At 40.5% G+C, this 113,953-nt stretch carries 128 protein-coding genes, 2 pseudogenes and 1 riboswitch (1 of these 131 cut by a window edge); of the genes and pseudogenes, 115 read left to right on the forward strand and 15 right to left on the reverse strand.

Annotation, left to right across the window (positions count from 1 at the left end; all coding sequences use genetic code 11):
• From HMPREF1125_RS11320 to mutS, 29 genes are all read left to right on the forward strand, one after another.
• Positions 1–399, forward strand: a 399-nt coding sequence (locus HMPREF1125_RS11320) for an LPXTG cell wall anchor domain-containing protein (RefSeq protein WP_000112760.1), incomplete at its 5' end; no start/stop codon positions are given.
• Between the two features lie 94 nt (positions 400–493).
• A complete protein-coding gene (locus HMPREF1125_RS11325) occupies positions 494–802 on the forward strand; it encodes a hypothetical protein (RefSeq protein WP_001062686.1) in 309 nt (102 codons plus the stop codon).
• Positions 803–825: 23 nt separating this feature from the next.
• Complete coding sequence (locus tag HMPREF1125_RS11330; RefSeq protein ID WP_000885239.1) at positions 826–1,254, forward strand: hypothetical protein; 429 nt, start codon at positions 826–828, stop codon at positions 1,252–1,254.
• Positions 1,255–1,273: 19 nt separating this feature from the next.
• Positions 1,274–3,025, forward strand: coding sequence for an FtsK/SpoIIIE domain-containing protein (locus tag HMPREF1125_RS11335; RefSeq protein ID WP_000051837.1), 1,752 nt, complete (start codon positions 1,274–1,276; stop codon positions 3,023–3,025).
• A 261-nt stretch (positions 3,026–3,286) separates the two neighbouring features.
• On the forward strand, positions 3,287–4,504 hold the full coding sequence (locus HMPREF1125_RS11340) for a replication initiation factor domain-containing protein (protein ID WP_000393995.1): 1,218 nt from the start codon (positions 3,287–3,289) through the stop codon (positions 4,502–4,504).
• Entirely contained in the window at positions 4,473–4,727 is a 255-nt protein-coding gene (locus tag HMPREF1125_RS11345; protein ID WP_001233548.1) for a hypothetical protein, read from the forward strand. Before HMPREF1125_RS11340 ends, HMPREF1125_RS11345 begins: the two co-directional genes overlap by 32 nt.
• 11 nt (positions 4,728–4,738) lie before the next feature.
• Positions 4,739–4,912 carry a hypothetical protein gene (locus HMPREF1125_RS12840; protein ID WP_002883399.1) on the forward strand — a complete coding sequence of 58 codons (174 nt, stop codon included), beginning with the start codon at positions 4,739–4,741 and terminating at the stop codon, positions 4,910–4,912.
• A gap of 30 nt (positions 4,913–4,942) precedes the next feature.
• Complete coding sequence (locus HMPREF1125_RS11350; protein ID WP_000038252.1) at positions 4,943–5,275, forward strand: hypothetical protein; 333 nt, start codon at positions 4,943–4,945, stop codon at positions 5,273–5,275.
• A 238-nt stretch (positions 5,276–5,513) separates the two neighbouring features.
• Positions 5,514–5,786, forward strand: a complete 273-nt coding sequence (locus tag HMPREF1125_RS11355; protein WP_001207844.1) for a hypothetical protein — start codon at positions 5,514–5,516, stop codon at positions 5,784–5,786.
• A gap of 56 nt (positions 5,787–5,842) precedes the next feature.
• Complete coding sequence (locus tag HMPREF1125_RS11360) at positions 5,843–6,211, forward strand: hypothetical protein (protein ID WP_000025029.1); 369 nt, start codon at positions 5,843–5,845, stop codon at positions 6,209–6,211.
• Between the two features lie 17 nt (positions 6,212–6,228).
• Positions 6,229–6,441, forward strand: a complete 213-nt coding sequence (locus tag HMPREF1125_RS11365; RefSeq protein WP_000157343.1) for a hypothetical protein — start codon at positions 6,229–6,231, stop codon at positions 6,439–6,441.
• Positions 6,442–6,457: 16 nt separating this feature from the next.
• Complete coding sequence (locus HMPREF1125_RS11370) at positions 6,458–6,925, forward strand: antirestriction protein ArdA (RefSeq protein WP_000423967.1); 468 nt, start codon at positions 6,458–6,460, stop codon at positions 6,923–6,925.
• Positions 6,922–7,395, forward strand: a complete 474-nt coding sequence (locus HMPREF1125_RS11375) for a hypothetical protein (protein ID WP_000561369.1) — start codon at positions 6,922–6,924, stop codon at positions 7,393–7,395. The genes HMPREF1125_RS11370 and HMPREF1125_RS11375 overlap by 4 nt, the downstream gene beginning before the upstream one ends.
• A 43-nt stretch (positions 7,396–7,438) precedes the next feature.
• On the forward strand, positions 7,439–8,395 hold the full coding sequence (locus HMPREF1125_RS11380) for a conjugal transfer protein (RefSeq protein ID WP_000617915.1): 957 nt from the start codon (positions 7,439–7,441) through the stop codon (positions 8,393–8,395).
• 14 nt (positions 8,396–8,409) lie between these two features.
• Complete coding sequence (locus HMPREF1125_RS11385) at positions 8,410–8,628, forward strand: TcpD family membrane protein (protein WP_000007733.1); 219 nt, start codon at positions 8,410–8,412, stop codon at positions 8,626–8,628.
• A 4-nt stretch (positions 8,629–8,632) separates the two neighbouring features.
• Positions 8,633–9,025 carry a TcpE family conjugal transfer membrane protein gene (locus tag HMPREF1125_RS11390; RefSeq protein ID WP_000409921.1) on the forward strand — a complete coding sequence of 131 codons (393 nt, stop codon included), beginning with the start codon at positions 8,633–8,635 and terminating at the stop codon, positions 9,023–9,025.
• Positions 9,009–11,516 (forward strand): ATP-binding protein, encoded by a 2,508-nt coding sequence (locus HMPREF1125_RS11395; RefSeq protein ID WP_000406899.1) that lies wholly within the window; start codon positions 9,009–9,011, stop codon positions 11,514–11,516. Before HMPREF1125_RS11390 ends, HMPREF1125_RS11395 begins: the two co-directional genes overlap by 17 nt.
• A 13-nt stretch (positions 11,517–11,529) precedes the next feature.
• On the forward strand, positions 11,530–13,674 hold the full coding sequence (locus tag HMPREF1125_RS11400) for a hypothetical protein (protein ID WP_000727608.1): 2,145 nt from the start codon (positions 11,530–11,532) through the stop codon (positions 13,672–13,674).
• Positions 13,675–14,772: a phage tail tip lysozyme gene (locus HMPREF1125_RS11405; RefSeq protein WP_000753655.1), complete on the forward strand. Its 1,098-nt coding sequence runs from the start codon at positions 13,675–13,677 to the stop codon at positions 14,770–14,772.
• Positions 14,773–14,788: 16 nt separating this feature from the next.
• Complete coding sequence (locus HMPREF1125_RS11410; RefSeq protein ID WP_001035741.1) at positions 14,789–15,616, forward strand: LPXTG cell wall anchor domain-containing protein; 828 nt, start codon at positions 14,789–14,791, stop codon at positions 15,614–15,616.
• 10 nt (positions 15,617–15,626) lie between these two features.
• Positions 15,627–16,454, forward strand: a complete 828-nt coding sequence (locus HMPREF1125_RS11415; RefSeq protein ID WP_000657487.1) for a hypothetical protein — start codon at positions 15,627–15,629, stop codon at positions 16,452–16,454.
• Positions 16,455–16,499: 45 nt separating this feature from the next.
• A complete protein-coding gene (locus HMPREF1125_RS11420) occupies positions 16,500–16,817 on the forward strand; it encodes a hypothetical protein (RefSeq protein ID WP_000373069.1) in 318 nt (105 codons plus the stop codon).
• A 58-nt stretch (positions 16,818–16,875) separates the two neighbouring features.
• On the forward strand, positions 16,876–17,403 hold the full coding sequence (locus tag HMPREF1125_RS11425) for a hypothetical protein (protein ID WP_002883387.1): 528 nt from the start codon (positions 16,876–16,878) through the stop codon (positions 17,401–17,403).
• Positions 17,404–17,462: 59 nt separating this feature from the next.
• On the forward strand, positions 17,463–17,714 hold the full coding sequence (locus HMPREF1125_RS11430; RefSeq protein ID WP_000588740.1) for a hypothetical protein: 252 nt from the start codon (positions 17,463–17,465) through the stop codon (positions 17,712–17,714).
• On the forward strand, positions 17,707–17,952 hold the full coding sequence (locus HMPREF1125_RS11435; protein WP_001127470.1) for a DUF4160 domain-containing protein: 246 nt from the start codon (positions 17,707–17,709) through the stop codon (positions 17,950–17,952). Before HMPREF1125_RS11430 ends, HMPREF1125_RS11435 begins: the two co-directional genes overlap by 8 nt.
• Before the next feature lie 149 nt (positions 17,953–18,101).
• Complete coding sequence (locus HMPREF1125_RS0102540; RefSeq protein ID WP_000413840.1) at positions 18,102–18,329, forward strand: hypothetical protein; 228 nt, start codon at positions 18,102–18,104, stop codon at positions 18,327–18,329.
• 64 nt (positions 18,330–18,393) lie between these two features.
• A complete protein-coding gene (locus HMPREF1125_RS11440; RefSeq protein WP_000466067.1) occupies positions 18,394–19,533 on the forward strand; it encodes a tyrosine-type recombinase/integrase in 1,140 nt (379 codons plus the stop codon).
• Positions 19,534–19,723: 190 nt separating this feature from the next.
• Positions 19,724–20,170, forward strand: coding sequence for an arginine repressor (argR, locus tag HMPREF1125_RS11445; protein WP_001231483.1), 447 nt, complete (start codon positions 19,724–19,726; stop codon positions 20,168–20,170).
• Between the two features lie 50 nt (positions 20,171–20,220).
• On the forward strand, positions 20,221–22,755 hold the full coding sequence (gene mutS, locus HMPREF1125_RS11450; RefSeq protein ID WP_000179919.1) for a DNA mismatch repair protein MutS: 2,535 nt from the start codon (positions 20,221–20,223) through the stop codon (positions 22,753–22,755).
• 40 nt (positions 22,756–22,795) lie between these two features.
• Here the strand turns inward: mutS and HMPREF1125_RS11455 are convergent, their stop codons facing one another.
• Both HMPREF1125_RS11455 and HMPREF1125_RS11460 read right to left on the reverse strand, forming a co-directional pair.
• On the reverse strand, positions 22,796–23,254 hold the full coding sequence (locus HMPREF1125_RS11455) for a DUF3021 domain-containing protein (protein ID WP_000743966.1): 459 nt from the start codon (positions 23,252–23,254) through the stop codon (positions 22,796–22,798).
• Positions 23,251–23,691: a LytTR family DNA-binding domain-containing protein gene (locus HMPREF1125_RS11460; RefSeq protein WP_000861953.1), complete on the reverse strand. Its 441-nt coding sequence runs from the start codon at positions 23,689–23,691 to the stop codon at positions 23,251–23,253. The genes HMPREF1125_RS11455 and HMPREF1125_RS11460 overlap by 4 nt, the downstream gene beginning before the upstream one ends.
• A 208-nt stretch (positions 23,692–23,899) precedes the next feature.
• Between HMPREF1125_RS11460 and mutL the strand changes: the two genes are divergently transcribed.
• Entirely contained in the window at positions 23,900–25,849 is a 1,950-nt protein-coding gene (gene mutL / locus HMPREF1125_RS11465) for a DNA mismatch repair endonuclease MutL (RefSeq protein ID WP_000018199.1), read from the forward strand.
• 140 nt (positions 25,850–25,989) lie between these two features.
• Here mutL and HMPREF1125_RS11470 read toward each other — a convergent pair whose 3' ends face one another.
• A complete protein-coding gene (locus tag HMPREF1125_RS11470) occupies positions 25,990–26,487 on the reverse strand; it encodes a helix-turn-helix domain-containing protein (protein ID WP_000761361.1) in 498 nt (165 codons plus the stop codon).
• A 158-nt stretch (positions 26,488–26,645) separates the two neighbouring features.
• Here HMPREF1125_RS11470 and ruvA point away from each other — a divergent pair, with 158 nt between their 5' ends.
• Positions 26,646–27,239 (forward strand): Holliday junction branch migration protein RuvA, encoded by a 594-nt coding sequence (gene ruvA / locus HMPREF1125_RS11475; protein ID WP_000273413.1) that lies wholly within the window; start codon positions 26,646–26,648, stop codon positions 27,237–27,239.
• Positions 27,240–27,248: 9 nt separating this feature from the next.
• Positions 27,249–27,812, forward strand: a complete 564-nt coding sequence (locus HMPREF1125_RS11480; RefSeq protein ID WP_000166573.1) for a DNA-3-methyladenine glycosylase I — start codon at positions 27,249–27,251, stop codon at positions 27,810–27,812.
• Between the two features lie 82 nt (positions 27,813–27,894).
• Here the strand turns inward: HMPREF1125_RS11480 and HMPREF1125_RS11485 are convergent, their stop codons facing one another.
• The 5 genes from HMPREF1125_RS11485 to HMPREF1125_RS11505 form a co-directional block, all read right to left on the reverse strand.
• Positions 27,895–28,158, reverse strand: a complete 264-nt coding sequence (locus HMPREF1125_RS11485) for a SemiSWEET family transporter (protein ID WP_000166113.1) — start codon at positions 28,156–28,158, stop codon at positions 27,895–27,897.
• A 105-nt stretch (positions 28,159–28,263) separates the two neighbouring features.
• Positions 28,264–29,298, reverse strand: a complete 1,035-nt coding sequence (locus HMPREF1125_RS11490) for a S66 family peptidase (protein WP_000255132.1) — start codon at positions 29,296–29,298, stop codon at positions 28,264–28,266.
• A gap of 275 nt (positions 29,299–29,573) precedes the next feature.
• Entirely contained in the window at positions 29,574–29,921 is a 348-nt protein-coding gene (locus HMPREF1125_RS11495; RefSeq protein WP_000331819.1) for a TfoX/Sxy family protein, read from the reverse strand.
• Between the two features lie 15 nt (positions 29,922–29,936).
• A complete protein-coding gene (locus HMPREF1125_RS11500; protein ID WP_000077997.1) occupies positions 29,937–30,614 on the reverse strand; it encodes a DUF1129 domain-containing protein in 678 nt (225 codons plus the stop codon).
• A gap of 11 nt (positions 30,615–30,625) precedes the next feature.
• Entirely contained in the window at positions 30,626–31,570 is a 945-nt protein-coding gene (locus HMPREF1125_RS11505) for a magnesium transporter CorA family protein (RefSeq protein ID WP_000815622.1), read from the reverse strand.
• A 136-nt stretch (positions 31,571–31,706) separates the two neighbouring features.
• Between HMPREF1125_RS11505 and uvrA the strand changes: the two genes are divergently transcribed.
• From uvrA to HMPREF1125_RS11830, 66 genes and pseudogenes are all read left to right on the forward strand, one after another.
• Positions 31,707–34,538, forward strand: coding sequence for an excinuclease ABC subunit UvrA (uvrA, locus tag HMPREF1125_RS11510; RefSeq protein ID WP_001152852.1), 2,832 nt, complete (start codon positions 31,707–31,709; stop codon positions 34,536–34,538).
• Complete coding sequence (locus HMPREF1125_RS11515; protein ID WP_001042878.1) at positions 34,531–35,592, forward strand: M24 family metallopeptidase; 1,062 nt, start codon at positions 34,531–34,533, stop codon at positions 35,590–35,592. Before uvrA ends, HMPREF1125_RS11515 begins: the two co-directional genes overlap by 8 nt.
• Positions 35,593–35,645: 53 nt before the next feature.
• Positions 35,646–35,797, forward strand: a riboswitch (M-box (ykoK) riboswitch).
• A 195-nt stretch (positions 35,798–35,992) separates the two neighbouring features.
• Positions 35,993–38,653, forward strand: a complete 2,661-nt coding sequence (gene mgtA, locus HMPREF1125_RS11520) for a magnesium-translocating P-type ATPase (protein WP_000858847.1) — start codon at positions 35,993–35,995, stop codon at positions 38,651–38,653.
• 134 nt (positions 38,654–38,787) lie between these two features.
• Positions 38,788–39,186 carry a transcriptional regulator Spx gene (gene spx / locus HMPREF1125_RS11525; RefSeq protein WP_000591165.1) on the forward strand — a complete coding sequence of 133 codons (399 nt, stop codon included), beginning with the start codon at positions 38,788–38,790 and terminating at the stop codon, positions 39,184–39,186.
• A gap of 66 nt (positions 39,187–39,252) precedes the next feature.
• Positions 39,253–39,822 carry an SP0191 family lipoprotein gene (locus tag HMPREF1125_RS11530; protein ID WP_000734682.1) on the forward strand — a complete coding sequence of 190 codons (570 nt, stop codon included), beginning with the start codon at positions 39,253–39,255 and terminating at the stop codon, positions 39,820–39,822.
• Positions 39,823–39,908: 86 nt separating this feature from the next.
• Positions 39,909–40,175, forward strand: a complete 267-nt coding sequence (locus HMPREF1125_RS11535; RefSeq protein WP_000507060.1) for an IreB family regulatory phosphoprotein — start codon at positions 39,909–39,911, stop codon at positions 40,173–40,175.
• 3 nt (positions 40,176–40,178) lie between these two features.
• A complete protein-coding gene (gene ruvX / locus HMPREF1125_RS11540) occupies positions 40,179–40,598 on the forward strand; it encodes a Holliday junction resolvase RuvX (protein WP_002876031.1) in 420 nt (139 codons plus the stop codon).
• Positions 40,599–40,613: 15 nt separating this feature from the next.
• The gene (locus tag HMPREF1125_RS11545; protein ID WP_000017624.1) at positions 40,614–40,919 is read left to right on the forward strand and encodes a DUF1292 domain-containing protein; all 306 of its coding nucleotides are present in this window, start codon (positions 40,614–40,616) and stop codon (positions 40,917–40,919) included.
• 256 nt (positions 40,920–41,175) lie between these two features.
• Positions 41,176–42,426 (forward strand): bifunctional folylpolyglutamate synthase/dihydrofolate synthase, encoded by a 1,251-nt coding sequence (locus HMPREF1125_RS11550; protein ID WP_000464348.1) that lies wholly within the window; start codon positions 41,176–41,178, stop codon positions 42,424–42,426.
• 88 nt (positions 42,427–42,514) lie between these two features.
• Positions 42,515–42,970 (forward strand): annotated as a pseudogene (locus HMPREF1125_RS11555) (SP_0198 family lipoprotein).
• A 185-nt stretch (positions 42,971–43,155) separates the two neighbouring features.
• A complete protein-coding gene (locus HMPREF1125_RS11560; protein ID WP_000190389.1) occupies positions 43,156–44,307 on the forward strand; it encodes an iron-containing alcohol dehydrogenase in 1,152 nt (383 codons plus the stop codon).
• A gap of 104 nt (positions 44,308–44,411) precedes the next feature.
• Positions 44,412–45,680 carry a glycosyltransferase gene (locus HMPREF1125_RS11565; RefSeq protein ID WP_025172370.1) on the forward strand — a complete coding sequence of 423 codons (1,269 nt, stop codon included), beginning with the start codon at positions 44,412–44,414 and terminating at the stop codon, positions 45,678–45,680.
• 3 nt (positions 45,681–45,683) lie between these two features.
• Entirely contained in the window at positions 45,684–46,664 is a 981-nt protein-coding gene (locus tag HMPREF1125_RS11570) for an NAD-dependent epimerase/dehydratase family protein (protein ID WP_000757301.1), read from the forward strand.
• Entirely contained in the window at positions 46,639–47,454 is an 816-nt protein-coding gene (locus tag HMPREF1125_RS11575) for an MBL fold metallo-hydrolase (RefSeq protein WP_000034636.1), read from the forward strand. The genes HMPREF1125_RS11570 and HMPREF1125_RS11575 overlap by 26 nt, the downstream gene beginning before the upstream one ends.
• On the forward strand, positions 47,432–48,694 hold the full coding sequence (locus HMPREF1125_RS11580) for a F390 synthetase-related protein (RefSeq protein WP_000724363.1): 1,263 nt from the start codon (positions 47,432–47,434) through the stop codon (positions 48,692–48,694). Before HMPREF1125_RS11575 ends, HMPREF1125_RS11580 begins: the two co-directional genes overlap by 23 nt.
• A gap of 14 nt (positions 48,695–48,708) precedes the next feature.
• Positions 48,709–49,653, forward strand: coding sequence for a 3-oxoacyl-[acyl-carrier-protein] synthase III C-terminal domain-containing protein (locus tag HMPREF1125_RS11585; RefSeq protein ID WP_000141198.1), 945 nt, complete (start codon positions 48,709–48,711; stop codon positions 49,651–49,653).
• Positions 49,654–49,776: 123 nt separating this feature from the next.
• The gene (gene cls / locus HMPREF1125_RS11590; protein ID WP_000126966.1) at positions 49,777–51,309 is read left to right on the forward strand and encodes a cardiolipin synthase; all 1,533 of its coding nucleotides are present in this window, start codon (positions 49,777–49,779) and stop codon (positions 51,307–51,309) included.
• A gap of 73 nt (positions 51,310–51,382) precedes the next feature.
• A complete protein-coding gene (locus tag HMPREF1125_RS12845) occupies positions 51,383–51,526 on the forward strand; it encodes a hypothetical protein (protein WP_000933181.1) in 144 nt (47 codons plus the stop codon).
• A 35-nt stretch (positions 51,527–51,561) separates the two neighbouring features.
• The gene (locus HMPREF1125_RS11595) at positions 51,562–53,079 is read left to right on the forward strand and encodes a hypothetical protein (RefSeq protein ID WP_001103718.1); all 1,518 of its coding nucleotides are present in this window, start codon (positions 51,562–51,564) and stop codon (positions 53,077–53,079) included.
• 128 nt (positions 53,080–53,207) lie between these two features.
• Entirely contained in the window at positions 53,208–55,415 is a 2,208-nt protein-coding gene (gene nrdD / locus HMPREF1125_RS11600; RefSeq protein WP_002883379.1) for an anaerobic ribonucleoside-triphosphate reductase, read from the forward strand.
• 11 nt (positions 55,416–55,426) lie between these two features.
• Positions 55,427–55,567: a hypothetical protein gene (locus HMPREF1125_RS11605; protein WP_000521635.1), complete on the forward strand. Its 141-nt coding sequence runs from the start codon at positions 55,427–55,429 to the stop codon at positions 55,565–55,567.
• Positions 55,568–55,611: 44 nt separating this feature from the next.
• Positions 55,612–56,112 (forward strand): GNAT family N-acetyltransferase, encoded by a 501-nt coding sequence (locus tag HMPREF1125_RS11610; protein WP_000423401.1) that lies wholly within the window; start codon positions 55,612–55,614, stop codon positions 56,110–56,112.
• A 4-nt stretch (positions 56,113–56,116) separates the two neighbouring features.
• Complete coding sequence (nrdG, locus tag HMPREF1125_RS11615; RefSeq protein ID WP_000220159.1) at positions 56,117–56,713, forward strand: anaerobic ribonucleoside-triphosphate reductase activating protein; 597 nt, start codon at positions 56,117–56,119, stop codon at positions 56,711–56,713.
• Positions 56,710–57,336, forward strand: coding sequence for a uridine kinase family protein (locus tag HMPREF1125_RS11620; RefSeq protein ID WP_000725967.1), 627 nt, complete (start codon positions 56,710–56,712; stop codon positions 57,334–57,336). The genes nrdG and HMPREF1125_RS11620 overlap by 4 nt, the downstream gene beginning before the upstream one ends.
• A gap of 265 nt (positions 57,337–57,601) precedes the next feature.
• The gene (gene rpsJ / locus HMPREF1125_RS11625) at positions 57,602–57,910 is read left to right on the forward strand and encodes a 30S ribosomal protein S10 (protein ID WP_001284513.1); all 309 of its coding nucleotides are present in this window, start codon (positions 57,602–57,604) and stop codon (positions 57,908–57,910) included.
• Between the two features lie 83 nt (positions 57,911–57,993).
• Positions 57,994–58,620, forward strand: a complete 627-nt coding sequence (rplC, locus tag HMPREF1125_RS11630; RefSeq protein ID WP_000160197.1) for a 50S ribosomal protein L3 — start codon at positions 57,994–57,996, stop codon at positions 58,618–58,620.
• 24 nt (positions 58,621–58,644) lie between these two features.
• Complete coding sequence (rplD, locus tag HMPREF1125_RS11635; RefSeq protein WP_000024551.1) at positions 58,645–59,268, forward strand: 50S ribosomal protein L4; 624 nt, start codon at positions 58,645–58,647, stop codon at positions 59,266–59,268.
• On the forward strand, positions 59,268–59,564 hold the full coding sequence (locus HMPREF1125_RS11640) for a 50S ribosomal protein L23 (RefSeq protein ID WP_001055347.1): 297 nt from the start codon (positions 59,268–59,270) through the stop codon (positions 59,562–59,564). The genes rplD and HMPREF1125_RS11640 overlap by 1 nt, the downstream gene beginning before the upstream one ends.
• Before the next feature lie 17 nt (positions 59,565–59,581).
• The gene (rplB, locus tag HMPREF1125_RS11645; RefSeq protein WP_000512901.1) at positions 59,582–60,415 is read left to right on the forward strand and encodes a 50S ribosomal protein L2; all 834 of its coding nucleotides are present in this window, start codon (positions 59,582–59,584) and stop codon (positions 60,413–60,415) included.
• A 102-nt stretch (positions 60,416–60,517) separates the two neighbouring features.
• Positions 60,518–60,799, forward strand: coding sequence for a 30S ribosomal protein S19 (rpsS, locus tag HMPREF1125_RS11650; protein WP_000533766.1), 282 nt, complete (start codon positions 60,518–60,520; stop codon positions 60,797–60,799).
• Positions 60,800–60,810: 11 nt separating this feature from the next.
• Complete coding sequence (rplV, locus tag HMPREF1125_RS11655; RefSeq protein ID WP_000818137.1) at positions 60,811–61,155, forward strand: 50S ribosomal protein L22; 345 nt, start codon at positions 60,811–60,813, stop codon at positions 61,153–61,155.
• Positions 61,156–61,167: 12 nt separating this feature from the next.
• Positions 61,168–61,821, forward strand: a complete 654-nt coding sequence (gene rpsC / locus HMPREF1125_RS11660) for a 30S ribosomal protein S3 (protein ID WP_000529937.1) — start codon at positions 61,168–61,170, stop codon at positions 61,819–61,821.
• 3 nt (positions 61,822–61,824) lie between these two features.
• Positions 61,825–62,238, forward strand: coding sequence for a 50S ribosomal protein L16 (gene rplP, locus HMPREF1125_RS11665; RefSeq protein WP_000960947.1), 414 nt, complete (start codon positions 61,825–61,827; stop codon positions 62,236–62,238).
• A 9-nt stretch (positions 62,239–62,247) separates the two neighbouring features.
• Positions 62,248–62,454 carry a 50S ribosomal protein L29 gene (gene rpmC / locus HMPREF1125_RS11670; protein WP_000772918.1) on the forward strand — a complete coding sequence of 69 codons (207 nt, stop codon included), beginning with the start codon at positions 62,248–62,250 and terminating at the stop codon, positions 62,452–62,454.
• Between the two features lie 24 nt (positions 62,455–62,478).
• Complete coding sequence (gene rpsQ, locus HMPREF1125_RS11675; protein WP_000440801.1) at positions 62,479–62,739, forward strand: 30S ribosomal protein S17; 261 nt, start codon at positions 62,479–62,481, stop codon at positions 62,737–62,739.
• A gap of 25 nt (positions 62,740–62,764) precedes the next feature.
• Positions 62,765–63,133, forward strand: a complete 369-nt coding sequence (rplN, locus tag HMPREF1125_RS11680) for a 50S ribosomal protein L14 (RefSeq protein WP_000616547.1) — start codon at positions 62,765–62,767, stop codon at positions 63,131–63,133.
• 77 nt (positions 63,134–63,210) lie between these two features.
• Positions 63,211–63,516: a 50S ribosomal protein L24 gene (gene rplX, locus HMPREF1125_RS11685; protein ID WP_000497691.1), complete on the forward strand. Its 306-nt coding sequence runs from the start codon at positions 63,211–63,213 to the stop codon at positions 63,514–63,516.
• 23 nt (positions 63,517–63,539) lie between these two features.
• Positions 63,540–64,082, forward strand: coding sequence for a 50S ribosomal protein L5 (gene rplE, locus HMPREF1125_RS11690; protein WP_000013542.1), 543 nt, complete (start codon positions 63,540–63,542; stop codon positions 64,080–64,082).
• Positions 64,083–64,099: 17 nt separating this feature from the next.
• The gene (locus tag HMPREF1125_RS11695) at positions 64,100–64,285 is read left to right on the forward strand and encodes a type Z 30S ribosomal protein S14 (protein WP_001085697.1); all 186 of its coding nucleotides are present in this window, start codon (positions 64,100–64,102) and stop codon (positions 64,283–64,285) included.
• Between the two features lie 284 nt (positions 64,286–64,569).
• Complete coding sequence (rpsH, locus tag HMPREF1125_RS11700) at positions 64,570–64,968, forward strand: 30S ribosomal protein S8 (RefSeq protein WP_000245504.1); 399 nt, start codon at positions 64,570–64,572, stop codon at positions 64,966–64,968.
• A gap of 300 nt (positions 64,969–65,268) precedes the next feature.
• Positions 65,269–65,805, forward strand: coding sequence for a 50S ribosomal protein L6 (rplF, locus tag HMPREF1125_RS11705; protein WP_000086642.1), 537 nt, complete (start codon positions 65,269–65,271; stop codon positions 65,803–65,805).
• An 83-nt stretch (positions 65,806–65,888) separates the two neighbouring features.
• Positions 65,889–66,245 (forward strand): 50S ribosomal protein L18, encoded by a 357-nt coding sequence (gene rplR / locus HMPREF1125_RS11710; protein ID WP_000624044.1) that lies wholly within the window; start codon positions 65,889–65,891, stop codon positions 66,243–66,245.
• A gap of 17 nt (positions 66,246–66,262) precedes the next feature.
• Entirely contained in the window at positions 66,263–66,757 is a 495-nt protein-coding gene (gene rpsE, locus HMPREF1125_RS11715; RefSeq protein WP_000874204.1) for a 30S ribosomal protein S5, read from the forward strand.
• A gap of 13 nt (positions 66,758–66,770) precedes the next feature.
• Positions 66,771–66,953, forward strand: coding sequence for a 50S ribosomal protein L30 (gene rpmD, locus HMPREF1125_RS11720; protein ID WP_000057241.1), 183 nt, complete (start codon positions 66,771–66,773; stop codon positions 66,951–66,953).
• 144 nt (positions 66,954–67,097) lie between these two features.
• Positions 67,098–67,538 carry a 50S ribosomal protein L15 gene (gene rplO, locus HMPREF1125_RS11725; RefSeq protein WP_000766091.1) on the forward strand — a complete coding sequence of 147 codons (441 nt, stop codon included), beginning with the start codon at positions 67,098–67,100 and terminating at the stop codon, positions 67,536–67,538.
• Between the two features lie 12 nt (positions 67,539–67,550).
• Positions 67,551–68,861: a preprotein translocase subunit SecY gene (gene secY / locus HMPREF1125_RS11730; RefSeq protein WP_000465390.1), complete on the forward strand. Its 1,311-nt coding sequence runs from the start codon at positions 67,551–67,553 to the stop codon at positions 68,859–68,861.
• Between the two features lie 156 nt (positions 68,862–69,017).
• The gene (locus HMPREF1125_RS11735) at positions 69,018–69,656 is read left to right on the forward strand and encodes an adenylate kinase (RefSeq protein ID WP_001050426.1); all 639 of its coding nucleotides are present in this window, start codon (positions 69,018–69,020) and stop codon (positions 69,654–69,656) included.
• A gap of 116 nt (positions 69,657–69,772) precedes the next feature.
• Positions 69,773–69,991, forward strand: a complete 219-nt coding sequence (gene infA, locus HMPREF1125_RS11740) for a translation initiation factor IF-1 (protein ID WP_001029883.1) — start codon at positions 69,773–69,775, stop codon at positions 69,989–69,991.
• A gap of 24 nt (positions 69,992–70,015) precedes the next feature.
• Positions 70,016–70,132, forward strand: coding sequence for a 50S ribosomal protein L36 (rpmJ, locus tag HMPREF1125_RS11745; RefSeq protein ID WP_001808836.1), 117 nt, complete (start codon positions 70,016–70,018; stop codon positions 70,130–70,132).
• 17 nt (positions 70,133–70,149) lie between these two features.
• A complete protein-coding gene (rpsM, locus tag HMPREF1125_RS11750; protein WP_000090786.1) occupies positions 70,150–70,515 on the forward strand; it encodes a 30S ribosomal protein S13 in 366 nt (121 codons plus the stop codon).
• A 17-nt stretch (positions 70,516–70,532) separates the two neighbouring features.
• Positions 70,533–70,916, forward strand: a complete 384-nt coding sequence (gene rpsK, locus HMPREF1125_RS11755) for a 30S ribosomal protein S11 (RefSeq protein ID WP_001118385.1) — start codon at positions 70,533–70,535, stop codon at positions 70,914–70,916.
• Positions 70,917–70,958: 42 nt separating this feature from the next.
• Positions 70,959–71,894 carry a DNA-directed RNA polymerase subunit alpha gene (locus HMPREF1125_RS11760; protein WP_000568992.1) on the forward strand — a complete coding sequence of 312 codons (936 nt, stop codon included), beginning with the start codon at positions 70,959–70,961 and terminating at the stop codon, positions 71,892–71,894.
• Between the two features lie 11 nt (positions 71,895–71,905).
• Positions 71,906–72,292 (forward strand): 50S ribosomal protein L17, encoded by a 387-nt coding sequence (gene rplQ / locus HMPREF1125_RS11765; protein WP_000331493.1) that lies wholly within the window; start codon positions 71,906–71,908, stop codon positions 72,290–72,292.
• 263 nt (positions 72,293–72,555) lie between these two features.
• Positions 72,556–72,822: an ACT domain-containing protein gene (locus HMPREF1125_RS11770; protein ID WP_000644109.1), complete on the forward strand. Its 267-nt coding sequence runs from the start codon at positions 72,556–72,558 to the stop codon at positions 72,820–72,822.
• A 9-nt stretch (positions 72,823–72,831) separates the two neighbouring features.
• Positions 72,832–74,169: a PFL family protein gene (locus HMPREF1125_RS11775; RefSeq protein WP_000354869.1), complete on the forward strand. Its 1,338-nt coding sequence runs from the start codon at positions 72,832–72,834 to the stop codon at positions 74,167–74,169.
• 235 nt (positions 74,170–74,404) lie between these two features.
• Positions 74,405–75,100: a histidine phosphatase family protein gene (locus HMPREF1125_RS11780; RefSeq protein ID WP_000049296.1), complete on the forward strand. Its 696-nt coding sequence runs from the start codon at positions 74,405–74,407 to the stop codon at positions 75,098–75,100.
• A gap of 155 nt (positions 75,101–75,255) precedes the next feature.
• A complete protein-coding gene (gene leuS / locus HMPREF1125_RS11785; protein ID WP_000011737.1) occupies positions 75,256–77,757 on the forward strand; it encodes a leucine--tRNA ligase in 2,502 nt (833 codons plus the stop codon).
• 260 nt (positions 77,758–78,017) lie between these two features.
• Complete coding sequence (locus HMPREF1125_RS11790) at positions 78,018–78,473, forward strand: MarR family winged helix-turn-helix transcriptional regulator (protein WP_000358212.1); 456 nt, start codon at positions 78,018–78,020, stop codon at positions 78,471–78,473.
• Positions 78,474–78,528: 55 nt separating this feature from the next.
• The gene (locus tag HMPREF1125_RS11795) at positions 78,529–79,761 is read left to right on the forward strand and encodes an acyl-CoA thioesterase/BAAT N-terminal domain-containing protein (RefSeq protein ID WP_000115704.1); all 1,233 of its coding nucleotides are present in this window, start codon (positions 78,529–78,531) and stop codon (positions 79,759–79,761) included.
• Positions 79,762–79,900: 139 nt separating this feature from the next.
• A complete protein-coding gene (locus HMPREF1125_RS11800; protein WP_000407103.1) occupies positions 79,901–80,314 on the forward strand; it encodes a YjdF family protein in 414 nt (137 codons plus the stop codon).
• 493 nt (positions 80,315–80,807) lie between these two features.
• Positions 80,808–81,674 carry an ABC transporter ATP-binding protein gene (locus tag HMPREF1125_RS11805; protein ID WP_000602878.1) on the forward strand — a complete coding sequence of 289 codons (867 nt, stop codon included), beginning with the start codon at positions 80,808–80,810 and terminating at the stop codon, positions 81,672–81,674.
• Positions 81,674–82,516 carry an ABC transporter permease gene (locus tag HMPREF1125_RS11810; RefSeq protein WP_000561015.1) on the forward strand — a complete coding sequence of 281 codons (843 nt, stop codon included), beginning with the start codon at positions 81,674–81,676 and terminating at the stop codon, positions 82,514–82,516. Before HMPREF1125_RS11805 ends, HMPREF1125_RS11810 begins: the two co-directional genes overlap by 1 nt.
• A gap of 18 nt (positions 82,517–82,534) precedes the next feature.
• Entirely contained in the window at positions 82,535–82,990 is a 456-nt protein-coding gene (locus HMPREF1125_RS11815) for a LytTR family DNA-binding domain-containing protein (RefSeq protein ID WP_000701932.1), read from the forward strand.
• Positions 82,991–82,999: 9 nt separating this feature from the next.
• Positions 83,000–83,419, forward strand: a complete 420-nt coding sequence (locus HMPREF1125_RS11820) for a DUF3021 domain-containing protein (protein ID WP_000825486.1) — start codon at positions 83,000–83,002, stop codon at positions 83,417–83,419.
• Between the two features lie 93 nt (positions 83,420–83,512).
• A complete protein-coding gene (locus HMPREF1125_RS11825) occupies positions 83,513–84,208 on the forward strand; it encodes a GNAT family N-acetyltransferase (protein WP_001144926.1) in 696 nt (231 codons plus the stop codon).
• An 11-nt stretch (positions 84,209–84,219) separates the two neighbouring features.
• Positions 84,220–84,636: a GNAT family N-acetyltransferase gene (locus HMPREF1125_RS11830; RefSeq protein WP_000628702.1), complete on the forward strand. Its 417-nt coding sequence runs from the start codon at positions 84,220–84,222 to the stop codon at positions 84,634–84,636.
• 187 nt (positions 84,637–84,823) lie between these two features.
• On the opposite strand, the gene HMPREF1125_RS11835 is transcribed toward HMPREF1125_RS11830, so the two are convergent.
• Together HMPREF1125_RS11835 and HMPREF1125_RS11840 are read right to left on the reverse strand one after the other, a co-directional pair.
• A complete protein-coding gene (locus tag HMPREF1125_RS11835) occupies positions 84,824–85,702 on the reverse strand; it encodes an AraC family transcriptional regulator (RefSeq protein ID WP_000785199.1) in 879 nt (292 codons plus the stop codon).
• Between the two features lie 75 nt (positions 85,703–85,777).
• Entirely contained in the window at positions 85,778–86,977 is a 1,200-nt protein-coding gene (locus HMPREF1125_RS11840; RefSeq protein ID WP_000665260.1) for an OFA family MFS transporter, read from the reverse strand.
• Between the two features lie 218 nt (positions 86,978–87,195).
• Between HMPREF1125_RS11840 and HMPREF1125_RS11845 the strand changes: the two genes are divergently transcribed.
• From HMPREF1125_RS11845 to HMPREF1125_RS11885, 9 genes are all read left to right on the forward strand, one after another.
• Entirely contained in the window at positions 87,196–87,804 is a 609-nt protein-coding gene (locus HMPREF1125_RS11845) for an NADPH-dependent FMN reductase (protein WP_000779600.1), read from the forward strand.
• Between the two features lie 25 nt (positions 87,805–87,829).
• The gene (locus HMPREF1125_RS11850) at positions 87,830–90,241 is read left to right on the forward strand and encodes a flavocytochrome c (protein ID WP_000779596.1); all 2,412 of its coding nucleotides are present in this window, start codon (positions 87,830–87,832) and stop codon (positions 90,239–90,241) included.
• Between the two features lie 288 nt (positions 90,242–90,529).
• Positions 90,530–91,528, forward strand: coding sequence for a Holliday junction branch migration DNA helicase RuvB (gene ruvB, locus HMPREF1125_RS11855; RefSeq protein ID WP_025172371.1), 999 nt, complete (start codon positions 90,530–90,532; stop codon positions 91,526–91,528).
• Positions 91,509–92,093, forward strand: a complete 585-nt coding sequence (locus HMPREF1125_RS11860) for a nucleotidyltransferase family protein (protein WP_001098873.1) — start codon at positions 91,509–91,511, stop codon at positions 92,091–92,093. Before ruvB ends, HMPREF1125_RS11860 begins: the two co-directional genes overlap by 20 nt.
• Positions 92,094–92,301: 208 nt before the next feature.
• Entirely contained in the window at positions 92,302–93,060 is a 759-nt protein-coding gene (locus HMPREF1125_RS11865) for an isoprenyl transferase (protein ID WP_000466698.1), read from the forward strand.
• A gap of 8 nt (positions 93,061–93,068) precedes the next feature.
• The gene (locus tag HMPREF1125_RS11870; protein WP_000159110.1) at positions 93,069–93,872 is read left to right on the forward strand and encodes a phosphatidate cytidylyltransferase; all 804 of its coding nucleotides are present in this window, start codon (positions 93,069–93,071) and stop codon (positions 93,870–93,872) included.
• A 15-nt stretch (positions 93,873–93,887) separates the two neighbouring features.
• Entirely contained in the window at positions 93,888–95,144 is a 1,257-nt protein-coding gene (gene rseP / locus HMPREF1125_RS11875; protein ID WP_000579748.1) for an RIP metalloprotease RseP, read from the forward strand.
• A gap of 16 nt (positions 95,145–95,160) precedes the next feature.
• On the forward strand, positions 95,161–97,014 hold the full coding sequence (locus tag HMPREF1125_RS11880) for a proline--tRNA ligase (protein WP_000814030.1): 1,854 nt from the start codon (positions 95,161–95,163) through the stop codon (positions 97,012–97,014).
• 98 nt (positions 97,015–97,112) lie between these two features.
• The gene (locus HMPREF1125_RS11885; protein WP_000911349.1) at positions 97,113–98,492 is read left to right on the forward strand and encodes a glycoside hydrolase family 1 protein; all 1,380 of its coding nucleotides are present in this window, start codon (positions 97,113–97,115) and stop codon (positions 98,490–98,492) included.
• A 38-nt stretch (positions 98,493–98,530) separates the two neighbouring features.
• Here HMPREF1125_RS11885 and HMPREF1125_RS11890 read toward each other — a convergent pair whose 3' ends face one another.
• Positions 98,531–98,944 carry an EamA family transporter gene (locus HMPREF1125_RS11890; RefSeq protein ID WP_000264214.1) on the reverse strand — a complete coding sequence of 138 codons (414 nt, stop codon included), beginning with the start codon at positions 98,942–98,944 and terminating at the stop codon, positions 98,531–98,533.
• Between the two features lie 215 nt (positions 98,945–99,159).
• On the opposite strand from HMPREF1125_RS11890, the gene glmS reads away from it, so the two are divergent.
• Complete coding sequence (gene glmS, locus HMPREF1125_RS11895) at positions 99,160–100,968, forward strand: glutamine--fructose-6-phosphate transaminase (isomerizing) (RefSeq protein ID WP_000334292.1); 1,809 nt, start codon at positions 99,160–99,162, stop codon at positions 100,966–100,968.
• Between the two features lie 359 nt (positions 100,969–101,327).
• Here the strand turns inward: glmS and HMPREF1125_RS11900 are convergent, their stop codons facing one another.
• The 3 genes from HMPREF1125_RS11900 to HMPREF1125_RS11910 form a co-directional block, all read right to left on the reverse strand.
• The gene (locus HMPREF1125_RS11900; protein WP_000251767.1) at positions 101,328–104,066 is read right to left on the reverse strand and encodes a DEAD/DEAH box helicase family protein; all 2,739 of its coding nucleotides are present in this window, start codon (positions 104,064–104,066) and stop codon (positions 101,328–101,330) included.
• Positions 104,066–106,003: a site-specific DNA-methyltransferase gene (locus HMPREF1125_RS11905; protein ID WP_001070519.1), complete on the reverse strand. Its 1,938-nt coding sequence runs from the start codon at positions 106,001–106,003 to the stop codon at positions 104,066–104,068. Before HMPREF1125_RS11905 ends, HMPREF1125_RS11900 begins: the two co-directional genes overlap by 1 nt.
• Before the next feature lie 482 nt (positions 106,004–106,485).
• Entirely contained in the window at positions 106,486–107,343 is an 858-nt protein-coding gene (locus tag HMPREF1125_RS11910) for a 5'-nucleotidase, lipoprotein e(P4) family (RefSeq protein ID WP_000703387.1), read from the reverse strand.
• A gap of 366 nt (positions 107,344–107,709) precedes the next feature.
• Between HMPREF1125_RS11910 and HMPREF1125_RS11915 the strand changes: the two genes are divergently transcribed.
• From HMPREF1125_RS11915 to HMPREF1125_RS11940, 7 genes are read left to right on the forward strand one after another with little or no spacing between them, the layout of a single operon-like run.
• Complete coding sequence (locus HMPREF1125_RS11915; protein ID WP_000157317.1) at positions 107,710–108,714, forward strand: uroporphyrinogen decarboxylase family protein; 1,005 nt, start codon at positions 107,710–107,712, stop codon at positions 108,712–108,714.
• Between the two features lie 11 nt (positions 108,715–108,725).
• Complete coding sequence (locus tag HMPREF1125_RS0102550; RefSeq protein ID WP_000837746.1) at positions 108,726–108,929, forward strand: hypothetical protein; 204 nt, start codon at positions 108,726–108,728, stop codon at positions 108,927–108,929.
• 2 nt (positions 108,930–108,931) lie between these two features.
• Entirely contained in the window at positions 108,932–109,930 is a 999-nt protein-coding gene (locus tag HMPREF1125_RS11920; protein WP_001290977.1) for a uroporphyrinogen decarboxylase family protein, read from the forward strand.
• 11 nt (positions 109,931–109,941) lie between these two features.
• Positions 109,942–110,820 (forward strand): transporter substrate-binding domain-containing protein, encoded by an 879-nt coding sequence (locus HMPREF1125_RS11925; RefSeq protein WP_000037002.1) that lies wholly within the window; start codon positions 109,942–109,944, stop codon positions 110,818–110,820.
• A gap of 32 nt (positions 110,821–110,852) precedes the next feature.
• Positions 110,853–111,545, forward strand: a complete 693-nt coding sequence (locus tag HMPREF1125_RS11930) for an amino acid ABC transporter permease (protein ID WP_000255459.1) — start codon at positions 110,853–110,855, stop codon at positions 111,543–111,545.
• Between the two features lie 3 nt (positions 111,546–111,548).
• Positions 111,549–112,271, forward strand: a complete 723-nt coding sequence (locus HMPREF1125_RS11935; RefSeq protein WP_000350570.1) for an amino acid ABC transporter permease — start codon at positions 111,549–111,551, stop codon at positions 112,269–112,271.
• 9 nt (positions 112,272–112,280) lie between these two features.
• Positions 112,281–113,045, forward strand: coding sequence for an amino acid ABC transporter ATP-binding protein (locus tag HMPREF1125_RS11940; protein WP_000942245.1), 765 nt, complete (start codon positions 112,281–112,283; stop codon positions 113,043–113,045).
• A 203-nt stretch (positions 113,046–113,248) separates the two neighbouring features.
• On the opposite strand, the pseudogene HMPREF1125_RS11950 reads toward HMPREF1125_RS11940, so the two are convergent.
• Positions 113,249–113,953, reverse strand: a pseudogene (locus tag HMPREF1125_RS11950) (pullulanase) (it continues 3,006 nt past the right edge of the window).

The raw sequence follows: 113,953 nt of genomic DNA on the forward strand, positions 1-113,953 counted from the left end.
GACCAAAGTACAAACTCTGACTTTATCAAGAAGATTGTTAAAGTAACATGGAACGAAAAAGACGGTAAGTGGGCTTACACTATTGACAAAGAGTTCTTGAACTCTCTAGGTGTTAAAGGTACGTTTGACGCCGATTTCTTTGTTGAAGTTCAGCGAATCTTTAGTGGAGAAGTTGAGAACACATTTGTAAATGTTGTCAATAGTCAGGGAATGGAAGCTAAGGTAGTGACTCATACGCCTCAGCAACCAGCTCCAGAAGAACCACGTAAACCACAACCGCAACCGCAACCATCGCTTCCAAATACAGGAGAGGCTTCTAGTGTGTTTGGATCTGTTGGTATTGGTATCTTGTCAATGCTTGCTTTATTTGGCTTGAAGCGTAAGAAAGAAGTAGAATAAAATAGTTTAATGTGTTGTAAAAGGTGGTAGAGTAACAGGAACTACCACCTTTTTATTTTTGAAAAAAATGTAAATAGAAAAGGAAATTGAAAAAATGGCAAAAATTAAAAAAATCCCTGTTGGGTTGGAAGCGATTGGTACAAAAGTAGTAGTGAATCCGAAGTATCGTGAAGTTGTAAGTGGAAATGGTGAAAACTTTGTTCCGTTTCGTGAATTTGAAGTTTCAGGTGATCAGCAGAACAGTGTTACTATTCGTGTCTATGGACTTGGAAATTCAGATACTCCAAAAACAAAAGGTTTGACAATGGTCAAGTCTGCTAGTGGACTTAACTTTGTAACTCGATTGGTTGGTCGTAAAGAAGAAGTTCAATTTGAAGCAAGTGAATTGCGATTTGAAAAATAATTAGAAGATAGGAGAAAAAAGTAATGGCTTTTAATATTCGTAAGTTTAACAATGTAAAAATTCCTGTGAATGTGAAGGAAAAATTCGGTACGCTTACTTTTCTTGGTTTTGATGAAAACTGGAAAATGGTAGAAGGTAATCAAGTTGATTATCCTACGCATGCAGAGGTTTTTTCTGATAAAATGCAGGAAACGATTGCTGTCAAATTGGAAGAAGGGATTGTTATTGAAGAAATTCCTTTCATGTCTGAAGTTGAAATTGTTGGTGATGCTACAATTTGGATTTATGACTATGAAGATACGGTTTACCGTGGGAATAACAATGTATCTGAAATCAAGGCGCTTGCTTTCTCATTGCGTGCTGAAAGTGTTAAGCGTGTAGGTTTTGGTCAACCAAAACAAGAACAGAAGCAGGAACAAAAACCTGAGCAAAAACAAGAGCATAAAGGATAATTTTTAAAGGAGAAGAGATATGAGCTTATTTCCTGCTTATCGTGGAATTAAGATTAAACCTTATATGGTGAATCTAAGATACTATATCTTTTCTTTTTTCTTTTTGTTGTTTAGTCCTATACTAGCTTTATTTATTTATTCTCACTTTGAGAAAATAAGGGCTGTAGATATTTTCTCGATTGTTGTTTCAGTAGTTATGCTGATTTTGATAGTTGGTGTGAGTGTCTATTTGACTTGGTTATCACAAGAAAGAGTATTCCTCTTTCAAAAGATAGAAAGACTTGCTAAACTAGCCTTTTTTCTAAAAGAGAATGGATATACCTATACCAAAAAGGTTAAAACCGAATCAGGAACAGTTGATAAGGTTACGTTTCCAGTGGTTTATTTGAAACAGAATCGGTATGATTTGGAAGTTGCCTTTAAAATGGCTGGAAATAAGTTTCAGGATAAGTTCAAGAAGATTGGTAGTGATTTAGAAACTACTTTCTTTATGGACTTTATGGAAGTTCAGGACGATATTAAGTTTAAGACCTATAAGATGGCTTATTCTGCTTTCTTGAATCGAATCAAGGTAACTGATGTGGAGTATTCAGATAAGGGTATTCAACTTATGAAAAATCTATATTGGAATCCTATTGACGATCCTCATTTACTTGTTTGTGGTGGTACTGGTGGTGGTAAGACGGTATTACTAAGAACATTGATTCGTGCTATGGCTAAGGTTGGAGTGGTGGATATTTGCGATCCAAAACAAGCTGACTTTGTTACTATGTCGGAGCAGAAAGCCTTTGAAGGTCGTATTTCATATCAGGTTGAAGATATTGTTTCAATGATTGAAAGGGCTGTTCAAATTATGTTTGCTCGCTATGCTTATATGCGAGAAAAACGTGAAGAAAATGGCGACAAGGATTTGAAGAAGTTCTATGAGTATGGTCTTGAACCTTATTTTTTGGTCTGTGATGAATACAATGCTTTGTGTGCTATGCTTGATTTTCAAACTAGACAGCGTTTGGATAATGCGATGGGTCAATTCTTATTACTTGGAAGGCAAGCTGGTTGCTTTGCGGTTATAGCTATGCAGAAGCCTTCAAGAGAAGATTTAGGCTCAAAATTACAAGCGAATATCAATTTCCGAATTTCTGTTGGTCGATTGGATGAGGTTGGATATGACTTAGCCTTTGGAGAAGTCAATAGAAATAAGGAATTTAAGTATGTGAAATATCTAGCTGGTAAACGAGTTTATGGTCGTGGGTATGCTAGTGTATATGGAGAAGTTGCAAGAGAATTTTATTCTCCTTTGTTAGAAAAGGGATTCTCCTTTACTGATGAATATGAGATGATTGAGCGACGAGGAAATCCTTTCAATCCTTTGGAAAATCCGAAAGCTGAATTGTCAGAAGAAGAAAAAGAAAATCTTCAAGCTGAGATGGAAGTACAAGAGGAATTGGAAAAAGGAGAAGTTAAGAAGGCAAGTCCTGAACTTGTTCAAGATTTAATATCTAGCAGGCGACAAAAAGAAGAAGGAAATCTTGGTGATCTAAAAAAGGCAAGTGATTTTTCTAGGTCAATCAATGTTAGCTTTGCTTCTGTTCAAAATCTTTTGAAGAAGTTAGAAGAAAAGGAAAAATTGGTTGTTCTGAGAGAAGATGGTATTTTGTACTTGGATAAAAAACAGATGTCTTTGGTCAAAGATTTGTTTGAATTAAAAGAAATTTCTAGTCAAAACTGGAATGAAATTATAGATGATTTCCCTTTTGAGGAATATGAGTGATGGAAAGAGGGTTTATGCTCTCTTTTTCCTTTTTTATGTGCTAGTTGGTACAATCCAGCTTGCTAGTAGCTAGTAGCAGGAGCGAGGAAGCGAGTGCGACGAGCGACTGCGGTCACTAGCGGTCACTAGCAGGCTGGATTGTGCGAATTAACCCCCTATGACTAATAGGGGGGTAGAAGATGTGCGTAGAAGCATAAAGCCTTGATAATACTGAATTTTTGGGCTTAAAAAATGCAACACTATTGAAAAGTAAGGAGAAATATGGAATTTGAGAATCTAAACAAGGTACAAAAGATGTACGCTTTTTCAGATCAGGAAATGTCTAATTATTTAGAAATAGATAGAGCAACATTGTATAGATGGAAAGAAGCTGGTGAGATTCCTGAGTCTTATGACTCTAAAGTGAATGCGTTGATAGCTTTTAAGGAAGGTGTGCGAGATAGTGGATTTTCCTTGGAAGGAAAAGTTGACTATGTGAAGGTTACGTTTAAAACACAAGATTATATAGAGGTGATAGCTAAAGTATTGTGCCTTCAAAATAAGCCATTTCTTGAAGAAGAAAAGGGTGGTTCAGGATATGATACAAAATATACTTTTCAAAATATCAATCTTTTCATTTCAAAGAAAAGGGAAGATATGGGCTGTATGATTGAGTTAAAAGGTCAAGCATGCAGACAGTATGAGTGGTATTTTGAGAATGAGCAGAAGTCAAGCTGGAGAGATTTCTTTATTCGTTGTTTCGAGTATGAACGTGCCATTTCACAAGGTGAAGGGAAATTCATGAATATTCCTCGGCTTGATATTGCGCTAGATGAAAAGTATAACGAAAATGGAAATTTTGAACTTGGTAAGCTGGTTGACCTTTGGGATAGTGGTTTGGTTGAAAGTCGATTGACAATGAAGCAGATTGAAGATAATGGTCAATATGGAAAAGCAAAAACGATTTACTTTGGCTCTCGTCAGTCTGCTTATCATTTCTGTTTTTATCAAAAAGATATTGAGCAGGCAAAGAAGCTGGGACTTGATATAGATTTGATACATTCGTCATTGAAATTCAAAAATCGTTATGAAGTAAGAATGTGTGATGATGTCGCTTTGGACTTTGTTAGAAAATCCTTGAATGAAAAAATTGATATGGCTAGACTTGCTGTTTGGGTGATTAACAGTAAGATAAAAGTATTTGAAAGATTGAATGGAGATAAGGTTCTGAATCGTGAGTGGTATTCACTTCTAGGTGAAGTTGATAGAATTGGTTTTTCAACCTCACCTGTAGAAACTGGATTCTTTGACAAACAGTATAGATGGCTGAATGAAAATGTTTCAGGTGTGACTGCTTTGATAAAAAAGTGGGAGAATATCACTGGTGATAATAAGCTAAAGAAAATTCTCTTTGATGGAGAAATAAGTGATAAAAATTGGAAAAAATTGGAGCAAGCGAGGGTAGCTTATGAGAAAAGTATACAAGAAAGTAGGTACTGATTCTGTAGTAGTAAATAACAGTAACTTGGTATGTTCAACTGATCGTGGGTTAAAATCAATTAGTCACTATTTACCTTCTTTTGAAGGAAATGAAAATTTAACAGTTATACCTATAGAATCTGAGCGAATGTTTTTGCCTTACTTTAAAGACTACGTGATTGATTGGCTAAGAATGCCTGATGAAGTGAATGCGATTCTTGATATTAAGAAAAAGGCAGATTGAGAGGTCGTTATATGAGAAATAAAAAGAAAAAGTTTATTCCTAGTTTATTAACTAAAAAAATAATGGAAGATGTAAAAGCTAAAAAGATAGATTTCATTATTGATTTAATTATTGCAGGAATTATATTTTATATTATTCATAGCATTGTTACTGGTTTGTGGGTGTTATTAAAAATTAGGTATTAAGAAGTGATGTTTTAAAGTAGAGGTTTAGTTATGAGTAAGAAAAAAATCACTGATGAAAAATTGAGAAAGTTAGTTTTTTTAATTCCTGCTCGTTATTTCTATGAAGGAGTTGTGACAAGTGATAAAGCTAGAAATTATCAAGATTATATAGACTTTCAATGTCAAACTTATAGAAAAACTAAAAGTCGTAAAGATTGGCAAGAGGTAAAAAGACTTACTAAAGAGTATGAGGATTTTCTAGCAAACGAAGTAGATATTAAGAGAAAGTTGCTGCTTTTTGGGTTGATGAAACGTGATCAGAAAGAAAGACAAAGTGTGTATTTGTTGCTGGTTAAGAAATATCATTTAGAAAGATGGGTTTGAAAATGGGTAAAATTGTTAAGATGATTTTTAAAATCATAAAATATCTGATTTTAAACTCTATTTTAGGATTGGTTGTATCTGTTCTTTTTTATGTACTGCTAGGGAGTGTGAATTTTTCTATTATGATATTTATGGTGTTTTTTATAGGAGGGTTAGTTTTTGAATGAAAGTTAAAAAACGTTCACCAGCTTAGTTGCTGGATAATGAAAAAATATAAAGAAAAATGAGGTATAAAAAAATGGCATTACAAGGAAAAGATAAACAAGTTATTGAATTGTCGAACGAACTTGCAAAAAAATTGAAGTCAAAAGAATTTGATTTAGCGTGGAAGCATGCTGGTGAATTGAGTTCGCTTCTTAAAAATGATGAAGAATTACAACTACCGTATCAAGTTATTGAGTGTATCAAACGTGATTTGAATAGTTACTATGATATGAACAAGCAACTTAACAAGGTAACAACTCGTGCCTTTGCGATTGGTTCTAGTTTTGAGCGTTCAGCTTCAATTTAATTAAAATGGTGAAGGAAGTCAAAAATGACTTCCTTTTTTGTTTGGAAGGAGAAATAATGAGTATTAAAGTTATTTATGATAGCTATTCTGATGTTTGTAAAGATTATGCTTATGGGAAAAAGTTGCTTGATGAACCTCAGAAAATTATTGAACGTTTAGATGAATATTTTGACGGTTTGGAGTTTGGACAATTTGATAAGTGCAATCCTGACAATGTGTATGTCAATTCGTTTACAGAAGTTGATACGCAGGAAGCATTGATTGATTTTGCAGGTATTTTGAATCATGGAGAATATGAGCAGTTAGTCAATGAAGATCGTTTGTCTGCTTATGTAGAAGAACACGAAGAAGAAATTGCTAGTCGTTTAGGAGATTCCTATGTTTTTCTCGGTCATGAGGGCGATAGTTGGTATTTCCTGCAATAAAGATTGGTTGGTACTGAATGGCTTCAAAGGTATTGATTAAGAATCCAAAGAATGTAAGGCAGGCTTGGTTTAGCTTGCCTTTATATTTTGGAAGATTATCTCATATTGGTTTGACTGGCTCTTATGATGAACAGATTGAAATTGTTGATTATGAGGGTTCAGCATTTATTGGTTATGGTCTATTTAGTGTTGCTGATTTGGAACAGTTAAATAGACAGGTGGAAGGTTGATTAAGGAAGGAGAAAAATGGAATTAACAGCTTTGATTATGGATAATCGGACAAAGAAAGTAAAACAATTTTCTTTGCCTGTTGAACTTGAATATGTAGCTTCTGAATTTGGATATGATGTAGAAGATGTTTCTACAACGATTCAATCTATTGAAGAATTGCCTGATTTAGAAGTTGAAAGAAGTCCTTTATTTGTGTTTAATGAACTTGCTGAAAATTTGAAAGATGTAGACAAAGATTTGGTTCTATCCTATATTGAATCACAAAGTTCCAACGTATCAGATTTGTTAAAATTTAACTTTCATGATTGTAGTTTATATTCTGATATTACTACGGATCATGAGTTGGGGGCATATATGGTAGCGAATAATGGCTTTGATTTAGGATTGATATTGAAATATTTAGACTATGAAAAGTATGGTCGAGATGTTCGTTTGGGAGAAGGTGGTAGCTTTGTAGATAAAGGTTACTTTGTTTCAAGATGATAGCAAATATAAGAGTTTTAAGAGAAGGAAATTTTGAATTTCTCTGTGAACTGGATATTATGAAATACAGTCAAGATCAAGTTCTTGAAAGAATGAATGAAAGAGGAATTGATAGAGATAGCTTTTTCATTTGTGGAATTACGGATTGGGAAGTTGATAAAATCATGTCGCTGGACGAAGTTTACTTGCTGAAGAAAGCAGTATTGGAATTGTATGATGGTGATGAATACATTGTGAAATTTCAATTACAGCGTTATGTGCCTGTAACTAAAATTGTGACTACATATTATAGATTTTGTTCTAAAGATGAAGCGCAAACTTTCTTTGAAGTAACAAAAGAGTTAGATTATCAATCTGTTGTAAATTATATCTGTGAGACTGGAAGTTGGATAGTAGCATTTCAGGGATTTGTGGATCAAGGAGAAATTTTAAATACTCCCCAAGGATTTTATAGAAAAATTGTTCTTTAATTTTAAAAAAAGGAAGGAAGAAAATTGAGGTAATCTATTTGAAATGATAAGAGGATTTAAAAAAAGAGAAAAAAATCAAGAAAGGTTAAAGAAACTTTCTGATAAGAAAGTATACACTCCTAAGAAAATCAATCAAAAGGGTGCGAATTTAGTTTTTGGCTCTTTATTGATTGGTTTTGTAGTTTTTGTGGGTGCTACTGGAGTTTTATCAATTAAGAATATATCTAAAGTGAAGGAATTTGAAAAGAATCAGATTGCTAAAGTAGATAATAGTGAAATTGATAGACGGTTGGAGCAATTTTTGGATAGTTATGTAAGCTATTATTTTACTTATAAGGCAGGTGAGAAGGATAGTGAAGAAAACGCAAAGCGTTTGAATGAATTCTATGGAACACCGCCTAGTGTTAAAAATCAAGGGCAATCAAAACAAGATATGACTATTGTAAGTGGTCGTTTGCTGATGGCGAAAGATGGAGTTGCAGTTTATGCAGTGACTTATGATACAAAGGTTGATAACAAGGTTCAACGTGTATCAATCGAGTTTTCAATTCCATACGTTGAAAAAGACGGTCGCTATTATGTTGATGGTTTGCCTTGGTTTGCTCCTGTTACGGATTTTAAGAGTCAGGAGATTGACAAAGAAAAACAACTGATTTTGACGGCAAATGATGGTCTGAGTGAAAATGATAGAAAAGATTTGGTTGCTTTTATTGAATTGTTTTTCAAGAATTATACAAGCAGTCAATCGAATCTTGACTTGATCTCAAAAAATATCAAAACAATTGGTGGAGCAACTGTTAAAAGCATTGATTATACCTATTTTGTAAAAGGTGGTGATAAGACACTAGCTTATGTACAAGTTACCTTTGATATTTTGGGTACAAGTCATAGTGAGAATTTTTCTTTCGAGTTGAGGAAAGATAAAGATAGTTATTTTGTAGATAAAATGGAGCATCAGATTCCATTTGATTATGCGAAGAAGGATAAAAAAGAAAATTAAGGAGAATGAGATAAATGAGTTTTTTTCAGTATTTAGTTGATAAGTTGGGTGTTCCTTTGATTGGATTGTTTGTATTTAGTAAAGCGATTCGAGCTTGGAGGGAAGGAAAGACTTGGGGAATTTTGGTAGCTATTTTGACGGGTGCCCTAATTTTATGGTTCTTGTTAAGTCCAGAAACTGTATTGAAAGCCCCTGCGACTTTATTTAATAAATTGTTAGAAGTTTTCAAGTAAGCCTATGGAAAAAGAAGAGAAACAATTATTTTCGTATAAGCGTGGTTTTGACCAGCCTATATTCGTAAAAGAATTATCGGATAATTTTAGTTTACCTTTTGCGGTTGAGATGTCGACTTTATTGTATTTTGTCTTTTTTACTCCGATTTTCTTTTTTATTTTGATGTCAGTAGGTTTTCTTGAGTGGGGTTGGTGCTTAGTTATTGGTTCTGCTTTAGGCTGGCAATTGGGGAAAATTCTGACTAATAATAAAATCGATGGTAAAACGGTAGTGATTTATCTTCGTGATTACATTTTTTATTTTTGGCATCATGGAAGATACGGTAAAAAGTATTATATAAATAAAGGTAAACGATACGTAAAAATAGAAAGGATTTATCGTGGAAATTACGAGTAATTACTGGGACTTTGCGGATAGTTTGATATTACGTAAAAATGGTGGTGTTTTTGCAGTTTTTGAAGTTCCTAGTGAGGTTTTAGTTACGATAGACAAGAGGGGACGTGAGCGGTTTAAACAAACCGCTTTTTCAGCTTTTAGTAAACTATCGGTTTATGGTGATTTTGAATTGCATACGATTCCTATTCCAATAGATTTGTATGAGCGATTTGAACTCTTGCGCCAAGATATTGACCAAGATAGCGGTACAGCGCCTTTAGCAAATTTGATGATGGATAGTCTGCAAGAAAAGATTGAAGATGAGATTGAGTTTTTGTTTGAGTACAAGCATTATATTTCTATTCCATTGAAATCAAACAATATCAGTCCAGACTTAGTTTCGACTTTAAAAGACAGCATGTCTTTCTACAAAAAAGAAACGTTGAAGTTGTTGGGGCTGGGTGAATTACCTCCTTTAAATTGGTATGAGGATTGGCAATTAAAAAAGAATGCTTTAAAAAGTGCCTTGCATCAATTGAGAGTTCGTGAAGTTGAAAAAACGGAGTTGGAGTTTTTAGCTCGTTTACAATTCTTACGAGGTCAATTTTATGACAAGGAAACAGAAGTAGATGCAATTAAGAATTGTATCGATAATATCGATGATACAAATATTTATTTTGAAGATCACAAAGTGTTGCGATTGGAGAATAAAGATGATGATAATTTGGTCGCTTGTTTTCCAATTGTGGACTATCCTCAAAATGTATCTTCTATTCATCTACAAGAAGAATTGCAGTTGCTAGATTTTCCTGTAGAAAGTATCTATAAAGTTGCGTTCTCGGCAGATAAGGGTGTTTCTTCTTCTAAAAAGAAAGCAAGAAACAAACGTAAAAATTTGGGGAATGTGGTTGCTGAAATTGAGGAAGATGGTGATATTCAACGTTTGGAAGTGTTGGAAGCTCATCAAATGTTAGTTGACTATCAAGAAAAGGTTGAAAGTAAAGAAAAAATGGTTGAATTTCTCCATTTCTTGGTTGTGACTGGTGATGATGAAGATGAGATTGAGGAAAGATATGATATTTTAAGTAAGCTTATAGCTGACTTGGAAGGTTCTCTTGCAAGAGGTTATGCCGATAGGTTGTATCTTTTCTATAAAGGTCGCTTCACAGAATTGTTGGATAAAAAGCGTGAAAGTTATGTGCAATATACTTCTTTGGAAGGTTTCTGTCAGAATATGTTTTTTGTCACAAAAGAAGTAGGAAACAAGGTTGGCTTCCCCATTGGTCGAATAGATAATGAGATTGCGAGCTGGGGAGGTGACTTTGAGGCAGCTTTACAAGCAAGTAATCGTCTAGTCTTTTCAAACTTGCTTCAGGCGAATAAAATGGGGATTAAGGATAAGATTACCAATAATCCTCATGTTGCTATTACTGGAGCGACTGGAAATGGAAAATCGTATCTAACAAAATTGTTGTTTACCTTGAATAGTTTCTTGAAAATCAAGTCTGTTTATATTGACCCTAAAGCGGAAATGCGAAGTCAGTATATGAAGATTTTGAAGGAGTATGAGGAACAGAATATTTATGAAGAAGTTCAGGAGTATATCAAATCAATTCACTTTGTAACCTTGGATATGAAGGAAGATAGAAATATTGGAGTGCTAGATCCATTTGCTTATATTGACGAAAAGACAACGTTGACAGAAATTGCTTCAGTTTTGATCTCAACCGTGTTAGACAAAGAGGATTCTAAGAAATTGAAATCTTACTTGTTGGAAAATATTGACAAGGTTTGGGATAGGAAACAAAATGGAGAAACGGTTGGAATGTTACATCTGTTTAAGACTTTTGAAGAAGAAAAAGACGAAGATGTAGTACGAATTGGTCGTTATTTGTCAAAAATGGGCGAAAACACCTTGTTGAAACTGTGCTTCTCTGATGGCTCTAATAAGTCTTTGCAGTTGGACAATAAGATTACGATTTTTGAAATCGCTGGCTTGGATATGCCTAAGACTTCTAAGTATGAGGATATGACAGATACTCAATTACGGAGTCTTGCGGTTATGTACGGTTTAACGTTTTTCTGTGCTGATTTTGGAGAAAGAGATAGAACACAAGAAACCTTGTTGTATGTGGACGAGGCTTGGCAAATTTTGTTGACACCTGTGGGTCGTCAATTGTTAGCGAGAATCAAGCGTACAGGTCGTTCGTTTAATAATTTCTTGGTTTTGGTAACTCAGTCTGTAAAAGATGTTTCAACTGAAGATGATGGTACAGGCTTTGGTACAGTCTTTGCTTTCTCAGAAGATAGTGAGACGTCTTCGATTTTGGAACATCTTAAAATCAAAGAAGATGACTTGTCTAAGGCATGGGTTGAAAATCAGACAATGGGTCAATGTATCTTCTCGGACGTTTTTGGTCGAAGAGAAAGAATTACAGTGGATGGTACGATATATGATTCGATAACTCCATTGTATGCGACGGTTACAACGAATCTGAAGTCTACAGGTTAGTAAAGGAGAAAAGATGAAGAAGAAACTAGCTCTGTTTGTTTTTTTACTCTCTATTCTCTTTCCTTTGTTGGCTTTCGCAGATATAGGAACAGTTTCGCTTCCGAATGGTACATTATCTGAAACTCCAGCATTTGTAAAGGATAAATCTTCTTCGACAAGCTCATCTAGTTCTAGTGATGGCTTAACGCTTCCCAATAGCGGTAATACAGGTGCAAGTTCTAGTATTGTTAAGCCTAGTTCATCTGAAAATAAAGATCCTTTGGAAAAAATTGCTGATGATACATTGAAAAGAAGTTCGGATGTTGTCGGTGCAAATGCCAATCAAGGTGTTGCTGATAGTGTTAAGGAAACTCAAAGGAAGCAAGAAGAAGAAAAGAAAAAGGAGGAAGAGGAAGAAAAAGCCAATACAAAATTAAGTTATGCCAATTTTAAGACAAAAATGAAACGCTTGACCAGCTATGCCTATTTTGACAAAGGTCTGTTTGGTCTTGGCGAGGTCGGAAATTACTGGATAAACAAAGTCGTTCAAGCTATTTTCTGGTTCTCTAAATTCTTGTTTGGAATCATCGTAAGTCTAGTATCTGCAGTTGAAAAAATGACGGATGTATCGCCTTTCTTGAACAAGGTTGTAGAAATGGCAAGTGCTGTTTTCTCTGTTTTGTTTGGAACAACGACAAAATATATCGCAGGTGTCTTTATGGCTGTCTATATTCTATCTGTTTGGGTTAAAGGCGGACAAGTTTTCAAAACGGCTTTGAAACTTGGCTTGGTCTTTGCGGTTGTTGGTGGTTTTTTCACCAAAATTTCAATCAATGGCAGTCCTGAGCGTTATCTTCCTATTCATCTATATAATGTCACGGATGAGATTACAAAAGAATTTCAGACGGAGATTGTGAAAAAGGTGGGGACTGTAGATACGTCAATGGCTGAAAGCTATTTTAACTCAACGATTATCCCTGCTTATAAAAACATGAACTCAAAAAAAGATAGTGAGGGAAATTATTATCTTTCGGAGGAAGACTTCCAAGATTTGACCAATTATCAGGAAGGGAAAGGAAATTTCAAGTTATCGGATAAAGAAATTAAAGCCCTGACCAAAAAGAATGACAAAAACGAAACAGAAGATGTCAAAGGTCAAAATTTGGTTGATGAATGGTCTGATAAGTTCACTTATGCTTTTACCTCGATTTTTGATGTCGTTGTGGTCGGTGTTGTGTATCTTTCAATGGGTCTAGGTCGAGTAGTGATTTTGCTTTCCTATGCAGTATTGTTATTGATTTTACCATTTGCTTTAATTTTGAGCCTGTTTCCACAATTTAGTCATTATTTTGGTGGCATTTCTAAAAAAGGAATCTCCTTCTTGTTGATTTCGTCTGCTATTAGTCTGGCAAGCGTTATTGTTCCGATTATTTATGGAAATATGTCAAGTTTCATAGAAGATTTTGGCGGAGGACCTGGTCTTGTAGCAACGTTTTTGAAATGTATTGTGATTTGGTGGCTATTTAAGAATAGACACAACCTGCTATCCTTTATGAATGGAAAGGGGAATCCTCTTTCTAGTTTGACAAGAGGTCGATTAGGTCGTCTAGGAAATGGAATGAACTTGCAAAGGGCAAAAACATTTGCGACGAAGGTTGGAGATAGAGTTCCTAACCGAGTAAAATCCTTGGCAAGAATCACTAAAAATAATGCTCAAAGATGGGTCGGTGACAAGGCAAAACCCTTGAAAAACTGGAATGAAAATCGCTTGGAAAAAAGAAGCAATCTAGCCAAAATGGAAATTCCACAAAACGATGACTATATGGCTCGTAAGATAAAACGTGCTAAAAAAGTTGAATGGAGAAAGGCACATAGACGAGAAATGCTTGACCGAGCTAAGATGAAGGTTGAGTATTTCAAAAACTATGGAGAAAAGGATAAAAATAAGCGAAGTGTAAATAAAGAAAATTACGAGACTTTACAAAATAGAGTCCGTGAAAGCATGTATAGAAAGCAGGAAATTAAAGGCTATACACCAAATGCAAGAAAATTTGAAAATGGTGTATGGAAAGAAACGGCTGATTTGCCATCCTTGAAACGCTTGGAACGCAAAGAAAGAATCCGCAAACTACAAAGGAAAAAAGGTAGACTTGGTTTACAAGAAAGGTTAGCTACGTAGATGAAAAAGACTAGACGAACCTTTGCCCTGCTTGGCTTCTTTCTACCTTTGCTTTCTTTTCTGTTTTTGATGCTTCTTCTTGGTGGACTGATTACGAGTTCTGCTGGTGGTTCGTCAGGAAGTACGACTGGAAAGAGAACACGTCTAACAGCGCAAGAAGTGGCTCAAAAAGCTAATATTTCTGTTGAAAGGGCAGAAGATGTCATTAAGATTCTAAACTGGCAACTCTCTAAAGAGAAATTCACTTTAGAGGGTTCTAGTGGTTCTCTTGCCAATGCAGAAAGAGAAAGTGACTTTGATCCAAAACTAACGAATCCGTCAGGAGGTGTAGCTGGTTATTTTCAATGGTCAGGCTGGGATAATACTATCAATGGTGATCGCTGGAGAAATGCAAGTTCTCGAACGTTAGATAGTACAGTTCAACTGGAATTGATGTCCTATGAGTTGAATCATGGCTATAAAAAAGTCAAGGACTATATGCAGAAGGCGACTGATCCTTTTGAAAGTGCTAAGTATTGGTCAGAACATTATGAGGGTGTATTGCTTTCAGATGGTCAGACTAAGCTAGAAAAACTGGAGAAGGATAGCAAGAAGTGGTATGAAGTCTTTAAGGGTACGATCGAATCGGATGGCTCGTCAAGTGGGAATGCAATAGCTGGTAGCTTAGATATTGCTCCTGGAGCTGTTGCGATGGAGATACCGAACGGCTACTCCATTGACAAGGAAATTACCAAGGAAGGTTATATCACTCAATCCTATCCTTATGGAGAATGTACTTGGTATGTTTTCAATCGTGCGAAAGAATTTGGAATACAGTTTGATCCATACATGGGAAATGGTCAAGATTGGGCGCATAAGTCAGGATATGAAGTCACGAATACTCCGACAAAGCACTCAGCAGTAAGTTTTCAAGGAAGGCAGGCAGGTGGTCATGAAACGTATGGTCACGTTGCCTTTGTTGAAGATGTCAAAGATGATGGATCTATTCTGATTTCAGAATGTAATTTTGTTCAAAGTGGGCAAGGTACTGGAATCACAGATTATCGTGTATTTAGTGCTGAAGAAGCAAGAAATTTTTATTATGTAATTGGAAAATAGAAAAAGAGGAAGAAATATGAATAAGAAATTAGTAACATTGTTTTCAGTAGTTATTTTGAGTTCTGCAACGACGACTTTTGCAGATACACTTTCACTTGGTGGTGATAGTAAGGTCGCAAATGATACGACAAGTATTGTAGCGACTCCGCCTACAGAAACAAAACCGACGGAGGAGAAACCAAAGGAAGACAAGTCTTCAACGGTTGTGATTGGTGGTGAAAGCGAGAAGCCTATTGATGATAAAACAGGTGGTATTGTTGTAACACCTACGGAAAAAGAAAAGTCAGTAGAAGCGCCTACAGAACAACCAGCGCCTAAAGTGAATGATAATTTGAATTTGGGTGGTGATTCTGAGAAACAGCAGGAGAAGGACAATAAAGGCATTGTGGTTGATTCACCTACTCCATCAGAACAGCCGAAGGAAGAAAAGCAAAAAGAGGAGCAGTCAAAGACTGAGCCTGAAAAGGAAGATACTCCTGAAATCAAGGAACAGAAACAAAAGGCAGAAGAAAATGTTGGAGTAAAAGAACAAGATACTCCGCAGTCATTGAATGTGACCAAAGAAGAAATTAAGGAAACTCCGATTGAAACCAATACAGGTCATACAGTTGTATCTACGAATCAAGGGAAAGTAGTAGTAGAAACAGAAGAAGGCGATTATCAAGAAAAAGAACCTTATGAAATTGGCGCTGTGAAACAGCAAGATGGAACAATCGCTTTGAAAGATAAAGAAGGACAGCTAAAAGTTCTTCCGAATACTGGAACAGCAAGTACAATCTTTGCGACAATTTGGGGATTGCTTGGACTAGTTGCGACAGTCTGGGGTCGAGTTAAATTGAATTAAAGGAGATAGTATGAAAGAGTTTTTTAGAATTTTGAAAGAATCAGATAAGTTGGGATATAAATTATCTGCAATTTGTGGAGTAAATTGGCTGGTTGGTCAGTTGTTTAAATGGCAATCTTTAGTTTTTGAAATGATAGCGTGTGCTGTTCTGATTAAAGAAATTTCAGCAATACTTGATATTGGTTCAAATTATTTAGGATTTTTAATGGTTATTTTTATCTTATCTGTTCCTTTTTCAAAATTGCGTTTTGGTTTTGAGAGATTCATTTATTTATTTTTTGAAAGTATTGTGTTGGCTTTGATTTTTTCAATCGCAGTGGATTTTCCATTTCAAGAGAATGAATCTTCATTATGGATTTTAATGGCTCTTTTTGGCATTGGTATTTGTCAGTTTATGAAGTGGTTTCAAACAAAACTATTTCAACGATATTTATTTAAAAATGTCTTAAATAAGGAATATCTTGGTATTAAGAAGGCGACTGATCCTTTTCCTCCTGAAATCAATTTCTATGTAGATGCTGATGAAAGCGATGTTGAGAAGCGAATGATTATGATTAATCAACGTGCAGTAAAAGAGGCTTATCAAGAAATCGTAGAATTAAGTTTTTTGAATTTTGAAAGATTTACTGGTGTTGCTTATTTTAGAGAATCGTTGAGTGGTTTTGAAGCTCCCTTGAAAAAGAAATTTTCAGATGTAGATGAAGTGTCTCATTTAGTGTTTAGAGTATATCCTTTTGGAAAAGAATTAGATCTTTATTTCAAATTGATTCGATTAGATTTAAGTCGAAGAAAGGCTTTTACAGTGAAAGGTGTGAAAGTAAGTTTAGTAGATAATTAAGGTAGGGGCAACCCTGCCTTTTTTTGTTGTTTTAAGGAGAAGAAAATGGATCAAGTAGAATTGTTGAAAATGTATGCTGTAAGATTAGCTCAGAGATTAGGAGATAATCAAAAGTGTTTGGAATTTACAGCTAGTCGTGATACTGGTTATGGTATTGAAACGATGACGGCTGAGGTTAGTGAATATGGGAAAAATGTCAGGGTTATTTATTCTTATGAAGGATGTCACGCCAACCAAAAATTACCAAAAAGAAATTATGCTAGTGTTTCTGTATTGGTTGAGGAATGTTATTCTTTTGATTTCACTAGAGGAGTAGCTTATACTTATTTTCCTGATATAGAAAAATTGTTAGAACAGTTATAACATAATTGAAAATGTGATAAGATAGAAAGGAGAAAAAATGATAGGAGATTATTCAATTATGGATTGGGTTACATTGGGTGGAATTTTGACAACGGTAGCTTCGTTGGTAGGTATTGCTATTAAGTTAGCTAGAGATAATAGTGGTCTTAAAGCTGAAATGAAGGCATTGTCAAAAGAACGTGAAATGGAACACGAGAGGTTGTCTAAGGAACATGATGGTTTATACAAAGATCATCTGTCTATTAAAGATGATACAAGATATATTTCTGATGAAATGAAATATGAGAAAATGGCTAGGAAAAATCTGTATAAAAACAGTACAAAAGCTAAAGAAATCTTGGAAACAATGGATTTGATGAAAGAAGTTGTATTACAAAATTCAAGATTGACGGAAGAAGTTACGAGATTGAAATTTGAGAATCAAGAACTATCTAAGCCTAAGCAAAATAATGAACTAGACAAGGTGTTGCGTATTTTAGGAAGGATAGAAGGTCAGTTGGCTTCTCTTGAGGGTTATCGTGGTACAGAAGAAGTACAAGTAGTTTTGAAACGTGTTGAAAGTGAATTGTTGGAATTGAATAATTAGTGTAAGTGACAATTTTAGAAAAAGTGATATAATAAAAGAAAGTGAAAGGAGAAGGAATCATGATTAAAGAGTTTGGTGTTACAAATTTAGAAGTAACCAAAGAAGATATTTCTAAAAATCCTAACAATCCTATTCTGCGTATGTATGATGATGAAGAATTGATTGGAACATTTAGTATTCGTACTGGTGAAGTCTTAGAGGATTTTGACTTGGCAGATTATGATATTCGATTTGCCCAAAAACAAATTGAGTTAAATCGTGATAACTACCTTGAAACGTGGAAGGACTACGTGGGGTTATTACATGCCTAAGTATTCTTTCTTAAAGTATGGTATTGAGATTCGTCCGAATGAACATAACCATAAAGGTCAGATGGCTCATATTCATATTTATATTCATGGCGAAGAAGTTGGTTCAATGTTTTTGAATGGTGAACTTCGAGATGGGAAACTAAAGTCAAAGGATATGAAAATAATAAGACAGTATGTTTTAGAAAATGCAGATGAACTTCAGGCATTATGGAATGAATACCAAAAAAGTGCATATTAAAGAACAAGTCAGAAATGGCTTGTTTTTTTTATAAAAAAATAGTGAACATAAAGAAACCAGGATATGGCTTAAAGTTCGGATATAAGATCGAAAGAGTCAACCAGGTATCAAGATTTTGTTCGGGAATTGTATTTTCGAGGAGAAAAAAAGTGGAAAAATTATATAATAATTATCCTGATATTTGTGTGTCAAAGAAGGATTTAAAAGCAAATTATTTTCCTTCGATTAGTATTAAAACTATTGAAAGACGATTAGACGAAAGTCAAAAGACGAAAGAATTTAAAGATATATCTTTTAGGACAGGACAAAAAGTATTGATTAATGTGAGAGGATTTTATCTATTTCTTTTGCATAGAGAGAGAGTTAGATATATTTGATTTGAAAAAATGATATACTATAGTTATTGACTAGAGATATACTCATTTTTAAAAGGAGTATAAAATGTTTTTTAGAGAATTGGAGAATGGAAAATATAGATATTATGAAAAATATTTTGATTTAGAAGAGAATAAGTGGAAACAAGTTTCTATAACTTTAACTTCTAAGACAAGGCAAGCTCAGAAACAAGCAAGAATTTTGCTGGGTGAGAAAATAGAAAAAAAGAGGGAGAAAATAGAAAAGAAGAAGGAGGTAGTTAGGGATATTACAGTTAAACAAGCCTATGAAGAGTATTTGAAGATTCGTGAAACAGAATTAAAAAGAAGTACGTTTAGGTCTCAGAAATATACTATTATAGGTGAAGTCAGAAAGTTAGAGAATTACTTATTAGTAGATGTGACAAGTCATATAGTTCAGAATATATTGTTGGAGCTGGAATGTTCTGCAGTTCATAGAAAAAATAAGAAAGTTTTATTGAATCTGTTTTTTAAGTATTGTTTAGATATTGGTTATATAATGGAGAATCCTGTTGAAAAGGTTGTTTTACCAAAAAGAAAAAAGAATGTAAAAGAGATTAGGAGAAAACAAAATAAGTATCTAACAAGGGTTCAAATGTTTCAGTATTTGAATTTTTTAGAAAAGGAAGAAAAAAATCAGCGAGTGCGTTTAATTGTTGAATTCATGTATTTGACAGGCTTGCGGTTTGGAGAAGTCTTGGCTTTGACTATAGACGATATTGATTTTGAGAATAAAACGTTAGAAGTCAAACATACATTGCATACAAATGGAAGTAAGGCTGAGATATTTTTAGATAGTCCTAAAAGCTTAGCTTCTTATCGAGTTGTTGGTATTAGTAATCGAGTAGTAAGCATTCTAAAAGAGTATCTTCTTTTAGAAAGTGAAGGAAGATTCATATTTACGAAAAATGGAGCTCCTTTTATGATTACAGGGTTTAATAACTTTTTAAAAAGTAGTTTTAAAAAAAGTAAAATTGAAAAAGAAGAAGATTTTGTATTAACTACTCATGTTTTTAGGCATTCTCATATTAGCTTACTTGCAGAATTAGAAGTTCCGATTAAAGCAATTATGGAGCGAGTTGGTCATACGAACGAGAAAATGACTTTGGGAGTTTACACTCATGTTACTGAGAAAATGAAATCAAATATAACCGAAAAACTGGATAAATTGGATTTAGAAGACTAACCAAAAAGTAACCAAAAAATGGCTGGAAGTGATTAAAACTGTCTATAATGTTTGAGGTAAGAATTTTTGAAAATAGTCTTTCTGTCTATAATTGACGGTATTTGTCTAGTTTTTATTGGTGGAAAATGTTATAATAGTAGTTATAAAATAAATGTAAAATTTGTTATAAATATTCACTTAAGAGGATGATATGAGAAAAAGAGAACGGCATCAATTGATTAAAAAGATGATCACCGAAGAAAAACTTGGGACACAAAAAGAGATTCAAGATCGTTTAGAAGCTCGTAATGTTTATGTGACACAAACGACTTTGTCGCGTGATTTGCGTGAAATCGGCTTGACCAAGGTTAAGAAAAATGATATGGTGTATTATGTACTAGCAAATGAGACAGATAAGATTGATTTAGTTGAGTTTTTGTCTCATCATTTAGAAGGAGTTGCAAGAGCTGAGTTCACCTTGGTACTTCATACCAAACTTGGGGAAGCTGCAGTCTTAGCAAACATTGTAGATGCAAACAAGGATGAATGGATTTTAGGAACGGTTGCTGGTGCTAATACCTTATTGGTTATTTGTCGAGACCAGCACGTTGCCAAGCTGATGGAAGATCGTTTGCTAGATTTGATGAAAGATAAATAAGGTCTTGGGAGTTGCTCTCAAGACTTATTTTTAGCAAGGAGAGACGGAAAATGGCAACAGAAAAGCTATCACCCGGCATGCAGCAGTATGTGGATATTAAGAAACAATACCCAGATGCTTTTTTGCTTTTTCGAATGGGTGATTTTTACGAGTTGTTCTATGAAGATGCAATTAATGCAGCACAGATTTTGGAAATTTCCTTAACAAGTCGGAATAAAAATGCAGAAAATCCGATACCCATGGCGGGCGTCCCCTATCATTCTGCCCAGCAGTATATCGATGTTCTGATTGAACAGGGTTATAAAGTTGCTATAGCCGAACAGATGGAAGATCCCAAACAAGCGGTTGGTGTTGTCAAGCGAGAGGTGGTCCAGGTCATCACACCTGGAACGGTCGTTGATAGCAGTAAGCCAGACAGTCAGAACAATTTCTTGGTTGCTATAGACCGTGATGGCAGTCAATTTGGCCTGGCTTATATGGACCTAGTGACGGGTGACTTCTATGTGACGGGGCTATTGGATTTCACGTTGGTTTGTGGGGAAATTCGCAATCTCAAAGCCCGAGAAGTGGTGCTGGGTTATGACTTGTCTGAGGAAGAAGAACAAATCCTCAGTCGCCAGATGAATCTGGTACTTTCCTATGAGAAGGAAGTCTTTGAGGACCTTCATTTACTGGATTCAAGATTAGCAGCTGTGGAGCAAGCGGCATCTAGTAAGCTGCTCCAGTATGTTCACCGGACCCAGATGCGGGAATTGAACCACCTCAAACCAGTTATCCGTTATGAAATCAAAGATTTCTTACAGATGGACTATGCGACCAAGGCTAGTCTGGATTTGGTTGAGAATGCCCGTTCAGGCAAGAAGCAAGGCAGTCTTTTCTGGCTTTTAGATGAAACTAAAACAGCTATGGGAATGCGGCTCTTGCGTTCTTGGATTCATCGTCCTTTGATTGATAAGAAGCGAATCGTCCAACGTCAAGACGTGGTGCAGGTCTTTCTTGACCACTTCTTTGAGCGCAGTGATTTAACGGACAGTCTCAAGGGTGTTTATGACATCGAACGTTTGGCTAGTCGGGTTTCTTTTGGCAAGACCAATCCCAAGGATCTCTTGCAGTTGGCGACCACCTTATCCAGTGTGCCACGGATTCGAGCGATTTTAGAAGGCATGGAGCAGCCTGCTCTGGGCTATCTTATCGCACAGTTGGATGCCATTCCTGAGTTGGAGAGCTTGATTAGCGCAGCGATTGCTCCTGAAGCTCCTCACGTGATTACGGAAGGTGGCATTATCCGTACGGGATTTGATGAGACTTTAGACAAGTACCGTCGTGTGCTCAGAGAAGGAACTAGCTGGATTGCTGAGATTGAGGCTAAGGAGAGAGAAAACTCTGGCATCAGCACGCTCAAGATCGACTACAATAAAAAGGACGGTTACTATTTCCATGTGACCAATTCGCAACTGGGAAATGTACCAGCCCACTTTTTCCGCAAGGCAACGCTGAAAAACTCAGAACGCTTTGGTACCGAAGAATTAGCCCGTATCGAGGGGGATATGCTGGAGGCGCGTGAAAAGTCAGCCAACCTAGAATATGAAATCTTTATGCGCATCCGTGAGGAAGTCAGCAAGTACATCCAGCGTTTGCAGGCTTTAGCCCAAGGAATTGCGACGGTTGATGTCTTGCAAAGTCTGGCGGTTGTGGCTGAAACCCAGCATTTGATTCGACCGGAGTTTGGAGACGATTCACAAATCGATATCCAGAAAGGGCGCCATGCTGTCGTCGAAAAGGTCATGGGAGCTCAGACCTACATTCCTAATACTATTCAGATGGCAGAAGATACCAGTATTCAGCTAATCACAGGGCCAAACATGAGTGGGAAGTCTACCTACATGCGTCAGTTAGCCATAACAGCGGTTATGGCCCAGATAGGCTCGTATGTGCCGGCAGAAAGTGCGCATTTGCCTATCTTCGATGCTATCTTTACCCGTATCGGAGCAGCAGATGACTTGGTTTCAGGTCAATCAACCTTCATGGTGGAGATGATGGAGGCCAATAATGCCATTTCGCATGCGACCAAGGATTCCTTGATTCTCTTTGATGAGTTAGGACGGGGAACTGCGACTTATGACGGGATGGCTCTTGCCCAGTCCATCATCGAATACATTCATGAACATATCGGAGCCAAAACCCTCTTTGCGACTCACTATCATGAGTTGACCAGTCTGGGGTCTAGCCTGGAACACTTGGTCAATGTTCACGTGGCAACCTTAGAACAGGATGGACAAGTCACCTTCCTTCATAAGATCGAACCAGGTCCAGCTGACAAATCCTACGGTATCCATGTTGCTAAGATTGCTGGCTTACCAGCAGAACTTTTAGCAAGGGCGGATAAGATTTTGACACAACTGGAGAGTCAAGGGACGGAAAGTCCTGCTCCCATGAGACAAACAAGTGCTGTCACAGAGCAGATGTCACTCTTTGATGCGCCTGAAGAACATCCTATCCTAGCAGAATTAGCTAAACTGGATGTGTACAATATGACACCTATGCAGGCTATGAATGTCTTAGTCGAGCTCAAACAAAAATTATAAAAAGAGCCCACTCATGCATTTGTGAGTGGGTTTTTCTCTATTACTTTTTATGGGCCAAGAGTTGATTGATGTGGTCTACTTTTTTTGCTTCTCTTTTATAGAGAATAATCCAGATGATGAGGTAGACGATCGCAAACTCTGGAATGAGCTGGAGATAGAAGATCCAGTGGAAGGGGAACCAACCAGCCAGAGTTGCCAGTGGGACAAAGCCAGCCAGCATGAGGAAGAAATGGGAAAGTGTGGCACGGAGCAGACTCCAGTCACGGCTGAATAAGCGGCTACCAAAGCTAAAGAGAACGCCGATAGCTGACCAGATTACCATACAGTAGAGCAAGACCAGAGCACCGTGAACCTGATGTTGAACCATTGCTTGGCCGATGAGAGAATCGGGACTCAGTGGGGCATAGGTATTTGGGGCATAAATGAGTGAAAAAAGGATAGAGAGGATGAGGCCGATAAGTACACCAGCGGCTGCATCGTGAAAGATTTGTTTTTTCATAGTTCTAATTTCTCCTTGATGGTTTTTAGGTAACGGCGTGAAGAGTAGGTGAAGCTTTCGTTTTTTAAGAAAATTTCAACCAGACCGTTGGGCGTGAGCTTGAGATGAGAGATGGAGTCGATATTGACGATTTCAGATTGGGAAATTTGGATAAAAGTTGTTGGTAGGATTTCAAGAACTTGATAGAGACGCAAATCAACGCTGTAGGTCTGACTGGCAGTTTCTGCTAGAACCTTTCGATTCTCGATATAGAAGCGCTGAATCTTGCCAATTTCAACTAGATAGACCTGATCATCAATCTTTCCTTTGATCGTTTCTTTTTGGTCAAGATTTTCAGCAAATTCGATGACTTTTTGGACTTTTTTGGTTTCTTGAGGTGCTTGGACAATCAGTTTTTCCTCCTCGTAAAACTCGCTAATCTGTAGTTCTACTTTCATAAATTTCTCTCCTTACATTTTCATACAAAATTGTGATTACTTCCTGTACACCTTTATTAAACACTATTTTACGACCCATGGCAAGGGACTTTGTCTATGTGGAGGGATTTGGAGTCTATGTGGCGCTTGATTTTTCGGTCCTATCTGAAATGTGGTATAATAGCACTAATCAATTTCTAGGAAAATAGATACAGAAAGGGGCTGAAAGATGTCTCATATTATTGAATTGCCAGAGGTACTGGCAAACCAGATCGCGGCAGGCGAGGTTATCGAACGCCCTGCCAGTGTAGTCAAAGAGTTGGTAGAAAATGCCATTGATGCGGGTTCTAGTCAGATTATCATTGAGATTGAGGAAGCTGGTCTTAAGAAGATCCAAATCACAGATAATGGTCATGGAATTGCCCACGATGAGGTGGAATTGGCCCTGCGTCGTCATGCGACCAGTAAGATAAAAAATCAAGCAGACCTCTTTCGAATTCGGACGCTCGGCTTTCGAGGTGAAGCTCTGCCCTCTATCGCTTCTGTTAGTGTGCTGACTCTGTTGACGGCAGTGGATGGTGCGAGTCATGGGACCAAGCTCGTTGCGCGTGGGGGTGAAGTTGAGGAAGTCATCCCAGCGACTAGTCCTGTGGGAACCAAAGTTTGTGTGGAGGACCTCTTTTTCAATACACCTGCCCGTCTCAAGTATATGAAGAGCCAGCAAGCGGAATTGTCTCATATCATTGATATTGTCAACCGTCTGGGATTAGCTCATCCTGAGATTTCTTTTAGTTTAATCAGTGATGGCAAGGAAATGACGCGGACAGCAGGGACTGGTCAACTGCGTCAAGCCATCGCAGGGATTTATGGTTTGGCGAGTGCCAAGAAGATGATTGAAATTGAGAACTCTGACTTAGATTTCGAAATTACAGGTTTTGTGTCTCTGCCTGAGTTGACTCGGGCTAATCGCAACTATATCAGTCTCTTCATCAATGGCCGTTATATCAAGAACTTTCTACTAAATCGCGCTATTCTTGACGGTTACGGAAGCAAACTCATGGTAGGGCGTTTTCCACTGGCTGTCATTCACATCCATATTGACCCCTATCTAGCTGATGTCAATGTGCATCCAACCAAACAAGAAGTGCGGATTTCTAAGGAAAGAGAACTGATGGCGCTGCTTTCAGAAGCTATTTCAAATAGTCTCAAGGAACAAGCCTTGATTCCTGATGCTTTAGAAAATCTTGCCAAGTCGACCGTGCGTAATCGTCAAAAGGTGGAGCAGACCATTCTCCCACTCAAAGAAAATACGCTCTACTATGAAAAAACAGAACTCTCAAGACCTAGTCAAGCTGAGGTGGCTGATCATCAGGTTGAATTAACTGAGGAAGGTAGGGACCTAACCCTGTTTGCCAAGGAAACCTTGGACCAGTTGACCAAGCCAGCAAAACTCCATTTTGCAGAGAGAAAGCCTGCTAACTACGACCAACTAGACCATCCAGAGTTAGATCTTGCTAGCCTCGATAAGGCTTATGACAAGCTAGAGCGAGAAGAAACATCCAGCTTCCCAGAGTTGGAGTTTTTCGGACAAATGCATGGAACTTATCTCTTTGCCCAAGGGCGAGATGGCCTCTACATCATAGACCAGCACGCGGCTCAGGAACGAGTTAAGTACGAGGAATACCGTGAAAGCATTGGCAATGTTGACCAAAGCCAGCAGCAACTCCTAGTGCCCTACATCTTTGAATTCCCAGCAGATGATGCGCTTCGTCTCAGGGAAAGAATGGCACTTTTAGAGAAAGTGGGCGTCTTTCTAGCAGAGTACGGAGAAAATCAATTTATCCTGCGTGAACATCCTATTTGGATGGTAGAGGAGGAAATCGAGTCTGGTATCTATGAGATGTGCGACATGCTCCTCTTGACCAAGGAAGTTTCTATCAAGAAATACCGAGCAGAGCTGGCTATCATGATGTCCTGCAAGCGGTCTATCAAGGCCAACCATCGTATCGATGACCACTCAGCCAGACAGCTCCTTTATCAGCTCTCTCAATGTGACAATCCCTACAACTGTCCTCATGGACGTCCTGTTTTGGTGCATTTTACCAAGTCGGATATGGAAAAGATGTTCCGACGTATTCAGGAAAATCATACGAGTCTTCGTGAGTTGGGGAAATATTAAGAACACAAAAAGCCTTTGTTCCTTTTGAACAAGGCTTTTTAGCTTTTCTATGGTGGGAATTTTGAATGGACATGGCAACTTGCCATGAGGTTTACACTTGCTTGACAAGAAAAAGTAATGAGAAATATGATTCAATTGACTCAAGGTTTCATAGAGTCGTCTTGGTTTGAGGGATTCTCAAGACCAATCACTTTATCAAGATAACGTTGTTTGGTTTTGAGAGTCTTGCTGATAGCAATCGCTGAAGCAATCAAAAGAACGAAGGTCAGCCAAATCCAGGCGGTGAACTCGGCTGGAAAACTAGAACCAGCTAAAAAGAGATAGATAGCCAGAGCTAAGACGAAAATATAAATCACTTGCCAAAGACCAAAGGATTTAACCTCCTTATAGTATTTGTCCTTGTCTTCCTCAAAAATTACTGCTGTGGAATCTTTTTCAGAGTTTTCATCCAGTAGCAGATAGTCAGTTGTCACTTGAAAAATCTTGCTTAATTCAATGATTTTTTCGATTTCAGGAAGGACTTGTCCAGACTCCCATTTTGAGATGCTTTGCCGAGAAACATTGATTTGTTCAGCTAGCTTTTCCTGGGACCAACCTTTTTCCTTTCTGAGCTCAAATAGTTTTTCTGCGAGTTTCATGATTCTATCCTCCTTTTTCTACCTCTATCCTAACAATTTTTACTTATAATGAGAATACAATCTCCTGTACTATTTGTCAACCAGAGGTTGCACCTTTTGTTGCAGTCTGTCTTGGGGAAATATGGTATACTAGATAGGCAAAATAATGGAGAAAAATTATGTACGAATATTTAAAAGGAATCATTACCAAAATCACTGCTAAATACATCGTCCTAGAGGCAAATGGTATAGGTTATATTTTGCATGTAGCCAATCCCTATTCTTACTCAGGTCAGGTCAATCAAGAAACTCAAATTTATGTGCACCAAGTTGTCCGTGAGGACGCCCATCTGCTCTATGGTTTTCGATCAGAAGATGAGAAGAAACTCTTTCTTAGTCTGATTTCGGTATCAGGGATTGGTCCGGTATCAGCTCTTGCTATCATCGCAGCTGATGACAATGCTGGCTTGGTTCAGGCGATTGAAACTAAGAACATCACCTACTTGACTAAGTTCCCTAAAATTGGCAAGAAAACAGCCCAGCAGATGGTGCTAGACTTGGAAGGTAAGGTAGTTGTGGCTAGCGATGACCTTCCTGCCAAGGTGGCAGTGCAAACCAGCGCTGAAAACCAAGAACTGGAAGAAGCCATGGAAGCCATGTTGGCACTGGGCTACAAGGCGACTGAGCTCAAGAAAATCAAGAAATTCTTTGAAGGAACGACAGATACAGCTGAGAACTATATCAAATCGGCCCTTAAGATGTTGGTAAAATAGGAGAATAATATGACAAAACGCTGTGGTTGGGTTAAAATGAACAATCCTTTATATGTGGCCTATCATGATGAAGAGTGGGGTCAACCCCTTCATGATGACCGTGCTCTTTTTGAACTGCTCTGTATGGAAACTTACCAGTCGGGTCTATCTTGGGAAACGGTACTAAACAAACGCCAAGGATTCCGAGAAGTCTTTTACAACTACCAAGTTCAACGTGTCGCGGAAATGACAGATGGCGAGTTGGAAGCCTTGTTAGAGAATCCAGCCATCATCCGAAATCGTTCCAAGCTCTTTGCGACACGTGCCAACGCCCAAGCATTTTTGCAAGTCCAGAAAACCTACGGCTCTTTTGACGCTTATCTCTGGTCCTTTGTTGAGGGAAAAACGATCGTGAATGATGTTCCTGACTATCACCTAGCACCTGCTAAAACAGCCTTGTCTGAAAAGTTGTCTCAAGATCTCAAAAAACAAGGCTTCAAGTTTACAGGTCCAGTCGCAGTTTTGTCTTTTCTACAGGCGGCAGGCCTGGTTGATGACCACGAGAATGATTGCGAGTGGAAAAACGGAAATTAGTGAGTCCAAGCGTCTAACTATCTGAGAAAATAGAAAAAGCTGAGAAAATTATCTCAGCTTTTTGATTATATGCTAGTAACTTTTATAGTGCAGTAAGAAATGTCAGTCCACCTAAGACAACGCCAGCTGAGTTTGGAATAATTAGTATCCAATCCTTCTTAGGCTCTTTTGTCCATCCGTAAATAACCCAAATTAAACAAGATACTGCTGCGGATAAAGGCTGGAATGGTTGAGCTTTGTTGCCTTGTAAATTGGCAAAAATTTGTGGGATGTAGGCGATAAATACAACAATCCCGATAAAGGCTCCAATTGAACCGACAATTTGATTTATTTTTTGTTTAGTCATATACACCTCCTTTAAAAAGATATCATAGAAATAAGCAAAATGCAATAAATTCAGACACAAATTGTAACGAAAATCAATACCAAAGCACAAAAATGGAGAAATTGTTTATTTTTTGTTATAGTCAAAGCGAATGACTTGCTTCTGTGTATCCACATAAGCGTGAACGCCAAAGGGCACAATGGCTCTTGGAGTTGCGTGACCGACATTCAGATTATAGACAATCGGGATATTGTTATCAATGATATCCAATAGTGCTTCCTTATAGTCGTCATAGAAGGTTTCATCCATTGGCTTTCCGACCAAGAGTCCACTGATAACCCCAAATATCCCCGTGTCCTTTAAAGTCCGCAACATTTTTTTGAAATCATCAGGTTCAGGCTTTTCTTCGCTTGTTTCTAGCAAGAGAATCTTTCCTTCCCAGTCACATAAGTCAGGGAAGAGTCGGTACTCTTGGCAGAGGTCCGTGCTGTCTGCGTATCGAGAATTGTCAAAGATATCATAGAGGGACTCAAGGCAACCACCGAGAATTTCTCCCTCAAACTGAGCATTTCCTTGCAACAAATCAAAGCCTGTATTTACATGACTGATACGAGCTGTTCCCAGAGCCTTGGGACTAAAATCAGTCCGTTCCTCATACCAAAGGTCGCTAGGGCAGATTTCTGAGATTCTTCCTGTCTTGATCAATTCTTTAAAGTAGTGAAAGCTATAGGGTAACATCTCATTGTCTAATTCACAAATGTCTGCTAGAAAGGATTGCCCATAAAAAGTCTTGATCCCTAGTTTGTGCAACATAAGGTGGTTCATGGTTGTATCCGAGAAGCCAAGAAAAATCTTTTGTTGGATAACCTTTTGGAGCTGGTCGTTTTCAAAAAGGTAGGGTAGCAAGCGATAGGTATCATCCCCACCGATGGCGCATAGGATCATGTCGATGCTATCATCAGAAAAGGCCTGCATCAAATCCTCTGCACGTGCCTCCGGATGGTCCTTGATAAAGTCTAACCCTTTTAGCGAATGGGGCAAAAAGATAGGATTGAGTCCCAAATCCTTAAGACGTTGGAGCCCCAAGTCGACTTCGTGTTTGACAAAATCCTCTCCGATAACACCGCTAGACAAACTAACAATACCAATAGTAGAAACCATATCTCATCCTCCTAGAAATAGATTGATACTCTTCGAAAATCAAATTCAAACCACGTCAGCTTTGCCTTGCCGTACTCAAGTACAGCCTGTGGCTAGCTTCCTAGTTTGCTCTTTGATTTTCATTGAGTATGAGCCTATTCTATCACAAAAGATGAGAGAAAACTACAAGAATGAGACTCAGAAGTGCTATTGAATCTCAAGAAAGCAAGTGAAAAAAGCAACCGCTTGTGCAGTTGCTTTTCGTTTTTCTAATCTCTAATCTCACTAGATATGAGTTACTTGGTCAACTCTTGATTATAGGAGAGAGCTAAATCAATCCAGTAAGGAAGTTCTTTTTGACCTTCGATATCTAGGTCTATATAGCCATGATAAGGTCGCCCTCTCATCAATGTGGTATGAGCTCCTGTTCGGGGTAGAACTTGCTTTTCCGTTTCTTTGCCAATTCTCACCATAACCAGCTCGTCCTTTCTGGAACTGACAGTAAGGACCATTTTCCCACGAATCATAAAGGCCAGGCCACCAAACAGTTTCTTTTCTTCTAACTCTTCTTCGAAAATTTGGGGAGGAAGTTTGAGTGCTAGAATTTTTCGAATCTGCTTAGCTAAAGATTGACTATATGCCATAGCGTTTCACTTTTCTTAATAACGTGATGGGCCCGCGCTTGCACTTCGGATGTTAAAACGTTTCTTGAGATAGAAGCGAAGAGCGAGAAGGGCAGCTCCCAGGATAGCCAAAGGCAATGGAGCAAGGACTGGATTGAGGCTGGCTGGTAGGAAGCTTGTTGCAAAGAAGACAACCAACCAAAGGACCATAGAAGCCAAGATAACGAGGATTGATTTCCAGAATGGAGGACGTTGGCTACGATCTGTGTCTGGTCCATAGTACTGGTAGACAAAGTAGTACATCAAGTAGAAGGCAAGTCCTCCTACAAGTCCAACCAACAAGAGGGTAATCAACCCATAGCCAATGGCCTGATCTGTAGAGAAGAAGGTAGTCAGAGCGCTAACCAATGCAAAAAGACTGGTGATAAAAAGGGCTGAGTCCATAATCATGAGTTTTGGATCGTCATTTTCTTTTGGATGCTCTTTTTCGTATTGCTCTTTGACAGTGAAGCTATGGGCCCAGTGAGTTGGAGCGCCGTAGAGGGAACGAGCTGTCGTTCCTTTGGCTTGCTCTTCAAGGATTTTAGGAATGACTTCTTCAAAAACAGCCTTGATTTCAGCGTCTGTTTTACCATCTTTGATAAATTGTTGGGTAGCGATATGGATAAACTCTTGGTTTTTTTTGGTTAGTTTCTGTAAATCAATCTGAGACATAGGGATTCCTCTTAGAACCATTTTTTATGGATGAGATAGAGAGTGAGCGAGACACTCATAGCAAAGGCGATAAAGACGATTAACCAGAAGGCGTGTGGCTCACCGTTTAGAGGGATTTCATTATCCTTGAAGTTCATCCCGTAGGCTGAGAAGATCATGGTTGGGACAGACATGACAATGGTCACGAGAGCCAGAGTTTTCATGATGTTGTTCTGGTTATTGGAAATGATAGAGGCAAAGGTCTCTGTCATAGAGTGAAGGACATTTCCATAGATATCTGCCATCTCGATGGCCTGTTGGGTTTCAATCAGGGTGTCTTCGAGCAGGTCTTCGTCTTCTAGGTATTTCTTGATATTGCTGGTTGCGCTGGTCAATTTCTTAATCACGCGCTCGTTCGTCTTAAGTGAGGCCTTGAAATAGACGATGGTCTTTTCCAATTCCATGAGCTCGATCAGCTCTTCGTTTCGAGTAGACTTGTGAAGTTGACTTTCAATTTGTTCACTCTTACGGTCAATCGAACGAAGGGCAGTCAGGTAAAGCTCAGCATTGCGATAAAGGAGTTGAAAGATAAAGCGTGACCGCATGAAGGTGTAGAAATTGCGCAGTCTACGGTTGATAAAGACATCGAGAACTGGGAGGGATTCCAAGCAGGTAGTGATAATGGTCTCCTCGGTGATGATAATCCCCAGCGGAATCGTAACGTAGTAGGTACGATTGTTTCTTTCCTCTGTGATGGGAACGTCTACGATGATCAAAGTGTACTCATCTTCGATGGTAATACGGGACATTTCTTCCGCATCGAGCGGTGCTCGAAGGTCGGCAATATCAATGTCAAAGGCATTAGCAATTTCCAATGATTCATTTTGTGTAGGATTGACGAGGTTGATCCAAGTACCCGGTTCAAGCGTGTCGATCTCTTTAAATTCAGTTGTTGTTGAGAGAAAAACTTGTTTCATATCCCCTATCCTTTCCTACTATTCAGTGATTCATTTTTTGCACCGTACTATTATACTATAAAAACAGCTTTTTGGGTAATAGAATTTCACATTTTTTGGTATAATGGAAAGCAATAATGGACTAGAAAGAACAAAGATGCAAGATAAAATTGTGATTCATGGGGCACGTGCCCATAACTTAAAAAATATTGATGTGGAGATTCCGCGAGATAAGTTGGTTGTCGTGACCGGTTTGTCGGGTTCGGGGAAATCCAGTCTGGCCTTTGATACCCTCTATGCGGAGGGACAACGTCGCTATGTGGAGAGTTTGTCAGCCTATGCTCGTCAATTCTTGGGGAATATGGAGAAGCCTGATGTGGATGCCATTGATGGTCTCAGCCCAGCTATTTCTATCGACCAGAAAACGACTAGTAAAAATCCTCGCTCGACGGTGGGAACTACGACTGAAATCAATGACTATCTGCGTCTCCTCTATGCGCGTGTGGGGACGCCTTACTGTATAAACGGGCATGGGGCTATCAAGGCTTCTTCTGTGGAGCAAATCGTGGATAAGGTTTTGGAGTTACCTGAACGCCAGCGCCTGCAAATCTTAGCCCCAGTTATCCGTAAGAAAAAAGGACAGCACAAGAGCGTTATTGAAAAGATTCAGAAAGATGGGTATGTTCGTGTCCGTGTGGATGGGGAAGTCTATGATATGACCGAAGTGCCAGAGTTGTCCAAGAGCAGACAACACAATATTGATGTCGTGGTTGACCGTATTGTCATCAAGGAGGGCATTCGTAGCCGTCTCTTTGATTCCATTGAGGCTGCCCTTCGTATCGCAGAAGGCTATGTGATTATCGACACTATGGACGATTCGGAGTTGTTGTTCTCTGAGCACTATGCCTGTCCAGTTTGTGGTTTTACCGTACCAGAGTTAGAGCCTCGTCTCTTCTCCTTCAATGCTCCTTTTGGTTCTTGCAGTGAGTGTGACGGTTTGGGTATCAAGTTAGAGGTGGATATTGATTTGGTAGTGCCAGATGCCAGCAAAACGCTACGTGAGGGGGCTTTGGCACCTTGGAATCCTATCTCATCTAACTACTATCCAAATATGCTAGAGCAGGCTATGACAGCCTTTGGAGTGGATATTGATAAGCCCTTTGAGGACTTGTCAGAAGAAGATAAGAACTTGATTCTCTACGGCTCGGATGGCAAAGAATTTCATTTCCACTATGAAAATGAATTTGGCGGTGTGCGCGATATTGACATTCCTTTTGAGGGAGTTGTCAATAATATCAAACGTCGTTACCATGAGACTAACAGTGATTACACGCGCACCCAGATGCGTCTCTACATGAATGAGCTGACCTGCGGGACTTGTCACGGCTACCGTCTCAATGACCAGGCCTTGTCTGTCCGTGTGGGTGGTGAGCAAGGGCCACATATTGGTGAAATCTCAGACCTGTCTATCGCAGACCACTTGGCTTTGGTGAGCCAGTTGACTCTGTCTGAAAATGAAGCCATTATCGCCCGTCCCATTCTCAAGGAAATCAAGGATCGCTTGACCTTCCTCAATAACGTAGGTCTTAACTATTTGACTCTGTCACGTTCGGCAGGAACCCTTTCAGGTGGGGAGAGTCAGCGTATTCGCTTGGCGACCCAGATTGGATCCAACCTATCAGGTGTCCTATATATCCTGGATGAGCCGTCCATCGGTCTTCACCAGAGGGATAATGACCGCTTGATTGCCAGTCTGAAAAAGATGCGTGACTTGGGCAATACTCTCATCGTGGTGGAACACGACGAAGATACCATGCGCGAGGCGGATTATCTGATTGACGTTGGTCCGGGTGCCGGTGTTTTTGGTGGAGAGATTGTTGCTGCAGGAACACCTAAGCAGGTGGCTCGCAACAGCAAGTCTATCACAGGCCAGTACTTATCAGGGAAACGTGCCATTCCAGTGCCAGCAGAGCGTCGTTCCGGAAATGGTCGTTTTATAGAGGTGACAGGAGCGCGTGAGAACAACTTGCAAAATATCACTGCTCGCTTCCCACTAGGGAAATTCATTGCGGTGACAGGTGTATCAGGATCAGGGAAATCGACCTTAATCAACAGTATCCTCAAAAAAGCCATTGCTCAAAAACTCAACCGCAATTCAGACAAGCCTGGTAAATTTAAGACGATCACAGGGATTGAGCATGTAGACCGCTTGATTGACATTGACCAGAGCCCTATCGGACGGACTCCAAGGTCTAACCCTGCTACCTATACGGGAGTTTTTGACGATATACGTGACCTCTTTGCCCAGACAAATGAAGCCAAGATACGAGGCTACAAGAAGGGCCGTTTCAGTTTCAACGTCAAGGGTGGTCGTTGTGAAGCCTGCTCAGGTGACGGGATTATCAAGATTGAGATGCACTTCTTACCAGATGTTTACGTGGCTTGTGAAGTCTGCCACGGAACCCGCTACAACAGTGAAACCCTTGAAGTTCACTACAAGGAAAAAAATATCTCGCAGGTTTTGGATATGACGGTTAATGATGCGGTGGAATTTTTCCAACACATTCCGAAAATTCAACGCAAACTTCAGACCATCAAGGATGTGGGGTTGGGCTATGTAACGCTAGGGCAACCGGCTACTACCCTTTCTGGAGGAGAAGCCCAGCGTATGAAGTTGGCTAGCGAACTCCATAAACGCTCAACAGGAAAATCTTTCTACATTCTGGATGAGCCGACGACAGGGCTTCATACTGAGGATATCGCTCGCTTGCTTAAAGTCTTGGCTCGCTTTGTTGACGATGGCAATACCGTCCTCGTTATCGAGCACAATCTGGATGTCATCAAGACGGCAGACCATATTATTGATTTGGGACCTGAGGGCGGTGTCGGTGGTGGAACCATCATCGCAACAGGAACACCAGAGGAAGTAGCGGCCAATGAAGCCAGCTACACAGGACACTATTTGAAAGGAAAGTTACATCATGAATAAACGTGTACAAGCATTTCTAGCTAAAATGCAAGAAAAAGAACTAGATGGAATCATTATCAACAACCTTAAAAATGTCTACTATTTGACAGGATTTTGGGGCTCAAATGGAACAGTTTTCATCAGCCGTGACCGTCAGGTCTTGGTGACAGACTCTCGCTATATCATTGCAGCCAAGCAAGAAGTGACAGGTTTTGAGATTGTGGCTGACCGCGATGAGTTGGCTGTTATTGCAGGCATTGTTAAGGATATGGGCTTGTATCGTATCGGTTTTGAGGACGAGATTTCGGTCTCTTATTACCACCGTATGCAGGCAGCCTTTGAAGGGCTTGACTTGCTTCCTCAGACTCAGTTTGTTGAAGCACTTCGAATGATTAAGGATGAAAAGGAGATTGCGACTATTCGCAAGGCTTGTTCTATCTCAGACCAAGCTTTCCACGATGCACTTGACTTTATCAAACCTGGAAAGACTGAGATCGAAATTGCCAACTTCCTTGACTTCCGTATGCGGGAGCTAGGAGCATTTGGCTTATCCTTTGATACAATCCTAGCAAGTGGTATCAACTCTTCCAAACCCCATGCCCATCCAATGCACAAACCAGTAGAGTTGGGAGAAGCCATTACCATGGATTTCGGCTGTCTCTACGATCACTATGTCAGCGATATGACACGTACCATCTATCTAGGCCATGTCAGTGACGAGCAAGCAGAGATTTACAACACAGTTTTGAAAGCCAACCAAGCTCTGATTGATCAAGCCAAGGCAGGTCTAGGTTTCTGTGACTTTGACAAAATCCCTCGTGATATTATCATCGAGGCAGGCTATGGTGACTACTTTACTCACGGTATTGGACACGGTATCGGACTGGATATTCACGAAGAACCTTACTTTAGCCAAACTTCGAAAGAAGTCATTAAATCTGGTATGGTCTTGACTGATGAACCGGGTATCTATATTGAAGGCAAATACGGGGTTCGTATTGAAGATGATATCCTGATTACAGATAACGGTTGTGAGTTATTGACACTTGCTCCAAAAGAATTGATTGTTATCTAAAAAATGAGATAAATCATTGACTTTTATATTTTAAAGGTTTATACTGATAGACGAAAACGGTAGGTGAGGCTACCATAGGGATACGGATGACTACCGCAAAGCAGTGGAGACACTACTCGTTGGTCAACAGTCCTGGTCGCGAAGGCCAAGACTAAGATCATTTCATTGCCCTATGGAGTTAAAGCTTGAACGAAAAAACAGATAATTAGTTTTTTAATCCTGCCATTTTATGGCAGGATTTTCTACTGTTTTAGAACAGGGAAAGGAGACAGATGATGCAAATTGACGACCACCCAGAACCGCACATACACAGCCAATCGCTGATTTGTGTCGTTCTGCCCTTATAAAGTGATTGGTCTCTGTGTATGAAACACATCATTCATACAGATAGGAGAAACCAATGAAAACTACAAAAGAAAGATTAGCAGCAGCTATTTATACACCTTTAAACGAAACTCTATCTTTTTACAAGACAAGTCTAACAGGCTTAACTGAGGAACAGATAGAAAAGAATCGTGATTTATATGGTGAAAACACCATCACCAAGGGTCAAGAAGACAGTATCCTCAAAAAGATTTACGAATCTATTATCAATCCATTTACAATCATCCTTCTTGTCATCGCTATGATCTCCATGGTGACCAACGTCTGGTTGGCGAAGCCTGGGCAAGAAGATCCGACGACCTCTATCATCATTGTCGTTCTCGTTTTAATCTCTGGTGGCATTCGCTTTGTCCAAGAACTGCGAAGTGACAAAGCTGCGACCAATCTTTCAAAAATGATTGTGAATACAGCCACGGTTATTCGCGAAGGCCAGAGTTTAGAGGTCGCGATTGAGGATTTGGTCGTTGGAGATATAGTCAAATTGAGTGCTGGAGATATGATTCCGGCAGACCTCCTTTTGATTGAATCACGTGATTTTTTTGTTCAACAGTCTGGCTTGACAGGTGAAAGTGATTCAGTTGAAAAATTGGCTTTGTCAAAAATGAGTCAGTCAAATTTTGATAGTCTGCTAGAAGCAGAAGCGCTCGCCTTCATGGGAACCAACGTGATATCAGGAAGCGCCAAGGCTTTGATTCTAGCGGTCGGTGATGACACCATGATGGGGGAAATAGAGCAGACTCTCAATACTTATGACGAGCCCACCTCTTTCGAACGGGATATGAGCAGTATCTCTTGGCTCTTAATCCGTTTGATGTTGGTCATGGTTCCCATCGTATTTCTTTCCAATGGCTTGACGGATGGAGATTGGTTAGAGGCTGGCGTATTTGCTTTGAGCGTAGGAGTCGGGCTTACACCTGAGATGCTTCCCATGATCATCACGGCCAGTCTAGCAAAAGGCTCCATTATCATGGCCAAGGAAAAAGTCGTCATTAAAAAACTCAATGCCATACAAGATCTAGGTGCTATTGATATCCTGTGTACGGATAAAACTGGAACCCTTACCCAAGACGAAATTGTTCTTGAATATCCTTTGGATATACATGGAGATTTGGATTTGTCTGTGTTGAGACGAGCCTATCTCAATTCCTATTTTCAAACCGGTTTGAAAAACTTGATGGACCGTGCCATTATCAGTAGAACTGAAAAAGAAGCTAAAGAACACGCTATTCTACAAAATTTGGATACTAGCTTCCAAAAAATAGATGAATTGCCCTTTGATTTTGAACGTAGACGGATGAGTGTCATCGTCAAGGATGAAAACGAAGTTGTTAGTTTGGTAACCAAGGGTGCCCTAGAGGAAATGCTTGCGATTTCAACCCATGTGGAATATCAAGATCAGATTAGCCCTCTGACGGATGATATCCGAGTGGAAATCTTAAAAGAAGTGGACCAACTCAATCAACAGGGCTTACGAGTCTTGGGAGTCGCCTATAAAACAGGCTTAAAGGAAGGTTTTGCTTACTCTGTTGAAGATGAAAAGGAGATGATTCTAACAGGATATCTTGCCTTCCTAGATCCACCAAAACCATCTGCAGCCCCTGCTATCCAAGCTTTATTAGAGTATGGTGTTCAAACCAAGATCTTGACTGGGGATAATGAGAAGGTAACCCAAGCAGTATGCGAAAAAGTTGGTTTAGACGTTGATCAAATCTTGTTGGGTTCTGATATTGATGCCATGACGGACGAAGAGTTGTCCCAAGCAGTTGAGAAGGTGACGGTCTTTGCCAAACTCTCTCCGGATCAAAAAGCACGAATCATTTTACAAATTAAATCTAATGGATACTGTGTCGGCTATATGGGAGATGGGATCAATGATGCCCCTTCTATGAAAGTAGCAGATGTGGGGATTTCTGTTGATACAGCAGTAGATATTGCCAAAGAGACAGCTGATGTCATTTTGCTGGATAAGGATTTGATGGTGCTTGAAAAAGGTCTGGTTGAAGGACGCAAAGTCTATGCCAATATGACCAAATATATCAAGATGACGGTCAGCTCTAATTTCGGGAATATTCTTTCACTCTTAGTGTCTGGTATCTTTTTACCTTTCCTCCCTATGGCTCCGATTCACTTGATTGTGTTAAACCTAGTCTATGACCTTTCTTGCATCGCCTTGCCATTTGATAATGTGGATGAAGACTTTTTGAAGCATCCTCATAAGTGGGAGGCTAAGTCTATTACTCGCTTTATGATTTGGATGGGTCCGATTTCTTCTGCCTTTGATATTTTGACCTTTATCTTGCTCTATTTTGTCATTGTCCCAATGACGACAGGTCATGCTTATGTTCACGGAGCAGAGTCTGCAACGGGCTTTATCATCCTGTTCCAGACAGGTTGGTTCATTGAATCCATGTGGTCCCAAACCATGGTCATCCATATGCTTCGTTCAGCAAAACTCCCTTTCTTACAAAGCCGTCCGTCATGGTTGGTTCTTGGGACAACCTTGCTAGCAGCTAGTTTTGTGACCTTCCTTCCCTATTCTGCAATTGCTAACCTCCTTCGTTTAACCCCTTTGAAACCAATTTATTTCCTCTTTTTGCTTTTGATAATTATTCTTTATATGATAAGTGTTACAATTGTAAAACGAATCTATATCAAAAAATTTAGAAGTTGGTTATAAATTAAATTTGTCAAGAAAAAAGTACGAAAATCGCGAAAAAAGTTAAATTTTTTTAAAAATAGGTCGCAAGTCGGATGCTTTTTATGGTATAATAGACTAAACTGATAGTAACATGTAGCGAAAGGGGTAGGTACATGATCAAAATTTATACAGTCTCAAGTTGTACTAGCTGTAAAAAAGCGAAAACCTGGCTCAATGCCCACCAGTTAAGTTATAAAGAACAAAATCTCGGTAAAGAAGGAATTACAAGAGAAGAGTTATTAGATATTCTCACGAAAACAGATAATGGAATTGCCAGTATCGTTTCGTCAAAAAACCGCTACGCTAAGGCACTTGGAGTTGACATCGAGGATTTGAGTGTCAATGAAGTGCTCAACTTAATCATGGAAACACCACGGATCTTAAAGAGTCCGATTCTCGTTGACGAGAAGCGCCTGCAAGTCGGCTATAAAGAAGATGATATCCGTGCCTTCTTGCCACGCTCTGTCCGTAATGTAGAAAATGCAGAAGCACGTCTACGTGCAGCTCTATAAAACATCAAGGCTGGGAGTGACTCCTGGCCTTGTTTGCTCTTTTGTTTTGAAATCATGTGAGGAATTATGAAAAAGTTACTAATTGCTAGTTTTGCTATTCTCTTTTTGCTTGCGGGATGTGGGCAAAAAAAGGAAACCCCTGCTGCTTCCACAACAGCATCTGACCCCATCCAATCAAACCTTCCCGTTTTGGACAATGCCGAAAAGAATACGGTTGTCACCAAGACCTTGTTGATGCCGAAGTCAGAAAATGGAACGCAGCAGATTCAGACCATTACCTATAAAGGCAATCAATTTTTGACCTTGACCATTCAGCAAAAACGACCTGTCGGGGATGAACTCAAGAACTTTATCTCTGAAAATGGGCTAGAGGAGACGAAAAAAGCGCTTCAAGAAGCTGAAGAGAAGGATGAGACCATCCAAGAGGCACGTAAACTAGCAGGATTTACACTGGAAACCAAGCTACTCAGCGAGACAGAAATCCAGACTACAACGACTTATGATTTTCAAGTATTGGATGTCAAAAAGGCATCTCAGATGGAATATTTAAAAAATATCGGTCTTGAAAATCTCTTAAAAAACGAACCTAGCCAATATATTGCAGATAGAGTGGCAAATGGGGCGACAGAACAATAGAAAATCCAAATTAATAGACTGACTTATTTGTAGAACGTCAGGGAATGTGCTATAATAGTACTATTCTAAGGAAAGAGGGTGTTAGAATGGGATTTACTGAAGAAACTGTACGGTTTAAATTGGATGATTCCAATAAGAAAGAGATTAGCGAGACGTTGACAGATGTCTATGCTTCTTTGAATGAAAAGGGTTATAATCCGATAAATCAAATCGTCGGTTATGTATTGAGTGGAGACCCTGCCTATGTTCCTCGTTACAACAATGCACGAAATCAAATCCGTAAGTATGAGCGCGATGAAATTGTTGAAGAATTGGTACGCTACTACCTTAAAGGACAAGGAGTCGATCTATAATCTATGAGAATTATGGGATTGGACGTCGGTTCAAAAACAGTGGGTGTTGCCATTAGCGATCCCCTAGGCTTCACTGCTCAAGGCCTTGAAATCATCCAGATCAATGAGGATCAGGGCCAGTTCGGTTTTGACCGTATCAAGGAATTGGTTGACAGCTATAAGGTGGAGCGCTTTGTAGTAGGTCTGCCCAAAAACATGAACAATACCAGCGGTCCGCGAGTAGAAGCCAGTCAAGCCTATGGTGCGAAGCTAGAAGAACTCTTTGGTTTGCCAGTAGACTATCAGGATGAGCGTTTGACAACGGTCGCTGCGGAGCGTATGTTGATTGAACAAGCAGATATTAGCCGCAACAAGCGCAAGAAAGTTATTGATAAGTTGGCTGCTCAGCTGATTTTGCAAAATTATTTAGATAGAAAATTTTAAGACAGAGGAGAAACTATGTCACACGATCACAACCATGACCACGAAGAACGCGAATTGATTACACTTGTTGATGAACAAGGAAATGAAACCTTGTTTGAAATTCTTTTGACCATCGACGGGAAAGAGGAATTTGGTAAGAACTATGTTCTGCTTGTACCAGTTAACGCAGAAGAAGATGAAAATGGTGAAGTTGAAATCCAAGCTTACTCATTCATCGAAAACGAAGACGGAACAGAAGGCGAATTACAACCAATCCCAGAAGACTCAGAAGACGAATGGAACATGATTGAAGAAGTCTTCAACAGCTTTATGGAGGAGTAAAAATGTTCAGTGAACATTTTTACCCTTACGCTAAAAATAAAGACCGTAAGTAAGTCCGGGGGGACGTTTTTAGCCCAACTCCTGAAAATTAGAAGAGTTGGAACATCCAGTGGACGTTTTTACCCCACGTTGAAATTCATAGTAGCTAGTGATTAGCTAACCAGGTAAGAGGTCGGGATTTTAGTCCCGACCTCGCTTTTATTTGTAATCATACTTTGATGTGGTGGTTGATTGGACTTTTGTTAAGGAGACATGTATGTTTGAAGTAGAAGAATGGCTTCATAGTCGGATTGGTTTAAACTTTAGATCTGGTCTTGGACGAATGCAGCGAGCTGTGGATTTGTTGGGGAATCCTGAGAAGACTTATCCCATTATCCACGTAACAGGGACTAACGGTAAAGGGTCAACTATTGCCTTTATGAGGGAGTTGTTTGTCGTCCATGGTAAAAAAGTTGGTACTTTTACCTCTCCTCATATCATTAGTATCCATGATCGAATCTGTATCAATGGACAACCGATCGCAGATGAAGACTTTATCCGTATAGCTAACCAAGTCAAGGAGATGGAGAAAACTCTTTTAGAAACACATGACCACTTGTCTTTCTTTGAGTTGTTGACCCTGATTGCCTTGCTTTACTTTAAAGAGCAGGAAGTGGATCTGGTTCTTCTAGAAGTGGGGATTGGTGGTCTGCTTGACACGACTAATGTCGTAACAGGCGAGATTGCAGTTATTACTTCGATTGGTCTAGATCATCAGGAGACCTTGGGCGATAGTCTGGAGGAAATAGCAGATCAGAAAGCTGGTATTTTCAAGTCTGGCAAGAAGGCGGTCATTGCTAAGCTTTCTCCAGAAGCAGAGCTTGTCTGCCAAAGTAAAGCGAGAGAGTTAGATGTAGACCTTTATCAAACCGGGCAAGACTTCACCTTAAATGCGGGAGATTTTTCAAGTAAGCTAGCAAGTTTTTCACGGCTTGAAATCAGTTTGGAAGGTGCTTATCAGCAAGAAAATGCCGCCTTGGCTTTACAAACTTTTCTTCTGTTTATGGCATCAGGAGGTGAAAGGGTCGAAGAAGAGCTTGTCAGACAGGCCTTGAAAGAGACCCTCTGGGCCGGTCGATTGGAACGGATTCGTCCGCATATCTACCTAGACGGGGCTCACAATCTTCCAGCTTTAAGTCGTTTAGTTGAGTTTATTCAGGAAAAAATTCAGCAAGGCTTCCAAGTTCAAATCCTTTTTGGCGCCCTTAAACGTAAGGATTATCAAGGGATGCTAGGTTATTTAACAGATGCTTTGCCAGAGGCGGAAGTCAAGGTGACTGGCTTTGATTACCAAGGCTCTTTAGAAGAAAGCGATGTTTCTGGTTATAAACTTGTTGACTCTTATCGTGATTTTATCAGCGAATTTGAAGAAAATGCCAATGATCAGGACCTGCTTTTCGTGACGGGCTCCCTCTACTTTATCTCGGAAGTGCGAGCGGGTTTGGTGGGAAAGCGTGAGATTAGTTGACCTTCTAGGTTTAAGTTGCTATACTGGGGATAGGAAAACTTGAAAACGATTTCAGAAACAACATTAGCACAAAAGAAAGGAAGTCGCTATGAAAACGAAGACATTCACACTTTCTATTGCTTCTTTAGCAATTCTTAGTCTTTTAGCAGCTTGTGGACCTAAGGCACAAGCCTATACCCAGCAATCTGCTCAGTAATCATCTACTCAACAAGAATCATCTTCTAGCACTGTTACAAGTGCTAGTCAACCACAGGCATCCTCAAGTCAGGACACTACTGTAGCTCAACCTACGAACATCGATGGTACCTATACTGGAAAAGATGAGAATGACCAAATCACTCTTGTTGTAACAGGTAAAACTGGTAGATGGACTGAGGTCGAGCCAGATGGAGATAAGGAAATCCAGCAAGTCACCTTTGAGCCAGAAAATCAACGTGTCATTATCGGTGATGATGTCAAAATTTACACGGTTAATGGTAATCAATTGATTATCGATGATATGGATCGAGAGCCATCTGACCGAGTGGTATTAACTAAGCAATAATCATTCAGTAAAAGTTCCAATGAGATAAAATCCATCTTTTTGGAGCTTTTTTGTTTAAAAACGTGACCAGTAGTTCTTTACTATTTTTTTATTTAAAGCGCTTACAAATATTTGTAAAATGAAGGGTAAGGTCGTATACTTAAGGTAAATAATCAAATAGCGCAAAGGCGCAGGAGGAAAAACATATGGCTACATTTTACGTTCCGGCAGTTAACCTTATTGGTAAAGGTGTTGTAAATGAAGTAGGTCCGTATATCAAGGAACTGGGGTATAAAAAGGCTCTTTTGGTGACAGACAAGTTCATCGAAGGTAGTGATATTTTACCCAAAGTCCTAAAACCGTTAGATGCTGAAGGGATCGAATATGTGATCTTTAGCGATGTGGAGCCAAATCCGACTTGCAAGAACGTCACAGACGGAGTGGCTGCTTTGAAAGAGCATGATTGTGACTTCATCATCAGTCTTGGTGGTGGGTCTCCACAGGATGCAGCTAGTTGTATCTCAATCATCGCTACAAATGGTGGAAAACCACAGGACTACGAAGGTCTCCACAAGTCTGCTAAAAAAGGCTTGCCAGTGGTTGCGATCAATACAACAGCTGGAACTTCAGCAGAAATCACCATCAACTATGTCATTACTGACGAAGAACGCAAGGTCAAGATGGTAATGGTTGATAAGAACAGCTTAGCCCTCATCTCTGTCAATGATCCAGAACTCATGCTTTCAAAACCTCAAGCGCTTACAGCAGCGACAGGTATGGATGCTCTTACCCACGCTGTCGAAGCCTTGGTAACACCGGGTGCTTATGATGTGACCAAGAAACTCTCTATCGGAGCTATTGAACTCATCAAGGAGTATCTTCCTCGTGCTGTGGCAAATGGCCATGATATTGAAGCGCGTGAGGGTATGGTCAATGCTATCTTCCTCGGTGGTATGAGCTTTAACAATGCTGGTTTGGGCTACGTTCACTCTATGGCTCACCAACTCGGTGCAGTATATAACTTGCCACATGGTGTCTGCTGTGCCATGCTTCTCCCAGTTGTAGAACGTGAAAATGCCAAGCGTGTACCAGAAGCGTTCCGCAATGTAGCTAAGGCTTTGGGTCTCCATGTTAAAGGGAAAACAGACCAAGAATGTGCTGCCTACGCTATCGCTGAAATTGAAAAACTGTCTGAAACAGTAGGTATTCCGAAGAAACTCACTGAACTCGGTATCCAAGAAAAAGACTTTGATTTTGACTACCTTTCTAAGAATGCTTTGATTGATGCCTGTGCGCCAGGCAATCCATTTATGCCAACTTTAGAAGAAACCATTGCTCTCTACAAAGAACTCTTCTAAAAATCAAGTAGCGTGGAAGCGACTTATTCCTCAAAATATAAATAATATTGGAAAGAACTATCATTATGGTAGTTCTTTTTTTAAAAATTTGCTATCCTAGACATATGAGAAAAATCAAAATTGATGTGGTTGTAGTTCCCTTGAGTGGACATCTCTTCCCAACTCTTAATTTACTTGCACCTTTGTTGAAGGATCCCTTGTATGAGATTCGATTATTTACAGGACCGCAACGAAAAAATGTAGCAGAGGAGATGGGATTCCGGGTGATTCCCATTTTAGAAAATTGTGTAGATGAGTTTGAGCGTGTAGCCAACAATGAAGGGCAGTTAAATCTTATTTCTGCTTATCGACAGTTGTCAGCTAGTCTTGATTTGATCAATGTGGTTTCAGATCAATTAATGCAAGAGTGGCAGGAAAATCGACCTGATATTGTGATTGCGGATTTTATAACCCTCTCTGGAGGACTTGTAGCGGAACAGTTGAATATTCCCTGGATTACCACGATGGCGACACAGTTTGCCATTGAAACGACAGATGGACCGCCTTGTTTCTTTGGAGGAATGGGCAGCCCAAAAACATCTTTCCAATCTGCTCAGCAATGGCTAGGAAGAAAAGAGACTCGTTTAGGGAAACGAATCGTAAGCTTTTTATTGAGAGAACGATTGAAACGTTACGATTTTAAGCTCTACAATCAGAAAGGTCAGGAAACCATTTATTCACCCTATTCCATCTTGGGAATTGGGATGAAAGAGTTGGAGCTGAAAAGTGGTTTTCCAGAGCACTACCTTTGGGTGGGACCTTTTGGCTCTTCGATTGAGAGGGTAGAAAATTATCCCCTCGATTTGGCTCCTTATGCAGGGTATAAGAAGGTCCTTGTATCCTGCGGCACTCAGCTAGCATGGGCCAAAGACAATCTCCTCTATCAGACACAACAATTGGCTAAAGCCCATCCGGACTGTCACTTCTTTGTAACTTTGGGGTTTGGCGGACAAGACTTCCAATGTGAGGAGCTCATGGACAATGTTTCTGTGGTATCCTATCTTCCCTATAAGGAATACATTCCCCAGATGGACTATGTGATTCATCATGGCGGTGCGGGCATTTTTTACCAATGTATTATCTATGACAAGCCTGCCTTGATTCTCCCCCATGACTATGATCAGTATGACTATGCGATTCGTGGCTTAGAGGCAGGGATTGCTTTGACCGCTAAACGAGAGGATACGGAAGCGATTGGGCGAGCTTTTGATGAATTATTGGCTCGGGAGAACTGGCCAGATTTGAAGAACCTCAGTCGTGCAGCTCAAATCTATCAGCCAACAGAGATTCTGAAGAGCGAAATACATCGGCTCTTAGGGGACAAGGAGAAGTAAAAAATGAAGAAAGTATTGGTAACAGGTGCTACGGGCTTTCTAGGCAAGTATGTTGTTGAAGAGCTCAGTCAGCAGGGCTATCAGGTACGCGCTTTTGGACGCAATCCCAAGGCAGGTCAGTCTTTGGAAAATTCCTTAGTAACATTTTTTCAGGGAGATTTGACCAAGCAAGAGGATTTGGCTCAGGCTTGTCAGGGGATGGACATGGTTGTGCATGCGGGTGCTCTTTCTACCGTTTGGGGACCTTGGGTGGATTTCTACCAGACAAATGTCTTAGGGACCAAGTATGTTTTAGAGGCTTGTCAGGAGACTGGTATCCAACGCTTGGTTTACGTATCCTCACCTAGCATCTATGCTGCGCCTCGAGACCAGCTAGCTATCAAAGAAGGCGAAGCTCCGCAGGAAAACAAGCTTAACAACTATATCCGTAGTAAACTAGCTTCGGAGAAGCTGTTTGAGGATTATCCCGATGTTCCGAGTATTATCTTACGACCTCGTGGACTTTTTGGGATTGGGGATACCAGTATTTTGCCCCGAGTTCTCAAACTCAGTCAGAAGATTGGCATTCCCTTGATAGGGGACGGTCGTCAGCTCATGGATATGACCTGTGTGGAAAATGTCGCTCTGGCAATTCGCTTGGCACTAGAGGCCCCTCAAGCTAGTGGCGAAGTTTATAATATTACCAATGGGGAACCAAGAGCCTTTAAGGATTTGATAGAAGAAACCTTAAGAGGGTTGGGCTATCCAATAACATACAGAAAAGTGCCAGCTCCTCTTCTTTCAGTTATTGCCAGTAGTTTAGAGTTTCTATATAGGGTCTTGAAACTCAAAGGTGAACCGGCTCTGACACGCTATACCTATTATCTGCTCCGTTATAGCCAGACGTTGGACATCAGCAAGGCGGAGCGAGACTTGGGGTATCGCCCTCAAATCAGTATTTCGGAAGGGATTGAACAATATGTCCAAGATTATCGAAAGTATTGATTATTTCTCAGCAGGCTACTGTACCAGCTACACAGGTTTACTATTTAAGGGAATCAAGAATCAAAAGATGACCTTTCCAGCAGGTGTTTTTCTTATCAAACACAGGGACAAGGGCTATCTCCTCTATGACACAGGCTATCATTACGATATTAAGACCCGGCTTCGCTATGGTTTCTATCGGCTAGGAACGCCTGTTCAGATGACGGAAAAAGATCAGATTTCATACTTATTGAAGGCAAAAGGAATCAAACCAGAAGAGATTACCTATGTCATGTTGTCTCATCTCCATCCAGACCATTTAGGAGGGGCTAGTTTTTTCCCGAACGCTCAATTTATCCTGACTCAAGAGGTTTTTGAAGTTTACCAGAAACCCAAGCTTAAGGATTTGGTCTTTAAAGAGTTTTTACCAGCTGATTTTGAGAAAAGACTGACCGTTATCAAGGCAAATCAGCGCTATTCAAATTTTCCCTATGGTCCGATTTGTGACCTCTTTGGAGATGGCAGTATCCTAGTAGCATCAGTAGATGGACATGCCAAGGGGCAAGCCTGTCTCTTTATTCCTGAACATGAGCTTCTCATTGCAGCAGACCTCTGTTGGGGAATTGACCTCTTGCCTTACACCAAACAGATGCACCTGATTCCTTCCTTGGTTCAAGATAACAAGGTGGACTATATCAAGGGGACAGAGTTCTTAGAAAATGTTCTAAGAGATGGTATCGAGGTACTGGTCAGCCATGACCCTGTAGAAAGGATTGAGCGAATTTTGTATGAAAAAAATAACCTTTCTTAAAATTTTTATCCAAACGCGTTGGCTACATAACTTCAAATCTCGAGAAGCCTTAGAAAACTATCAGAAAAAGCAATTATCTGCCTATATGAACTTTTTAAAGCGAGAGTCGCCCTACTTTAAAAATGGGGTTCCTAGCGATTTTGACCATATGGACAAGGCTTTTATGATGAGCTATTTCAATGAACTCAATACCCAAGGAGTGGATCGAGATGAAGCGCTAGCTCTAGCCATCGAAAGTGAAAAGACTCGTGATTTCACTGAACTTAAAGGTGAAGTAGCTGTCGGTCTATCTTCGGGGACATCTGGGCATCGGGGGCTCTTTATCACGACCGAGAAAGAGCGCAGTATGTGGGCAGCAGCTATTTTGGCAAAGATGTTGCCCAAGGGTCAGCTGTTTGGCCACCGCATCGCCTTTTTCCTAAGAGCTGACAATGAACTCTATCAGACCATCAATACAGCGCTCATTCGCTTAGAGTACTTTGATATTTTCAAAAATACGGATGACCATATCGGGCGTCTCAATAGCTACCAACCGACCATTGTGGTGGCGCCTGCTTCTATGTTGCTCGAGTTGAGCAAACGACTAAAGGCTGGAGAGTTAGCCATTCACCCACAAAAAATCGTCTCTGTGGCGGAAATCTTGGAAGATAAGGATGGGGAACGGATCGCAGAAGCCTTTTCACTATCCATCATTGACCAAGTTTATCAGGCGACAGAAGGTTTCCTAGCATGCACTTGCTCAGCTGGCAATTTGCATCTCAACGAAGACATTATCTTTGTAGAAAAGCAGTATCTAGATGACAGCCGTTTTTATCCAGTGATTACGGACTTTAAACGAAGTAGTCAGCCTGTTTATCGCTACCAGCTCAATGATATCTTGGTTGAAAATCCGGAGCCTTGTCCCTGTGGCTCCTGCTATATACGGATTGACAAGGTCGAAGGACGTTCTGATGATATCTTCTACTTTGAAGGGCAGAATGGGGGGCAGGTAACGATCTATCCAGACTTTATCAGACGTTGCATCCTCTTTGTGGAGAATGTGGGAGATTACCAAGTTAAGCAACATTCCGAGAAATTAGTGGAAGTTTGCCTAAGCCAACGAGATGAGGACGTAGAGACAGCGATTTTAGCACAGTTCCAACTCTTGGCCCAGCAAAAAGAGTTCATAGTTCCTCAAATCCAATTTTCAGATTATCACTGGGATACTAGCCGTAAACTCAAACGAATCCAACGTTTATGAAAGGATAATAGACAATGACAGAAGTAAAAAGACATGTAGAAATCGCTGGTTATGGTGTTTGCCTTCCCAAGCATACCGTCCAATTCAAAGACCAGACCCGTTATCGTGTAGTTGAAAATGAAGAAACGCAACTCGACTTGGCAGAGGTAGCGATTCAGCGTGCGCTTGAACATGCAAATTTAGATATTAAAGATATCGATTGCCTTGTATCAGCTAGTGCAGTTGGAGTTCAGCCTATTCCTTGTACGGCTGCCTTGATTCATGAGCGCGTGGCAAAAGGACTCTCTATTCCAGCTATGGATATCAATACGACCTGTACTAGCTTTATTTCTGCTCTATCGACCATGTCCCACTTGATCGAGGCGGGCGAATACAATCGTGTCTTGATTGTATCCAGTGAGGTTGGAAGTTTAGGGCTTAATCCCAAGCAAAAAGAAAGTTTTGAACTCTTTAGTGATGGGGCGGCAGCCTTTATTTTCCAAAAAAGTCATCAGGGGAAAGGGGTCGTCGCTAGTCTCCAACGTACTTGGTCAGAAGGGGCTCACGATACGGAGATTCGTGGAGGTCTGACTTCTTTTCAACCAAAAGAGTACTCTGAAGCGACTAAGACCAACTATATGTTTGATATGAAGGGAAAGAAAATCCTCCTCTTGTCAGCTCGTAAAATCCCAGTCATGTTTGAAGAGTTTCAAGAAAAGGCCCAGCTAGCCTTGGCAGACGTGGACTATATCATTCCTCACCAAGCAAGTCGTGCTCTTCCTTTGGTTATGGAAAAGCTAGGTGTGGCTGAGAATCAATACCTCAATCTCGTCACGGACTATGGAAATATGGTGTCAGTCTCTGTGCCATTTGGCTTGGCCTATTCATTGGACCATGGATTGGTTAAAGAAGGAGATACCGTCTACCTTATGGGAACTGCAGCAGGTATGACAGTCAATATGTTGGCTCTCAAACTGTAATACGCATCTGAAAATGGAAGGGTAAGAGTAAAAGGTTGCCATCTCCCCCTGAACTGAGGTATACTAGTAGAAAGATTAGTTTATCAAGCAATTAAGGAGAATGTTAGAAAAGAAAGGGGATGTATGACAGCTAGAAAAATGCAGCTACTCATGTCCAAGTATGGTTTTAGTATTACCATCATGTTGGCAGAGTTGTTTATCATCTTTGGTTTATTTCTCTATCTAGGTCAGATGGCTCCGATTCTCTGGATTATTCTAGTTATTTTGATGAGTATGGCGACCATTGTATCGATTGTCAATCGGTCCATGAATCCTGAGAGTAAAGTAACATGGCTGTTAGTAGCCTTTGTGCCAGTATTTGGCCCCTTACTCTATATCATGTTTGGAGAACGCCGTTTATCTAAAAAAGAAATGAAGCAGCTAAAGCAGCTCCAATCAATGGTTGACCGAGAGGACAATAGCAGAGCTCTCCGTTTGGAGTTAAAAGAACAAGACAAGTCGGCTTACGGTGTCATCAAATCTCTCCTCAGCATGGACACGAATGCCGATGTCTATGATCGAACGGATACACATTTTTTTGCATCTGGTGAAAGCATGTGGCATCAGATGCTAGAGGATCTCAAGAAAGCAGAGAAGTTTATCTTTCTCGAATACTATATCATCGAAGAAGGTTTGATGTGGAATAGTATTTTGGAGATTTTGGAAGAAAAGGCAGCTCAAGGAGTAGAGGTGAAGCTTCTCTATGACGATATTGGATGTATGGCAACCTTGCCTGGAGATTACACCATCCAGCTTCGTGGTCGAGGGATTGAAGCCCACAAATTTAATAAGGTGATTCCACGCTTGACCGTTGCTTATAACAACCGTGATCACCGTAAAATCATGATTATCGATGGTCAAATTGCCTATACAGGTGGTGTCAATCTGGCAGATGAGTATATCAACCATATCGAACGCTTTGGTTATTGGAAGGATAGCGGTATTCGTCTGGATGGACCAGCAGTCAAGGCTTTTACCAGACTCTTCTTATCCACTTGGTATATCAACCGTGGGGAAATTAGTGACTTTGACCAATACCATCTCGAAAATCAACCTAGAGATGGGATGGGGCTTTGCATTCCTTACAGTAGTGGGCCAAAGCCTATCTACCGAGCCCAGGTTGGAAAAACGGTCTATCAAAACCTTATCAATCAGGCTACAGATTATGTCTATATCACGACTCCCTATCTGATTGCTGACTACGATCTAACAGAAAGTATCAAAAATGCAGCTCTGAGAGGGGTAGATGTGCGAATTGTGACGCCGTGTATCCCAGATAAGAAGGTTATTCAGTTAGTTACTCGAGGAGCCTATCCAGACTTGTTATCTGCAGGGGTTCGAATTTATGAGTATAGCCCGGGATTCCTTCATAGCAAGCAAATGCTTGTTGATGGAGAGGCAGCTACTGTGGGAACCATCAATTTTGACTATCGGAGTTTGCTTCACCACTATGAAAATGCCGTCTTGCTTTATAGGACGCAGTCCATCATCGATATTGAAAGGGACTTCGAAGAGATTTTTAAAGTTTCTCAAGAAATTTATCCCCACACCATCAAAACAAGCTGGTATCAAAGCCTGATCAAGGAAATTGTCCAGTTGTTTGCGCCTATGCTCTAACTATCCATCAAGATCTAGCCCAAGGCTGGATCTTTTTTGTCTTCTTACGAATAGATAAGTAAAGGAGAAAACCATGCTTAATCTAGAAGATGATGATTTTATCAGAGAGTATAGAAATAGTCTATTTCACCGTTTTCGTGAAATCGAACGCTTTGCGATATTGGATAAGAAATTCAGCAAATATCAATCCCAAGCTGACATTCCTGTAAGATTTTGATATACTAAAACAGATAAACTTAGAGGAGAAATTGAATGAATGTATACGGGAAAATAGATGAGAAACAAGAAGAATCTCATTACCAAGACTGGTCCGTTCCAGAAAAGCGAGAAGGAGCTCCGATTCCCTTTTTTAGTATCTTGCTTTGGAGTTTAGTGGCTACAGCTATTTCTGTGGTTATCCCCCTTATTTTTGGTTTAGTAAGTCCGCGACAAACTCAGGATCTTTATACTGGTTGGGCCTTGCATCAAAATGGTCAAATGTATACCGATTATTTTGGGACGGAGGGATTGCTCTATTACCTGCTTGCCTATCTTTCACAAGGCAGTATTCTGATTGCTTTGGTTGAGTGGTTGGCCTTGTTTGGAGCAGGTGTTTTTCTTTTTAAATCTGCGGATACTCTTACAGGCCGTGTAGAAGAAGCCAAGCAGCTTGTGTTTGTGTTTAATTTGTTGGTAGCAGGTCTCGCTTTTGGTGGTGGCTATGCTCTCTTGCTAGCCTTGCCTTTCCTATTTTATTCACTTAGCATTGTTACGAACTACCTAGCTTATCCAAACGGTGACAAAGGATTTTTACGTGTTGGTATGAGCCTTGCTCTCGCTTTCTTCCTTGCGCCAATCCCAACAGCCTTATTTGCAGCTACACTAGCCTTGGGAATTATCGGCTTTAACTTAGGCAAAGGTCACTTTGTTCATGGTTTATATCAATTTTTTGCGTCAGCCTTAGGTTTCTCACTCTTATTCTATCCTTTGGGCTACTATACAGTATTAACAGGTAGTTTTGGGGATGCCATTAGCCAGACCTTGTATCTGGTAAATACTCTTAGCCTCTTTTCAAATGCGCATTTGCTTGAAAATGCAGCCTTCTACGGCTTACTTGCTATTGGGCTAGGTTCCCTTAGTTTGCTCTTTTCTGGTTTGTTCCAGTCAAAATCAGCTAAGCAATATTCCCTATCGATTGCTGCTAGTTTGGGCTTATTGCTTTCTTTGGGGCTCTTGATTTTTTCCAAAGAACCCATCAACGGTACTCATCTTGTGGTACTAATTCCTTTCTTGGTCTTGCTCCTTCTGACAGGAATCAAGGAAGATGTTTCGGATGGAGGCAGTCGTCGTAGAAGAGGACGTGAGAAACAAACTTCTTTCCTTAAAGGAAATTTCTATCTACCACTGATTGTCCTTGCCTATCTTATTGTTCTTCCTATCGTGAGTCGCTACCTTTCGCATCCAGCGACTTATCAGGAGAGAGAACGTCTTGCTAGCATGGTAAAACAGCAAACGAGTTCTGAGGATCGTGTCTATGCTTGGGATGATCGTCCTGATTTCTACCGTGCAAGTGAACGCTTGGCGCCGACTTCTCTATCAACTCCAACACTCTATACTGCAAGCGACGAAAATAAAACCAAACTGATGAATGACCTGAAAGAGAATCAACCGAAGATGATTGTGGTCAATCAAAAAGTTGCCTTGTGGTCAGATGTAGAGAGCTGGCTCAGTGAAAACTATGAGCTGGTTCAGACAAGTACTAGCGAGTTCAAACTTTATAAATCAAAATAACAAAAATCAATATCTTGTGGAATTTTAAAAATTTTAGGATTTTTAACACAAGATATTGATTTTTATTTTTAGAGTGGTATAATACTGAATATAAACTATTTAACAATATTTTAGAAAAGAGCATGGATATGATTGTATTAGAAGAAAAGCTTGCAACCGTTCCCACCTTGTTCGTTGAAAAACGAGATGGTAGACGTGTAGTATTTGATGTAGACAAGATTGACAAGGCTCTCCACAAGGCGGCGGAAAAGGTTATGGACGTTACGCCTCTAGTAGAAAAACGCCTAAATGGTCTAGTTGAAAGAATCGTTACCGAAATTCACAGTCGCTTCCCTCAAGGTGTCAAGATTTACGAAATTCAGAATGTCGTAGAACATGAACTCCTTGAAGCCAAAGAATATGCCTTGGCTGAGGAGTATATCACTTATCGGACGCAAAGGGATTTTGAGCGCTCAAAAGCGACAGATATCAACTTTAGTATCCATAAGCTCCTCAATAAAGACCAAGCAGTTGTCAATGAAAATGCCAATAAAGACAGCGATGTCTTTAATACCCAGCGTGATTTGACAGCAGGGATTGTTGGGAAATCAATCGGATTGCAAATGCTTCCTAAGCACGTAGCCAATGCTCACCAAAAAGGGGATATCCACTATCATGACTTGGACTACAGCCCCTATACTCCTATGACGAACTGCTGTTTGATTGATTTTAAAGGCATGTTGGAAAATGGTTTTAAAATTGGGAATGCAGAGGTAGAGAGTCCCAAGTCTATCCAGACTGCGACAGCTCAGATTTCTCAGATCATCGCCAACGTTGCTTCTAGCCAGTACGGGGGCTGTTCAGCTGACCGTATTGATGAAGTCTTGGCGCCTTATGCAGAGAAGAATTACCAAAAGCACCTCAAAGATGCGAAAGAATGGGTCTTGCCTGAAAAACGGGATGATTATGCTTGGAAGAAAACCCAAAAAGACATCTATGATGCCATGCAATCTCTTGAGTATGAAATCAACACCCTCTTCACTTCAAATGGACAAACACCTTTTACTTCACTAGGTTTTGGTCTAGGAACTAGTCGTTTTGAACGGGAAATTCAAAAAGCTATCTTGACCATTCGTATCAAGGGTCTTGGCTCAGAACACCGCACAGCCATCTTCCCTAAACTCATCTTTACGCTTAAAAGAGGCCTTAACTTGGAAGAAGGGACTCCGAACTATGACATCAAACAGTTGGCCCTCGAGTGTGCAACCAAACGGATGTACCCGGATGTCTTATCCTATGATAAGATTATCGAGTTGACTGGTTCTTTCAAGGTACCTATGGGCTGCCGTTCTTTCCTTCAAGGATGGAAGGATGAGAATGGTGTCGAGGTCAATTCAGGCCGTATGAATCTAGGTGTTGTGACGGTCAACCTTCCTCGCATTGCCCTTGAGTCTGAGGGCGACATGAATAAGTTCTGGGAAATCTTCAACGAGCGGATGAACATCGCAGAAGATGCTCTAGTTTACCGTGTTGAACGGACCAAGGAAGCAACACCAGCAAACGCCCCTATTCTCTATCAGTACGGGGCCTTCGGACGCCGTCTTGGAAAAGACGAGAGCGTTGATCGGCTCTTTAAGAATCGTCGTGCGACAGTTTCATTGGGCTATATCGGTTTGTACGAGGTAGCGACAGTCTTCTTTGGAAATAGCTGGGAACACAATCCAGAAGCCAAGGAATTCACGCTGGATATCATTCGCGATATGAAACGTCGGGTAGAAGAGTGGTCTGACCAATATGGCTATCATTTCTCTATCTACTCAACACCGTCTGAAAGCTTGACAGATCGCTTCTGTCGCTTGGATACAGAAAAGTTCGGTTCTATTCCTGATATTACAGACAAGGAATACTACACCAACTCGTTCCACTATGATGTTCGTAAAAATCCAACGCCGTTTGAAAAATTGGACTTTGAGAAGGCTTATCCAGAAGCAGGTGCAACAGGTGGTTTCATCCACTACTGTGAGTATCCAGTTCTCCAACAAAATCCTAAAGCCTTGGAAGCTGTCTGGGATTACGCCTATGATCGTGTAGGCTATCTAGGGACCAATACTCCGATTGACCATTGTTATAAGTGTGACTTTGAAGGGGATTTTGAACCGACAGAGAGGGGCTTTGCTTGTCCAAACTGTGGGAATAGCGACCCTAAAACAGTAGATGTAGTCAAACGAACTTGTGGCTATCTAGGTAACCCTCAGGCTCGTCCGATGGTCAATGGGCGCCATAAGGAAATCGCTGCGCGTGTGAAACATATGAATGGTTCAACCATTAAAACACCTGGGCATAAAGTAACAAACTAGAAAGAGACGGAATGGGGAAATACCAATTAGACGATAAGGGACGCGCACAAGTGACCCGTTATCACGAGAAATACTCGAAAGGTGGAACAGGTAAAAAAGAACGCTTGCTCAACCTCAGAGAACAGTTTTTAAACAAGAACAAGAAAAAATAAAAGTGAGAGTTCGCTCTCGCTTTTCTCTTAGGTGGGAGGTAAGGATGGAACTACGCAGACCAAGATTAGCAGATAAAGAAACAGTTTTAGAGATGATGGCAGAGTTTGAAAAGAGCCAATCAGCCCATGATGGGGGATTTTGGGATACAGAGAACTTTGTGTATGAAGAGTGGTTGGAAACAAATATGCAAAAAGAGATGGGAATAAACTTGCCTGAAAATCGCGTTCCATCGATACAGTTCGCATTGTTTGATGAATCGGGGCATGCTTTAGGTTTTTTAAATCTACGGTTGAAATTAAATAAGGCATTACTGAATTTTGCTGGCCATATCGGCTACTCCATCCGTCCCTCCGAAAGAGGCAAAGGTTATGCCAAAGAAGCCCTTAGGCAAGGCTTGCAAGTTGCTAAGGAAAAGAACATCAAAAAAGCACTTGTGACCTGTAGTGTGGAAAACCCTGCTAGTAGAGCGGTGATTGTATCAAATGGCGGGGTGTTTGAAGATGTTCGCAATGGCGTAGAACGTTACTGGATAGATTTGGAGTAAAAGGATGACATGGAATACACCAAAACCAGGTGAATGGAAAAGTGAGGAACTTAGTAAAGGGCGAATCATTGATTATAAGGCCTTTAACTTTGTCGATGGAGAAGGTGTGCGAAACTCTCTCTATGTATCAGGTTGCATGTTTCACTGCGAGGGATGCTATAATGTTGCGACTTGGTCTTTCAATGCAGGGATTCCTTATACGGCAGAATTAGAAGAACAAATCATGGAAGATCTTGCCCAACCTTATGTTCAAGGATTGACCTTGCTGGGGGGAGAACCTTTTCTTAATACAGGTATCCTCTTACCTCTCGTTAAGCGCATTCGAAAGGAATTGCCAGACAAAGACATCTGGTCCTGGACGGGCTACACGTGGGAAGAAATGATGCTGGAGACTCCAGACAAATTGGAACTCTTGTCGCTGATTGACATCCTTGTCGATGGACGGTATGATAAAAGCAAGCGCAATCTCATGCTCCAGTTTCGAGGTTCCTCTAATCAACGTATCATTGATGTGCAAAAATCCCTCAAAAGTGGGCAAGTAGTGATTTGGGATAAGCTTAATGACGGAAAAGAAAGCTATGAACAGGTGAAGAGAGAATGAAGAAAAAAGACCTGATAGAACAACTGGTTTCAGAGATTGAAACGGGGAAAGTCAAAACACTGGGGATTTACGGTCACGGTGCATCAGGTAAGTCTACCTTTGCTCATGAATTGTATCAAACCCTAGATTCTACTACAGTAAATTTGCTAGAAACAGATCCCTATATCACCTCAGAACGTCACCTAGTAGTACCAAAGCAAGCACCTGATCAAAAGGTGACAGCTTGTCTGCCAGTGGCGCATGAACTGGCAAGTTTGCAGAGAGATATTCTCGCCTTGCAGGCAGGTATGGATGTCTTAACAATCGATGAACCGTGGAAGGCTAGTGAAATCTTGTCTGGAGCAAAACCAATTCTGATTGTTGAAGGGATGTCTGTGGGCTTTCTACCCAAGGAACTCTTTGACAAAACCATCTGCTTCTACGCGGACGAAGAAACAGAAATAAAAAGGCGTCTAGCTCGAGATACGATGATGAGAAATCGAGATGCTTCCGTTGTGTTAGCTAGCCATCAGATGAGACGGGAGCAGTATCTGCGTTACTATAGAGAAACCGAGTCTAAAGCAGATATCTTAGTGGATCAATCGCAAGACAAATTCAAAGTCAAAATGACTCATATTATATAGAAGAAAAGATTGGTTTTAATAGTCGTAAATTAGTAATTGTATGAAGATGAAATAGGAAAACAGTTTCATCCCAAAAAAACGAAAAAAAGCTTACAAATCCCTTGCAATCGCAGGGGCTTTGTGTTATTCTATTATGGTGCTGTAAAATACAGCCTTAGCTTTGATGCAAGAGGTTGCGACACGCTCGGTTGCATTGCCACGCAACGCGCGTCGGTTTTCTTGTGGAGCTAGCCTATTATCTTAAATAGACGAAAAGGAGAAAAAGATGGCAAACAAAAAAATCCGTATCCGTTTGAAAGCTTACGAACACCGTACGCTTGACACAGCGGCTGCAAAAATCGTAGAATCAGCTACTCGTACAGGTGCACAAGTTGCGGGTCCAATCCCACTTCCGACTGAACGTAGCCTCTACACAATCATTCGTGCGACTCACAAATACAAAGACTCTCGCGAACAATTTGAAATGCGTACACACAAACGTTTGATCGATATCGTTAACCCAACTCAAAAAACAGTTGATGCCTTGATGAAATTGGATCTTCCAAGTGGTGTAAACGTAGAAATCAAACTTTAATCTAAAGCTTGATACCTTGAGCATAAAAAACGCTCGTTAAAAACTTTTTGAATAAAAAAATATAGAAAAGGAACTATTTTCTCATGACAAAAGGAATCTTAGGGAAAAAAGTGGGAATGACTCAAATCTTCACTGAAGCTGGCGAATTGATCCCTGTAACAGTTATTGAAGCAACTCCAAACGTTGTTCTTCAAGTTAAAACTGTAGAAACAGACGGATATAACGCTATCCAAGTTGGTTTCGATGACAAACGTGAAGTATTGAGCAACAAACCTGCTAAAGGACATGTAGCGAAAGCTAACACGGCTCCTAAGCGCTTCATTCGTGAATTCAAAAACGTTGAAGGCTTGGAAGTTGGTGCTGAAATCACAGTTGAAACATTCGCAGCTGGAGACGTTGTTGACGTAACTGGTACTTCTAAAGGTAAAGGTTTCCAAGGTGTTATCAAACGCCACGGGCAATCACGTGGACCAATGGCTCACGGTTCTCGTTACCACCGTCGTCCAGGTTCTATGGGACCTGTTGCACCTAACCGCGTATTCAAAGGTAAAAACCTTGCAGGACGTATGGGTGGCGACCGCGTAACAATTCAAAACCTTGAAGTTGTACAAGTTGTTCCAGAAAAGAACGTTATCCTTATCAAAGGTAACGTACCAGGTGCTAAGAAATCTCTTATCACTATCAAGTCAGCAGTTAAAGCTGGTAAATAATAAGGAAAGGGGAATACAGTCAAAATGGCAAATGTAACATTATTCGACCAAACTGGTAAACAAGCTGGCGAAGTTGTTCTTAACGATGCAATCTTTGGTATTGAACCAAACCAATCTGTTGTGTTTGATGTGATCATCAGCCAACGTGCTAGCCTTCGTCAAGGAACTCACGAAGTTAAAAATCGCTCAGCTGTTTCAGGTGGCGGACGCAAACCATGGCGTCAAAAAGGAACTGGACGTGCTCGTCAAGGTTCTATCCGCTCTCCACAATGGCGTGGTGGTGGAACTGTCTTCGGACCAACTCCACGTAGCTATGCGTACAAACTTCCTCAAAAAGTTCGTCGCCTTGCGCTTAAATCTGTTTACTCAGAAAAAGTTGCTGAAAACAAATTTGTAGCCGTTGATTCTCTTGAATTTACAGCTCCAAAAACTGCTGAATTTGCAAAAGTTCTTGCAGCTTTGAGCATCGATTCTAAAGTCCTTGTTATTCTTGAAGAAGGAAACGAATTCGCAGCTCTTTCAGCTCGTAACCTTCCAAACGTGAAAGTTGCGACTGCTACAACTGCAAGTGTTCTTGACATCGCAAATAGTGACAAACTTCTTGTTACTCAAGCAGCTATCTCTAAAATCGAGGAGGTTCTTGCATAATGAATTTGTATGATGTTATCAAAAAACCTGTTATCACTGAAAGCTCAATGGCTCAACTTGAAGCAGGAAAGTATGTATTTGAAGTTGACACTCGTGCGCACAAACTTTTGATTAAGCAAGCTGTTGAAGCTGCTTTTGAAGGTGTTAAGGTTGCAAATGTCAACACAATCAACGTAAAACCTAAAGCTAAACGTGTTGGACGTTACACTGGTTTTACTAACAAAACTAAAAAAGCTATCATCACACTTACAGCTGATTCAAAAGCAATCGAGTTGTTTGCTGCTGAGGCTGAATAATCTAAGGAGGAAATATCGTGGGAATTCGTGTTTATAAACCAACAACAAACGGTCGCCGTAATATGACTTCTTTGGATTTCGCTGAAATCACAACAAGCGCTCCTGAAAAATCATTGCTTGTTGCTTTGAAGAACAAGGCTGGTCGTAACAACAACGGTCGTATCACTGTTCGTCACCAAGGTGGTGGGCACAAACGTTTCTACCGTTTGGTTGACTTCAAACGTAACAAAGACAACGTTGAAGCAGTTGTTAAAACTATCGAGTACGATCCAAACCGTTCTGCAAACATCGCTCTTGTACACTACACAGACGGTGTGAAAGCATACATCATCGCTCCAAAAGGTCTTGAAGTTGGTCAACGTATCGTTTCAGGCCCAGAAGCAGATATCAAAGTCGGAAATGCTCTTCCACTTGCAAACATTCCAGTTGGTACTTTGATCCACAACATCGAATTGAAACCAGGTCGTGGTGGAGAATTGGTGCGTGCAGCTGGAGCTTCTGCTCAAGTATTGGGTCAAGAAGGTAAATATGTTCTTGTTCGTCTTCAATCTGGCGAAGTACGTATGATTCTTGGAACTTGTCGTGCAACAGTTGGTGTTGTCGGAAACGAACAACATGGACTTGTAAACCTTGGTAAAGCAGGACGTAGCCGTTGGAAAGGTATCCGCCCAACAGTTCGTGGTTCTGTAATGAACCCTAACGATCACCCACACGGTGGTGGTGAAGGTAAAGCACCAGTTGGTCGTAAAGCGCCATCTACTCCATGGGGCAAACCTGCTCTTGGTCTTAAAACTCGTAACAAGAAAGCGAAATCTGACAAACTTATCGTTCGTCGTCGCAACGAGAAATAATTTAAAACTAGTCGCATAAGCGCTAGATAATCCGCCAGCTCGGTAGCGCTCCATGTGAGCGCAAGCCGCTGTGGTACAACATTTAAAGGAGAAAACATAAAAATGGGACGCAGTCTTAAAAAAGGACCTTTCGTCGATGAGCATTTGATGAAAAAAGTTGAAGCTCAAGCTAACGACGAAAAGAAAAAAGTTATCAAAACTTGGTCACGTCGTTCAACGATCTTCCCAAGTTTCATTGGTTACACTATTGCAGTTTATGACGGACGTAAACACGTACCTGTTTACATCCAAGAAGACATGGTAGGTCACAAACTTGGTGAATTCGCACCAACTCGTACTTACAAAGGTCACGCTGCAGACGACAAGAAAACACGTAGAAAATAAGGAGAACATAAATGGCAGAAATTACTTCAGCTAAAGCAATGGCTCGTACAGTACGTGTTTCACCTCGTAAATCACGTCTTGTTCTTGACAATATTCGTGGTAAAAGCGTAGCCGACGCTATTGCAATTTTGACATTCACTCCAAACAAAGCTGCTGAAATCATCTTGAAAGTTTTGAACTCAGCTGTAGCTAACGCTGAAAACAACTTTGGTTTGGACAAAGCTAACTTGGTAGTATCTGAGGCATTCGCAAACGAAGGACCAACTATGAAACGTTTCCGTCCACGTGCGAAAGGTTCAGCTTCACCAATCAACAAACGTACAGCTCACATCACCGTAGCTGTTGCAGAAAAATAAGGAGGTAACATCGTGGGTCAAAAAGTACATCCAATTGGTATGCGTGTCGGCATCATCCGTGATTGGGATGCCAAATGGTATGCTGAAAAAGAATACGCGGATTACCTTCATGAAGATCTTGCAATCCGTAAATTCGTTCAAAAAGAACTTGCTGACGCAGCAGTTTCAACTATCGAAATCGAACGCGCAGTGAACAAAGTTAACGTTTCACTTCACACTGCTAAACCAGGTATGGTTATCGGTAAAGGTGGCGCTAACGTTGATGCACTCCGTGCAAAACTTAACAAATTGACTGGAAAACAAGTACACATCAACATCATCGAAATCAAACAACCTGATTTGGATGCTCACCTTGTAGGTGAAGGAATTGCTCGTCAATTGGAGCAACGTGTTGCTTTCCGTCGTGCACAAAAACAAGCAATCCAACGCGCAATGCGTGCTGGAGCTAAAGGAATCAAAACTCAAGTATCAGGTCGTTTGAACGGTGCAGATATTGCCCGTGCTGAAGGATACTCAGAAGGAACTGTTCCACTCCACACACTTCGTGCAGATATCGATTACGCTTGGGAAGAAGCAGATACTACATACGGTAAACTTGGTGTTAAAGTATGGATCTACCGTGGTGAAGTTCTTCCAACTCGTAAAAACACTAAAGGAGGTAAATAACCAATGTTAGTACCTAAACGTGTTAAACACCGTCGTGAATTCCGTGGAAAAATGCGCGGTGAAGCAAAAGGTGGAAAAGAAGTAGCATTCGGTGAATACGGTCTTCAAGCTACAACTAGCCACTGGATTACTAACCGCCAAATCGAAGCTGCTCGTATCGCCATGACTCGTTATATGAAACGTGGTGGTAAAGTTTGGATTAAAATCTTCCCACACAAATCATACACTGCTAAAGCTATCGGTGTGCGTATGGGATCTGGTAAAGGGGCACCTGAAGGTTGGGTTGCACCAGTTAAACGCGGTAAAGTGATGTTCGAAATCGCTGGTGTATCTGAAGAGATTGCACGTGAAGCGCTTCGTCTTGCTAGCCACAAATTGCCAGTTAAAACTAAATTCGTAAAACGTGAAGCAGAATAAGGAGAAGGCATGAAACTTAATGAAGTAAAAGAATTTGTTAAAGAACTTCGTGGTCTTTCTCAAGAAGAACTCGCGAAGCGCGAAAACGAATTGAAAAAAGAATTGTTTGAACTTCGTTTCCAAGCTGCTACTGGTCAATTGGAACAAACAGCTCGCTTGAAAGAAGTTAAAAAACAAATCGCTCGTATCAAAACAGTTCAATCTGAAGCGAAATAATAGACTAGGGAAGGAGAAATTTCAATGGAACGCAATAATCGTAAAGTTCTTGTTGGACGTGTTGTATCTGACAAAATGGACAAGACAATCACAGTTGTAGTTGAAACAAAACGTAACCACCCAGTCTATGGTAAACGTATTAACTACTCTAAGAAATACAAAGCACATGATGAAAACAATGTTGCCAAAGAAGGCGATATCGTACGTATCATGGAAACTCGCCCGCTTTCAGCTACAAAACGTTTCCGTCTTGTAGAAGTTGTTGAAGAAGCGGTTATCATCTAATCAAGCCTGAAAGGAGAAAACTGAAATGATTCAAACAGAAACTCGTTTGAAAGTCGCAGACAACAGCGGTGCACGTGAAATCTTGACTATCAAAGTTCTTGGTGGTTCTAAACGTAAATTTGCGAACATCGGTGATGTCATTGTGGCATCTGTAAAACAAGCTACTCCTGGTGGTGCGGTTAAAAAAGGTGACGTTGTAAAAGCTGTTATCGTTCGTACTAAATCAGGTGCTCGTCGCGCTGATGGTTCATACATCAAGTTTGACGAAAATGCAGCTGTTATCATCCGTGATGACAAAACTCCTCGCGGAACACGTATCTTTGGCCCGGTTGCACGTGAATTACGTGAAGGTGGCTTCATGAAGATCGTGTCACTTGCTCCAGAAGTACTTTAATTTTTAGAAACAAACTAGTCCCCTAGCTTCAAGCTAGGGTGCCCTTGTGGGCGTAAGAAAAATCAAGGAGAAACCTAATGTTTGTAAAAAAAGGCGACAAAGTTCGCGTAATTGCTGGTAAAGATAAGGGAACAGAAGCTGTTGTCCTTACTGCCCTTCCAAAAGTAAACAAAGTTATCGTTGAAGGTGTTAACATCGTTAAGAAACACCAACGTCCAACTAACGAGCTTCCTCAAGGTGGTATCATCGAGAAAGAAGCAGCTATCCACGTATCAAACGTTCAAGTATTGGACAAAAATGGTGTAGCTGGTCGTGTTGGTTACAAATTTGTAGACGGTAAAAAAGTTCGCTACAACAAAAAATCAGGCGAAGTGCTTGATTAATCACGAAGGAAAGGAGAAGTATAATGGCAAATCGTTTAAAAGAAAAATATCTTAATGAAGTAGTTCCTGCTTTGACAGAACAATTCAACTACTCATCAGTGATGGCTGTGCCTAAAGTAGATAAGATCGTTTTGAACATGGGTGTTGGTGAAGCTGTATCAAACGCTAAAAGCCTTGAAAAAGCTGCTGAAGAATTGGCGCTTATCTCAGGTCAAAAACCACTTATCACTAAAGCTAAAAAATCAATCGCCGGCTTCCGTCTTCGTGAAGGTGTAGCGATCGGTGCAAAAGTTACCCTTCGTGGGGAACGTATGTACGAATTCTTGGATAAATTGGTTTCAGTTTCACTTCCACGTGTGCGTGACTTCCACGGTGTTCCAACAAAATCATTTGATGGACGCGGAAACTACACTCTTGGTGTGAAAGAACAATTGATCTTCCCAGAAATCAACTTTGATGACGTTGACAAAACTCGTGGTCTTGACATCGTTATCGTAACAACTGCTAACACTGACGAAGAGTCACGTGCATTGCTTACAGGCCTTGGAATGCCTTTTGCAAAATAATATAGGAGGTAAATCTAATGGCTAAAAAATCAATGATTGCTAAGAACAAACGTCCAGCGAAGTTCTCTACTCAAGCTTATACTCGTTGTGAAAAATGTGGTCGTCCACATTCAGTTTACCGCAAATTTAAACTTTGCCGTGTTTGCTTCCGTGAATTAGCTTACAAAGGACAAATTCCTGGTGTAACAAAAGCATCTTGGTAATTTAAGATATCAAGGGCGTCAAAACTCCAAGTGAAAATAGGAAACTTGACGAAGAAACTGAAGTTTCTAGGAAAGTTTATCTTTTTCACACAGAGTTTAGCCTGGGTTCAGTTGGGCTTGCCAATTTGAACACGAGCTACAGCTTTGGCAAAAAAGACCAATTTGCTTTGGAGCATCGCTCCTGCATCAAATTGCCTATTTTTGCTCTTGCTGTTACGCTCTTTGTATCATGTGTTAACTAGCAAGTGCAACTTGCAAACTACTAGTAAGAGGAGAAAAACAAAATGGTTATGACTGACCCAATCGCAGACTTCCTAACTCGTATTCGTAACGCTAACCAAGCGAAACACGAAGTACTTGAAGTACCTGCATCAAATATCAAAAAAGGGATTGCTGAAATCCTTAAACGCGAAGGTTTTGTAAAAAACGTTGAAATCATCGAAGATGACAAACAAGGCATCATCCGTGTATTCCTTAAATACGGACCAAACGGTGAAAAAGTTATCACTAACTTGAAACGTGTTTCTAAACCAGGACTTCGTGTCTACAAAAAACGTGAAGATCTTCCAAAAGTACTTAACGGACTTGGAATTGCTATCCTTTCAACTTCTGAAGGTTTGCTTACTGATAAAGAAGCACGCCAAAAGAATGTTGGTGGGGAAGTTATCGCTTACGTTTGGTAATTGATGATGTGAGAGCGTTAAAAGAATGCTGTGGAAATAGAAAGTTTGTAGCAGGAGTGATGCTCTAAGACAAACTTATCTTTTTCACCAAATTCTTAGCTCGAACTCAAATCAGATACAAAGCTCGTAAAGAACAAAGCAAAATTAGGAAGTCGGAGAAGTTTGTTTACAAACAAGCCAACTTATTTATTTTGCACAGTTCTTAGAGCGAGTTCAATTTAGCTATTGAACTCAATGAGTATCTTTAACCCCGTGAAAACTGGCCATTTAGGCCTGACAATTTAACAGGAGAAAATAAACATGTCACGTATTGGTAATAAAGTTATCGTGTTGCCTGCTGGTGTTGAAGTCACTAACAATGACAACGTAGTAACTGTAAAAGGACCTAAAGGAGAACTTACTCGTAAGTTCTCAAAAGATATTGAAATTCGCGTGGAAGGTACTGAAGTAACTCTTCACCGTCCAAACGATTCAAAAGAAATGAAAACTATCCACGGAACTACTCGTGCCCTTTTGAACAACATGGTAATTGGTGTATCAGAAGGATTCAAGAAAGAACTTGAAATGCGTGGGGTTGGTTACCGTGCACAACTTCAAGGATCAAAACTTGTTTTGGCTGTTGGTAAATCTCATCCAGATGAAGTTGAAGCTCCAGAAGGGATTACTTTTGAACTTCCAAACCCAACAACAATCGTTGTTAGCGGAATTTCAAAAGAAGTGGTTGGTCAAACAGCTGCTTACGTACGTAGCCTTCGTTCACCAGAACCTTACAAAGGTAAAGGTATTCGTTACGTTGGAGAGTACGTTCGTCTTAAAGAAGGTAAAACAGGTAAATAATGTTGAGTGGTTGATTTTCAACCACCAACCTATTTTCCAACTTTGTGCATAGCACGCGATTTAAAACTAAAGAGGTGAAAACTGTGATTTCTAAACCAGATAAAAACAAACTCCGTCAAAAACGCCACCGTCGCGTTCGCGGAAAACTCTCTGGAACTGCTGATCGCCCACGTTTGAACGTATTCCGTTCTAATACAGGCATCTACGCTCAAGTGATTGATGACGTAGCGGGTGTAACGCTCGCAAGTGCTTCAACTCTTGACAAAGAAGTTTCAAAAGGAACTAAAACTGAACAAGCCGTTGCTGTCGGTAAACTCGTTGCAGAACGTGCAAACGCTAAAGGTATTTCAGAAGTGGTGTTCGACCGCGGTGGATATCTATATCACGGACGTGTGAAAGCTTTGGCTGATGCAGCTCGTGAAAACGGATTGAAATTCTAATAGGAGGACACTAGAAAATGGCATTTAAAGACAATGCAGTTGAATTAGAAGAACGCGTAGTTGCTGTCAACCGTGTTACAAAAGTTGTTAAAGGTGGACGTCGTCTTCGTTTCGCAGCTCTTGTTGTTGTCGGTGACCACAACGGTCGTGTAGGATTTGGTACTGGTAAGGCTCAAGAAGTTCCAGAAGCAATCCGCAAAGCAGTAGAAGATGCTAAGAAAAACTTGATTGAAGTTCCTATGGTTGGAACAACAATCCCACACGAAGTTCTTTCAGAATTCGGTGGAGCTAAAGTATTGTTGAAACCTGCTGTAGAAGGTTCTGGAGTTGCCGCTGGTGGTGCGGTTCGTGCCGTTGTGGAACTGGCAGGTGTGGCAGATATTACATCTAAATCACTTGGTTCTAACACTCCAATCAACATTGTTCGCGCAACTGTTGAAGGTTTGAAACAATTGAAACGCGCTGAAGAAGTTGCTGCCCTTCGTGGTATTTCAGTTTCTGATTTGGCATAAGAAAGGGGATAAAATGGCTCAAATTAAAATTACTTTGACTAAGTCTCCAATCGGACGCATTCCATCACAACGTAAAACTGTTGTAGCACTTGGACTTGGCAAATTGAACAGCTCTGTTATTAAAGAAGACAACGCTGCTATCCGTGGTATGATCACTGCAGTATCTCACTTGGTAACAGTTGAAGAAGTAAACTAATGATTTTTAGGGGATGTGGCAATACTCATCCCCTAAAACTAGATATAGTCATTTAAAATGACAAATGTAAAGGCGAGTTGATAAGGGAGACAACCTTTTCTCCCTTATCGGCGCTAGCATTTTACAAAAGAGGAGAAAATAAAAATGAAACTTCATGAATTGAAACCTGCAGAAGGTTCTCGTAAAGTACGTAACCGTGTTGGTCGTGGTACTTCATCAGGTAACGGTAAAACATCTGGTCGCGGTCAAAAAGGTCAAAAAGCTCGTAGCGGTGGCGGAGTTCGCCTTGGTTTTGAAGGTGGACAAACTCCATTGTTCCGTCGTCTTCCAAAACGTGGATTCACTAACATCAACGCTAAAGAATACGCAATTGTAAACCTTGACCAATTGAACGTCTTTGAAGATGGTGCTGAAGTGACTCCAGTTGTGCTTATCGAATCAGGAATTGTGAAAGCTGAAAAATCAGGCGTTAAAATTCTTGGTAACGGTGAATTGACTAAGAAATTGACTGTTAAAGCAGCTAAATTCTCTAAATCAGCTGAGGAAGCTATCACTGCTAAAGGTGGTTCTGTAGAAGTCATCTAAGAGAGGTGACCCATGTTTTTTAAATTATTAAAAGAAGCTCTCAAGGTTAAACAAGTTCGTTCAAAAATTCTCTTTACAATTTTTATCATTCTTGTTTTCCGTATTGGGACAAGTATTACTGTTCCAGGGGTGAATGCAAAAAGTTTAGAAGCTCTCAGTGGTTTATCTTTCTTAAACATGCTTAGTCTTGTTTCAGGGAATGCCATGAAGAACTTCTCTGTTTTTGCACTCGGAGTAAGTCCGTATATCACTGCTTCTATCGTTGTTCAATTGCTACAAATGGATATTTTACCGAAGTTTGTAGAATGGGGCAAACAAGGGGAAGTAGGACGGAGAAAACTAAATCAGGCTACTCGTTATATTGCACTGGTGCTTGCATTTGTTCAATCTATTGGGATTACAGCAGGGTTTAATACTCTATCTGGAGCGAAATTATTAACGACAGATTTAACTCCGCAAGTCTTTGTTACTATTGGGATCATCCTAACAGCAGGTAGTATGATTGTAACTTGGCTTGGGGAACAAATTACAGATAAAGGATATGGAAACGGTGTTTCTATGATCATCTTTGCAGGTATTGTCGCTTCAATTCCTGAGATGATCAAGGGGATCTATGTTGACTACTTTGTCAATATCCCAAGTAGCCGATTGACTTCATCTATTATCTTTGTTGTTATTTTGATTATCGCTGTCTTGTTGATTGTTTACTTTACAACATATGTTCAACAGGCAGAATATAAAATCCCAATCCAATATACAAAGGTTGCTCAAGGAGCTCCATCAAGCTCATACCTTCCTTTGAAGGTAAATCCAGCGGGGGTTATCCCAGTTATCTTTGCAAGTTCCATTACAGCAGCACCTGCAGCTATCCTTCAATTTTTGAGTGCTACAGGTCATGATTGGGCTTGGGTACGTACAGCACAGGAAATGTTATCTACAACGTCTCCGACAGGTGTTGCTATGTATGCCTTGTTAATCATTCTCTTTACATTCTTCTATACATTTGTACAGATCAATCCAGAGAAAGCAGCAGAAAACTTGCAAAAGAGTGGAGCCTACATTCATGGAGTCCGTCCTGGTAAAGGGACAGAAGAATATATGTCGAAACTTCTTCGTCGTCTTGCTACTGTCGGCTCTCTCTTCCTAGGTGTTATTTCTATCTTACCTATCGTAGCTAAAGATGTATTTGGCCTTTCAGAAGTTGTTGCTTTTGGGGGAACAAGTCTACTAATCATTATCTCGACAGGTATTGAAGGAATTAAACAATTGGAAGGGTATCTATTGAAACGTAAGTATGTTGGTTTCTTAGACACAACAGAATAATTGTAATAGGAAATAAAATTGACTATTGCTCAGAGAGTGGAGTGTAAAAATCGAAGACTTTGTCAGATTTTTATCTCCTCTCTTCTATTTTGTTTTTAAATAGGGGTTGAAATAGATTTCTGCTTCTATTTAAATACAAAATAAGGAGATCCTATCATGAATCTTTTGATTATGGGCTTACCTGGAGCAGGTAAGGGAACGCAAGCAGCTAAAATTGTGGAGAAATTCCATGTTGCACATATCTCAACAGGCGATATGTTCCGTGCTGCAATGGCTAATCAAACTGAAATGGGTGTACTCGCAAAGTCATACATTGACAAAGGTGAGTTGGTCCCAGACGAAGTTACAAATGGTATTGTTAAAGAACGCCTTTCACAGGACGATATCAAAGAAACAGGTTTCTTGTTAGATGGTTACCCACGTACGATTGAACAAGCTCATGCCTTGGATGAAACATTGGCTGAACTTGGTATTGAACTTGAAGGAGTAATCAACATCGAAGTGAATCCAGACTGTCTCTTGGAACGCTTGAGTGGCCGTATCATTCACCGCAAAACAGGTGAAACTTTCCACAAAGTTTTCAATCCACCAGTTGACTACAAAGAAGAGGATTACTACCAACGTGAAGATGATAAACCTGAGACAGTTAAACGTCGTTTGGATGTGAATATTGCACAAGGTGAACCAATCATTGCTCACTATCGTGCTAAAGGTTTAGTTCATGATATCGAAGGAAATCAAGATATCAATGATGTGTTCAAAGACATCGAAAAAGTATTGACAAATTTGAAATAAAGCGTTTTTCGTACTTGCAAAAAATCGCGACAAATGTTATACTGAGATAGTCTGACTTATAATTGTTGCCTCTGTGTCTTGAGGCATCGAATCGAAATTTATGGAGGTGCTTTTGCGTGGCAAAAGACGATGTGATTGAAGTTGAAGGCAAAGTAGTCGATACAATGCCGAACGCAATGTTTACGGTTGAACTTGAAAATGGACATCAGATTTTAGCAACAGTTTCTGGTAAAATTCGTAAAAACTATATTCGTATTTTAGCGGGAGATCGTGTTACTGTCGAGATGAGTCCATATGACTTGACACGTGGACGTATCACTTACCGCTTTAAATAATCGAAAAACTTGGAGGGATAAGAAATGAAAGTAAGACCATCGGTCAAACCAATTTGCGAATACTGTAAGGTAATTCGTCGTAATGGTCGTGTTATGGTAATTTGCCCAGCAAATCCAAAACACAAACAACGTCAAGGATAAGATAGAAAGGAGAAAACATGGCTCGTATTGCTGGAGTTGACATTCCAAATGACAAACGCGTAGTAATCTCATTGACTTACGTTTATGGTATCGGACTTTCAACATCTAAGAAAATTTTGGCTGCTGCTGGAATCTCAGAAGATGTTCGTGTACGTGACCTTACATCAGATCAAGAAGATGCTATCCGTCGTGAAGTGGATGCAATCAAAGTTGAAGGTGACCTTCGTCGTGAAGTAAACTTGAACATCAAACGTTTGATGGAAATCGGTTCTTACCGTGGTATTCGTCACCGTCGTGGACTTCCTGTCCGTGGACAAAACACTAAAAACAACGCTCGCACTCGTAAAGGTAAAGCTGTTGCGATTGCTGGTAAGAAAAAATAATATAGGAGGTAAAAGTCTTGGCTAAACCAACACGTAAACGTCGTGTGAAAAAGAATATCGAATCTGGTATTGCTCATATTCACGCTACATTTAATAACACTATTGTTATGATTACTGATGTGCATGGTAATGCAATTGCTTGGTCATCAGCTGGTGCTCTTGGTTTCAAAGGTTCTCGTAAATCTACACCATTCGCTGCTCAAATGGCTTCAGAAGCTGCTGCTAAATCTGCACAAGAACACGGTCTTAAATCAGTTGAAGTTACTGTAAAAGGTCCAGGTTCTGGTCGTGAGTCAGCTATTCGTGCGCTTGCTGCCGCTGGTCTTGAAGTAACAGCAATTCGTGATGTGACTCCAGTGCCACACAATGGTGCTCGTCCTCCAAAACGTCGCCGTGTATAATCATCGCATTACACTGCTTTTCGTTTAAGAGGGAGTAACTAAATGATTGAGTTTGAAAAACCAAATATAACAAAAATTGATGAAAATAAAGATTATGGCAAGTTTGTAATCGAACCACTTGAACGTGGCTACGGGACAACTCTTGGTAACTCTCTTCGTCGTGTACTACTAGCTTCTCTACCAGGAGCAGCAGTGACATCTATCAATATTGAAGGTGTCTTGCATGAGTTCGACACAGTTCCAGGTGTTCGTGAAGACGTGATGCAAATCATTCTGAACATTAAAGGGATTGCAGTGAAATCATACGTTGAAGACGAAAAAATCATTGAACTTGACGTTGAAGGTCCTGCTGAAATTACAGCTGGAGATATTTTGACTGACAGTGATATTGAGATTGTAAATCCAGATCATTATCTCTTTACAATCGGTGAAGGTTCTTCCCTAAAAGCGACAATGACTGTTAACAGTGGTCGTGGATATGTACCTGCTGATGAAAACAAAAAAGATAATGCACCAGTTGGAACACTTGCTGTAGATTCTATTTATACACCAGTTACAAAAGTCAACTATCAAGTTGAACCTGCTCGTGTAGGTAGCAATGATGGATTTGACAAATTAACCCTTGAAATCTTGACTAATGGAACAATTATTCCAGAAGATGCTTTAGGGCTTTCAGCACGTATCTTGACAGAACATCTTGATTTGTTTACAAATCTTACTGAGATTGCTAAGTCAACTGAAGTGATGAAAGAAGCTGATACTGAATCTGACGATCGTATTTTGGATCGGACGATTGAGGAACTGGACTTGTCTGTGCGTTCATACAACTGTTTGAAACGTGCCGGTATCAATACTGTGCATGATTTGACAGAAAAATCTGAAGCAGAGATGATGAAAGTACGAAATCTTGGACGCAAGAGTTTGGAAGAAGTGAAATTCAAACTCATTGACTTGGGTCTTGGATTAAAAGATAAATAAAGGAGGAATACATGGCTTACCGTAAACTAGGACGCACTAGCTCACAACGTAAAGCAATGCTTCGCGATTTGACAACTGACCTTTTGATCAACGAATCAATCGTGACAACTGAAGCTCGTGCTAAAGAAATCCGTAAAACTGTTGAAAAAATGATTACTCTAGGTAAACGTGGTGATTTGCATGCACGTCGTCAAGCAGCTGCTTTCGTACGTAATGAAATCGCATCTGAAAACTATGATGAAGCAACTGATAAGTACACTTCTACTACAGCACTTCAAAAATTGTTCTCAGAAATCGCACCTCGTTATGCTGAACGTAACGGTGGATACACTCGTATCCTTAAAACTGAACCACGTCGTGGGGATGCTGCGCCAATGGCGATCATTGAATTAGTATAAAATCATCAATTTTGTTGAGTGTTATGATGATGGAGTCTTGTGCTCTTAGTCTAGCTCTGGTCTACCGCTGGGACTTCGGTCCTAGCGGGAACACTCATCATCATTTGATAGGGTAGACGCTTGTTTACGAAATTGTTTTTTGTTTAAGAACAACTTCGTAAGCAGGCGTTTTTTAGTATTTTTTACGGAATTATGCTATACTAAGGAAAAAGAAAATCAAAAACGTTCAGGTTTTCTAATAATGGCAGAAATGGGGTATAAGGATGAAGGCTATTATTACAGTGGTTGGCAAGGACAAGGCTGGTATTGTTGCAGGCGTGTCTACTAAGATTGCAGAATTGGGTTTGAATATTGACGATATTTCTCAAACAGTACTGGATGAGTATTTTACCATGATGGCAGTCGTATCTAGTGATGAAAAGCAGGATTTCACCACTCTGCGAAATGAGTTTGAAGCTTTCGGCCAGACCTTGAATGTTAAAATTAATATTCAAAGTGCAGCGATTTTTGATGCTATGTATAATATCTAGGAGGTCATCATGGATATTAGACAAGTTACTGAAACAATTGCCATGATCGAGGAGCAGAACTTCGATATCAGAACCATCACCATGGGGATTTCCCTTTTGGACTGTATTGATCCTGACATAGAATGTGCTGCTGATAAGATTTACCAAAAGATCACTACTAAAGCTGCAAATCTAGTGGCTGTGGGAGATGAAATTGCTGCGGAACTAGGGATTCCTATTGTTAATAAACGGGTATCGGTGACTCCGATTTCATTGATTGGTGCTGCGACTGATGCGACAGACTATGTTGTTTTGGCAAAGGCTCTTGATAGGGCGGCTAAGGAGATCGGTGTTGACTTTATTGGTGGATTCTCAGCTTTGGTACAAAAAGGCTACCAAAAAGGAGATGAAATTCTCATCAATTCTATCCCACGCGCTCTAGCTGAGACAGACAAGGTTTGTTCGTCTGTTAATATTGGCTCGACCAAGTCAGGTATCAACATGACTGCAGTTGCAGATATGGGACGTATCGTCAAGGAAACAGCGAACTTATCAGATATGGGAGCTGCCAAATTAGTCGTATTTGCGAACGCTGTTGAGGACAATCCTTTTATGGCGGGGGCCTTTCATGGTGTCGGTGAAGCAGATGTCATCATCAATGTTGGAGTTTCGGGTCCTGGTGTTGTCAAACGCGCCTTGGAGAAAGTTCGTGGTCAGAGTTTTGATGTAGTAGCTGAGACGGTTAAGAAAACAGCCTTTAAGATCACTCGTATTGGTCAGCTAGTTGGTCAAATGGCAAGTGAACGGCTTGGTGTTGACTTTGGAATTGTCGACCTAAGTCTTGCGCCTACTCCTGCGGTTGGTGATTCTGTGGCTCGTGTCCTTGAGGAAATGGGCCTAGAAACAGTTGGTACGCATGGGACGACGGCTGCCCTCGCTCTTTTGAATGACCAAGTTAAAAAGGGCGGAGTGATGGCTTGTAACCAGGTTGGTGGCTTGTCTGGCGCTTTTATCCCCGTTTCTGAAGATGAGGGGATGATTGCTGCGGTGCAAGATGGCTCTCTGAATTTAGAGAAACTAGAAGCCATGACGGCTATCTGTTCTGTTGGGCTGGATATGATTGCCATTCCGGAAGATACGCCTGCTGAAACCATTGCAGCTATGATTGCGGATGAGGCGGCAATCGGTGTTATTAACATGAAAACAACGGCTGTCCGTATTATTCCAAAGGGCAAAGAAGGCAATATGATTGAGTTTGGAGGCTTGCTAGGGACAGCTCCAGTGATGAAGGTTAACGGGGCTTCGTCTGTCGATTTCATCTCTCGCGGTGGCCAAATCCCAGCTCCAATCCATAGTTTTAAAAATTAATAAAAAGTGAGTGGATTTAAGATGAGTTTAAGGATAACTGTGTATACTATAATCATTAAATAAAGACCTCCTAACTTTATTTAATAGAAATCCTAAACTTTTTCATAATAATCTTCTAGGGAAGCTACCATGAGGGTAGCTTTTCTTTTGGATAATTTACAAATGTTGGCTTTGCTTTTGAAAGCCGAATATTTCTTTGATCCATGATATAATAGAAGAAAATGGAGGTTAGAAAATGTCTAAAGTAAGATTGTACGTGGTCCGTCATGGGAAAACGATGTTTAACACGATTGGACGTGCTCAAGGATGGAGTGATACGCCTCTAACCGCAGAAGGTGAGTTGGGAATCCATGAACTGGGAATTGGCTTGAGAGAGTCTGGTTTGCAATTTGACCGAGCTTATTCCAGTGATTCAGGTCGAACTATTCAAACCATGGGAATTATCCTAGAAGAACTTGGCCTGCAGGGAAAAATCCCTTACCGCATGGACAAGCGGATCCGTGAGTGGTGCTTTGGTAGCTTTGATGGAGCCTATGATGGGGACCTCTTTATGGGGTTGATTCCTCGTATTTTTAATGTGGACCATGTTCATCAGTTGTCCTATGCAGAGCTAGCAGAAGGTCTAGTTGAGGTTGATACTGCAGGCTGGGCAGAAGGTTGGGAAAAACTCAGTGGTCGAATCAAGGAAGGCTTTGAAGCGATTGCCAAAGAGATGGAAGAACAAGGTGGGGGCAATGCTCTTGTCGTCAGCCATGGAATGACCATTGGTACCATTGTTTATCTGATTAATGGCATGCATCCGCATGGTCTGGATAATGGTAGTGTGACCATCCTTGAATATGAGAACGGCCAGTTTACGGTCCAAGTCGTTGGAGACCGTAGCTATCGAGAGCTCGGACGTGAGAAGATGGAAGAGACAAATAATCAATAGAAGTTAGCTCCGATTAGGAGCTAATTTTTTCCTGTTAAATAAGTTGGATTTGTGACTCAGTATTTCTTGTTATCCAAGTCTAAAAGAACATTTCTCGTCTTTCAAATTCCCCCAAAAATGGTATAATAGTAACATCATAAAATTGGAGAAATAGCATGAGTTTTTACAATCATAAAGAAATTGAGCCTAAGTGGCAGGGCTACTGGGCAGAACATCATACATTTAAGACAGGAACAGACGCATCAAAACCGAAGTTTTATGCTCTCGATATGTTCCCATATCCATCAGGAGCTGGATTGCACGTAGGACACCCAGAAGGTTATACAGCAACCGATATCCTCAGCCGTTACAAACGTGCGCAAGGATACAACGTCCTTCACCCAATGGGATGGGATGCCTTTGGTTTGCCTGCAGAGCAATACGCTATGGATACGGGGAATGACCCAGCAGAATTTACAGCGGAAAACATTGCCAACTTCAAACGTCAAATCAATGCACTTGGATTCTCTTATGACTGGGATCGTGAAGTCAACACAACAGATCCAAACTACTACAAATGGACTCAGTGGATTTTCACCAAACTTTACGAAAAAGGATTGGCCTATGAAGCGGAAGTGCCAGTAAACTGGGTCGAAGAATTGGGAACGGCCATTGCCAACGAAGAAGTCCTTCCTGACGGAACTTCTGAGCGTGGAGGCTATCCAGTTGTCCGCAAACCAATGCGCCAATGGATGCTTAAAATTACGGCCTATGCAGAGCGCTTGCTCAATGACTTGGATGAGTTGGATTGGCCAGAGTCTATCAAGGATATGCAACGCAACTGGATCGGTAAATCAACTGGTGCTAATGTAACTTTTAAAGTTAAGGGAACAGACAAGGAATTTACAGTCTTTACCACTCGTCCTGATACTCTTTTCGGTGCGACTTTCACCGTTTTGGCTCCTGAGCATGAACTAGTAGATGCCATCACAAGTCCAGAACAAGCTGAGGCAGTAGCTGACTACAAACACCAAGCTAGTCTCAAGTCTGACTTGGCTCGTACCGACCTTGCCAAGGAAAAAACAGGGGTTTGGACGGGTGCTTATGCCATCAACCCTGTCAATGGCAAAGAAATTCCAATCTGGATTGCCGACTATGTTCTTGCTAGCTATGGTACAGGCGCGGTAATGGCTGTTCCAGCCCACGACCAACGTGACTGGGAATTCGCCAAACAATTTGACCTTCCAATCGTAGAAGTGCTTGAAGGTGGAAACGTTGAAGAATCTGCCTATACTGAAGATGGTCTTCATGTCAATTCAGACTTCCTAGATGGACTAAACAAAGAAGAAGCGATTGCTAAAATTGTGGCTTGGTTGGAAGAAAAAGGCTGCGGTCAAGAAAAAGTCACCTACCGTCTCCGCGACTGGCTCTTTAGCCGTCAACGTTACTGGGGTGAGCCAATTCCAATCATTCATTGGGAAGATGGAACTTCAACAGCCGTTCCTGAAAGTGAATTGCCACTTGTCTTACCAGTAACCAAGGATATCCGCCCTTCAGGTACTGGTGAAAGTCCACTAGCTAACTTGACAGACTGGTTGGAAGTGACGCGTGAAGATGGTGTTAAAGGTCGTCGTGAAACCAACACCATGCCACAATGGGCAGGTTCGAGTTGGTACTACCTCCGCTATATTGATCCACACAATACTGAGAAATTGGCCGATGAGGATCTCCTCAAACAATGGTTGCCAGTAGATATCTACGTGGGTGGTGCAGAGCATGCTGTACTTCACTTGCTCTACGCTCGTTTCTGGCACAAATTCCTCTATGACCTCGGTGTTGTTCCGACTAAGGAACCATTCCAAAAACTCTTTAACCAAGGGATGATTTTGGGAACAAGCTACCGTGACCACCGTGGAGCTCTTGTAGCGACTGATAAGGTTGAAAAACGTGACGGTTCCTTCTTCCATGCGGAAACAGGAGAAGAACTGGAGCAAGCACCAGCCAAGATGTCTAAATCGCTCAAGAACGTTGTCAACCCAGACGATGTGGTGGAACAATATGGTGCCGATACCCTTCGTGTTTATGAAATGTTCATGGGGCCACTCGATGCTTCCATCGCTTGGTCTGAGGAAGGTCTGGAAGGAAGTCGTAAATTCCTAGACCGTGTTTACCGTTTGATTACAAGTAAAGAAATTGTTGCGGAAAATAATGGTGCTCTTGACAAGGTTTACAATGAAACCGTTAAAGCTGTCACAGAGCAAATCGAATCCATGAAATTCAACACAGCCATTGCCCAACTTATGGTCTTTGTCAACGCTGCTAATAAGGAAGACAAACTCTATGTGGACTATGCCAAAGGCTTTATCCAATTGATTGCCCCATTTGCACCTCACTTGGCAGAAGAACTCTGGCAAACAGTTGCAGCAACGGGTGAGTCCATCTCTTACGTAACTTGGCCAACATGGGACGAAAGCAAATTGGTTGAAGACGAAATCGAAATCGTCGTCCAAATTAAAGGAAAAGTTCGTGCCAAACTCATGGTCGTTAAAGACCTATCACGCGAAGAATTGCAAAAAATCGCTCTGGCTGACGAAAAAGTCAAAGCGGAGATTGACGGTAAGGAAATCGTGAAGGTGATTGCAGTACCTAACAAACTCGTTAATATCGTCGTTAAATAACGAGTTTATTAGCTCTATCTGCCACCTTCAATAGTCTATTAGACTATTGAAGCTAACTAAATTGGTTAATATTGTTGTGAAATAACCAATTTAGTTGCTGATTTCCAACCTCAAACAGTTCCCCAAACTGTTTGAGTCAACTAAACTCGTTAATATCGTTGTGAAATAAGATAGGAATCCTTCAGAGTAGAATCTGGAGGATTTTTATTTGACAAGAAGTTTCTATTTTGTTAATATAATTAACAAAGAAAAGAGAGATTATGGATAAAAAAGAATTTATTACATTTAATAATCGTTTCAATAGATTTATTTTAGCATTTGAACAGCTAAAAAAAAATCAACATAAAATTAGTATTGACAAATCCATTACGTTGAATGAGGTACATTTGATTGTTGTGATTGGGAAAAATCAGCCCTTAAATCTAGTGAAATTATCTGAATTATTAAAAGTTTCGAGAAGTGCAATAACTCAAAGTGTTAGGAGATTAATTCAAAAAAATTTAGTTGTTTTTGATTTTGCTCCGAATAATGGGAAAAATAAATATTTGAGATTATCTGAAAAAGGCATCGAAGTTTTTAAAATCCATAAGGAGCAACAAGCATATATTGAAGAATCAGTTTTTTCAGTTTTAGACAACTATAGCGAGGAGGAGCTTCAAACAGTTGTGAAATTGATGGATGATATTGAAAATGTATGGGGAGGATTACCGTGGTAAAAGTCGCGGTAAATTTTAAATTTAGTTGTTAAGCATATTAACAAAAGGAGAAGATATGAGTGTAAACATTGAACTGATTTCACAAACTGACTTAGCAGATGAATCTTTTTATATTACTATCAATGGTTTAGAACCAAGGACAAGGTATTGTGTAGAAATGTACCTGTCCGATTATTACTGTATAAATGCTCCCTTATTTTTAGATCATGATGTTGTGTGGAAATCAACCGCAATTTTTTTATCTGATCAGGGCGGTATGATTGATACCTCTCAGACAGCAGCTATTTCAGGATCTTATAAAGGGGTTTCAGAAATGGGCTTGTTCTTTAATGCGAAACCGTTGAAAAATAGGAAAAGGAGATTACCCAGTTCTCTTGATAGAATTCCATTGCGAGATTGTTTTGGTGTTGAAATTAAAATCAGGCTGGGGAAAGATGTGGTCGCGGAGCAAAGTTTTGTAAGGCGTTATATGAATCTGGGAATAAGGTATCAAGATATTTATGATAAGCATTTTCAAGGTCGATTATTTTATGATGAAAAGTTAAGAAAGGCACCGGCCGTGATTATTGTTAGTGGTAGTGAGGGAAGAATTGAAAAAGCTCAGAATATTGCCCAACTTTTATCTTCTAGAGGCTATATTTGTCTTGCGATAGCTTATTTTGGTTTAGAGGGATTACCCCACAATTTAGAACGAATTCCGATAGAATGTCTGGAGGAAGCGAAAGATTTTCTATATCATCATCCTCAAGTTGATAATACAAAAATAGGAATATATGGTCGTTCTAAAGGAGCAGAGCTTGTTCTGGCTGGACAAAGTATTTTGGATGATGTGCAATGTTTGGTACTCAATTCCCCCTCAAATGTAATATTTGAGGGAATAAAGGGAAAACTCAACTCTCATTCATCTTCTTGGACATATTTGCAAAAAGAACTTCCGTATCAAAAATTTCAACTAGGAAATTATTTGTTAAACAAGTTTTTTGGAAAACATATTTCTGAAGATAGTAGGGCTCAGATTGATGTGAGTAAAATTACCTCTCCTTTATTATTACTAGGAAGCGATGTTGATGAAATATGGGATGCGTCATCCGCGATAGATGATATTATTTCACATTATAAAGGGAAATCCATTTTGTTTAAAAAATACCATGAAACGGGGCATATGTTAACGGTTGCTTATCAACCGAATCATCGTTATCGAAAAGATTGGCGCTTATTAATGAAAGAAAGTGTAGACTCTTGGTTTGCCACGATAAATTTTTTTGATACACATCTGAAAAATTTGTAGATAGTGCTGAACCGTGCTATAATAGTCCCAACTAAGATAAAAACACAGTTCTGGTTGGTAGTCCAGACGTAGGCAAGCCTATCAGTAACCTTCCTCCTTGGTTGTCCATTCTTAGGGATAGATTTAAGGAGGTGCTGTCGTGGAAATTGTTTCAATTGGCTTGACAGTTTATTTTGAAGATGGATTTTGGCATGGATTGTTTGAACAAGAGTATGAGGGAACTTATCAAGTTTGTCGTGTGACATTTGGTCAGGAACCAAAAGAGGATGAAATTTTGAAACTTTTACAGACTCAGTTTGTTCGGTTATCTTTTAGTCCAGAGGCAACAGTCAAACAGCATGTGAAGATTAAGAATCCGAAGCGTCTGCAGCGAGCTGTAAAGAAACAGGTGAAGCAGAAAGTTTCTTCTAAGTCACAAGAACTTTTACAGTTGCAGTTTGAGGAACGAAAAAAGCATTCAAAACAACAGTCTAGTCTCCAAAAGCAATTGCTCAAGCAAGAGAAATTTGAACGCAAACAGCAAAAACGTAGAGAGAAGCACAAGGGGCACTAGTAGCTTTCTCTTCCATAAAATAGAACAGCTCTTCTTGGATAACAAGAGCTGTTTTTGCTTGTATTGAAGATTTCTTTCCTAATAGATAGACTTATCGTTAATGGCAGTTTCAAATTCAGGACCATACTTGCTTGCTTCAAATTCAATCCTGCCCCATTCATCATTTTCATTTTACTAGAAGGGAGTGTGTGCCATGATTTCTGATTCATTTTTTATTGCTTGGTTTAGCGAGAACAATACTATTGACTCCTGGATTTTTCTGCCGGATGCTATAGAATACCTCTTTTGTAGCGCATGTTTTAAAAAATAATGTTTGGTTGTAAGTGATTTTAAACTTCCTTTAGTGATTCGATAGGAGAAAAACGAGCCTGCTCTACTTTAACTTAACCCCATTATTTTACCACTTGGCCTTTCATTTTAACTGCTTATCTCAAAAGTCGATTTTTCTTTCATTCTTTTTGTTAAACTAGTGAGGTAAAGAGGAGGGGAAAATATGATCTTACAAGCTAAACATTTGACTAAACGGTATGGCAATCATATGGCTGTTGACGATATTCAGTTAGAGTTTGAAAAAGGAAGTTTCAATGCTATTTTGGGACCCAATGGTGCAGGGAAATCAACCACTATTTCCATGTTAATCGGTTTGAAAAAGCCGACACAAGGTCAGATTCGATATGCGCCAAATACGAAAATCGGAGTTGTTTTTCAAGCTAGTGTACTGGATGAGATGTTGACGGTTAGGGAAAATCTCACGATTCGTGCTCAACAGTATAAGGAGATTGCAGCAAGTCGTGTGGATGATTTGATTCATCAACTGGGTTTGACTGCTTTCCAGAAACAACTCTATGGAACTTTGTCAGGTGGGCAAAAACGTCGGGTTGATATTGCGCGTGCTCTTCTTTCGCGACCAGATATTCTTTTCTTGGATGAACCAACGACAGGTCTTGATATTCAGACTCGCAAATCCATCTGGGATCTACTGTATCGACTACAAAAGGATGAAGGGATGACTATTATCTTAACGACTCATTATCTGGATGAAGCGGATGAAGCGGATCGAATCTATATCGTTGATCATGGAAAAGTGATTGCGGAAGGTTCTGCGACTGCTATTAAAAGTCAGTATGCATCTAATATCCTAAAAATTCGTTTTAAGGAAATGAAGGATCTAGAAAAGTTGCTACAGACTGGAATGACAGTAGAGGAAGAAAATGAGTTGGAATATCTTTTTTATCCAAGGACGCCACAGGAAGCCATTGAATATTTGGCAAAAGTTCGAGAAGAAATTGATTATTTTGAGTTTCGTCCGGGTACTATGGATGATGCCTTTATTGCACTTACAGGAAGAGAGGTTCGCTAATGATAGCTTTATTGAAACGGAATTTTATCTTATATTTTCGTAATCGTTCGGGAGTATTTTTCTCATTATTGGGGGCATTGATTTCCTTCCTCCTTTATATCATTTTTTTGCAGAAGAATTTGACGGATGCTTGGTCCCAACTCCCTAATAGTACGAACCTTTTAAACAACTGGCTGATGGGTGGGACCTTGGCTGTGACTGGGATGACAACCAGTTTTACGGCTCTTACACAAATGGTACAGGATCGTGAAAATCAAGTGGATCAAGATCTCTTCTTGACAGATTTAGGTAACTGGGGCTTACAGACGTCCTATCTAATCAGTAGTATTGTCATTTCTTTTGTCATGCAGGTGTTTATGTATGCTGTTATGAGTTTTTATTTTAAAGAGAGCCCAGTTATCAGTCATTTACCGGAAATCGCTTTGATTATGTTGTTAAGCAGTCTGCTTTCAAGTTTGGTAAATGTTCTCTTGATTTACCGTTTTCAATCTGTAGATAGCCTTGGGAAACTGGCAACGATAGTGGGAACTGCTTCTGGATTTTTAGTAGGAACTTATATCCCCATTGGAGTATTACCTGATTCTGCACAGCTTTTCATGAAATGTACCCCTGCAACTTATATTGCTTCTCTCTATCGACAAGTCTTGATGAAAGAGCGGTTAGAGACCGCATTTTCAGGAAACAACAGTCTGTTACAGGAATTTCAAGAAAAAATGGGAATCCAAATCAACTGGCAAGAACTATTGACAAAGGGAGAAACATACTTTATAGTGGTTATTATCAGTCTCGTCGCTATTCTTCTTTGGCTTTTATTTGTTAAAGTGTTTAGCAAGAGAAAATAAAGATGTATTGGAGAGAAAATGAAGATTCGTTTTGAAATGAAGACAGAGTTTTCAGAAAAAGACCCACACATTTTAATTCAGGCAGCTCAGTTAACCGACCAAGCAAGAGAGGTCATGGAGTATTTAGAACAATTTTCAACGACCAATCATGTGGTTATTCCTATTCGAACGGATGATCATCTGGTTATGGTGAAAATTGAGGATCTTATTCTAGCAGATATCGATAAGAATTTGTTGACCATTTATACGGTAGACGGGATTTATAAAACTAAGGAAACATTGACAAACTTTCAGAATCGGATTAACCGGCGTAACTTTATACAGATATCGCGTCATTCAATTATAAACATTGACCATTTAGAGTCATTATCGGATAGCTTTTCAGGGAACATGATGGCTAAGATGACTCGGGGTCTCAAATCGAGTGTGAGTCGGAAATACGTTAAGTCCTTAATGGATTATCTAGGTTTATAGGAGAAAATCATGAAACGATTGATTGCTTATTTTGTATCGGGAATGCGTACGGCCTCCTTTGTTTATTTGAGTTTGGTGTTATTGGCTCAGTTTTATTCAGGTATTACCTATCCCGCACCAACGACAAAAAATATTCTAGCTTTGTTTTTGATGAGTGGAATTATGGGGGTATTGACCTTAATCCTTGAAAGGCTAGAGTTTCTTGCTTATAGTATGCGTGTGGGAGTTCATTTATTAGCGACAGCTACTATTCTAGTATTGACCTACCTATTTTTTGGCTGGGGTTCAGCATTGTTGAGTCCCTTGCTTTGGTTCTTTTTCTTATTAATTTATGGACTGATATGGTTGTACCAGATCTGGCAAACTCACAAACTAACCCAACGAATTAATCAAGCCTTAGAAGATAAAAGAAAGAAAACGAATCACTAATGTAGTGAGTGGATGAGGTTTGAGGAGAACGCTAGTTTCCATATAGAGCAATTTAGGATATAGTATTTTCAGTGTAAAACAAGGAGAAAAACGATGCCAGTAAACGAATATGGTCAGATGATTGGTGAGTCAATGGAAGGTTATACTCCAGGTGAATTGCCTTCCATTGATTTCTTAGAAGGGCGCTACGCTCGGATAGAGGCTCTTTCGGTGGAAAAGCATGAAGAGGATTTGCTAGCTGTTTATGGTCCAGATACACCTCGGGAGATGTGGACCTACCTCTTTCAGGAACCAGTGGCAGATATGGAGGAACTGGTTACCGTCTTAAATCAGATGTTAACTCGTAAGGACCGTTTTTACTACGTGATTATAGACAAGGCAACTGGTAAGGCTTTGGGAACTTTTTCTCTCATGCGCATTGACCAGAATAACCGAGTAATAGAAGTGGGTGCCGTCACTTTTTCTCCTGCTCTTATGGGGACGAGGATAGGAACAGAAGCTCAGTATCTCCTAGCGCGATATGTTTTTGAGGAGCTCAACTATCGTCGCTATGAGTGGAAATGCGATGCTCTAAATTTGCCATCCAGACGAGCTGCGGAACGTTTGGGCTTTGTCTATGAAGGAACTTTCCGTCAGGCAGTCGTTTATAAGGGGCGTACGAGAGATACGGATTGGCTCTCTATGATTGATAAGGACTGGCCTCAAGTTAAAGCTCGTTTGGAAGCATGGCTGGCTCCTGAAAATTTTGATAAAAATGGACGACAGTACAAGAGCTTGAGAGAACTTTAAGAGGTGTTGGGATGATAACTATTAGAAGGCAAGAAATCGTCAAGCTAGAGGATGTTCTGCATCTCTATCAGGCAGTTGGATGGACAAATTATACACATCAACCTCAGATGTTGGAGAAGGCCTTATCTAACTCATTAGCGATTTATCTGGCATTTGATGGCGATGCCGTGGTGGGCTTGGTTCGTTTGGTCGGAGATGGTTTTTCATCGATTTTTGTCCAGGATTTGATTGTTTTGCCTAGCTATCAGCGCCAAGGGATTGGTAGCGACTTGATGAAAGAGGCTTTAGGTGACTTCAAAGATGCCTATCAAGTCCAACTAGTGACCGAACAGACAGAAAAAACCTTGGGATTCTATCGTTCTCTGGGATTTGAAACCTTATCTACTTATGATTGTACAGGCATGATTTGGGTGGATCGAAAAAGATAAATAAATCATTTTTTCTTAAGTAAAGTTTAAGCCTTTTCCTGTATTATATAATCATTAAATAAAGACCTCCTAACTTTATTTAATGAAATCCTAAACTTTTCTTTTTCATCATAATCTCCTAAATAAGTCACCCAATCAGGTGACTTTTTTGTTAAAAAACTCCTTAGAAAAGACTAAGGAGAAAGAATCATGTTTTATTTTTAAGTTGTTGGTTTCGATACTGTCTAGGTGTTAAGTGATAGTGCTGTTTAAATTGACGGTTGAAGTTTGAAAGGTTGGTGAAACCGACTTGGCTTGCAATTTCTTGAATGCTGAGGTTGGTTTGGACGAGTTTCTCACAGGATTTCTCAAGACGTAACTGGAGCAGGTAGTCCATACAACTGGCTCCAGTATGTTGCTTGAAAATACTCATAAAGTGATTTTTACTATATCCAAATGTTGCAGCCAGTTGCTCAATATGAATGGGTTCTGCGTAGTGCTGTTCAAGGTAGCAAATCACTTCTTTTAGTTTTTGGTATTTTTGGTAGGTATCATCTGTATAGTGTCGATTGACATATCGATACTTAAAGAGAAGATGAAGCAATTCGTATAGTTTAGATTTTATGAGTAGATCATAGTATATGCCTTTTTCTTCAAGGATAGAAAAGAGGGAAAGAAGGCAGGATTGAATTTGATCATAGGCCTTATCGCCTGGTGATATTTGGGGAGTAAGGCAAAAGTGACCAGAGTGGAGGGGTTGGATATAGCGTTGGCTAAAACTGTCAATTTGACTTCTACCTAGGAAATCTAAATGGATACGAAAAACTGCTGAAATTTGTTCTTGATTTTCAATAGGGTAGATAGCGTGAGGAGACGTTGGCTGAATTAGAAAAATATCACCCTCATGACTTTCAAAGCGCTCAGAGTTGATATAGAAGGTAGCAGTTCCTTTTTTGACATAGATTATCTCGAGTTCAGGATGCCAATGGTAAATTGTATTAGAAGATTGCTTGGACAGGATTTGTTTTTCAAAATCATATGGGAAGTCAGATGGGTTATCTCGTAAGAAACGTGAACGGTCTGCCATAGTAAATCCTCCCAATATACTATTACTACTTTTATTATACCAAAAAAACTTCCTTATCTAGGAAGTTTTCGAGTTTTAAGCTTTCTTTTTCATATAAAAAATAGTAAGCATAAGTCCAATGAAGGCCAAAGCAATAGCAACATAAAAAGCTACACTATAATTTCCATTATTAGCCATTGCCATTTGAACTGCGACTTTGGGAGCGAAAAATGCTGCTAAAGAATATCCAGTGAAGACGATACCGTAGTTGACCCCTTGATTTGCAGGACCGTAATTTTCCATGACGATAGATGGGAAGACCCCCATAACACCACCAAAGCAGATACCAAGCCCAATAATTCCTAAGGTAAACCCGAATTGACCAGGAACGATAGTTAGGGAGAATAAAGCTAGGACAATGACAGAATAGATAATCAATAAGGTCTTTGAACGGCCAATTTTATCAGAAAGTGATCCCCAGATAAAACGACCACTAGAGTTTGCGATTGAATAAAGAGAGACATAGAGGGCTGCAGTGCCTGCAGAGAGTCCAAACATTGATTGACCGATTGGTGATGCTTGAGAGGCAATCATCAAACCAGAAAAGGCGCCAACAAAGAACATGCTAATGATAATGTAAAACAGAGGACTTTGTAGCATTTGTTTCCAGTTTTTATTAGTAGGTCCTTGCTTAGTTTGTACTGGAGCTTTCCAGCCCGCTGGTTGGTAGCCGCTTGGAGCTGCCTTGATAAAGAAAATTGCACAGATGATAACAATAATATAGACTAGCCCAATTGTACGAAAAGCAAAGAAGGCATCTTGTTGTTGAATGAGACTGCTTGCGACTGGAGAAGCGATGACTGCGGCAAATCCCATGCCACCTGTCAGAATTCCAGAGGCTAAGCCACGTTTATCAGGGAAGAGGCGAAGTGAATTGGAGAGGGCACCTGAATAGGCAAAACCTTGACCAAGCCCGGCCATTAATCCATAGGTCAAATAAAGCATGGCTGGTGAATTGGCATAGCCGGTTAAGTAAAATCCGCTAGCAAATAGGAGAGCGCCGAGGGCAATGGTCCATTTTACATAACCTTTGTCAACTAAATAACCTCCAAGAATCATGGGGATAGGGCCGATTGCAGAGTTGATAGCAAATGCTAACATAATATCAGACATGGACCAGCCTGTTGAACTGCTAAGTGGTCCGGCAAAAACAGAAAAGGAATAGACGGCACCTGTGCAAAGAAGAATGGCTGTAGACGCGACTAAAATCCTCCAACGATTGAATGTCTCTTTCATAAAAACATCCTCCTTAAATGTATATTTTTTCACCAAGACTATATCATAGTTAAGGAAGCTGGTCAATAGTCTAAGAAGATATTTTGTTAATTTTTTCACGAACTTGTACTAAAGTACGATAATCTGATAGAATAACACGGTCTTTATTATCAAGGATTTACAAGATTTTCTAAAGTAGTATAATGAAAGTAGATTAAATAAATGAAAGGGGTACCAAGATGAAACTAGTTGCTATCGTTGGAACCAATTCAGATCGCTCAACCAATCGGAAACTCTTGAAATTTATGCAAAAGCACTTTTCGGATAAAGCCGACATTGAGGTATTGGAAATCAAACAATTGCCAGCATTTAACGAACCTGAGGACAAGCAAGCGCCAGCTGAAGTTCAAGCTTTTTCAGAAAAAATTCTTGCCGCAGATGGTGTGATTATTTCAACACCTGAGTACGACCACACGATACCAGCACCTTTGGCCTCTGCTTTGGAGTGGATTGCTTATACCAGTCGTGCCTTAATCAATAAACCAACGATGATTGTAGGTGCTTCTCTCGGTTCGCTAGGAACATCTAGAGCGCAGGCACATTTACGTCAGATTTTAGATGCGCCGGAGCTTAAAGCGAGAGTTATGCCTGGTACAGAGTTCTTTTTAGGTCATTCTGAGCAAGTCCTAGATGATGAGTGTCATTTGAATAATCCTGAAAAGGTTGCAGAACTAGAAGAACATTTTTCAGAGTTTCAAAATTTTGTTGAATTAACAAAAGCTTTAGTAAAACCTGAAGATACAAATCGAAAAAAATCATTCATCTGGGAAGAATGGTTGAAAGCATAAGTATTTCAAGAAAGGAGAACAATCCATGAAATTAGTAGCTATTGTTGGTACCAATGCCAAACAATCTTATAACCGTAGTTTGTTGCAATTTATGAAAAGACATTTTGCTCAGAAAGCGAATATTGAGATTTTAGAAATAACAGATGTACCGATGTTTAATGAAACAGATGATCAAACAGATACACCTATTATTCAGAAGTTCAACCAGGCTATTTCAGAAGCTGATGGTGTCATTATTTCGACACCTGAGCACAATCATACGATTCCATCAAGTTTGAATAGCTTGCTCGAGTGGTTGTCTTTTAACATTCATCCACTAGATGGAAAGCCGACAATGATTGTCGGAGCTTCCTACGATATTCAAGGTTCTTCACGTGCCCAACTTCATCTTCGTCAGATTTTGGATGCTCCTGGGGTAAATGCAACAGTTATGCCAGGTAGTGAGTTTTTACTTGGTCGAGCTCATCGAGCATTTGATGATAATGGAGATTTGATTGATGAGCGAACTGTAGATTTCCTAGATAGTTGTTTTTATCGCTTCCTTCGCTTTGTATCTATTGCAAACCAGCTAAATCTTCCTGAAGAAGTTCGATTTGAACCGGGGACTTACCATGTTACAACTGAAGGCCATAATGGTAAATTACCAATGGATGTAACGGTTTCTGAGGATCGTATTGAAAAAATTGAAATCGATTCTTCTGGAGAATCTTCAGGAATCGCAGATGTCGTCTTTACCCGTATTCCAGCAGAAATCATTGAGGGGCAAACATTAAATGTTGATGCGGTATCAGGAGCTTCTGTGACTTCAAATGGTGTTTTAGATGGAGTTGCGCGTGCAGTCAAACAAGCGGGTGCAAATCCAGATGTTTTACGCAAGCGTTCAAAAGCGCCATCTGCCCTAGATAAAGAAGATAAAACCTATCAGGCAGACGTTGTCATCGTCGGAGGCGGAGGAGCTGGATTAGCTGCAGCGGCTGCAGTCTTACAAGCTGGTAAGAAGCCAATTGTTGTTGAGAAATTTCCTGCAATTGGAGGAAATACTGTTCGTGCAGGTGGTCCAATGAATGCACCAGATCCAGCATGGCAAGGAACCTTCGCAGCTCATCCAGGTGAGGCACATACGCTTCAAGAATTGATTGCGACAGATGAATCAACGATTGATCCAGAATATCTAGAGGACTTTAGAGCCTTGAAAGTTGAGGTTGAGCAGTATTTGCAGGACCCGAGCTATTTGTTTGACTCTACCTTGCTCTATCGTATCCAAACCTATATCGGTGGGAAACGAAAAGATTTACAAGGAAATGAAATTCATGGCCAATATGATTTGGTTTCTGTATTAACTGAACGGGCCCTAGAGTCTGTTCGTTGGTTGGAAGACATCGGCGTTGAATTTGTTCGTAGTGAAGTGACAATGCCAGTTGGAGCCCTTTGGCGTCGTGGCCATAAGCCGGTTCAACCAATGGGGTATGCCTTTATATCCGTCCTACAAAAATATGTTCTAGAAAATGGAGGTAAGATCTTGACTGACTCTCCAGTTAAAGAATTGCTTGTAAAAGACGGGGCTGTCAAGGGTGTCAGAGCAGAAGGCCGAAACGGTCAAACCATCATTGCCAATTCAGATGCTGTTGTTCTAGCTTCTGGAGGATTTGGTGCCAATACCAAGATGCTACAAAAATACAATACCTACTGGACTGAAATTGCAGATGATATTGCCACATCTAATACACCAGCTGTAACAGGGGATGGTATTCTTTTAGGTCAAAGTGTAGGTGCAGATTTGGTGGGTATGGGCTTTAGTCAAATGATGCCAGTATCCGATCCAGTGACAGGAGCTCTCTTCTCAGGACTTCAAGTTCCTCCAGCTAACTTCATCATGGTAAATACTGAAGGGAAACGATTTGTAGATGAGTACGGTAGCAGAGACAAGCTGTCTCAAGCAGCGATTGATAATGGTGGCTTGTTCTACTTGATTGCGGATGACCGCATCAAGGAAACTGCCTACAACACTAGCCAAGAAAAAATCGATGCCCAAGTCAAGGCAGGAACTCTCTATCGTGCAGATACGATAGAAGAGTTGGCGGTTCAGATTGGTATGGATCCACAAGTTCTAGTGGAAACGATTAAGAATTACAATTCCTATGTAGATGCAGGTTTTGACCCTGAATTTAATAAAGGTAGTTTCGATCTCAAGTGTGAGGTTGCACCATTCTACGCAACACCAAGAAAACCTGCTGTTCATCATACAATGGGTGGACTAAAGATTGATACTTCAACACATGTTTTAAATGAAAACGGTCAGATTATCCCTGGTTTGTATGCTGCCGGAGAAGTCGCAGGTGGACTCCATGCAGGTAACCGTCTAGGAGGAAATTCGCTTACGGATATTTTTACTTTTGGACGTATTGCAGGTCAAACAGCCGTTAAAGAAAATTGTTAGTGATTGATTTTAAAAATTAAGGGAATTTTAAGTCTCCTTGTGTATTATATAATCATTAAATAAAGACCTCCTAATACTCTTCGAAAATCTCATCAACCTTCGTTAGAGTCGACTTAGCTAACTATAGTTATGCTTGCGTCTATCTGCCTAGTCTGATTTCGATTTTCATTGAGTACCCTTTATTTAATGAAATCCTAAACTTTTCTTTTTCATAATAATCTCCCTAAAGAGGCCACCCAATCAGGTGGCTTTTTTGTTTGTGGCTTGGATTTTTGATATAATAGAGCCATGAGTAGAATTTTAGATAATGAAATCATGGGGGATGAGGAGTTAGTAGAACGTACGCTCCGTCCTCAGTATTTACGTGAATATATTGGGCAGGATAAGGTCAAGGATCAGCTACAAATCTTTATCGAAGCTGCCAAAATGCGGGATGAAGCACTGGATCATGTACTCTTATTTGGGCCTCCAGGTTTGGGGAAAACGACCATGGCCTTTGTTATTGCCAACGAACTGGGAGTCAATCTCAAGCAAACGTCTGGTCCTGTCATTGAAAAAGCGGGTGACTTGGTAGCTATTTTGAATGATTTGGAGCCTGGAGACGTTCTCTTTATTGACGAGATTCATCGCCTGCCCATGTCGGTGGAAGAGGTGCTTTACAGTGCCATGGAGGACTTCTACATTGACATTATGATTGGGGCTGGAGAAGGCAGTCGCAGTGTTCATTTGGACTTGCCACCTTTTACCTTGATTGGTGCGACGACAAGGGCGGGGATGCTTTCAAATCCTCTACGGGCACGTTTTGGGATTACAGGTCATATGGAATACTATGCCCATGCTGACTTGACAGAAATTGTCGAACGAACGGCAGATATTTTTGAGATGGAAATCACTCATGAGGCGGCTTCAGAGTTGGCTCTACGTAGTCGAGGAACTCCTCGTATCGCCAATCGTCTCCTTAAGCGCGTGCGCGACTTTGCACAGATAATGGGGAATGGCTTAATTGATGATGTCATTACCGATAAGGCATTAACCATGCTAGATGTTGACCATGAAGGATTGGACTATGTGGATCAAAAAATCCTTCATACCATGATTGAGATGTACGGTGGTGGTCCAGTTGGGCTGGGAACCCTTTCGGTTAATATTGCCGAGGAGCGTGAGACGGTCGAAGATATGTACGAACCTTACCTCATCCAGAAAGGTTTCATCATGCGAACTCGTTCTGGACGGGTCGCGACAGCCAAGGCTTATGAACATTTGGGGTATGAATACAGTGAAAAATGAGCAAGATATTCTAGATGCTTTCAGAGAAAATCCGGATATGATGACTATTCTGACCATCATTCGTGACCTTGGTCTGAAAGACTCTTGGTTGGCGGCAGGTTCTGTCAGGAATTTCATCTGGAATCTCTTGTCAGACAAATCGCCTTTTGACCGTGAAACAGATGTGGATGTGATTTTCTTTGATCCAGATGTTTCTTATGAGGAAACAGTATCCCTAGAGAACAAGCTGAGAGAGGATTTTCCTCAGTACCAGTGGGAGTTGAAAAATCAGGTCTATATGCATCTGCACAGTCCTCACACTGCGCCCTATACCAGTTCTCGTGATGCTATGAGTAAGTATCCAGAACGTTGTACGGCTATAGGACTCCGCTTGCATGCCGACGCAACTTTAGAGCTCTTTGCGCCTTATGGTTTAGAGGATATTTTGAATTTTCAGGTTTCCCCAACTCCTCATTTCTTAGAGAATGAGGACCGAATGAAGCTCTATCAAGAACGCTTGTCCAAGAAAAATTGGCAAGAAAAATGGGAAAATCTGACTTTCTCAAAAAACTTAAGAAAAATTTAAGTTAGGGGCGGTATACTAAGTCCATAAGTTAAGAGAAACTTAACTTAAACTCCTAAAACTTTTTCATAATAATCTCCCTATAAAATAAAGTCGCCCAATCAGGCGGCTTATTTTTTTTACTTACAAGTAATGATAGTAACTTAGCAATAGAAGAAAATAGGGAAGTATGGTATAATAAAACGATAGATTTTTGAATAGGAATAAGATCATGTTTGGATTTTTTAAGAAAGATAAAGCTGCAGAAGTAGAGGTTCCAAGACAGGTTCCTAATCATATTGGCATCATCATGGATGGGAATGGCCGCTGGGCTAAGAGACGCATGCAACCACGGGTTTTCGGACACAAGGCAGGGATGGAATCCCTTCAAAAGGTGACCAAGGCAGCCAACAAACTGGGCGTTAAGGTTATTACGGTCTATGCTTTTTCTACGGAAAATTGGACTCGTCCAGATCAGGAAGTCAAGTTTATCATGAACTTGCCAGTCGAGTTTTATGATAACTATGTTCCTGAATTGCATGCAAATAATGTTAAAATTCAAATGATTGGGGAGACGGACCGTCTGCCTAAGCCGACTTTTGAAGCTTTGACAAAAGCAGAGGAATTGACCAAGAACAATACGGGTTTGATTCTTAATTTTGCTCTTAACTATGGTGGACGTGCTGAGATCACACAGGCTGTTAAGCTGATTTCTCAGGATGTTTTAGACGCGAAAATCAATCCGGGTGATATCACAGAGGAATTGATTGGCAACTATCTCTTCACCCAACATTTGCCTAAGGATGTGCGAGATCCAGATTTGATTATTCGTACCAGTGGAGAATTACGCTTGAGCAATTTCCTTCCATGGCAGGGGGCGTATAGTGAGCTCTATTTTACGGATACCTTGTGGCCTGATTTTGACGAGGAAGCTCTACAGGAAGCAATTCTTGCCTATAATCGTCGTCATCGCCGATTTGGAGGAGTTTAGGAGAAAATATGACCAAGGATTTACAAGAGAGAACACTATTTGCTGGACTGGCTCTGGTTATCTTCCTTCCCGTCTTGTTTGTTGGCGGGCTCTTGTTGCAGATAGGAATTGGATTGATATCTATGCTGGCTGTTCATGAACTCCTGCACATGAAGGGACTAAAGACTATGACCATTGAGGGCACCTTGACCCTCCTTGCAACCTTTGCCCTTACAATCCCCTTAGAAAATTACCTAACTTTTTTGCCGGTTGATGGCAATGTAGTTGCCTACAGTGTTTTGATTACAATAATGTTAGGGACAACCGTTTTCAGTAAAAACTATACGATTGAAGATGCTGCCTTTCCGATTGCTGTGAGTTTCTATGTTGGTTTTGGCTTCAATGCCTTACTAGATGCTCGTATAGCTGGATTTGATAAGGTTCTCCTGGCTCTCTTTATCGTTTGGGCGACAGATAGTGCAGCTTATCTGACGGGGGTGAATTTTGGCAAGCATAAGTTAGCCCCGAGAGTTTCTCCTAATAAGAGCATTGAGGGCTTTATCGGTGGTATTCTAGGTGCGGTACTGATAACAGTACTCTTCATGCTAGTGGACAGTACAGTTGCTCTTCCCTATGGAAGTTATAGGATGAGCCTTTTTGCCGCCTTCTTCAGTGTGGCAGGCCAGTTTGGTGACTTGATTGAGAGTGCCATGAAACGCCATTTTGGTGTCAAGGATTCTGGAAAATTTATCCCTGGACATGGCGGTGTGTTGGATCGCTTTGACAGCATGTTGGTTGTGTTTCCAATGATGCACTTATTTGGCCTGTTTTAAAGAAAGGAAGATTGAATGATTGGATTGCTAACCTTTATCCTCGTTTTTGGGATTATAGTGGTGGTGCATGAGTTTGGACATTTTTATTTTGCCAAGAAATCAGGCATTCTAGTCCGTGAGTTTGCTATTGGTATGGGGCCCAAGATTTTTTCCCATATCGGTAAGGATGGCACTGCTTATACCATTCGGATCCTTCCTCTAGGAGGCTATGTTCGTATGGCAGGCTGGGGTGATGATGCGACAGAGATCAAGACAGGAACTCCAGTCAGTTTAACACTTGCAGAGGATGGTAAGGTTAAACGGATCAATCTATCAGGGAAGAAACTGGATCAAACGGCTCTTCCTATGCAGGTAACCCAGTTTGATTTTGAAGATAAGCTCTTTATCAAGGGTTTGGTCCTGGAAGAAGAAAAGACCTTTGTAGTGGATCACGATGCAACAGTTGTTGAGGCAGATGGAACCGAAGTGCGTATCGCTCCTCTGGATGTACAGTACCAAAATGCTTCCATCTGGGGCAAGCTCATCACCAACTTTGCAGGTCCCATGAATAACTTTATCCTAGGTGTTGTTGTTTTTTGGATCCTGTTCTTTCTGCAGGGCGGTGTTAGAGACACTCAGACCAATCTCTTTCATGTCATGCCAGAGGGAGCTTTGGCTAAGGTAGGCGTAGCTGAGACCGCTCAAATTACCAAGGTCGGCTCGCATGAGGTTAAGAATTGGCAAGACTTGACCCAGGCTGTGGAAGCAGATACCAAGGACAAGACAGCCCCGACCTTGGATGTGACCATTTCTGAAAATGGTAGCGAAAAACAAGTCACTGTGACTCCAGAAGAAAATCAAGGACGCTATATTCTTGGGGTTCAACCGGGAGTCAAATCAGACCTTCTATCCATGTTTGTTGGTGGATTTACAACTGCTGCTGACTCAGGGCTCCGTATCCTGTCGGCTCTGAAAAACTTGATTTTCCATCCAGATTTGAACAAACTCGGCGGTCCCGTTGCCATTTTTAAGGCAAGTAGCGATGCTGCTAAAAATGGAATTGAGAATGTCCTCTATTTCCTAGCTATGATTTCCATCAATATCGGAATTTTTAACTTGATTCCGATTCCGGCTTTGGATGGTGGAAAGATTGTGCTCAATATCCTAGAGGCTATCCGCCGGAAACCCCTTAAACAAGAAATTGAAACCTATGTCACCATGGCTGGTGTAGTTATCATGGTTGTCTTGATGCTAGCTGTGACCTGGAATGACATTATGCGACTCTTCTTTTAGATAATCGAGGAATATTATGAAACAAAGTAAAATGCTAATCCCTACGCTTCGCGAAATGCCAAGCGATGCTCAAGTTATCAGCCACGCCCTTATGTTGCGTGCTGGTTATGTTCGTCAAGTTTCTGCCGGTGTTTATTCTTACCTACCACTCGCTAACCGTGTGATTGAAAAGGCTAAAAACATTATGCGCCAAGAGTTTGATAAGATTGGTGCGGTGGAGATGTTGGCTCCTGCCCTTCTCAGTGCTGATCTTTGGCGTGAATCAGGCCGTTATGAAACCTATGGTGAAGACCTTTATAAACTGAAAAATCGTGAAAAGTCAGACTTTATCCTAGGTCCGACACACGAAGAAACTTTTACAGCTATTGTTCGTGATTCTGTCAAGTCTTACAAGCAATTGCCACTCAACCTTTACCAAATCCAACCGAAATACCGTGATGAAAAACGTCCACGTAACGGACTTCTCCGTACGCGTGAATTTATCATGAAGGACGGCTATAGTTTCCATGCTAATTACGATAGTTTGGATGTGACTTATGACGAGTACAAAGCGGCCTATGAACGAATTTTCACTCGTAGTGGCTTGGACTTCAAGGCTATCATCGGTGATGGTGGCGCCATGGGTGGTAAGGATAGCCAAGAATTTATGGCCATCACACCAGCCCGTACAGACCTTGACCGCTGGGTTGTCTTGGACAAATCTGTTGCCTCATTTGATGAGATTCCTGCAGAAGTGCAAGAAGAAATCAAGGCAGAATTGCTCAAATGGATGGTTTCTGGTGAAGACACCATCGCCTACTCAACTGAGTCTAGCTATGCAGCTAACTTAGAAATGGCAACAAACGAGTACAAACCAAGTAACCGTGTCGTTTCGGAAGAAGAAGTGACTCGAGTGGAAACTCCAGGTGTTAAATCCATCGATGAAGTCGCAGCCTTCCTAAATGTCCCAGAAGAACAAACGATTAAAACCCTCTTCTACATGGCAGATGGTGAGCTTGTTGCAGCCCTTCTAGTTGGAAATGACCAACTCAATGAAGTCAAGTTGAAAAACCACTTGGGTGCAGATTTCTTTGATGTTGCGAGCGAGGAAGAAGTAGCAAATGTTATCTCAGCTGGCTTTGGTTCGCTTGGTCCAGTTGGTTTGCCAGAAAATGTCAAAATCATTGCAGACCGTAGGGTGCAAGATGTTCGCAATGCTGTTGTGGGGGCTAACGAAGATGGCTACCACTTGACGGGTGTGAACCCAGGTCGTGATTTCACTGCAGAATACGTGGATATTCGCGAAGTTCGTGAGGGTGAAATTTCCCCAGACGGACAAGGTGTTCTCAACTTTGCCCGTGGTATTGAGATCGGTCATATTTTCAAACTCGGAACTCGCTACTCAGCAAGCATGGGTGCAGATGTTTTGGATGAAAATGGTCGTGCTGTGCCAATCATCATGGGATGTTACGGTATCGGTGTTAGCCGTCTTCTCTCAGCAGTTATGGAACAACACGCTCGCCTCTTTGTCAATAAAACGCCAAAAGGCGAATACCGTTATGCTTGGGGAGTTAACTTCCCTAAAGAATTGGCACCATTTGATGTGCACCTGATCACTGTCAATGTCAAAGACGAAGAAGCACAAGCCTTGACAGAAAAACTTGAAGCTAACTTGATGGATGCTGGTTACGAAGTCTTGACAGACGACCGTAACGAACGTGTCGGTGTTAAATTCAGCGATAGCGACTTGATTGGTCTGCCAATCCGTATCACTGTTGGGAAGAAAGCAGCTGATGGTATCGTGGAAGTTAAGATCAAGGCAACTGGTGACACAATCGAAGTTCACGCAGACAACTTGCTCGAAACCCTTGAAATCCTAAGCAAGAAATAAAAACTTTAATCAGAAGAAAAACAAGGCAAAAATGTAACTAGTTTTTACCTTGTTTTTTCTATATAATGGGGAAAATGAGTAAACGAAGAGGTATAGCTATGCTAAAATTTCCAAAGGATTTTGTCTGGGGTTCCTCTACTTCTGGACCACAGACAGAAGGTCGTGTACCTGGTGACGGAAAGGGAGACAATCTCTGGGATTATTGGTTCAAAGTAGAGCCAAATCGCTACTACAATGGGATTGGACCTGACAAAACATCAACTTTCTATGAAAACTGGGAAAAGGATATTGAGCTTTTGGTAGAGACTGGGCATACAGCCTTCCGAACTTCTATCCAGTGGTCTCGTATTTTCCCACAGGGCCGTGGAGAGGTCAATCCGCAAGGGGTGGTTTTCTACCGTCAGGTTTTTGAAGCTATTAAGGCCAAGGGGATTCGTCTCTTAGTCAATCTCTATCACTTTGACCTGCCTTTTGTCCTCCAAGAAGATGGGGATGGTTGGGAAAATAAGACCACTATCAAGGCTTATGAAGACTATGCTCGTTTTTGTTTTGAGACTTACGGTGACTTGGTGGACCAATGGATTACCTTTAACGAGCCCATTGTCCCCGTAGAGTTTGGCTATTTCTATGATGCCCACTATCCTCATAAGGTAGATGCCAAAGCAGCGGTTAAGGTTGCTTATCATACGCAACTGGCTAGTAGTCTTGCGGTTAAGGTCTGTCATGAGATTTTGCCTGGCTCTAAGATTGGGATTGTCCTTAACTTGACACCAGCCTACCCACGTAGTCAGCATCCTGCAGATGTCAAGGCTGCTCGCATTGCCGACCTCTTCCAAGCCCAATCTTTCCTAGATCCGTCTGTCTTGGGGGCTTATCCACAGGAGTTGGTAGAAATCTTGTCTGAGCATGATTTGCTGCCAGAGTACACTGTTGAAGAGTTAGAACTCATTCGTGAGAATACAGTTGATTTCCTAGGAGTCAACTACTACCAACCTTTGCGCGTTATGGCGCCGCGTTTTGCTAAACATCCAGACAGTCCCCTCTTGCCAGAGCATTTCTACGAACCTTACGTCATGCCGGGCCGTAAGATCAATCCTCACCGCGGTTGGGAAATCTACGAGCAGGGGATTTATGATATCGCCCAAAATATCAAGGAAAATTATGGCAATATTGAGTGGATGTTGACCGAAAACGGGATGGGTGTTGAAGGTGAAGACAAGTTCCGTGAGAACGGCATGATTCAAGACGACTATCGTATCGACTTTGTCAAAGGGCATCTTCGTGAACTCCATCGTGCGATTGAAGACGGAGCCAATTGTAAGGGCTACTTGATTTGGACCTTTATCGACTGTTGGTCATGGCTCAACAGTTATAAAAACCGCTACGGTCTAGTGGAGCTTGACTTGGAAACACAGGAACGTCGCCTGAAGAAATCAGGCCACTGGTTCAAAGAACTCAGCGATCGTAATGGATTTTAAGAATAAAAAGAGTGAGATGGTGTTCATCTCACTTTTTATTACAATATCATCACCAAGGTCCCAATCGTAATCAGGATACAGCCAATAATTGTTTTAAACGTCAGGATATCCTGTAGGAAGAAAAAGGCTAGAACGAGGGTAATGACGAGACTGAATTTATCGACAGCAGATACCTCAGTCGCATTGCCCATCTGTAGGGCCTTGTAGTAGCAGAGCCAAGAAGCGCCAGTGGCTAAACCAGATAAGATGAGAAAGAGCCAACTTTTTCTACTGATGTTGACAATTTCGGTCTGACTATTGGTCAAGAAAACCATGGCCCAGGCCATAAGAATGACGACGACCGTACGAATAGCAGTTGCTAGATTGGATGGAACTCCCTCAATCCCAATCTTGGCTAAAATTGACGTTAAGGCTGCAAAGACAGCTGATAAAAGTGCGAAGAAAAACCACATGGCAAATACCTCCTCTTTTTATTATAAGTAATTGATGCTGACTTGTCAGGTATCAAGTGAAATCTTGATAAAATACCAGATAGAAAAACTATACCAATTTTTATCCTTGACAAGTGAGAAAAACAAGTATATACTGTTTTTGCTGATTCTGTAAAAGGGAAATCAGACTATACCAATTTAAGGAGAAAGCACAGCTGGTCTGTGTCGTATATACTATGTGTGGAATTGTTGGTGTTGTTGGAAACACAAATGCAACTGATATTTTGATTCAAGGGCTTGAAAAGCTCGAATACCGTGGTTATGATTCTGCGGGGATTTTTGTCCTAGGTGGTGCTGAAAATCATTTAGTCAAGGCTGTCGGTCGTATCGCAGAATTATCTGCAAAGACAGCTGGTGTTGAGGGTACAACTGGTATCGGACATACGCGTTGGGCGACTCACGGAAAACCAACGGAAGACAATGCTCACCCACACCGCTCTGAGACAGGACGTTTTGTCTTGGTGCACAATGGGGTGATTGAAAACTACCTTGAAATCAAGGAAGAATACCTTGCAGGTCACCACTTCAAGGGGCAAACAGATACGGAAATCGCAGTGCACTTGATTGGAAAATTTGCAGAAGAAGATGGTCTTTCAGTTCTTGAAGCCTTCAAAAAAGCTCTTCACATCATCCGTGGTTCTTATGCCTTTGCCTTGATTGACTCTGAAAATCCAGATGTTATCTACGTGGCTAAGAATAAATCACCACTTTTGATTGGTCTTGGAGATGGCTATAACATGGTCTGCTCAGATGCCATGGCTATGATTCGTGAAACCAACCAATACATGGAAATCCATGACCAAGAGTTGGTAATCGTCAAGGCTAATAGCGTTGAAGTGCAAGACTATGATGGCAATCGTCGTGAGCGCGCTAGCTACACTGCGGAACTTGACTTGTCTGATATCGGTAAGGGGACTTATCCTTACTATATGCTCAAGGAAATCGATGAGCAACCAACGGTGATGCGTAAGTTGATCCAAGCCTACACAGATGAGGCTGGTCAAGTAGTCGTTGATCCAGCTATCATCAAGGCTGTTCAGGACGCAGACCGCATCTACATCCTTGCAGCTGGAACATCTTACCACGCAGGATTTGCTTCTAAGAAGATGTTGGAAGAATTGACAGATACACCAGTTGAACTTGGAATCTCTTCTGAATGGGGCTATGGTATGCCACTTCTTAGCAAGAAACCACTCTTCATCTTTATCAGCCAGTCTGGTGAAACAGCGGATAGTCGTCAGGTTTTGGTCAAGGCCAATGAAATGGGCATTCCAAGCTTGACAGTGACAAACGTGCCAGGTTCAACTCTTTCTCGTGAAGCCAACCATACTATGCTTCTTCACGCGGGTCCTGAAATTGCCGTGGCTTCAACCAAGGCCTATACCGCACAAATCGCAGCTCTTGCCTTCTTGGCAAAAGCTGTCGGAGAAGCAAATGGGAATGAAAAAGCCAAAGCTTTTGACCTGGTTCATGAGTTGTCAATCGTAGCTCAGTCTATCGAATCAACTCTTTCAGAAAAAGAATTAATTGATAGTAAGGTTCGTGAGCTTCTTGAAACAACTCGCAATGCCTTTTACATCGGACGTGGTCAGGATTACTACGTAGCTATGGAAGCAAGTCTCAAACTCAAAGAGATTTCTTATATCCAGTGTGAAGGCTTTGCGGCAGGAGAACTCAAGCATGGAACCATTGCTTTGATTGAAGAAGGAACGCCTGTTTTGGCCCTCTTATCAGATCCAGTCCTTGCCAACCATACTCGTGGAAATATCCAAGAGGTCGCAGCACGTGGTGCCAAAGTGCTTACAATCGCAGAAGAAAATGTTGCTAAAGAGACAGACGATATCGTCCTTACGACCGTACACCCTTACCTCTCACCAATCTCAATGGTGGTACCAACGCAATTGGTCGCTTACTTTGCAACACTTCACCGTGGCCTTGATGTGGACAAACCACGCAACCTTGCTAAGTCAGTAACAGTAGAATAAGCTAAGAAAGTCTAGTTGATCTAGGCTTTTTTACTCTGTCTTGACATCCTTGAGTAAGGAGCCACTGTATTAATGACTAAGTTATTTATCCTGAAAAGAAATCAAGTATTATTGCTATGCTAGTCTGGATCAGTCCCAAACTCAGAGGGAATCAGAACAGAGAGAACGATTTTTGATAGCGCAGATAGAACTTCCATTCAGATGAAAGACTATGACAGCTACACACCGATTAATGGGGACTACAGTTTTGGTACAAGGGATAGAGCATACTTTCTAGGGAATATATACCAGCTTATACCAACTACAAGATAAAATAGCAAAAAAGGCGATTATCCAAGCGGAAATCGTCTTTTTGATATTTAGAATAAGTCCAGCCTAATATTTCCACCAAAATGTGGTTTTTCAAGAGCTATCTGTGCTAATTGATTGAGCGTTTGTTTACTATTTTCTTGATTATAGAATTTAAGTCCTTTGATGATAACTCCATCAATTTCATCTTCAAAAATCAAATCTTCTTGATGGTCGTTGATATATGAAAGAAGTTCCTCCTTCCATCTATCTTTTTCTGCCAATTGTTCACCTTTGGGTTCAATGAAGATTTGAAGATAGTAATCCTTATTTTGAAGGAGTAAGATAAAGTCTGGTTGAAATCCTGAAAAATTGATTTCCCGTGGATTCTCTTCAAATTGGTGCAATTTCAATCGTTCAACTTTATCTGTCCCTTTTAGCATGTTTTCGTCCATTCGAATGAGGAAAACATCACCGTATTGTTCTCTTAGTTCATCAATATGATTGGCGATAGCATTAACTAGATTTTCTTCATTTCTATTGATTATAGCAGATTGGTAAGCAAAAAAGTCAAATTTTTCAAAACTAATATTAGCTACTTTTTGTTCGATGAAGGAGCCACTCTGTTTAGCTGTATCATAATTAGGTATTCGTTTGCGATAATCAACGAGATATTCTGTAATTGGATATCCGATAAAGCGGTTCGTACCTCTTGCTTGGCGATAACCTGCCTTTATTTGGGCAGCCAGTAGGTTAAAAAAGTTATCAACAATTTTCAGCTTTTCCATAGCGGAAAAATCTTCTACAATGGTTTCTTTTTCTGTTGTGACAGAGAGTGTAAGATTTTGCAAATCTAGCCAATTTTCTCCCCAAAAATCTTCCATAGACTTGAGATTTGGAAGATATCTTTTCAGATTTTCAAATCGGAAAAAGTTAGAGCGGCTAATTGATTTTTTAAAATAACGAATATCAACTCCCCTCAATTGGGACGTTTTTAACTCTATTGCTTCAGCTGAAAGGTAAGCTGTTTCATAGGTGGATTTAAAATAGGTTACATTGGCTAGCTTAGAAATTTCAATACCATATGCACGTAAATTTACATAGTGACTGTCAGGAATTTCCTCAGTTTCATTATAGTAAAGCTTACCTGTTTTAAAGATTTGGGTTTTCTTGAAAGAGGGTTTCAGTTTGATTTCAATTGGAGGATTTTTTTCATCAGTCCCAGTCGCAAGATTCATCTTATCAAGTGATGCCATCAAATTCTTAATGTATTGTGGCTCATTAAGGGTATGGTAGTGTAGTGTTTCCAACAAAAGACTTGCTGTTTCATCTGATTCATCAAATCGTCTTTGGTAAGAAATCTTTTGATTTAAGGAGAAAGGATTGTATCGCGCCCCACGTCCGATCAACTGAGCCTCGGAATTGGTTGATTTAGCATCTCTTTTATCATTCATTTTTCCCAAGTTGCTAATACGAACGATATCGTAAAGATTGAGGACATCCCAACCTTCTGTTAATTTTGCTACGGCAAAGACTACACGGTACAGATTATTGGGCGATTCAAGCGAATTGAGGGCTTGATACTGTCCTGTTTCTAGCAACCCTTTTGAGCCACTGTCTGAATCATTTGCATTTAGAATTCTAGCTGGTGAAAAACCACGCTTAATTTCTCGAACAACAGTTGAAAGATCATCCTTTTCGAGATAATACTGATAAGCTAGCTGTAGAGTATGGCTTTGCTCTTCTGATACACTTCTCAGTTGCGAAATAAGGAACGATCTTAAACTTTCCACAGTCAGACTATCAATCATCTCATTGAATAGCTTATTTGCTTCATAGGAAGCATCAATTTTATGTGATTTGAAAAGAATGACTGGTTTTATCTCAATCCCAAATTTTTCTAGAGCAAATTTGCGACGATATTCACTCAGAAGAACGGTGCTAAGCATGTTATCTTCGTTGGAATTACCCGTCTGAATGCGTCTTACATTTTTTGAATATCGTTCTTTGATGTATGAATCCAAGGTATAACGGTAAATAATCTTATCTCGATATTTTTGATAAATGGTCTCATCGTCAAAATCAAGTGTTGCGGTAAATTCTAGCAAGAGATTATCAGCATGTGCGTGAAGAAGAGAAAGTAGGCTTTTTTCCCATGAGATTTTTTCCAATTCTGCTTTATTTTTCTTTTTCGTAGAAGCAGAATAGTGATGGGCTTCATCCACCAGAATAACCATTTTTGTCTTCTGGTAATCTTTTAATGACATGATATTTTCTGCCTGTGTGAAGAGGTCATTTGTCAATGTTTGAATTGAAACAAACTTAATATTAATTACATTTTTATTAGGAAAATCTGGAAATCTTCCTGAAATCTGGTTGATAAAGATATGTTCCCCATCAATTTCTAAGTTAGAATTGAAAAGAAACTTAGTAGATTGAGCACTCGTTAGGTTATCAATAGTCTTATTCAGAACACCATTTGTATTCACTGTAAACAGAAAATTTTGATACCCTTTTTCTTTATAAAGATAGAGGATTAAACCAGCCATCAAATCAGTCTTTCCCGAACCAGTTGCCATATTGAACATCAGCTGTCTTGGTTTTCGAAACTTGAAAGTATCTGATGCTTGAGTGTAATGAAAATAGCGAATAGCTTCACTCTGATAAGAACGTGGTTCATGCTTGAGATTTTCTACAATATACTGTGGTAATTCCCAACCATGCTGTTCGTTCAAAATATCCATATCCAGCTGTTTCAATTCATCGAAGAGTTCAAAGATCAGTTCTTTTTTCTTTGCTTTTCTAACCATCATTTCTCTCCATAAAAACTCTTATTGAAATCATAATCTGATTGGGATAATTGCGATTTAATGGTTTCATCATCAATTTCAGAGTAGTTGTGATAGAGCTGGTTTTTGTCAATAATCTTCACAAGAATTTTTTTCTGCATTTCAAAATCTTCATCCCAGATAGATTGGTCAACTTCTTGTAAATCCACTCTGAAATCAAAATCAAGTGTGGCTTTCATGTCGTCAAAGATAGCCTTTAATTCATCAGAATGTTTAGAGTTAAGAACAGCATCAATAAAGGTTGCATTTTTGTCCATTAATTCAGCATAAATGAATGAACCACCGCCAGACCAAGCAACATCTTGAGAAATGCCACCTTGTTCTCCATCAATAACTTTCTTTAATCTCTCTACCGCTACGGTTTCAATATAATCCATTTGTTCAATACCGATGTACTGACGATTCATCTTGTGAGCAACTGCTGCAGTAGTTCCCGAACCCATAAAGAAGTCAAGGACAATATCGTTTTCAGAAGTTACCGCTCTAATAAAAAATGCTAATAAACTTTCTGGTTTAGAGTATGAAAAGTCAAAACCTAATTCTTTCAAATGAGTTTTAGCATCCTCATTTGTGCCCACTCCAAAAATTTTTGATAGATAGCGTTCATCAATAAATTTTTCTGGGGCAACATTGCCTGCTTCTGCTTTTTGATAACGAATAGAAAACTTATCTGATTTAATAACAAAGTCTCCCCCTTTTGAAACTTCGTTATCAAGATAGTCTTGTCCCCATTTAAACTTACCAGTCAACCGAATGGCATTTTTATTTTTACCATTTTCAATTATTAAATCGTCCTCAAGAACTACTGACGATTTTTGCCCAGCAAAATAATGTCCATCTGGAATATTAAATCGAATAACTCCTGCTTTGAAGTTAAGTGTTCCAATAGAATTACTTGAATTTAATAATGGTGCGTCTCCATTTTCTGCATCCTTACCAATCCAACGAACACTTGGGTCTTTCTTCTTTTCATAAGCATGGATATATTCTACACCGCTACGACTTTTTTTCCCAAGTGAGTCAGCGTTATCAGTATTCCGCCAAATAAAAGTTTCAACAAAATCATTCTTCGCAAAAACATCATCCATCAACACTTTTAAATAGGCTTGACCATCTTCTGCCATAGAAACAAGCAACACTCCACCGTCGTCCAATAAGTCTCTTGCAACTTCTAGTCTATTCTTCATAAACGTTAACCAAGTGGATAACTTAAAATTCGAATTATAAGAAAAGGTATCGGCGTCTTTTGTCCCCTCAAAATAATACGGTGGATCGATATAAATCAATTTCACCTTCCCAGCAAATCGTTTTTTCAAACTGTGGAGTGCTAATAGATTATTTCCCTTGATAATCAGGTTATCCGTATCCTTGATTTCTGATACAGGAGAAGAGCCGTTTTTGTCATATTTCTTAGCATTTTTAAAAATCTTTTCATCAAGGAGGACATCAATCTCCTCTCGAGCAACTATTTCATTTAAAAAGGATTCTTCAGCATCTTCCCTCGATACATCATCTTTAGTCATACCAGCTTTTAAGATACTATCTTTGTAGGGGAAATTTAGGACAACATCTGTTGTTTCATATAAATAGCGATTATTTACCGCTAATCCGATTTTGTTGGTGTAACGTGTGTAAGAGTTTGACCAATATTCATCAACTTCAAGCATTTGAATGATATCATTGATTTTCAAAATTGTCGCACCAGCAATATCCTCGGTAAATGCTTCATTTAGAATTGCATTTGTCAAAATCTTTTCAACCAACTCAGGTTTATAATTATCTAAATCTACTATAATAGCATCTTTTTTTAATAGTCCCTCAGCTACATACTGTTCATCAAAGCTTTCTACCACCTCTCGTAGGGCTTGTTGAATCGCTGTTTCGAATGCCTGATTCATACAAGTCCCTCACTTTCATACACAACAGAAAAGACCTTCTCACAAAAATGTGAAAAAGTCTGTTTTAGGGCTTGACAAAAAATACGCTTGATTACATAATCAGCGTGAGCTGTGAGCTGTGAGCTGTGAGCTGTGAGCTGTGAGCTGTGAGCTGTGAGCTGTGAGCTGTGAGCTGTGAGCTGTGAGCTGTGAGCTGTGAGCTGTGAGCTGTGATTGCTTTCATACCAATCATTCCTTTACTTTTTGATAGTTCTATTATATCAAAATTTCTAAATTTTGCATATTTGCTTTCCCTGACGGACAGTCATGTATAAACCACTTAGAAAATATGATTTATGGTTACATCTATACTAAATGAAGTACATTTTGAATTGGAGAGGTCTGTCCTATATAAAAGACGATTTCCGCTTGGAAATCGTCTTTTTTCGCTATTCTCGCAAATACGATATCTTGTGGTTGGTGTAAACTGGTATATAGCTCTTTTATTTATCAAAACCTTGTAAGTTTTTTTGGCGCTCTTCAGTTTGACCCTTGGCATCCAATTTATTACCATTGTAGACAGTGCTTTCCCATGATCCGTACATTGGGTTAGGGAAAATGATGAATTTCTCACCAAACTCTTTTTGTAATTCCTCTAATTTTTGGTCGCGCTCAGTTTCAGAGGTCTTTGAAAACTCTGCAAAGTCCACAAGATTGTCTCCTAGTAGCATGACTAAGTTGGTTTTCTCTTGGACCGCTTGTCTACGACCTTCTTTAGATTTGACGCCTTTTTCTAAGAACATGAGATGATCGCGGCTTTGTACAGGAATTCCTTCGTTTTCTAGGTTTTTGATCGTATCATCTACCTGATCTATCGTGCGGTCAGATACATAGTAAATTTGGACACCGTTTTGGTCTGCAAATTGGAGGAAGTCTTTAGCACCTGGTACAGCCTTGGCTGCGGCCTTTTTTACCCAGACATCCCAGTTTTCTGGGGTAAATGCTGTTCCGTCTTTGACATTTTGCGCTTGATAAGGACTGTTGTCTAGTACGGTTTCGTCCAAGTCCAAAACGATAGAGTAGGGTTTATCTGTCTGTGTTTTTAGTAGTTCTTTCAAACGATCAGTAGCGACATTGTAACCTTGTAGATAGAGCGCCTTGGTTTCAGCTGCTTTTTGATACCAAAGAGTTGACATAGTATTTTCTCTTGAACGCAACTGATCATAGGTCATTGTAACCTGATTATCAGATGTACTACTTTGTGTTGTCTGTGAATTTGCCGAATTTGTGCCACAGCCAGTCAGTAAAATGACGGAAGTAAGTGTAGAAGCAATTGTAATGGTAACTTTGGATATTTTCATAATCCCATCCTCCTAATAATAGTCTATTAATATTGTAGCGTTTTCACGGGATTTGTGCAAGGGAATATCGGGAGAAAATAAATTTTTCAGTAGTAATTTGGTATCAGGATAAAATTATGTACTTAATTTGGGAATGAAGATGGTTATAAAAAAATCCAATCGACTTGATAGAAAATCTATATCAACTCTCTTTTAAAAAATAAATGAAAATAAAGTGAATCTTTGAAAGGCTAGTAACATCAAGCTTTTCAGGGATTTTTTCTTTATAGATATAAAAATTTCCAATCGAGTTAATAGTCAATATATATTGGGAAAAGGGAAAAAGGAGTGGTAAGATGGTTTCAATCCAAATGGAAGGAGAGAGGTATGGCAAGTAAAAGAGATCTAGTTTTTAGAGCGATTCGAGGCGATGAAGTGGAAAGAGTTCCTGTGGGATTTTGGTTTCATTTTGTAACACTCGAAGAAAAGGGGCAAGGATTAAATAATCCACGTATCTTTCAAAAGAGTGTTGAAGGGCATCGCAGCTATGTGGAAAGGATTCGTCCTGATTTTGTCAAAATTATGAGCGACGGTTTTTTCCTTTATCCAAGTAATGTCTATAATCCTAAGATTTTAAGCATTCAGGAGCTGACTTCTATTGAGTCGATTGGTGAGGAACACCCATGGATTCAGCAACAGGTGGAAGTGGTACAAGCGATTCGAGAGACCTTTACCGAAGAGATTGCTTCTTTCTACAATATCTTTTCACCGATCTCCTACCTCAAGCGCTGGTTCCGTACAGAAACTTCTCGAGGAGATAGGGAAGTAGCTAATTTATTGCTTGAAAATCCTGAGCAATTTAGAGCGATTCTAGATGTGATTGCAGGAGATATTGCTATCCTAACTCAGAAAATCATCCAGCAAGGCGGTGTTGATGGAATTTACCTCAGCACCCAGGAAGTTCAAGATGAGCGCATCACACCAGCACTCTATCAAACCTATATCGAACCGAGCAATATAGCAGTTTTGGAGACAGCCAATCAGGTTGGTGGGACCAATATCCTCCATATCTGTGGTTTTGAAGGTGCGAGCAATGATGTGACGATATTTAAGGACTATCCAGCTCAAGTGGTCAACTGGGCGACCCACCATGAGGATGTTAGTTTGACACAGGGTCAGGAGTTGTTTCCAGGCAAGGCCGTTTTAGGTGGATTTGAAAATGGCAAGAAAAGCTTGCTTTATCAAGGGTCCAAGGCGGAATTGCAAGATGAAACGAGACGGTTGCTGGCTGAAGCGGGTAGTAAAGGTGTTCTTCTGGGAGCTGACTGTACTGTTCCAGATGACTTTGACTTAGAGAGGTTGGACTGGATTCGGCAGGCAGCTGTTCTCTAAAAGGAGGAGCTATGAAAAGTAAAAGATGGGTTAGCTTCATTGCAGTTGTCGGTTTGCTGGCCTTGGTCGCCATAAGCGTCGTAAAAAATGGGCACTGCAAAAATGGAGAGAGATGTCGTGGAGTTCAGGATTTTTCCAAGTCCAGTCTCCCCTTTCTGCGCTCGAATGATATCGCAATCAGTTTATTAGTTGAAAAAGTAAGAAATGGAGAATAAGAATGTCAGAAAAAAAAGAATGGGTTTTAAAAGCATTTAAAGGTGAGAAGGTTGATCGTGTGCCAGTTGGTTTTTGGCACCATTTCACATCCGAAGACGAATGGCTAGACGGTTTCTCAAATCCAGCCATTATCGAGAAGAATATCGAGGGGCATAAGCGCTTTATCCGAGAAGTTCAGCCAGACTTTATCAAACTCATGAGTGATGGCTACTTTGCTTATCCAAATCCAGCGATTGCTAAAGGAAAATCACTTCAAGAATTGGCGACCATTCAACCACTCGGACCAGATCACGCTTGGATAAAAGAGCAGGTGGACTTGGTTCAGAAAATCAAGCAAGAGTTCACAGAAGATATCGTTGCAATTTACAATATTTTTGCCCCTGTGACCTATCTCAAGTGGCTACTTGGGGAAGTGTCTGGCGGAGATGACCTTATTGCGGACTTTCTGGTGGAAGATCCTGATGCCCTGAAGAAGGTGTTGGATGTGATTGCAGAAGATATTGCGAGTCTCAGCCAAGCCGTCATCAAAGAGGCTGGCGCTGACGGAATCTACCTCAGCGTGCAGAGTATCCAAGATCATCGAGTGTCGGCAGCAGATTATCAAGCCGTCATTGCACCTAGCGAGATAACAGTTCTGGAAGCAACTAGTGCTGTTGGTGGTGTTACTGTTCTTCATATCTGTGGCTACGAGGGGGCGCGAAATGATATTCATCTTTTTGTTGACTATCCAGCCCAAGTCTTTAACTGGGCTGTAGGACCAGAGGGAATCACTCTCAAGGAAGGACGTGAGATTTTCAAGGGACGTACGGTTCTTGGAGGATTCGAAAATGGCAAGACGGGCTTGCTGTATACTGGTAGCAAGGACGCCATTCAGGCTGAGGCAAAGAAACTAGTTGCAGAATCTGGGGAACAGGGCTTGGTACTTGGGGCAGATTGTACCATTCCAAGTGATATCGCAGTTGAACGTATCCAGTGGGTGAGAGAAGCGCTTGAAAACTAAAGGAGAAAAAGATGAGTAAAAAAGCATGGATTATCGGTGGTGTAGCAGTTGTTGCAGTAATTGGGGCAACGATTATCGGGAGAAGTTTAGCTGGCGCTCCAGCCAAGGAGGGAGAAACGGCTTCGTCTGCTGAAGTCATAACCTTGAAGGTTGCCCATACACAAAACTACGTCCCTTATGACTTTGTCAATGAAAAAGGGGAATCAGATGGTTATGAAGTAGCTGTTTTGAAGGCTGTTGATGAGAAGTTGGCAAACTATCAATTTGAATATACGGGTACCAGTGATGACGATCTCTTGATTGGTCTGGAATCAGGCAAGTATGACATCGGAACCAAGGGAGCTTGGTACACAGATGAACGAGCTAAAAAGTTTGTCATTCCATCTGAACCAGTCGGAGCGAGTATTATCGGATTTACTGTCAGAAAAGAAGACGAACAAAAATACAAAACCATTGATGACTTTGCCAAGAATAAAGGGAAATTGGTTCCTATCTCTCCACAGAATGCTCAATGGAATGTCATCACTAGCTACAACGAAAAACATCAAGATGCACCAATTGAGCTAACAGCAGCGGAATCCTTTAAGGTGGCAGATGCCTATGCCTGGGTCTTAGAAGGACGTTATGACGCCTTCTTTGATATCAAACTGTCCTTTGAAAAAGCAGTTACCGCAGAAGATGGCCCTTACCACCAATATGCGGACAAACTCAGCTGGTTCCCATATAAGGGCATTCCAACTTATCCATTGATTCACCGTGATGAAAAGGGTGAGAAATTTGCTAAAGAATATGAAAAAGCAATCAAAGAGTTGGAAGAAGATGGCACGCTTGCTAAGCTATCTCAGCAATATTTCAAAGAAGATGTCTTTAGTTACGTAGACAAAGTCTAGACCAGAAATTCCAAGACTAGAAAGGGTTTTGCATGGTTTCTTATGATTTTTCCAAGGTCTTTCAGTTTTTGCCGACCTTATGGCAGGCGCTTCCTATGACCTTGTCCATTCTCTTTTTTACTACTCTTCTTGGTTCCCTTTTTGGAGGTCTCTTGGCCTGGGCACAAGTAGGAGAAGACAAGAGTTTTGCAGCGATTTCCAAAGGCTATATCTTTACCCTTCGTTGTACACCGCCGATTGTCTTGCTTTTTCTAGTCTTTTATGGCTTGCCAGAATTTCTGAAATGGTGGCTGGGTTTGGATATCAACAACTGGTCTAAAACTATTTTTGTTCTCCTGACGATGATTCTCTTGTTTGCGGCTATTGTTGCCGAGGTCTTCAAGGCGGCCTATCAAGCTATTCCAAAGGGGCAGACAGAGGCCGGGCTTAGTATTGGTTTGACTCCAAGTCAGACTTTTTGGAGAATCATTTTTCCCCAAGCTTTTCAGGTTGCTCTTCCCAATATAACGACCGCTATTCTCAATCTCATGCGGGATGCTGCCTTGGCCTATACGATTGGTTTCGTTGATGTTATGGGTGCAGGCAATCTCTTGATCAGTCGCAATTTAGGGAACTACTCGCTGGAAACCTATACGGCAGTTGCGCTTCTTTATTGGGGGATTGCCTTGGTTATTTCTATCTTGAGTCGTTTGCTTGAGAAGTCTTTGGAAACAAAAGGGAGGTAAGAAATGGATATAGACTATATTGTAAAGACCTTTCTTGAGACCTTGAAGGGTGTGCCAATCACCTTGATTATCATGATTGTGGCTATGGTCTTAAGCTTTTTACCGGCTCTATTTTTGGCCTTGGGGCAGATTTACAAGGTTCGAGGGGTGAGGAGTTTTTCTCTGGTCTATCTGGCGTTTATCCGAGCGACTCCTCCGATTTTATTGATTCTCTTCTTTTATAGTTTGTTTCCAAGTCTGCTGAATCAACTTCTCAAAAGCATAGGAAGCGACTTTGATATTTTCAAGCTTGATCCTCTCTACTATGCCTTCATTATTTATAGTTTGATGACAGTCGGGAGTTTATCGGAGATTTTGCGTTCAGCTATCTTGACGGTGGACAAGGGACAACTAGAGGCGGCGCATGCGATTGGGCTGACTACGACCCAGGCCTATCTAAGGATTGTTTTTCCTCAAGCCTTGCGCTCAGCCTTGCCTAACTTGGCCAATCTGGTAATCAATATCGTCAAAGGGACCTCCCTGGTCTTTGTTATGACTATCAAGGATATCACCGCTATTGCTCGTGTGGAAGCATCCTACGGTTACCAGTATTTTGAGTCTTATTTTGTAATCTTTTTGCAGTATATTTTGATTTGTGGTTTGATTCAGTGGGGCTTCTCCCTATTGGAGAAAGGCTATGTGAAAAAAGAAAAGAGAGCAAAAGCATCTAGCGCGCGTTTTGTATAGGAGGACAGGATGTTACAAGTAGAACATATCGCAAAAACATTTGGAGATAGGCAGGTACTGGAGGATGTCAATCTTCAGGTTAACCAAGGGGATGTCGTTGTTATTTTAGGACCATCAGGTTCGGGGAAAACGACCTTTCTCCGTTGTCTCAACCACTTAGAAAAAGCTGACAGTGGCCGTTTGACCTTGGCAGGAAAAACTTATGACTTAGCCAAATTAAGCAAGAAAGACATTCTAGAAATTCGCCAAAAAACAGCCTTTGTTTTCCAACACTACAATCTCTTTGCAAACAAAACTGCTCTGGAAAATATTCTAGAAGGCCTGATCGTGGCTCGTAAAGTTCCCAAGGAAGAAGCGCTCAAACGTGCAGAATCTGCCTTGGGGAAAGTTGGTTTACTGGCCTACAAAGACTACTACCCTTCCCAGCTATCTGGAGGGCAACAACAACGAATAGGAATTGCGCGTGCTATTGCCGTCAAGCCCGAGGTCATTTTGCTGGATGAACCAACATCAGCACTAGACCCTGAGTTGGTTGGAGATGTTTTGGATGTTCTGAAACAGTTGGCGGGAGAAGGTGTGACCATGGTGGTCGTCACGCATGAGATGGGATTTGCTAGAGATGTCGCTAACCACGTTATTTTCATGGATGGAGGCCGTATCGTAGAGGAGAATAATCCCCACGATTTCTTTAACCGTCCACAAGAAGAACGAACCAAGCAGTTTCTGGCTCGTATCTTATCAGACGCTAGCTATAGTGTAGAATATATGATTTGATAGATAAGTGTATCATAAAAAACAACACCCCATGACTAGAAGATTCTTCTGACCATGGGGTGTTGTTTCTATAGGAGGGCTAGGTTATACTCTTTGAAAATCTCTTCAAACCAGGTCAGCTTTGCCTTATCCACAACCTCAAAACAGTGCTTTGAGCAGCCTGCGACTAGCTTCCTAGTTTACTCTTTGATTTTCATTGAGTATTAGTTCTTTTTCTTGTTTTTCATCAACCATCCAAGTCCGAGAAGGGCGAGGATGCTGAATCCAGCTAGGGCAAGAAGGGATTTGCTCTCAGTTCCTGTGTTTGGAAGGATTTTCTGAGAAAGAGCCTCTGCAGCAGTTTCTTGAGTGTCAGGATTTGCTGCTAGGTTTTGGGCTTGGTCTTGTTGGGTTTCCAAGCTAGAAAGATCAAATTCTGGTTTTTCTTCCACAGCTGGAGCGACGATGGCACCACCTTGAGACAAGCGGAGAACAACGGCAGTGAGAGCGTTCAATTTCAAGCCTTTTTCAGTCCATTCGAGACCTTGAGGTTTAGCGATTCCTACTGGTCCAGCTTGATTTTCATCTGCCAGGACTTCAGCCTTTCTCAAGTGAGCAAAGGCAGTTCCCAAGTTGAATTCGCGAGCCTTATTATCTGCATTGACAAAGACTGCGTAGATATCTCCATTTGGAGCAGTGATTTGGTAGCCGATGACCACGTCTTCTTTTTCAACACCATTTTTTCCTGGGACAGTAATGAGTTGGACGCGTTCTTTGATATCTTGTAGACTCTTGAGTCGGAAGGCATCTGTCGATTGACGAAGAGCGATCAATCCTTTCATGTAGTCACGGCTCTTGACATTTTCAGGGAAAGCTTTACCATCTGTTGCCTTGGTCCAATCAAACTTGTTGACAGCATCACTAGAGTC

The organism is Streptococcus oralis SK304, from assembly GCF_000287715.1.
Taxonomy (GTDB): Bacteria; Bacillota; Bacilli; order Lactobacillales; family Streptococcaceae; genus Streptococcus; species Streptococcus oralis_Y.

Coding starts and splice junctions, on each gene's coding strand:
- HMPREF1125_RS11325 (WP_001062686.1), top strand. CDS start 494: ATGGCAAAAATTAAAAAAATCCCTGTTGGGTTGGAAGCGATTGGTACA.
- HMPREF1125_RS11330 (WP_000885239.1), top strand. CDS start 826: ATGGCTTTTAATATTCGTAAGTTTAACAATGTAAAAATTCCTGTGAAT.
- HMPREF1125_RS11335 (WP_000051837.1), top strand. CDS start 1,274: ATGAGCTTATTTCCTGCTTATCGTGGAATTAAGATTAAACCTTATATG.
- HMPREF1125_RS11340 (WP_000393995.1), top strand. CDS start 3,287: ATGGAATTTGAGAATCTAAACAAGGTACAAAAGATGTACGCTTTTTCA.
- HMPREF1125_RS11345 (WP_001233548.1), top strand. CDS start 4,473: ATGAGAAAAGTATACAAGAAAGTAGGTACTGATTCTGTAGTAGTAAAT.
- HMPREF1125_RS12840 (WP_002883399.1), top strand. CDS start 4,739: ATGAGAAATAAAAAGAAAAAGTTTATTCCTAGTTTATTAACTAAAAAA.
- HMPREF1125_RS11350 (WP_000038252.1), top strand. CDS start 4,943: ATGAGTAAGAAAAAAATCACTGATGAAAAATTGAGAAAGTTAGTTTTT.
- HMPREF1125_RS11355 (WP_001207844.1), top strand. CDS start 5,514: ATGGCATTACAAGGAAAAGATAAACAAGTTATTGAATTGTCGAACGAA.
- HMPREF1125_RS11360 (WP_000025029.1), top strand. CDS start 5,843: ATGAGTATTAAAGTTATTTATGATAGCTATTCTGATGTTTGTAAAGAT.
- HMPREF1125_RS11365 (WP_000157343.1), top strand. CDS start 6,229: ATGGCTTCAAAGGTATTGATTAAGAATCCAAAGAATGTAAGGCAGGCT.
- HMPREF1125_RS11370 (WP_000423967.1), top strand. CDS start 6,458: ATGGAATTAACAGCTTTGATTATGGATAATCGGACAAAGAAAGTAAAA.
- HMPREF1125_RS11375 (WP_000561369.1), top strand. CDS start 6,922: ATGATAGCAAATATAAGAGTTTTAAGAGAAGGAAATTTTGAATTTCTC.
- HMPREF1125_RS11380 (WP_000617915.1), top strand. CDS start 7,439: ATGATAAGAGGATTTAAAAAAAGAGAAAAAAATCAAGAAAGGTTAAAG.
- HMPREF1125_RS11385 (WP_000007733.1), top strand. CDS start 8,410: ATGAGTTTTTTTCAGTATTTAGTTGATAAGTTGGGTGTTCCTTTGATT.
- HMPREF1125_RS11390 (WP_000409921.1), top strand. CDS start 8,633: ATGGAAAAAGAAGAGAAACAATTATTTTCGTATAAGCGTGGTTTTGAC.
- HMPREF1125_RS11400 (WP_000727608.1), top strand. CDS start 11,530: ATGAAGAAGAAACTAGCTCTGTTTGTTTTTTTACTCTCTATTCTCTTT.
- HMPREF1125_RS11405 (WP_000753655.1), top strand. CDS start 13,675: ATGAAAAAGACTAGACGAACCTTTGCCCTGCTTGGCTTCTTTCTACCT.
- HMPREF1125_RS11410 (WP_001035741.1), top strand. CDS start 14,789: ATGAATAAGAAATTAGTAACATTGTTTTCAGTAGTTATTTTGAGTTCT.
- HMPREF1125_RS11415 (WP_000657487.1), top strand. CDS start 15,627: ATGAAAGAGTTTTTTAGAATTTTGAAAGAATCAGATAAGTTGGGATAT.
- HMPREF1125_RS11420 (WP_000373069.1), top strand. CDS start 16,500: ATGGATCAAGTAGAATTGTTGAAAATGTATGCTGTAAGATTAGCTCAG.
- HMPREF1125_RS11425 (WP_002883387.1), top strand. CDS start 16,876: ATGGATTGGGTTACATTGGGTGGAATTTTGACAACGGTAGCTTCGTTG.
- HMPREF1125_RS11430 (WP_000588740.1), top strand. CDS start 17,463: ATGATTAAAGAGTTTGGTGTTACAAATTTAGAAGTAACCAAAGAAGAT.
- HMPREF1125_RS11435 (WP_001127470.1), top strand. CDS start 17,707: ATGCCTAAGTATTCTTTCTTAAAGTATGGTATTGAGATTCGTCCGAAT.
- HMPREF1125_RS11440 (WP_000466067.1), top strand. CDS start 18,394: ATGTTTTTTAGAGAATTGGAGAATGGAAAATATAGATATTATGAAAAA.
- argR (WP_001231483.1), top strand. CDS start 19,724: ATGAGAAAAAGAGAACGGCATCAATTGATTAAAAAGATGATCACCGAA.
- mutS (WP_000179919.1), top strand. CDS start 20,221: ATGGCAACAGAAAAGCTATCACCCGGCATGCAGCAGTATGTGGATATT.
- HMPREF1125_RS11455 (WP_000743966.1), bottom strand. CDS start 23,254: ATGAAAAAACAAATCTTTCACGATGCAGCCGCTGGTGTACTTATCGGC.
- HMPREF1125_RS11460 (WP_000861953.1), bottom strand. CDS start 23,691: ATGAAAGTAGAACTACAGATTAGCGAGTTTTACGAGGAGGAAAAACTG.
- mutL (WP_000018199.1), top strand. CDS start 23,900: ATGTCTCATATTATTGAATTGCCAGAGGTACTGGCAAACCAGATCGCG.
- HMPREF1125_RS11470 (WP_000761361.1), bottom strand. CDS start 26,487: ATGAAACTCGCAGAAAAACTATTTGAGCTCAGAAAGGAAAAAGGTTGG.
- ruvA (WP_000273413.1), top strand. CDS start 26,646: ATGTACGAATATTTAAAAGGAATCATTACCAAAATCACTGCTAAATAC.
- HMPREF1125_RS11480 (WP_000166573.1), top strand. CDS start 27,249: ATGACAAAACGCTGTGGTTGGGTTAAAATGAACAATCCTTTATATGTG.
- HMPREF1125_RS11485 (WP_000166113.1), bottom strand. CDS start 28,158: ATGACTAAACAAAAAATAAATCAAATTGTCGGTTCAATTGGAGCCTTT.
- HMPREF1125_RS11490 (WP_000255132.1), bottom strand. CDS start 29,298: ATGGTTTCTACTATTGGTATTGTTAGTTTGTCTAGCGGTGTTATCGGA.
- HMPREF1125_RS11495 (WP_000331819.1), bottom strand. CDS start 29,921: ATGGCATATAGTCAATCTTTAGCTAAGCAGATTCGAAAAATTCTAGCA.
- HMPREF1125_RS11500 (WP_000077997.1), bottom strand. CDS start 30,614: ATGTCTCAGATTGATTTACAGAAACTAACCAAAAAAAACCAAGAGTTT.
- HMPREF1125_RS11505 (WP_000815622.1), bottom strand. CDS start 31,570: ATGAAACAAGTTTTTCTCTCAACAACAACTGAATTTAAAGAGATCGAC.
- uvrA (WP_001152852.1), top strand. CDS start 31,707: ATGCAAGATAAAATTGTGATTCATGGGGCACGTGCCCATAACTTAAAA.
- HMPREF1125_RS11515 (WP_001042878.1), top strand. CDS start 34,531: ATGAATAAACGTGTACAAGCATTTCTAGCTAAAATGCAAGAAAAAGAA.
- mgtA (WP_000858847.1), top strand. CDS start 35,993: ATGAAAACTACAAAAGAAAGATTAGCAGCAGCTATTTATACACCTTTA.
- spx (WP_000591165.1), top strand. CDS start 38,788: ATGATCAAAATTTATACAGTCTCAAGTTGTACTAGCTGTAAAAAAGCG.
- HMPREF1125_RS11530 (WP_000734682.1), top strand. CDS start 39,253: ATGAAAAAGTTACTAATTGCTAGTTTTGCTATTCTCTTTTTGCTTGCG.
- HMPREF1125_RS11535 (WP_000507060.1), top strand. CDS start 39,909: ATGGGATTTACTGAAGAAACTGTACGGTTTAAATTGGATGATTCCAAT.
- ruvX (WP_002876031.1), top strand. CDS start 40,179: ATGAGAATTATGGGATTGGACGTCGGTTCAAAAACAGTGGGTGTTGCC.
- HMPREF1125_RS11545 (WP_000017624.1), top strand. CDS start 40,614: ATGTCACACGATCACAACCATGACCACGAAGAACGCGAATTGATTACA.
- HMPREF1125_RS11550 (WP_000464348.1), top strand. CDS start 41,176: ATGTTTGAAGTAGAAGAATGGCTTCATAGTCGGATTGGTTTAAACTTT.
- HMPREF1125_RS11560 (WP_000190389.1), top strand. CDS start 43,156: ATGGCTACATTTTACGTTCCGGCAGTTAACCTTATTGGTAAAGGTGTT.
- HMPREF1125_RS11565 (WP_025172370.1), top strand. CDS start 44,412: ATGAGAAAAATCAAAATTGATGTGGTTGTAGTTCCCTTGAGTGGACAT.
- HMPREF1125_RS11570 (WP_000757301.1), top strand. CDS start 45,684: ATGAAGAAAGTATTGGTAACAGGTGCTACGGGCTTTCTAGGCAAGTAT.
- HMPREF1125_RS11575 (WP_000034636.1), top strand. CDS start 46,639: ATGTCCAAGATTATCGAAAGTATTGATTATTTCTCAGCAGGCTACTGT.
- HMPREF1125_RS11580 (WP_000724363.1), top strand. CDS start 47,432: ATGAAAAAAATAACCTTTCTTAAAATTTTTATCCAAACGCGTTGGCTA.
- HMPREF1125_RS11585 (WP_000141198.1), top strand. CDS start 48,709: ATGACAGAAGTAAAAAGACATGTAGAAATCGCTGGTTATGGTGTTTGC.
- cls (WP_000126966.1), top strand. CDS start 49,777: ATGACAGCTAGAAAAATGCAGCTACTCATGTCCAAGTATGGTTTTAGT.
- HMPREF1125_RS12845 (WP_000933181.1), top strand. CDS start 51,383: ATGCTTAATCTAGAAGATGATGATTTTATCAGAGAGTATAGAAATAGT.
- HMPREF1125_RS11595 (WP_001103718.1), top strand. CDS start 51,562: ATGAATGTATACGGGAAAATAGATGAGAAACAAGAAGAATCTCATTAC.
- nrdD (WP_002883379.1), top strand. CDS start 53,208: ATGATTGTATTAGAAGAAAAGCTTGCAACCGTTCCCACCTTGTTCGTT.
- HMPREF1125_RS11605 (WP_000521635.1), top strand. CDS start 55,427: ATGGGGAAATACCAATTAGACGATAAGGGACGCGCACAAGTGACCCGT.
- HMPREF1125_RS11610 (WP_000423401.1), top strand. CDS start 55,612: ATGGAACTACGCAGACCAAGATTAGCAGATAAAGAAACAGTTTTAGAG.
- nrdG (WP_000220159.1), top strand. CDS start 56,117: ATGACATGGAATACACCAAAACCAGGTGAATGGAAAAGTGAGGAACTT.
- HMPREF1125_RS11620 (WP_000725967.1), top strand. CDS start 56,710: ATGAAGAAAAAAGACCTGATAGAACAACTGGTTTCAGAGATTGAAACG.
- rpsJ (WP_001284513.1), top strand. CDS start 57,602: ATGGCAAACAAAAAAATCCGTATCCGTTTGAAAGCTTACGAACACCGT.
- rplC (WP_000160197.1), top strand. CDS start 57,994: ATGACAAAAGGAATCTTAGGGAAAAAAGTGGGAATGACTCAAATCTTC.
- rplD (WP_000024551.1), top strand. CDS start 58,645: ATGGCAAATGTAACATTATTCGACCAAACTGGTAAACAAGCTGGCGAA.
- HMPREF1125_RS11640 (WP_001055347.1), top strand. CDS start 59,268: ATGAATTTGTATGATGTTATCAAAAAACCTGTTATCACTGAAAGCTCA.
- rpsS (WP_000533766.1), top strand. CDS start 60,518: ATGGGACGCAGTCTTAAAAAAGGACCTTTCGTCGATGAGCATTTGATG.
- rplV (WP_000818137.1), top strand. CDS start 60,811: ATGGCAGAAATTACTTCAGCTAAAGCAATGGCTCGTACAGTACGTGTT.
- rplP (WP_000960947.1), top strand. CDS start 61,825: ATGTTAGTACCTAAACGTGTTAAACACCGTCGTGAATTCCGTGGAAAA.
- rpmC (WP_000772918.1), top strand. CDS start 62,248: ATGAAACTTAATGAAGTAAAAGAATTTGTTAAAGAACTTCGTGGTCTT.
- rpsQ (WP_000440801.1), top strand. CDS start 62,479: ATGGAACGCAATAATCGTAAAGTTCTTGTTGGACGTGTTGTATCTGAC.
- rplN (WP_000616547.1), top strand. CDS start 62,765: ATGATTCAAACAGAAACTCGTTTGAAAGTCGCAGACAACAGCGGTGCA.
- rplX (WP_000497691.1), top strand. CDS start 63,211: ATGTTTGTAAAAAAAGGCGACAAAGTTCGCGTAATTGCTGGTAAAGAT.
- rplE (WP_000013542.1), top strand. CDS start 63,540: ATGGCAAATCGTTTAAAAGAAAAATATCTTAATGAAGTAGTTCCTGCT.
- HMPREF1125_RS11695 (WP_001085697.1), top strand. CDS start 64,100: ATGGCTAAAAAATCAATGATTGCTAAGAACAAACGTCCAGCGAAGTTC.
- rpsH (WP_000245504.1), top strand. CDS start 64,570: ATGGTTATGACTGACCCAATCGCAGACTTCCTAACTCGTATTCGTAAC.
- rplF (WP_000086642.1), top strand. CDS start 65,269: ATGTCACGTATTGGTAATAAAGTTATCGTGTTGCCTGCTGGTGTTGAA.
- rpsE (WP_000874204.1), top strand. CDS start 66,263: ATGGCATTTAAAGACAATGCAGTTGAATTAGAAGAACGCGTAGTTGCT.
- rpmD (WP_000057241.1), top strand. CDS start 66,771: ATGGCTCAAATTAAAATTACTTTGACTAAGTCTCCAATCGGACGCATT.
- rplO (WP_000766091.1), top strand. CDS start 67,098: ATGAAACTTCATGAATTGAAACCTGCAGAAGGTTCTCGTAAAGTACGT.
- secY (WP_000465390.1), top strand. CDS start 67,551: ATGTTTTTTAAATTATTAAAAGAAGCTCTCAAGGTTAAACAAGTTCGT.
- HMPREF1125_RS11735 (WP_001050426.1), top strand. CDS start 69,018: ATGAATCTTTTGATTATGGGCTTACCTGGAGCAGGTAAGGGAACGCAA.
- rpmJ (WP_001808836.1), top strand. CDS start 70,016: ATGAAAGTAAGACCATCGGTCAAACCAATTTGCGAATACTGTAAGGTA.
- rpsM (WP_000090786.1), top strand. CDS start 70,150: ATGGCTCGTATTGCTGGAGTTGACATTCCAAATGACAAACGCGTAGTA.
- HMPREF1125_RS11760 (WP_000568992.1), top strand. CDS start 70,959: ATGATTGAGTTTGAAAAACCAAATATAACAAAAATTGATGAAAATAAA.
- rplQ (WP_000331493.1), top strand. CDS start 71,906: ATGGCTTACCGTAAACTAGGACGCACTAGCTCACAACGTAAAGCAATG.
- HMPREF1125_RS11770 (WP_000644109.1), top strand. CDS start 72,556: ATGAAGGCTATTATTACAGTGGTTGGCAAGGACAAGGCTGGTATTGTT.
- HMPREF1125_RS11775 (WP_000354869.1), top strand. CDS start 72,832: ATGGATATTAGACAAGTTACTGAAACAATTGCCATGATCGAGGAGCAG.
- HMPREF1125_RS11780 (WP_000049296.1), top strand. CDS start 74,405: ATGTCTAAAGTAAGATTGTACGTGGTCCGTCATGGGAAAACGATGTTT.
- leuS (WP_000011737.1), top strand. CDS start 75,256: ATGAGTTTTTACAATCATAAAGAAATTGAGCCTAAGTGGCAGGGCTAC.
- HMPREF1125_RS11790 (WP_000358212.1), top strand. CDS start 78,018: ATGGATAAAAAAGAATTTATTACATTTAATAATCGTTTCAATAGATTT.
- HMPREF1125_RS11795 (WP_000115704.1), top strand. CDS start 78,529: ATGAGTGTAAACATTGAACTGATTTCACAAACTGACTTAGCAGATGAA.
- HMPREF1125_RS11805 (WP_000602878.1), top strand. CDS start 80,808: ATGATCTTACAAGCTAAACATTTGACTAAACGGTATGGCAATCATATG.
- HMPREF1125_RS11810 (WP_000561015.1), top strand. CDS start 81,674: ATGATAGCTTTATTGAAACGGAATTTTATCTTATATTTTCGTAATCGT.
- HMPREF1125_RS11815 (WP_000701932.1), top strand. CDS start 82,535: ATGAAGATTCGTTTTGAAATGAAGACAGAGTTTTCAGAAAAAGACCCA.
- HMPREF1125_RS11820 (WP_000825486.1), top strand. CDS start 83,000: ATGAAACGATTGATTGCTTATTTTGTATCGGGAATGCGTACGGCCTCC.
- HMPREF1125_RS11825 (WP_001144926.1), top strand. CDS start 83,513: ATGCCAGTAAACGAATATGGTCAGATGATTGGTGAGTCAATGGAAGGT.
- HMPREF1125_RS11830 (WP_000628702.1), top strand. CDS start 84,220: ATGATAACTATTAGAAGGCAAGAAATCGTCAAGCTAGAGGATGTTCTG.
- HMPREF1125_RS11835 (WP_000785199.1), bottom strand. CDS start 85,702: ATGGCAGACCGTTCACGTTTCTTACGAGATAACCCATCTGACTTCCCA.
- HMPREF1125_RS11840 (WP_000665260.1), bottom strand. CDS start 86,977: ATGAAAGAGACATTCAATCGTTGGAGGATTTTAGTCGCGTCTACAGCC.
- HMPREF1125_RS11845 (WP_000779600.1), top strand. CDS start 87,196: ATGAAACTAGTTGCTATCGTTGGAACCAATTCAGATCGCTCAACCAAT.
- HMPREF1125_RS11850 (WP_000779596.1), top strand. CDS start 87,830: ATGAAATTAGTAGCTATTGTTGGTACCAATGCCAAACAATCTTATAAC.
- ruvB (WP_025172371.1), top strand. CDS start 90,530: ATGAGTAGAATTTTAGATAATGAAATCATGGGGGATGAGGAGTTAGTA.
- HMPREF1125_RS11860 (WP_001098873.1), top strand. CDS start 91,509: ATGAATACAGTGAAAAATGAGCAAGATATTCTAGATGCTTTCAGAGAA.
- HMPREF1125_RS11865 (WP_000466698.1), top strand. CDS start 92,302: ATGTTTGGATTTTTTAAGAAAGATAAAGCTGCAGAAGTAGAGGTTCCA.
- HMPREF1125_RS11870 (WP_000159110.1), top strand. CDS start 93,069: ATGACCAAGGATTTACAAGAGAGAACACTATTTGCTGGACTGGCTCTG.
- rseP (WP_000579748.1), top strand. CDS start 93,888: ATGATTGGATTGCTAACCTTTATCCTCGTTTTTGGGATTATAGTGGTG.
- HMPREF1125_RS11880 (WP_000814030.1), top strand. CDS start 95,161: ATGAAACAAAGTAAAATGCTAATCCCTACGCTTCGCGAAATGCCAAGC.
- HMPREF1125_RS11885 (WP_000911349.1), top strand. CDS start 97,113: ATGCTAAAATTTCCAAAGGATTTTGTCTGGGGTTCCTCTACTTCTGGA.
- HMPREF1125_RS11890 (WP_000264214.1), bottom strand. CDS start 98,944: ATGTGGTTTTTCTTCGCACTTTTATCAGCTGTCTTTGCAGCCTTAACG.
- glmS (WP_000334292.1), top strand. CDS start 99,160: ATGTGTGGAATTGTTGGTGTTGTTGGAAACACAAATGCAACTGATATT.
- HMPREF1125_RS11900 (WP_000251767.1), bottom strand. CDS start 104,066: ATGGTTAGAAAAGCAAAGAAAAAAGAACTGATCTTTGAACTCTTCGAT.
- HMPREF1125_RS11905 (WP_001070519.1), bottom strand. CDS start 106,003: ATGAATCAGGCATTCGAAACAGCGATTCAACAAGCCCTACGAGAGGTG.
- HMPREF1125_RS11910 (WP_000703387.1), bottom strand. CDS start 107,343: ATGAAAATATCCAAAGTTACCATTACAATTGCTTCTACACTTACTTCC.
- HMPREF1125_RS11915 (WP_000157317.1), top strand. CDS start 107,710: ATGGCAAGTAAAAGAGATCTAGTTTTTAGAGCGATTCGAGGCGATGAA.
- HMPREF1125_RS0102550 (WP_000837746.1), top strand. CDS start 108,726: ATGAAAAGTAAAAGATGGGTTAGCTTCATTGCAGTTGTCGGTTTGCTG.
- HMPREF1125_RS11920 (WP_001290977.1), top strand. CDS start 108,932: ATGTCAGAAAAAAAAGAATGGGTTTTAAAAGCATTTAAAGGTGAGAAG.
- HMPREF1125_RS11925 (WP_000037002.1), top strand. CDS start 109,942: ATGAGTAAAAAAGCATGGATTATCGGTGGTGTAGCAGTTGTTGCAGTA.
- HMPREF1125_RS11930 (WP_000255459.1), top strand. CDS start 110,853: ATGGTTTCTTATGATTTTTCCAAGGTCTTTCAGTTTTTGCCGACCTTA.
- HMPREF1125_RS11935 (WP_000350570.1), top strand. CDS start 111,549: ATGGATATAGACTATATTGTAAAGACCTTTCTTGAGACCTTGAAGGGT.
- HMPREF1125_RS11940 (WP_000942245.1), top strand. CDS start 112,281: ATGTTACAAGTAGAACATATCGCAAAAACATTTGGAGATAGGCAGGTA.